This window comes from Nonomuraea sediminis (assembly GCF_018531495.1).
GTDB lineage: Bacteria > Actinomycetota > Actinomycetes > Streptosporangiales > Streptosporangiaceae > Nonomuraea > Nonomuraea sediminis.
The window spans coordinates 112,225-227,567 of the sequence record NZ_JAHDTI010000017.1 but is presented as its reverse complement, the minus strand read 5'-3'; the positions used below and the strand labels follow the sequence as shown (position 1 = coordinate 227,567).

General features: G+C 70.1%; 101 protein-coding genes, 2 pseudogenes and 1 riboswitch (1 of these 104 running past the window's edge). Of the genes and pseudogenes, 57 read left to right on the top strand and 46 right to left on the bottom strand.

From position 1 onward, the window contains the following. Positions 1–1,006: 1,006 nt before the first annotated feature. The 3 genes and pseudogenes from KIK09_RS58690 to KIK09_RS49245 form a co-directional block, all read left to right on the top strand. Positions 1,007–1,451 (top strand): annotated as a pseudogene (locus KIK09_RS58690) (hypothetical protein); the annotation flags it as partial. A gap of 115 nt (positions 1,452–1,566) precedes the next feature. Then, a complete protein-coding gene (locus KIK09_RS49250) occupies positions 1,567–2,142 on the top strand; it encodes a dihydrofolate reductase family protein (protein WP_214326493.1) in 576 nt (191 codons plus the stop codon). A gap of 305 nt (positions 2,143–2,447) precedes the next feature. Next, a pseudogene (locus KIK09_RS49245) lies at positions 2,448–2,594 on the top strand (ISL3 family transposase); the annotation flags it as partial. A gap of 140 nt (positions 2,595–2,734) precedes the next feature. Here the strand turns inward: KIK09_RS49245 and KIK09_RS49240 are convergent. After that, positions 2,735–3,499 (bottom strand): PhzF family phenazine biosynthesis protein, encoded by a 765-nt coding sequence (locus KIK09_RS49240; RefSeq protein ID WP_214326492.1) that lies wholly within the window; start codon positions 3,497–3,499, stop codon positions 2,735–2,737. Between the two features lie 167 nt (positions 3,500–3,666). Here KIK09_RS49240 and KIK09_RS49235 point away from each other — a divergent pair, with 167 nt between their 5' ends. Beyond that, positions 3,667–4,050, top strand: a complete 384-nt coding sequence (locus KIK09_RS49235) for a cell division protein SepF (protein WP_214326491.1) — start codon at positions 3,667–3,669, stop codon at positions 4,048–4,050. Between the two features lie 476 nt (positions 4,051–4,526). Here the strand turns inward: KIK09_RS49235 and KIK09_RS49230 are convergent, their stop codons facing one another. The 5 genes from KIK09_RS49230 to KIK09_RS49210 all read right to left on the bottom strand — a co-directional run bounded on the left by KIK09_RS49230 (position 4,527) and on the right by KIK09_RS49210 (position 11,582). Continuing rightward, positions 4,527–5,861 (bottom strand): hypothetical protein, encoded by a 1,335-nt coding sequence (locus KIK09_RS49230; RefSeq protein WP_250575021.1) that lies wholly within the window; start codon positions 5,859–5,861, stop codon positions 4,527–4,529. Between the two features lie 85 nt (positions 5,862–5,946). Next, entirely contained in the window at positions 5,947–7,668 is a 1,722-nt protein-coding gene (argS, locus tag KIK09_RS49225; protein ID WP_214326490.1) for an arginine--tRNA ligase, read from the bottom strand. Continuing rightward, complete coding sequence (locus KIK09_RS49220; protein ID WP_308164758.1) at positions 7,665–9,899, bottom strand: HAD-IC family P-type ATPase; 2,235 nt, start codon at positions 9,897–9,899, stop codon at positions 7,665–7,667. The genes argS and KIK09_RS49220 overlap by 4 nt, the downstream gene beginning before the upstream one ends. A gap of 57 nt (positions 9,900–9,956) precedes the next feature. Continuing rightward, on the bottom strand, positions 9,957–10,976 hold the full coding sequence (gene plsX, locus KIK09_RS49215; RefSeq protein ID WP_250575020.1) for a phosphate acyltransferase PlsX: 1,020 nt from the start codon (positions 10,974–10,976) through the stop codon (positions 9,957–9,959). Between the two features lie 45 nt (positions 10,977–11,021). Then, the gene (locus KIK09_RS49210; RefSeq protein ID WP_214326488.1) at positions 11,022–11,582 is read right to left on the bottom strand and encodes a DUF1707 SHOCT-like domain-containing protein; all 561 of its coding nucleotides are present in this window, start codon (positions 11,580–11,582) and stop codon (positions 11,022–11,024) included. A 175-nt stretch (positions 11,583–11,757) separates the two neighbouring features. Between KIK09_RS49210 and KIK09_RS49205 the strand changes: the two genes are divergently transcribed. Both KIK09_RS49205 and KIK09_RS49200 read left to right on the top strand, forming a co-directional pair. Further along, entirely contained in the window at positions 11,758–13,080 is a 1,323-nt protein-coding gene (locus KIK09_RS49205) for a KamA family radical SAM protein (RefSeq protein ID WP_214326487.1), read from the top strand. Positions 13,081–13,470: 390 nt separating this feature from the next. After that, positions 13,471–14,241 (top strand): hypothetical protein, encoded by a 771-nt coding sequence (locus KIK09_RS49200; RefSeq protein WP_214326486.1) that lies wholly within the window; start codon positions 13,471–13,473, stop codon positions 14,239–14,241. A gap of 843 nt (positions 14,242–15,084) precedes the next feature. On the opposite strand, the gene KIK09_RS49195 is transcribed toward KIK09_RS49200, so the two are convergent. From KIK09_RS49195 to KIK09_RS49185, 3 genes are all read right to left on the bottom strand, one after another. Then, the gene (locus KIK09_RS49195; RefSeq protein WP_214326485.1) at positions 15,085–15,258 is read right to left on the bottom strand and encodes a hypothetical protein; all 174 of its coding nucleotides are present in this window, start codon (positions 15,256–15,258) and stop codon (positions 15,085–15,087) included. Between the two features lie 134 nt (positions 15,259–15,392). Continuing rightward, entirely contained in the window at positions 15,393–16,214 is an 822-nt protein-coding gene (locus KIK09_RS49190; RefSeq protein WP_214326484.1) for an ABC transporter ATP-binding protein, read from the bottom strand. Next, positions 16,207–17,121, bottom strand: a complete 915-nt coding sequence (locus KIK09_RS49185) for an ABC transporter permease (protein ID WP_214326483.1) — start codon at positions 17,119–17,121, stop codon at positions 16,207–16,209. The genes KIK09_RS49190 and KIK09_RS49185 overlap by 8 nt, the downstream gene beginning before the upstream one ends. 475 nt (positions 17,122–17,596) lie before the next feature. Between KIK09_RS49185 and KIK09_RS49180 the strand changes: the two genes are divergently transcribed. The 5 genes from KIK09_RS49180 to KIK09_RS49160 all read left to right on the top strand — a co-directional run bounded on the left by KIK09_RS49180 (position 17,597) and on the right by KIK09_RS49160 (position 23,272). Next, the gene (locus KIK09_RS49180) at positions 17,597–19,234 is read left to right on the top strand and encodes a peptide ABC transporter substrate-binding protein (protein ID WP_214326482.1); all 1,638 of its coding nucleotides are present in this window, start codon (positions 17,597–17,599) and stop codon (positions 19,232–19,234) included. A gap of 96 nt (positions 19,235–19,330) precedes the next feature. Further along, complete coding sequence (locus tag KIK09_RS49175; RefSeq protein WP_214326481.1) at positions 19,331–20,275, top strand: ABC transporter permease; 945 nt, start codon at positions 19,331–19,333, stop codon at positions 20,273–20,275. Then, entirely contained in the window at positions 20,268–21,236 is a 969-nt protein-coding gene (locus tag KIK09_RS49170) for an ABC transporter permease (protein WP_250575019.1), read from the top strand. Before KIK09_RS49175 ends, KIK09_RS49170 begins: the two co-directional genes overlap by 8 nt. A gap of 4 nt (positions 21,237–21,240) precedes the next feature. After that, positions 21,241–22,272 carry an ABC transporter ATP-binding protein gene (locus KIK09_RS49165; RefSeq protein WP_214326480.1) on the top strand — a complete coding sequence of 344 codons (1,032 nt, stop codon included), beginning with the start codon at positions 21,241–21,243 and terminating at the stop codon, positions 22,270–22,272. Then, entirely contained in the window at positions 22,265–23,272 is a 1,008-nt protein-coding gene (locus KIK09_RS49160; RefSeq protein ID WP_214326479.1) for an ABC transporter ATP-binding protein, read from the top strand. The genes KIK09_RS49165 and KIK09_RS49160 overlap by 8 nt, the downstream gene beginning before the upstream one ends. A 54-nt stretch (positions 23,273–23,326) precedes the next feature. Here the strand turns inward: KIK09_RS49160 and KIK09_RS49155 are convergent, their stop codons facing one another. The 6 genes from KIK09_RS49155 to KIK09_RS49130 all read right to left on the bottom strand — a co-directional run bounded on the left by KIK09_RS49155 (position 23,327) and on the right by KIK09_RS49130 (position 28,271). Further along, positions 23,327–23,698, bottom strand: a complete 372-nt coding sequence (locus KIK09_RS49155) for a hypothetical protein (RefSeq protein WP_214326478.1) — start codon at positions 23,696–23,698, stop codon at positions 23,327–23,329. 90 nt (positions 23,699–23,788) lie between these two features. Beyond that, on the bottom strand, positions 23,789–24,979 hold the full coding sequence (locus tag KIK09_RS49150) for a lipid-transfer protein (protein WP_214326477.1): 1,191 nt from the start codon (positions 24,977–24,979) through the stop codon (positions 23,789–23,791). After that, positions 24,976–25,380 carry a Zn-ribbon domain-containing OB-fold protein gene (locus KIK09_RS49145; RefSeq protein ID WP_214326476.1) on the bottom strand — a complete coding sequence of 135 codons (405 nt, stop codon included), beginning with the start codon at positions 25,378–25,380 and terminating at the stop codon, positions 24,976–24,978. Before KIK09_RS49145 ends, KIK09_RS49150 begins: the two co-directional genes overlap by 4 nt. Before the next feature lie 26 nt (positions 25,381–25,406). Further along, positions 25,407–26,567: a S8 family serine peptidase gene (locus KIK09_RS49140; protein ID WP_214326475.1), complete on the bottom strand. Its 1,161-nt coding sequence runs from the start codon at positions 26,565–26,567 to the stop codon at positions 25,407–25,409. Next, complete coding sequence (locus tag KIK09_RS49135) at positions 26,564–27,307, bottom strand: hypothetical protein (RefSeq protein WP_214326474.1); 744 nt, start codon at positions 27,305–27,307, stop codon at positions 26,564–26,566. Before KIK09_RS49135 ends, KIK09_RS49140 begins: the two co-directional genes overlap by 4 nt. A 157-nt stretch (positions 27,308–27,464) precedes the next feature. Further along, entirely contained in the window at positions 27,465–28,271 is an 807-nt protein-coding gene (locus KIK09_RS49130; RefSeq protein ID WP_214326473.1) for an SAM hydrolase/SAM-dependent halogenase family protein, read from the bottom strand. Between the two features lie 117 nt (positions 28,272–28,388). Between KIK09_RS49130 and KIK09_RS49125 the strand changes: the two genes are divergently transcribed. From KIK09_RS49125 to KIK09_RS49115, 3 genes are read left to right on the top strand one after another with little or no spacing between them, the layout of a single operon-like run. Beyond that, positions 28,389–28,691 (top strand): DUF3263 domain-containing protein, encoded by a 303-nt coding sequence (locus KIK09_RS49125; RefSeq protein WP_214326472.1) that lies wholly within the window; start codon positions 28,389–28,391, stop codon positions 28,689–28,691. A gap of 21 nt (positions 28,692–28,712) precedes the next feature. Next, positions 28,713–29,501, top strand: coding sequence for a trehalose-phosphatase (otsB, locus tag KIK09_RS49120; RefSeq protein WP_308164756.1), 789 nt, complete (start codon positions 28,713–28,715; stop codon positions 29,499–29,501). 26 nt (positions 29,502–29,527) lie between these two features. Then, a complete protein-coding gene (locus KIK09_RS49115; protein ID WP_214326471.1) occupies positions 29,528–30,097 on the top strand; it encodes a hypothetical protein in 570 nt (189 codons plus the stop codon). Here KIK09_RS49115 and KIK09_RS49110 read toward each other — a convergent pair. Both KIK09_RS49110 and KIK09_RS49105 read right to left on the bottom strand, forming a co-directional pair. Next, positions 30,075–31,238 carry an MFS transporter gene (locus KIK09_RS49110; RefSeq protein WP_214326470.1) on the bottom strand — a complete coding sequence of 388 codons (1,164 nt, stop codon included), beginning with the start codon at positions 31,236–31,238 and terminating at the stop codon, positions 30,075–30,077. The genes KIK09_RS49115 and KIK09_RS49110 overlap by 23 nt on opposite strands. Continuing rightward, the gene (locus tag KIK09_RS49105; RefSeq protein ID WP_214326469.1) at positions 31,238–32,662 is read right to left on the bottom strand and encodes an alpha,alpha-trehalose-phosphate synthase (UDP-forming); all 1,425 of its coding nucleotides are present in this window, start codon (positions 32,660–32,662) and stop codon (positions 31,238–31,240) included. Before KIK09_RS49105 ends, KIK09_RS49110 begins: the two co-directional genes overlap by 1 nt. 265 nt (positions 32,663–32,927) lie before the next feature. Between KIK09_RS49105 and KIK09_RS49100 the strand changes: the two genes are divergently transcribed. The 5 genes from KIK09_RS49100 (at position 32,928) to groL (ending at position 37,603) form a co-directional block, all read left to right on the top strand. Next, positions 32,928–33,482, top strand: a complete 555-nt coding sequence (locus KIK09_RS49100; RefSeq protein ID WP_214326468.1) for an RNA polymerase sigma factor — start codon at positions 32,928–32,930, stop codon at positions 33,480–33,482. A gap of 70 nt (positions 33,483–33,552) precedes the next feature. Next, positions 33,553–33,694, top strand: a riboswitch (SAM riboswitch). Between the two features lie 13 nt (positions 33,695–33,707). Beyond that, the gene (gene thrC, locus KIK09_RS49095) at positions 33,708–34,937 is read left to right on the top strand and encodes a threonine synthase (RefSeq protein ID WP_214326467.1); all 1,230 of its coding nucleotides are present in this window, start codon (positions 33,708–33,710) and stop codon (positions 34,935–34,937) included. A gap of 15 nt (positions 34,938–34,952) precedes the next feature. Next, positions 34,953–35,228, top strand: a complete 276-nt coding sequence (locus KIK09_RS49090) for a MoaD/ThiS family protein (protein WP_214326466.1) — start codon at positions 34,953–34,955, stop codon at positions 35,226–35,228. Between the two features lie 236 nt (positions 35,229–35,464). Further along, complete coding sequence (locus tag KIK09_RS49085; RefSeq protein ID WP_173525743.1) at positions 35,465–35,665, top strand: cold-shock protein; 201 nt, start codon at positions 35,465–35,467, stop codon at positions 35,663–35,665. A gap of 309 nt (positions 35,666–35,974) precedes the next feature. Continuing rightward, positions 35,975–37,603: a chaperonin GroEL gene (gene groL / locus KIK09_RS49080; RefSeq protein WP_214326465.1), complete on the top strand. Its 1,629-nt coding sequence runs from the start codon at positions 35,975–35,977 to the stop codon at positions 37,601–37,603. Between the two features lie 47 nt (positions 37,604–37,650). Here groL and KIK09_RS49075 read toward each other — a convergent pair whose 3' ends face one another. Both KIK09_RS49075 and KIK09_RS49070 read right to left on the bottom strand, forming a co-directional pair. Further along, positions 37,651–38,076 carry a GNAT family N-acetyltransferase gene (locus KIK09_RS49075; protein WP_214326464.1) on the bottom strand — a complete coding sequence of 142 codons (426 nt, stop codon included), beginning with the start codon at positions 38,074–38,076 and terminating at the stop codon, positions 37,651–37,653. A gap of 90 nt (positions 38,077–38,166) precedes the next feature. Beyond that, entirely contained in the window at positions 38,167–38,697 is a 531-nt protein-coding gene (locus tag KIK09_RS49070; RefSeq protein ID WP_214326463.1) for a YbhB/YbcL family Raf kinase inhibitor-like protein, read from the bottom strand. 75 nt (positions 38,698–38,772) lie between these two features. Here KIK09_RS49070 and KIK09_RS49065 point away from each other — a divergent pair, with 75 nt between their 5' ends. After that, positions 38,773–40,113, top strand: a complete 1,341-nt coding sequence (locus KIK09_RS49065) for a flavin monoamine oxidase family protein (RefSeq protein WP_214326462.1) — start codon at positions 38,773–38,775, stop codon at positions 40,111–40,113. On the opposite strand, the gene KIK09_RS49060 is transcribed toward KIK09_RS49065, so the two are convergent. Next, positions 40,114–42,117: a HelD family protein gene (locus KIK09_RS49060; protein WP_214326461.1), complete on the bottom strand. Its 2,004-nt coding sequence runs from the start codon at positions 42,115–42,117 to the stop codon at positions 40,114–40,116. It lies immediately after the preceding gene. 92 nt (positions 42,118–42,209) lie between these two features. Here KIK09_RS49060 and KIK09_RS49055 point away from each other — a divergent pair, with 92 nt between their 5' ends. After that, entirely contained in the window at positions 42,210–42,536 is a 327-nt protein-coding gene (locus KIK09_RS49055) for a hypothetical protein (protein WP_214326460.1), read from the top strand. A 167-nt stretch (positions 42,537–42,703) separates the two neighbouring features. On the opposite strand, the gene KIK09_RS49050 is transcribed toward KIK09_RS49055, so the two are convergent. Both KIK09_RS49050 and KIK09_RS49045 read right to left on the bottom strand, forming a co-directional pair. Next, positions 42,704–44,347, bottom strand: coding sequence for a DNA repair helicase XPB (locus tag KIK09_RS49050; protein WP_214326459.1), 1,644 nt, complete (start codon positions 44,345–44,347; stop codon positions 42,704–42,706). Positions 44,348–44,416: 69 nt separating this feature from the next. After that, entirely contained in the window at positions 44,417–44,740 is a 324-nt protein-coding gene (locus KIK09_RS49045) for a hypothetical protein (RefSeq protein ID WP_214326458.1), read from the bottom strand. A 92-nt stretch (positions 44,741–44,832) separates the two neighbouring features. On the opposite strand from KIK09_RS49045, the gene KIK09_RS49040 reads away from it, so the two are divergent. Both KIK09_RS49040 and KIK09_RS49035 read left to right on the top strand, forming a co-directional pair. Beyond that, the gene (locus KIK09_RS49040) at positions 44,833–45,333 is read left to right on the top strand and encodes a SigE family RNA polymerase sigma factor (protein ID WP_214326457.1); all 501 of its coding nucleotides are present in this window, start codon (positions 44,833–44,835) and stop codon (positions 45,331–45,333) included. Between the two features lies 1 nt (position 45,334). Beyond that, on the top strand, positions 45,335–46,234 hold the full coding sequence (locus KIK09_RS49035) for a hypothetical protein (protein ID WP_214326456.1): 900 nt from the start codon (positions 45,335–45,337) through the stop codon (positions 46,232–46,234). On the opposite strand, the gene KIK09_RS49030 is transcribed toward KIK09_RS49035, so the two are convergent. Beyond that, complete coding sequence (locus KIK09_RS49030) at positions 46,231–47,694, bottom strand: class I adenylate-forming enzyme family protein (protein WP_214326455.1); 1,464 nt, start codon at positions 47,692–47,694, stop codon at positions 46,231–46,233. The two genes, KIK09_RS49035 and KIK09_RS49030, sit on opposite strands and share 4 nt — an antisense overlap. A 44-nt stretch (positions 47,695–47,738) precedes the next feature. Next, complete coding sequence (locus tag KIK09_RS49025; RefSeq protein WP_214326454.1) at positions 47,739–50,072, bottom strand: helicase-associated domain-containing protein; 2,334 nt, start codon at positions 50,070–50,072, stop codon at positions 47,739–47,741. 44 nt (positions 50,073–50,116) lie between these two features. On the opposite strand from KIK09_RS49025, the gene KIK09_RS49020 reads away from it, so the two are divergent. Further along, the gene (locus KIK09_RS49020; protein WP_214326453.1) at positions 50,117–50,959 is read left to right on the top strand and encodes a hypothetical protein; all 843 of its coding nucleotides are present in this window, start codon (positions 50,117–50,119) and stop codon (positions 50,957–50,959) included. Here the strand turns inward: KIK09_RS49020 and KIK09_RS49015 are convergent. Then, positions 50,952–51,560, bottom strand: coding sequence for a TetR/AcrR family transcriptional regulator (locus KIK09_RS49015; RefSeq protein WP_308164754.1), 609 nt, complete (start codon positions 51,558–51,560; stop codon positions 50,952–50,954). The genes KIK09_RS49020 and KIK09_RS49015 overlap by 8 nt on opposite strands. Positions 51,561–51,617: 57 nt before the next feature. Then, a complete protein-coding gene (locus tag KIK09_RS49010; RefSeq protein WP_214326451.1) occupies positions 51,618–52,022 on the bottom strand; it encodes a hypothetical protein in 405 nt (134 codons plus the stop codon). A gap of 113 nt (positions 52,023–52,135) precedes the next feature. On the opposite strand from KIK09_RS49010, the gene KIK09_RS49005 reads away from it, so the two are divergent. Both KIK09_RS49005 and KIK09_RS49000 read left to right on the top strand, forming a co-directional pair. Then, positions 52,136–52,756, top strand: coding sequence for an HAD family hydrolase (locus tag KIK09_RS49005; protein WP_308164753.1), 621 nt, complete (start codon positions 52,136–52,138; stop codon positions 52,754–52,756). Positions 52,757–52,850: 94 nt separating this feature from the next. Further along, entirely contained in the window at positions 52,851–53,246 is a 396-nt protein-coding gene (locus tag KIK09_RS49000) for a cold-shock protein (protein WP_214326450.1), read from the top strand. Here the strand turns inward: KIK09_RS49000 and KIK09_RS48995 are convergent. After that, positions 53,243–54,742 (bottom strand): MFS transporter, encoded by a 1,500-nt coding sequence (locus KIK09_RS48995; protein WP_214326449.1) that lies wholly within the window; start codon positions 54,740–54,742, stop codon positions 53,243–53,245. The genes KIK09_RS49000 and KIK09_RS48995 overlap by 4 nt on opposite strands. A 272-nt stretch (positions 54,743–55,014) precedes the next feature. Here KIK09_RS48995 and KIK09_RS48990 point away from each other — a divergent pair, with 272 nt between their 5' ends. Both KIK09_RS48990 and KIK09_RS48985 read left to right on the top strand, forming a co-directional pair. Next, positions 55,015–55,830, top strand: a complete 816-nt coding sequence (locus KIK09_RS48990) for a DUF3027 domain-containing protein (RefSeq protein WP_214326448.1) — start codon at positions 55,015–55,017, stop codon at positions 55,828–55,830. 102 nt (positions 55,831–55,932) lie between these two features. Then, positions 55,933–58,932: a sacsin N-terminal ATP-binding-like domain-containing protein gene (locus KIK09_RS48985; protein ID WP_214326506.1), complete on the top strand. Its 3,000-nt coding sequence runs from the start codon at positions 55,933–55,935 to the stop codon at positions 58,930–58,932. A gap of 48 nt (positions 58,933–58,980) precedes the next feature. Here KIK09_RS48985 and KIK09_RS48980 read toward each other — a convergent pair whose 3' ends face one another. Together KIK09_RS48980 and KIK09_RS48975 are read right to left on the bottom strand one after the other, a co-directional pair. Further along, complete coding sequence (locus KIK09_RS48980; RefSeq protein ID WP_214326447.1) at positions 58,981–60,477, bottom strand: alpha/beta hydrolase; 1,497 nt, start codon at positions 60,475–60,477, stop codon at positions 58,981–58,983. Between the two features lie 69 nt (positions 60,478–60,546). After that, on the bottom strand, positions 60,547–60,762 hold the full coding sequence (locus KIK09_RS48975; RefSeq protein WP_308164752.1) for a DUF2530 domain-containing protein: 216 nt from the start codon (positions 60,760–60,762) through the stop codon (positions 60,547–60,549). A 131-nt stretch (positions 60,763–60,893) separates the two neighbouring features. On the opposite strand from KIK09_RS48975, the gene KIK09_RS48970 reads away from it, so the two are divergent. The 5 genes from KIK09_RS48970 to thpR all read left to right on the top strand — a co-directional run bounded on the left by KIK09_RS48970 (position 60,894) and on the right by thpR (position 64,904). After that, entirely contained in the window at positions 60,894–62,276 is a 1,383-nt protein-coding gene (locus KIK09_RS48970; RefSeq protein ID WP_308164759.1) for an NCS2 family permease, read from the top strand. Positions 62,277–62,370: 94 nt separating this feature from the next. Beyond that, positions 62,371–62,823 carry a MarR family winged helix-turn-helix transcriptional regulator gene (locus KIK09_RS48965; RefSeq protein WP_214326445.1) on the top strand — a complete coding sequence of 151 codons (453 nt, stop codon included), beginning with the start codon at positions 62,371–62,373 and terminating at the stop codon, positions 62,821–62,823. 23 nt (positions 62,824–62,846) lie between these two features. After that, positions 62,847–64,070 carry an MFS transporter gene (locus KIK09_RS48960; protein WP_214326444.1) on the top strand — a complete coding sequence of 408 codons (1,224 nt, stop codon included), beginning with the start codon at positions 62,847–62,849 and terminating at the stop codon, positions 64,068–64,070. Positions 64,071–64,092: 22 nt separating this feature from the next. Next, the gene (locus tag KIK09_RS48955) at positions 64,093–64,362 is read left to right on the top strand and encodes a hypothetical protein (protein ID WP_214326443.1); all 270 of its coding nucleotides are present in this window, start codon (positions 64,093–64,095) and stop codon (positions 64,360–64,362) included. Continuing rightward, a complete protein-coding gene (gene thpR / locus KIK09_RS48950) occupies positions 64,359–64,904 on the top strand; it encodes an RNA 2',3'-cyclic phosphodiesterase (RefSeq protein ID WP_214326442.1) in 546 nt (181 codons plus the stop codon). The genes KIK09_RS48955 and thpR overlap by 4 nt, the downstream gene beginning before the upstream one ends. Positions 64,905–65,055: 151 nt before the next feature. Here thpR and KIK09_RS48945 read toward each other — a convergent pair whose 3' ends face one another. Further along, entirely contained in the window at positions 65,056–66,024 is a 969-nt protein-coding gene (locus KIK09_RS48945; protein WP_214326441.1) for an aldo/keto reductase, read from the bottom strand. 86 nt (positions 66,025–66,110) lie between these two features. On the opposite strand from KIK09_RS48945, the gene KIK09_RS48940 reads away from it, so the two are divergent. After that, on the top strand, positions 66,111–67,103 hold the full coding sequence (locus KIK09_RS48940; RefSeq protein WP_250575016.1) for a hypothetical protein: 993 nt from the start codon (positions 66,111–66,113) through the stop codon (positions 67,101–67,103). 156 nt (positions 67,104–67,259) lie between these two features. Here KIK09_RS48940 and KIK09_RS48935 read toward each other — a convergent pair whose 3' ends face one another. Both KIK09_RS48935 and KIK09_RS48930 read right to left on the bottom strand, forming a co-directional pair. Next, positions 67,260–67,631, bottom strand: coding sequence for a hypothetical protein (locus KIK09_RS48935; protein WP_214326439.1), 372 nt, complete (start codon positions 67,629–67,631; stop codon positions 67,260–67,262). Between the two features lie 30 nt (positions 67,632–67,661). Continuing rightward, the gene (locus KIK09_RS48930; RefSeq protein WP_214326438.1) at positions 67,662–68,402 is read right to left on the bottom strand and encodes a TetR/AcrR family transcriptional regulator; all 741 of its coding nucleotides are present in this window, start codon (positions 68,400–68,402) and stop codon (positions 67,662–67,664) included. Between the two features lie 93 nt (positions 68,403–68,495). Here KIK09_RS48930 and KIK09_RS48925 point away from each other — a divergent pair, with 93 nt between their 5' ends. From KIK09_RS48925 to KIK09_RS48905, 5 genes are read left to right on the top strand one after another with little or no spacing between them, the layout of a single operon-like run. After that, a complete protein-coding gene (locus tag KIK09_RS48925) occupies positions 68,496–69,491 on the top strand; it encodes an SDR family NAD(P)-dependent oxidoreductase (RefSeq protein ID WP_214326437.1) in 996 nt (331 codons plus the stop codon). Then, positions 69,488–70,675 (top strand): L-2-hydroxyglutarate dehydrogenase, encoded by a 1,188-nt coding sequence (lhgD, locus tag KIK09_RS48920; protein ID WP_308164751.1) that lies wholly within the window; start codon positions 69,488–69,490, stop codon positions 70,673–70,675. The genes KIK09_RS48925 and lhgD overlap by 4 nt, the downstream gene beginning before the upstream one ends. A 17-nt stretch (positions 70,676–70,692) precedes the next feature. Continuing rightward, entirely contained in the window at positions 70,693–71,385 is a 693-nt protein-coding gene (locus tag KIK09_RS48915) for a response regulator transcription factor (RefSeq protein WP_214326436.1), read from the top strand. Next, positions 71,385–72,797: a sensor histidine kinase gene (locus KIK09_RS48910; protein WP_214326435.1), complete on the top strand. Its 1,413-nt coding sequence runs from the start codon at positions 71,385–71,387 to the stop codon at positions 72,795–72,797. The genes KIK09_RS48915 and KIK09_RS48910 overlap by 1 nt, the downstream gene beginning before the upstream one ends. Positions 72,798–72,838: 41 nt before the next feature. Next, positions 72,839–73,519 carry a response regulator transcription factor gene (locus KIK09_RS48905; RefSeq protein ID WP_214326434.1) on the top strand — a complete coding sequence of 227 codons (681 nt, stop codon included), beginning with the start codon at positions 72,839–72,841 and terminating at the stop codon, positions 73,517–73,519. Here KIK09_RS48905 and KIK09_RS48900 read toward each other — a convergent pair. Beyond that, positions 73,497–74,636, bottom strand: a complete 1,140-nt coding sequence (locus KIK09_RS48900) for an MFS transporter (protein WP_214326433.1) — start codon at positions 74,634–74,636, stop codon at positions 73,497–73,499. The two genes, KIK09_RS48905 and KIK09_RS48900, sit on opposite strands and share 23 nt — an antisense overlap. 86 nt (positions 74,637–74,722) lie before the next feature. Between KIK09_RS48900 and KIK09_RS48895 the strand changes: the two genes are divergently transcribed. Further along, positions 74,723–75,166 (top strand): hypothetical protein, encoded by a 444-nt coding sequence (locus KIK09_RS48895; protein ID WP_214326432.1) that lies wholly within the window; start codon positions 74,723–74,725, stop codon positions 75,164–75,166. Positions 75,167–75,327: 161 nt separating this feature from the next. Here the strand turns inward: KIK09_RS48895 and KIK09_RS48890 are convergent, their stop codons facing one another. The 3 genes from KIK09_RS48890 to tdh are packed head-to-tail and all read right to left on the bottom strand — an operon-like array spanning position 75,328 to position 78,457. Continuing rightward, positions 75,328–76,206 carry a LysR family transcriptional regulator gene (locus KIK09_RS48890; RefSeq protein ID WP_214326431.1) on the bottom strand — a complete coding sequence of 293 codons (879 nt, stop codon included), beginning with the start codon at positions 76,204–76,206 and terminating at the stop codon, positions 75,328–75,330. A 13-nt stretch (positions 76,207–76,219) separates the two neighbouring features. Next, the gene (locus tag KIK09_RS48885) at positions 76,220–77,389 is read right to left on the bottom strand and encodes a glycine C-acetyltransferase (protein WP_214326430.1); all 1,170 of its coding nucleotides are present in this window, start codon (positions 77,387–77,389) and stop codon (positions 76,220–76,222) included. A 42-nt stretch (positions 77,390–77,431) separates the two neighbouring features. Then, positions 77,432–78,457, bottom strand: a complete 1,026-nt coding sequence (gene tdh / locus KIK09_RS48880; protein ID WP_214326429.1) for an L-threonine 3-dehydrogenase — start codon at positions 78,455–78,457, stop codon at positions 77,432–77,434. Positions 78,458–79,065: 608 nt separating this feature from the next. On the opposite strand from tdh, the gene KIK09_RS48875 reads away from it, so the two are divergent. The 7 genes from KIK09_RS48875 to KIK09_RS58685 all read left to right on the top strand — a co-directional run bounded on the left by KIK09_RS48875 (position 79,066) and on the right by KIK09_RS58685 (position 86,662). Further along, a complete protein-coding gene (locus KIK09_RS48875) occupies positions 79,066–80,199 on the top strand; it encodes an ROK family transcriptional regulator (protein WP_214326428.1) in 1,134 nt (377 codons plus the stop codon). Between the two features lie 146 nt (positions 80,200–80,345). Continuing rightward, entirely contained in the window at positions 80,346–81,605 is a 1,260-nt protein-coding gene (locus tag KIK09_RS48870) for an ABC transporter substrate-binding protein (RefSeq protein WP_214326427.1), read from the top strand. Between the two features lies 1 nt (position 81,606). After that, positions 81,607–82,554, top strand: a complete 948-nt coding sequence (locus KIK09_RS48865) for a carbohydrate ABC transporter permease (protein ID WP_250575015.1) — start codon at positions 81,607–81,609, stop codon at positions 82,552–82,554. Then, positions 82,544–83,356 (top strand): carbohydrate ABC transporter permease, encoded by an 813-nt coding sequence (locus KIK09_RS48860; RefSeq protein ID WP_214326426.1) that lies wholly within the window; start codon positions 82,544–82,546, stop codon positions 83,354–83,356. Before KIK09_RS48865 ends, KIK09_RS48860 begins: the two co-directional genes overlap by 11 nt. Before the next feature lie 10 nt (positions 83,357–83,366). Next, positions 83,367–84,539: a Gfo/Idh/MocA family protein gene (locus KIK09_RS48855; protein ID WP_214326425.1), complete on the top strand. Its 1,173-nt coding sequence runs from the start codon at positions 83,367–83,369 to the stop codon at positions 84,537–84,539. Next, positions 84,536–86,059: a glycoside hydrolase family 13 protein gene (locus tag KIK09_RS48850; protein WP_214326424.1), complete on the top strand. Its 1,524-nt coding sequence runs from the start codon at positions 84,536–84,538 to the stop codon at positions 86,057–86,059. Before KIK09_RS48855 ends, KIK09_RS48850 begins: the two co-directional genes overlap by 4 nt. Before the next feature lie 204 nt (positions 86,060–86,263). Beyond that, positions 86,264–86,662, top strand: coding sequence for an RNHCP domain-containing protein (locus KIK09_RS58685; protein WP_308164750.1), 399 nt, complete (start codon positions 86,264–86,266; stop codon positions 86,660–86,662). Positions 86,663–86,708: 46 nt separating this feature from the next. Here the strand turns inward: KIK09_RS58685 and KIK09_RS48840 are convergent, their stop codons facing one another. From KIK09_RS48840 to KIK09_RS48810, 7 genes are all read right to left on the bottom strand, one after another. Beyond that, positions 86,709–87,788: an SPFH domain-containing protein gene (locus KIK09_RS48840; RefSeq protein ID WP_214326423.1), complete on the bottom strand. Its 1,080-nt coding sequence runs from the start codon at positions 87,786–87,788 to the stop codon at positions 86,709–86,711. Between the two features lie 244 nt (positions 87,789–88,032). Further along, positions 88,033–88,464, bottom strand: coding sequence for an NfeD family protein (locus KIK09_RS48835; protein WP_214326422.1), 432 nt, complete (start codon positions 88,462–88,464; stop codon positions 88,033–88,035). 78 nt (positions 88,465–88,542) lie between these two features. Further along, entirely contained in the window at positions 88,543–89,727 is a 1,185-nt protein-coding gene (locus KIK09_RS48830) for a L,D-transpeptidase (RefSeq protein ID WP_214326421.1), read from the bottom strand. A gap of 72 nt (positions 89,728–89,799) precedes the next feature. Further along, positions 89,800–90,894, bottom strand: coding sequence for a fumarylacetoacetase (gene fahA / locus KIK09_RS48825; RefSeq protein WP_214326420.1), 1,095 nt, complete (start codon positions 90,892–90,894; stop codon positions 89,800–89,802). Further along, positions 90,891–91,613: a hypothetical protein gene (locus KIK09_RS48820; protein ID WP_250575014.1), complete on the bottom strand. Its 723-nt coding sequence runs from the start codon at positions 91,611–91,613 to the stop codon at positions 90,891–90,893. Before KIK09_RS48820 ends, fahA begins: the two co-directional genes overlap by 4 nt. After that, positions 91,610–92,779 carry a homogentisate 1,2-dioxygenase gene (locus KIK09_RS48815; protein ID WP_214326419.1) on the bottom strand — a complete coding sequence of 390 codons (1,170 nt, stop codon included), beginning with the start codon at positions 92,777–92,779 and terminating at the stop codon, positions 91,610–91,612. Before KIK09_RS48815 ends, KIK09_RS48820 begins: the two co-directional genes overlap by 4 nt. A gap of 77 nt (positions 92,780–92,856) precedes the next feature. Next, positions 92,857–93,486: an IclR family transcriptional regulator gene (locus tag KIK09_RS48810; RefSeq protein ID WP_214326418.1), complete on the bottom strand. Its 630-nt coding sequence runs from the start codon at positions 93,484–93,486 to the stop codon at positions 92,857–92,859. A gap of 71 nt (positions 93,487–93,557) precedes the next feature. Between KIK09_RS48810 and KIK09_RS48805 the strand changes: the two genes are divergently transcribed. The 3 genes from KIK09_RS48805 (at position 93,558) to KIK09_RS48795 (ending at position 95,836) form a co-directional block, all read left to right on the top strand. Next, positions 93,558–94,184 carry a hypothetical protein gene (locus KIK09_RS48805; protein WP_214326417.1) on the top strand — a complete coding sequence of 209 codons (627 nt, stop codon included), beginning with the start codon at positions 93,558–93,560 and terminating at the stop codon, positions 94,182–94,184. A gap of 39 nt (positions 94,185–94,223) precedes the next feature. Continuing rightward, positions 94,224–95,333 (top strand): NAD(P)/FAD-dependent oxidoreductase, encoded by a 1,110-nt coding sequence (locus tag KIK09_RS48800; protein WP_214326416.1) that lies wholly within the window; start codon positions 94,224–94,226, stop codon positions 95,331–95,333. A 71-nt stretch (positions 95,334–95,404) separates the two neighbouring features. Then, complete coding sequence (locus tag KIK09_RS48795; RefSeq protein WP_214326415.1) at positions 95,405–95,836, top strand: hypothetical protein; 432 nt, start codon at positions 95,405–95,407, stop codon at positions 95,834–95,836. On the opposite strand, the gene KIK09_RS48790 is transcribed toward KIK09_RS48795, so the two are convergent. Further along, entirely contained in the window at positions 95,811–97,058 is a 1,248-nt protein-coding gene (locus KIK09_RS48790; RefSeq protein ID WP_214326414.1) for an MFS transporter, read from the bottom strand. The two genes, KIK09_RS48795 and KIK09_RS48790, sit on opposite strands and share 26 nt — an antisense overlap. A 146-nt stretch (positions 97,059–97,204) precedes the next feature. On the opposite strand from KIK09_RS48790, the gene KIK09_RS48785 reads away from it, so the two are divergent. From KIK09_RS48785 to KIK09_RS48765, 5 genes are all read left to right on the top strand, one after another. Beyond that, positions 97,205–98,851, top strand: coding sequence for a fatty acyl-AMP ligase (locus KIK09_RS48785; RefSeq protein ID WP_214326413.1), 1,647 nt, complete (start codon positions 97,205–97,207; stop codon positions 98,849–98,851). Beyond that, positions 98,844–102,317, top strand: coding sequence for an MMPL family transporter (locus tag KIK09_RS59745; RefSeq protein ID WP_214326412.1), 3,474 nt, complete (start codon positions 98,844–98,846; stop codon positions 102,315–102,317). Before KIK09_RS48785 ends, KIK09_RS59745 begins: the two co-directional genes overlap by 8 nt. Further along, entirely contained in the window at positions 102,314–103,792 is a 1,479-nt protein-coding gene (locus KIK09_RS48775) for an MFS transporter (RefSeq protein ID WP_214326411.1), read from the top strand. Before KIK09_RS59745 ends, KIK09_RS48775 begins: the two co-directional genes overlap by 4 nt. Positions 103,793–103,856: 64 nt before the next feature. Further along, positions 103,857–105,092, top strand: coding sequence for a glycosyltransferase (locus KIK09_RS48770; RefSeq protein WP_308164749.1), 1,236 nt, complete (start codon positions 103,857–103,859; stop codon positions 105,090–105,092). A 54-nt stretch (positions 105,093–105,146) separates the two neighbouring features. After that, positions 105,147–106,421 carry a hypothetical protein gene (locus KIK09_RS48765; RefSeq protein ID WP_214326409.1) on the top strand — a complete coding sequence of 425 codons (1,275 nt, stop codon included), beginning with the start codon at positions 105,147–105,149 and terminating at the stop codon, positions 106,419–106,421. Here the strand turns inward: KIK09_RS48765 and KIK09_RS48760 are convergent. Beyond that, on the bottom strand, positions 106,418–107,539 hold the full coding sequence (locus KIK09_RS48760; RefSeq protein ID WP_214326408.1) for an alpha/beta hydrolase: 1,122 nt from the start codon (positions 107,537–107,539) through the stop codon (positions 106,418–106,420). The two genes, KIK09_RS48765 and KIK09_RS48760, sit on opposite strands and share 4 nt — an antisense overlap. Before the next feature lie 219 nt (positions 107,540–107,758). Here KIK09_RS48760 and KIK09_RS48755 point away from each other — a divergent pair, with 219 nt between their 5' ends. Continuing rightward, positions 107,759–113,266, top strand: a complete 5,508-nt coding sequence (locus KIK09_RS48755; protein ID WP_214326407.1) for a type I polyketide synthase — start codon at positions 107,759–107,761, stop codon at positions 113,264–113,266. Next, positions 113,263–114,537 (top strand): crotonyl-CoA carboxylase/reductase, encoded by a 1,275-nt coding sequence (ccrA, locus tag KIK09_RS48750; protein ID WP_214326406.1) that lies wholly within the window; start codon positions 113,263–113,265, stop codon positions 114,535–114,537. Before KIK09_RS48755 ends, ccrA begins: the two co-directional genes overlap by 4 nt. Here the strand turns inward: ccrA and KIK09_RS48745 are convergent. Beyond that, positions 114,518–115,343 carry the 3' portion of a PucR family transcriptional regulator gene (locus KIK09_RS48745; protein ID WP_250575012.1) on the bottom strand. 329 nt of this gene lie beyond the right edge of the window, so the window shows 826 of its 1,155 coding nt (coding positions 330–1,155); its start codon lies off the right edge, out of view — the gene reads right to left on this strand; the stop codon is at positions 114,518–114,520. The genes ccrA and KIK09_RS48745 overlap by 20 nt on opposite strands.

The following is a 115,343-nucleotide window of genomic DNA, read 5'->3' as shown; positions in this document are numbered from 1 at the left end:
GTAGCCCGACAAGGCTGCGACCTGACAGGCCCGATCACCACCCGGTGGCCGGGCCTGTCGGCCGGTGTCGCAGGAGCCGTCGGCTGGCCAGCCGGGCTGCCCGGCGCAAGGCAGGCTCCGCAGGGGCATGGTCTTGGGCCAGGCTTGGTCGCGCGGGCCGGTCTCGGCAGTAGGCGCACCCGAGGTCACCGCAGACACCCTCACGCCACTCATCACACAGGACGCAAAGCGCTGCGTCATGACGTTCGCAGTAGTCCTGCCGGGTGCCGCACCGCAGGCAGGAGCCTGACCCCGGCCGGAGGGCGGAGGGGCGTTTACGAGGCATCCCCCCGGCCGAGGCTCAGCATCTCCTCAACCACCATGGTTGGGACGGATCGGCATCGGAGTCCACAATCGTGCGGAAAAAGTAGAGCTCATCAAGCGGCTGAACCCCCTGCCGGAGTTCCCGCGACGCGCGAGCCGGAAGCCCACACAGGGCCTGCTCCAGCATCCCTCGCGGATGAGCGTCGGAGGGGCAGCATGCCTCAACCCCGCAACCACGAACCACCGGATCCGTCAGCCGGCGAGCTGGCCCGTGAACGGTCCCAGCCCAGCGCGCCACCGCATCGGCGATGGCGCCCGGCCACAGACGCGAGCTCTCGAACCTGGCGATCTCGCTCTGCGCACGCGCCGAGACCCCAGAAACAATCTTCCTGCCCTGTCCTGGGCGGAGCCTGCGCGGCAGGTTCGCGCGCACCTGGCCTGGCCCTCTACGCGCCACAGGCCTTTCGTCGGTTCGAAGTCATAGCAGCCATCCTCCCAAAGAAGGCCGCAACGATCAACGTGGCCCTTTCCCTCCTCCCCACATCCAGGTAGTCACACAAGATCAGCGACAGTCTGCAACAGGTCGAAGTACCACACCGGGCGATCTTCCCGAACCTTCTTGGTCTTCCATCGAGGACATGTAAGCTACGTATCACCGCAGGTCGAAGGCCATCTATGGACTCCCGCGGTCGGTAAACACTCGCAACACCGAAGACTGACTGCCGTGTTCGCCACCAAGCAGCACGTCGAGGTCGAAGCCATCTGGCTACGCATCGTCGCCGCCTGCCGCAACCCGAATCGAGCCTGCGCGAAGACTGACCTGGCGAAGACCATCACCCTTATCAGCGTGGCGGCGCCCACAGCCCTGATCGAGCTGATCACACTCGGGCGAACGCTCAAGCGCCGGGGCGCCGACGTGCTGGCCTACGGTGATCACACTCGGGCGAACGCTCAAACGCCGGCCCGGTCGACGTGCTGGCCTCCTTCGACCGGCCGGCCCTAGTAACGGACCGACCGAAGCGATCAACGGTCGCCTCGAACGCCTACGCGGCTCCGCGCTGGGCTTCGGCAACCTCGCCGACTACATCGCACGATCACTACTCGCGGCTGGCGGGTTCAGAGCACGACTACACACTCAGATCGGTTGAGCTCGGAGAGTTTTGAAAGAAGTCCGGGAGGCGTGTCGGATCGGGGCGGTGGTGTTCGTAGCAGGGGTGAGGCCGCCACAAGGCGCGCGCGACCGACTTCCCGCAAGGAGACACCATGGCTGCCACGTACACCTTCGACATCTTCTCCACGCTCGACGGCTTCGCCAACCACAACGGCGACTGGGGCGGCTACTGGGGCAAGCAGGGCCCCGAATTCCTCGCCTATCGCGCCGCTGCCTACCGCGACCCGCTGCGTATGGTGCTCGGGGCCAAGACCTACTCCTCGAACGCGCCGTTCCTTGACGCAGGCGTCGACCGCAGCCTGTTCGACGGGTGGATCACGCGCATGTTCGACTCCCCGGTCACGGTGCTGTCCAGCCAACTGACCAAGCCGCTCGAGTGGCCGGACACGACCATCGAGTCCGGCGATCCTGTCGAGGTGGTCGCGCGCCTCAAGGCCGAATCCGATGTGCCGCTGCGCTCCCACGGCAGCCTGACGCTCAACCGGGCGCTGCTGAACGCCGGCCTGGTCGACACCATCGAGGTGACGGTCTTTCCAGTGATCTCCGGGGCGACCGGCGTGGACCGGATCTTCCACGGTGTGAACGACTTCGACCTGGAGCTGCTCGAGGCCCGGACCTTCGACGGCCACACGCAGGTGCTGACCTATCGGCCGACCCGACACGGTTGATCGGCGACGGGGCGGCGTTGAGCCATGCCGGGATCGTCATCCTCGCCGCGTGCGTGGTGAATGGCGCTGTGCTGTTGACGTCGACACGTTGACCACCAGCAAAAGACTCTGCACGTCTCAACTCGACGACTCCGTGCGGGGTTGACTCTCTCGTCGCTGACGATGGTCGTGGCTACACGTTGATCGCTCAGGTTCGATTGGCGCTGGTGGTGAAGTGAGCGGGGATGATGGTGCTGCATGGAACCGGCCGCGCTGGATGAGCTGATCGAGTTCTGGGCGCTGCTGGATGAGGATCGGGCGCTGGTGGCCGGTCGCAGGGCGCCACCGCGCTGGGGTTCCGCATGGAACACCTACGCGGCACCGCCCTGGGCTTCCGCAACCTCACCGACTACGTCGCCCGGTCACTGCTCGAGACCGGCGGATTCAGATCCCAGTTACACCCTCGATCATGAAGCGCCTGCAAAGCCCCCTTTTGCGGGCCCCGCAGCGTGCTGGTGGGCGCGGACGATGGTGGGATCCACACTCACATCGCGACCTTGATCCACTTTTGCGACACACCTGGGGAAGGGGGCTTGTGGTGTGGGGGTGGGAGTTAGGCGTGGAGGGTGGCGGTGAGGATGGTGGTGGCGTGGCCGGCGAGGGTTACTCGGGGGCCGCGGTAGGTGATGTGGATGAGGCCGCCTCGGGGGGAGAGTTGGGCGGCCGTGAGGTGGGTGCGGTTGAGGCGGGGGGACCAGTAGGGGGCCAGGGCGCAGTGGGCGGAGCCGGTTACCGGGTCTTCTGGGACTCCTACTCGAGGGGCGAAGAAGCGGGAGACGAAATCCACTGAAGTGCCGCGGGCTGTGATGATTACTCCGCGAGCGTCCACTGATGTGAGTGCTTCGATGTCGGGGGTGAGAGTGCGAACCGTGTCCTCGGAATCGACCTCGACGAGCAGGTCGAGATTGCTCTTGCCGACCGCTACAGGAGTCACCCCGAGGGCCTTTTCAAGACCCGGAGGAACTGTGGTGGGCGTCACTTCCTTGGCCGGGAAATCCATCGTGATCATGCCGTCTGCCTGGCGATTCACCGTGAGCGTTCCGCTCGCCGTGGAGAATTGCACCTCGCCGTCGGCCAACCCGGTCGAATAGAGCACGTGAGCCGTCGCGAGGGTCGCGTGGCCGCACAGCGACACCTCGACCTTGGGGGTGAACCAGCGCAACGAATCGCCCAGCAGGAAGGCCGTCTCGGACAGGTTCATCTCGGCCGCAACAGACTGCATCCACTCGTCGTGTACACGTGACTCGAGCAGGCAGACTGCGGCAGGATTTCCCTTGAAAGCAGTGTCGGTGAAGGCGTCCACGGTGAACAGTCGCATGACAGGATGCTATAGGCGGCCAGATATCCACTCGAAACCGGGACGCTAGACGTACAAAATGGAATAAGTGATGGGCGTGTCGCATGGCGAACACCGAATCGTCGGTTACCGTCCAATGTGTAGGGACGTACCGATTCCGGTGAGTTCCTGAGGAAAGGACATAGCCGATGGGGGCAGTGCGCAAGGTGGTGAGCTACCTTGGCCTGGGCGGGATCGACCACTATGACGATGGCTACGACGACGAGCAGTACGAAGAGGAGTACATGCCGGCGACGGAGCGGGCGGCCAAGCGGTGGCGGTCCACCGTTGAGCCGTCGCGAATCGTGATGGTGCAGCCGCTCAAGTACAACGACGCGCCGATGATCGGGCAGCACTTCCGTGAGGGGCAGACGGTGATCATGGACGTCACCGGTATGCCGATGCCCGAGGCGACCCGGATGGTCGACTTCGCGGCGGGTCTCGCCTACGGGTGCGAGGGCCGGATCGAGCGGATCGCCGACCGGGTGTTCCTGCTCGCGCCCGCGCACGTGGAGATCGAGACCTCCGAGTAGGTCCACCGGCGGCTCGCGGGGGAGCCGCCCACACCCGCTACGCGCGGGATTTCGGCAGCCTTCGGGCTGCGGGGGAGGGCCGCTTGAGTGCTGCGGCCTGCGAGGGGCGTCCGACGTTACCGCCGCCCGACCCTAGGGCTGCTCGCGTGAGTCTGCGCTGAGCGCCCGAAGCCGCCAGAGGCATGGGTCGGGGATACGGCGCGAGGGGTTACGCGGAGGTTGTCGCCTTCGCCGGAACGGCCCCGAGCGCGCCGGACGCACAGCGGCAAGGCATTGGCAGCGACACGGGCCGCATGAGCCCTGCGTGAACTGTCCCGCTGCGAGGTGCGGCGGCGTCGGTGGCTGGGGCTGCGCGGAGGCCGTGGGCATGCGAGGACGTCAGCGGTGAGAGTGTTGCGGCGGCGTCAGCGGCTGGAGCTGGGCCGGAGCCCGGTGGGATCGGTGGTAGCGGCTGGGCGGCGCCGTGCCGGGGTGGGTTACTTGGCGGCGCGGGGGCCGCGGCGGATCAGGCGGGTTAGTTCGGCGGCGTCGTCTGCGGCCTTCTTGGCGCGGTGGTCAGATTCGCGGGCGTAGTCGTGGAGAGCCCATACCGCGCCGTCCGCCAGTTCCTTGAGCTCTGCCAGTTGGGCGGCTACGTAGCGGGCGTCTGACTCGACGGCCTGGTGGCGGCGCCACAGGAGCCAGGCGGCCGCACCGAAGGTCAGCGCTCCGGGGGCTGCCCAGAGTGCGGTCGACAGGATCGCGGCGGTGAAGCAGCACAGTCCGACCACGAGCAGTGTGTACGCCGACCAGGGAGCGCGTCGGGGCGGCACGCCGTCGGCGATGATCGCGCGTTCGGCGTCGGCGAGTGACTCCGGGTCGGGGCCTTCGGGGTGGAGCGAGATCGTGTGGCCGAGGAGTGGCACCGTGACCGACGAGGGTGGCGTCGTCCGGGTGATCTCCTCCAGCTCCTCGGCGACTTTGCGCAGTATCGGCGCCGCCACGTGCAGCGCGATCGCCGCCAGGTGCGGGTCGGCCCCGGGCCGCAGGTCGTCGAGCAGGTGCGAGTTGAGCGACGCCATCGGCCCCTCGGGCCCGCCCAGCCCGATCAGCGCGCGCAGTACGGCGAGCGGCTCGTCCTCCGCCCAGGCCGCGACGGGACTGCTGGTGCCGTTGGTGAGCGGCGTCGACGAGTCGTGCTCCGCCTGCCGGGCCGAGGTGATCTCCGCACAGCGCGCCCGCAGCCGGGCCAGCCGCGCGGCCGCCTGCGCCGGACGCGCCAGCTCCGGAATCTCCGCCATTTCCGGAAAGTCAACGAGAGAGGCGGGAACCACCACGGAAGGCTCCCCGGGCGCCAGCGCCCGCACCCATTCCCGCGGGTCCGCATGCTCCTGTATGGCCAGGACGTCCAGTTTCCGCAGCACGAAGATCTTGCCGGCCGGGCCGTACGCACCCCGAGCGGCGGCCAGCCACAGCGACCGCTGACCGTGTGTGACTGGCCGGTCGAGGGAGAGGTCGCCGAAGGCGGTGCCCAGCCAGGAAGCGTGGATGCGGCTGCCGTGGCCCGCCACGGCCAGGGCCAGGCACAGGAAGAGCGCGGTCTTCTGCTGGTCGCGGGCCGCGGCCCGGCTGAGCGGGTCGAGCGGATCGTCGCCCGACAGGGTGGTCACCAGCGCTTCGACCGCAGGGGGCAGCCAGTAGCCGGGTACGTCACGGAAGCTAGGAGCGGCCGGAGGCGCGGTCCCGTTGGCCGCCAGGTGCGCGAGCAACGCCTCGGCGTACCGGCGCAGCTCTGACGCGGCTTGGGGGCTCGCGGTCAGGTCCGTGCTCAAGGCAGAGAACTCCCCCCTCAGTTCATGACCGCGTAAAGCCTAGCCGGGGGGCGCGCCAACCAGCGGGAGGCGCGCCCCGATGGGGTTACATACGTTCGGGAACCGGAACACCGAGCAGGTCGAGCCCAGTCTCCAGAACACGGAGCGTGAGCGCGCAGAGCGCGAGGCGGTAGGAACGGGTCTCGGCGTCCGCCTTGAGCACCGGGCACTCTTCGTAGAACGTGCTGAACAGGCTGGCCGTCTCGAAGAGGTAGGCGCACAGCCGGTGCGGCTCGGCCAATGCGGCGACCTGCTCGACGACCGCACCGAAGCTCAGCAGGTGCAGCGCGAGCGCCCGCTCGGCGGACTCGTCGACCTTGATCGGCCCGCGTAGGGCGGCGAGCTCGTAGCCGCCCCTGCGGAAGATCGAGCGGATCCTGGCCGTGGCGTACTGCATGTACGGCCCGGTGTTGCCGGTGAAGCCGAGCATGCGGTCGAAGTCGAAGACGTACTCGCTGTCGTGGCTCACGGACAGGTCGGCGTACTTCACCGCGCCCATGCCGACAGCGTGCGCGATCTCCTCCTGCAGCACGGCGTCGTAGCCCCGCTCGGAGATGGCCGCCGAAGCCCGCTCGACCGCCTCGTCGAGCAGGTCCATCAGCTTGACGGACTCGCCCGACCGGGTCTTGAAGCGGCGGCCGTCCTTGCCCAGCATCATGCCGATCTGGACGTGCTCGGCCGAGACCGTGTCGGGCAGCCAGCCGGCCTGCCGCGCGGCCGCGAAGACCATCCGGAAGTGCAGGGCCTGGTCGGCGCCGACCACGTACAGGATGCGGTCGGCCTTCAGGTCGTCGACCCGGTAGCGGACCGCCGACAGGTCCGTGGTGGCGTAGCCGTACCCGCCGTCGCTCTTCCTGATGATCAGAGGGAGCGGCTTGTCGTCGGAGCCGGTGAAGCCGGGCGGGAACACGCACAGCGCACCCTCCGACAGCACGGCCACGCCGGCGGCCTCCAGGTCGTCGCACGTCTGCTCGAGCATCGGGTTGTACATGCTCTCGCCGGCGATGTCGGCGTCGGTGAGCGTGACGCCGAGCATGCCGTAGACCTTGTTGAAGTAGCGGACGGTGGCGTCCATGAAGACGTGCCAGAGCCGCATGGTCTCGGGGTCGCCCGACTGCAGCGTCGTCACCCGCAGCCGCGAGCGCGTCTTGAACGACTCGTCGCCGTCGAACTTGGCGCGGGCGGCCTGGTAGTACTCGGTGCCCATGCCGGCTTCGAGCTGCGCGACGGCGGCGTCCTCACCGATGTCGAGCAGGTGCTCGATGAGCATGCCGAACGGCGTGCCCCAGTCGCCCAGGTGGTTCTGCCGGATGACGTTGTTGCCGAGGTGCTCCATCGTCCGCGCCAGCGAGTCGCCCACGATCGTGGTGCGCAGGTGGCCGACGTGCATCTCCTTGGCCGCGTTGGGCGCGGAGTAGTCGATCACCACGGTCTGCGGCGGCGTGGTGGTGCCCACGCCGATGCGCGGGTCCTCGAACATCTGGGACGCCTCGGTGGCGATCCAGGAGTCGTCCAGCGTGATGTTCAGGAAGCCGGGGCCGCTGACCTCGACCGTTCCGGGAAAGTCCGACAGCTGCGCGGCGATCTCGGTCGCGACCTCCCGCGGGGCCCGTCGCAGGCGCTTGGCCAGGCTCATCGCGACGTTCGCCTGGAAGTCGGCGAACTGTGAGGGCCGGATCAGCGGATCTGCGTCGGCGTACTCAGGGCCGAACGCGTTGGCCAGCGCTTGCTGGACGCGCTCGGTGAGCACTATCTGCGGGTCGGTCATGTTCTAAGGGTACCGGTGACCTTCACCGCGGCGCTGATGCATATCGCCGCCACCACGGAGATCCCGACGGCGGTCAGATCGTTGCCGATGTCGTCCGGCTGCAGCGCGAAGAACTGCCGCACCCACGGGATGGCCAGCGCCACCATGAACAGCGCCGCCATGGCCGCGACCAGCCCCACCCGCCACCAGGTCAGGGGCCTGGCGATCAGCACGAGCACCCACCAGGTGGTGAGGAAGAGCGTGATCACCGCCGACGAGCGGTCCTCGATCTGGGCCCCGCTGGCATAGAACGACAGGAACACCGCGGCCGCGCAGATCACCCCTGCCGGTACGGCGAAGCGCAGCACCCGTGGCACGAATCCGGGCTTGGAGCGCTCGAGCGTGGGCGCCAGCGCGAGGAAGAACGCGGGGATGCCGATGGTCAGCGCGTTGACCAGCGTGGAGTGCCGCGGCGCGAACGGGAAGATGAGCCCGATCACGCCGGTCAGCAGCGACAGCACGATCGCGTAGAAGGTCTTGGTGAGGAACAGGTTGGAGACCCGCTCGATGTTGGCGAGCACCCGCCGGCCCTCGCCCACGACGTGGGGCAGGGTGGCGAAGCGGTTGTCGAGCAGCACGACCTGGGCGACCGCCTTGGTGGCGGGGCTGCCGGCGCCCATGGCGATGCCGAGGTCGGCGTCCTTCAGCGCCAGCACGTCGTTGACGCCGTCGCCGGTCATCGCCACGGTGTGGCCGCGCGCCTGCAGGGCGGAGACGAACTGGCGTTTCTGCTGCGGGGTCACCCGGCCGAAGACGGTGTTGGCGTCGAGCAGTTCGCCGAGCTTGTCCAGGTCGTCCTCGGGCAGTGTGCGGGCGTCGATCGCCTTGTCGCCGTCGGGGATCTCCAGCCCGGTGGCGATCGCGGAGACGGCCTCGGGGTTGTCGCCGGAGATCACCTTGACCGTGACGCCCTGCTTGGCGAAGTAGCGCAGGGTTTCGTGGGCGTCGGGCCTGATTCGCTGCCGGAGCGTCACCAGGGCCGCGGGGGCGATGGAGCCGTTCTCGCGGCCCAGGACGAGCACGCGGGTGCCGGTGGCCGCGATGGTGGCGGCCTTGTCGTAGGCGGGGGTGCCGGGGTCGAGCAGCACGTCGGGGGCGCCGAGGACCCAGTTGCCGTGCGGGCCGAAGTCGGCGCCGCTGTACTTGCGGGCCGAGGAGAACGGCGTCGTCGACACCGCGCTCCACCCGGCGGGCATCGCGGGGTGGACGGCCTGGATGGCCTGGGCGGTGGCGTTGGGGCGGGGGTCCACGTTGGCCAGGGCGGCGAGCGCGTCGTCGACGGGCTGGGTGCCGTCCAGCGGGATCACCTCGTCCAGGTCCATCCCGCCGGCGGTGAGGGTGCCCGTCTTGTCCAGGCAGAGGACGTCGACCCTGGCCAGGCCCTCGATCGCGGGCAGTTCCTGGACCAGGCACTTGCGCTGGCCGAGCCGTACCACGCCGACGGCGAAGGCGATCGAGGTCATCAGCACCAGGCCCTCGGGGATCATGGTGACGATGCCGGCGACCGCGCCGGTGATGGCGGCGCCGAAGTCGCTGCTGTGGCGCAGCTGGCTGTAGATCAGCAGGGCACCGATCGGGATGACCAGCCAGGTGATGTATTTGATGAAGTTGGCCACGCCGTCGCGCAGTTCGGAATGCGCCAGGTGGAACTTGCTGGCCTCCTCGGCCAGCCGTACGGCGTAGGCGTCGGTGCCGACCTTGGTGGCCACGAACGCGCCCGAGCCCGCCACGACGAAGCTGCCCGACAGCACCTGGTCGCCGACGTGCTTGTGCACCGGGTCGGCCTCGCCGGTCAGCAGCGACTCGTCGATCTCCAGGCTTTCGGATTCGACGACGTCGCCGTCGACCAGCAGGCGGTCGCCGGGGCCGAGCAGGATCAGGTCGCCGAGCACCACCTTGCGCGGCTCGATCTCCTGCTCGCGGCCGTCGCGGCGGACGCGCACGGGAGCCTCGTTGATGACGGCCAGCTTGTCCAGGGTGTGCTTGGCGCGCAGCTCCTGGACGATGCCGATCAGCGCGTTGGCCACGATGACCAGGCCGAACAGGCCGTCCTGCCACTCGCCGAAGATCATCACCAGCGCCCAGAGGACGCCGATCACCAGGTTGAAGAGTGTGAAGACGTTCGCCCTGACGATCGCGCCGAGCGACCTGCTCGATCGCTGTGGCACGTCGTTGGTCTTCGCGACCGCCACCTGCGCTGTGGTGAGCCCGTCCACACAACCCCCCGATTTTGCGGAACCACCAAAGATCTACCAGATGCGGTGCGTTCGGGGGGTTGACGAGATTCGTTCGCCGATCCTCGCCACGATGCCGCTCGCGGACAGGTCTCTGGCCAGTTCGCAGGCGGCGCTGATCCCCTGCGCCCGCGACGATCCGTGCGCGATGACCACCGTGCCGTTCAGGCCCAGCAGTACGGCTCCGCCGTGCGCCTCGGAGTCGAGCCGCCGGTAGAGCCGCCTGACCCTTGAGCGTTGCATGAGCGCGCCGAGCTTGGCCACCCTACTTTCGTCGATTGTCTGTCTGAGCTGGTCGAAGGCGTAGCGGACCGCGCCCTCCATGGTCTTGAGCGCGACGTTGCCCGTGAAGCCGTCGGTGGTGATGACGTCGGCGACGCCGGTCAGCAGGTCGTGGCCCTCGACGTTGCCCACGAAGTTCAGCGCGGGCGAGCCGGACAGCAGCTCGTGGGCGCGTTTGACGAGCTTGTCGCCCTTCTCGGCCTCAGCGCCGATGGTCAGCAGCCCCACCCGGGGGCCGGTGATGCCGAAGGCGGCTTCCGCGTAGGCCGAGCCCAGGTGCGCGAACTGGACCAGCATCTCCGGTTTGACCTCGGCGTTCGCGCCCGCGTCAAGCAGGATCGTGGGGTGCGGCGCGGTGGGCAGCGCCACGGCGATGGCGGGTCTGAGCACGCCCTGCTGGCCCTTCAGCCGCAGCCTGCCCGTGGCCACGATGCCGGCCGTCGAGCCCGCCGAGACCACGGCGCCGGCATCGCCCCGCCGTACCAGGAGGCAGGCGATCGCGATGCTGGAGCGGGGGCGGCGCAGGCTGGCCAGCGCGCCCTCGTCCATGGCCAGCGCCTCCTCGGCGCGCACGATCGGGATCTCCCTGGTCGCGTCGTGCTCCGCGAGCGCCTCGTAGAGGATCTTGGGTGGGCCGACCAGCACGACCTGGACGCCGCGCTCCCTGACCGCGTGGACCGCGCCCGCCACGATCTCGTGCGGCGCGTGGTCGCCGCCCATGGCATCCAGCGCGACCGGCCTGCTGTCTGACAAATGGTCACCTCGTACGGCAATCGTACTGGCCGGCGATTCAGACCTTTATGCAAGGTTCCAGTCTGATACGCCCCTCGTCACGATTACCTTGCTGAACATGGACCGGCCGGTGACGCGGATCAGCGGGCCGTCTCCCTCGGTGCCGGCGGTGACGTTGCGCTTACCGAAGACGGAGCCGCCCTCGTCGATCACGCGGGCGTTGTCGGGCACGCGCACGATCAGCTTGCTGAACCTGGCGTCGGCCTCGAGCGTGATCTCCCTGCCGGGCAGCACCGCGGAGCTCAGGTCCACGATGAGCGCGCCGAAGCGGGCCGAGAGCCTGGTATTGCGGGAGGCGACCCAGCGGCCCTTTCGAATGATCTTGCTGAACGTCGAGTTGATCGTCTGCTGTTCGACGACGGCGGCGGGTGTGGACGCGGCGGACACCTCGGGCAGGTCCCGGGTGATGGGGACGAGCTCGCCCATCGTCTTGGCCGTGTACACGGACTCCAGACGGTCGGCGTGCTCGACGCTGGTGAGTCTTCCTGTGGCGAGTGCCTCGCCGAGGATCGCGGCCACGTGGTCGCGGTCGGCGTCGGAGGCGCGGAGAGACGGATCGTCGGTCACGGTTCACGAGTCTACGCACATTCGCGATATGTCGCGAGTGGTGAAACCTCTCCAGAAACTTGGGCCCCAGGGGAACCGGAAGTAGCCCGGGCAGCGTCCGGGTATAAGAACCGTAGACGCGCGACAGGGTCGTGAGGTTTACATCCGATCGAACAAAAAAGATGGGAAAGGCCTAGTGATCTTGAACCAGGCAGGAACACGACGATTCCGGGCCTACACGTCCAAGCATCTCGACGAGCTCCTGCAGCGTGCGGGGCTCGGCGAGGAGCAGCGTCTGAGGGTGCGCGCCGTGGCCACGGTGCTCCCTTTCAGGACCAACGCCTACGTCGTGGATGAACTCATAGATTGGTCGGCCGCGCCCGACGATCCCATATACCGCCTCGTCTTCCCGCAGGAAGACATGCTCCCGGCCGCCGAGGTGTCGAGGCTGGCCGACCTGCTCAAGGCGGAAGCGCCGAACGCCGAGGTTCAGGCGGAGGCCAACAAGGTTCGTCAGCACCTCAACCCGCATCCAGCGGGTCAGATGGAGCTCAACGTGCCGCGGATCGGCCGCGAGCCGGTGCCTGGGATGCAGCACAAGTACCCGGAGACCGTGCTCTTCTTTCCCAAGCAGGGGCAGACCTGTCATGCCTACTGCACCTACTGCTTCCGGTGGGCCCAGTTCGTCGGAGACGCGGACCTGAAGTTCGCCTCCGACGACATCGACCAGCTCGTGGCCTACCTCAGACAGCACCCGGAGGTGACCAGCGTCCTGCTGACCGGCGGCGACCCGATGATCATGGGCGAGCCGGTGCTCAAGCGCTACATCGAGCCGCTGCTGGAGGTCGAGCAGCTGGAGTCGATCAGGATCGGCACGAAGTCGCTGGCCTACTGGCCGCAGCGCTTCACCACCGACCCCGACGCCGACGACACGCTGCGCCTGTTCGAGCAGGTCGTCGCCCGTGGCAAGAACCTGGCCTTCATGGCCCACTTCTCGCACACGCGGGAGCTGGAGCCGGAGCTGGTCGGCTCCGCGGTCCAGCGGATCCTGGGCAGCGGCGCTACGATCAGGACCCAGGCGCCGTTGATCAGGTCGATCAACGACGACCCGGCCGTCTGGTCGGGCATGTGGCGCAAGCAGCTCGCGATGGGGATGATCCCGTACTACATGTTCGTCGAGCGTGACACCGGCCCGCAGGACTACTTCGCCGTGCCGCTCGCCCAGGCCTACGAGGTCTTCAGGGAGGCTTACTCGAGCGTCTCAGGACTGTGCAGGACCGTCCGCGGGCCGTCCATGTCGGCCACGCCGGGCAAGGTCTGCGTCGACGGCGTCACCGAGATCGCCGGCCAGCAGGTCTTCGTGCTCCACTTCATCCAGGCACGGGACCCCTCGCTGGTGGGCCGGCCGTTCTTCGCGCGCTACGACCCGCGGGCGGTCTGGCTGACGGATCTGCGGCCCGCCTTCGCGGATCGTTTTCCGTTCGAACCCGTCGCGGAGGACACCCGGCTGTCGGCCTGAGCGGCAAAGCGCGTGTCCAGCGACCGGAAAATCTGAACCCCCGGCCCGTGACAATTGTTTTCCATGTGTTGTCGCGGGCCAGGGGATGAGGTGCCGGTAATCGCTGGGAGACGTCGACGGAATATCCGGAATGGCGCCCCGCCATGTCCTGACTTGTCGCCTGACCCGCCGCCCCTTTCATGATCCTCCGACCGTGCGTCAAGCCCGTGTACAGCGGGCTTTGCGGCTCCGGCGCCCGGCTCGCGGTGGTGATACAACTGCGTCAGTAGCTCAGCCGGGACGGCGCGCTTCGTGTGGTGCCCAGAGCGTGTACGCCGCGGCTTTCGGGGGTTATCGATTCGCTTATTCGCCATCCGGAAAAGCGGTCGATCAGGAGCCGGGAAGGCAATCATGAATCGTGTTATCAAGACGGCTTTGGCCGTCGCGACATTCGGGCTGGCAGCGGCGCTGTCGATACCCGCGCAAGCACAGACCGCACCCGCGGGCGAGCCGCTCGGCGGCCTGGGCCAGATCCCGATGGGCGGCCTGACGCCGCTGCGGAGCGCCCCCGCCGACGGAGACAGCCCGACCGCCGCGCTGTCGGGCCTGACGAGCGCGCTCGCCGTACTCACCGGCAGCGTCGGCGGTGCTTCCCCGCTGGCCAACCTCGTCGGCGGCGGGTCTCCGCTGGGGAACCTGGGTGGCCCGCTCAGCGGCGCCACCCCGCTGGGAGCCGTCGGCGGCGGTACCCACGGCCTGCGCATGCAAGGCGTCAGCTCCCCGGTCGTCGACCAGGCGGGCCGCCTGAACGACACCGAGACCTCCGGCCTGGTCGGCACCTCGCCCCTGGGCGGCGTGCTCGGCGGCGTCACCACCGCTCTGCCTGTCAGCACGAGCGGGATCGCCGAGCTGCCCGGGCGGCGCGGCGGCAAGGCCGCCAAGACCCACATGAGCGGTACGGCCCGCGCCGGCGAGCCGATTCCGCTGGTGGGCCAGGTCGCCCAGCTCGGGACCGGTCCGATCATGGGATTCATGCACGGGGGTCCGATCGGCGGGACAACCATCGACGAGATCGCCCCGCTCGTCGAGAGGACGGTCGACACCGTGTCCGCCAACGGGATCCAGTCTCAGGGCACGCTCGGCGACACGCTGGGCCCGGTGACTGGTCTCGCCGCGCACTGAGGTGACGACCGCTCACACCCGTGACGTCGTCCACGGAGGGCTATGACGGAAGCCCTTCGCGGACACCGGTGTCCGGGAGGGCGGCCGTAGGGCGAAACGGGCCGGACGCGTGGCCAGGCACGAGGTACGCAACGGGAGGGATGCCCGCCTGACGGCGGGTATGCCGCGGCCTCGGCCCTGCTATCGCGGTCATCGTGCACGAGGTTCGCAACGGGAGGGGCGTTCACCCGACGGTGGACGCGCCGCGGACCTCGCCGGATTCGATCCGGCCGGGCATGCAACGGGAGGGACGTCCGCCGCGGGCGGGCGTGCCGCATGCATCGGCAGGAGACCGCGCCACGAGCGCCGCAACCTCGACGGGCGCACAACGGCCGTCGGGAGAACGCCGCACAACGGTGTCAGGGCGCTCGCATCGGCGCGATGCGCGGGCGCACGACGGCGTTGGGATCGCTGCGTGGCGGGATGCGTGGCATGCCGTACACGGGCGTCCGGAGCGCGCGAGAGAACGGGTCCGGCCCGAAGACGGGCGGTCGGCGTGCTCAGGGCTGAGCACGCCGGATTCCCGAGGTGAGAAGGAAGGACCGACGCGTCGGTCGGAGAGGGCCTGGTGCCGGTGCTCTCGCGGTCGATCGCGCGGGCATCGAGGTCAGCTGCGGACGCGCATCGGCCTCAAGGCGGACCGGGGCGGACGCGCCCCTGGTCCGGGGCTGCCCCCGAACAGCAAGGCCGCGCTGCAGAGTGGCCGGCTGTCCGGGGGGCGCCCGCCGCCGACCCTCGCGGAGGGTCGGCGGCTTCGTCATGTCGCAGGGCAGGCGGATGCCGTGCTGAGTGAAATCGCCGCGTTCAGGGAAGACGGACGCCCGTGCGCCGGGCTATCTGGGCTTGCAGTCTTGCCATCTGCCAGTGCAAATCGAGAAGCTGCTCCGCGAGCTGCACCCGGGGAATCTCGGTCACATCCTCGAAGGCCAGGTGGTCGATCGCGGTCGAGAGCTCTCCCATCGCGCGCCCCCACTCCATCAGTGTCCCTTGGGGTCGAATTAACGTTCGAATCCTATCGGAACACGGGTCTCGCTGTCAGTCGTTTACCTCGCGCGTCGCGCGGGTTTTCGCACACGTGATCGACTGTCGAGAGGGCTGATGGGAGCGGGGTTCTAGCCCTTGTTGTAGGCGGCGATGACCTCGGTGGGGTCGCCGTCCATCTTGATCTTGCCCTTGTGCAGCCAGATGACCCGGTTGCAGGTCTCCTCGATGACCTTGAGGTCGTGGGCGACGAGGAAGACGGTGCCCGCGGACTCGCGGATCTGCTTGATGCGCTCCTCGCTCTTCTTGCGGAACTCGCGGTCGCCGGTGGCCAGCGCCTCGTCGATGAGGAGCACGTCGTGGGTCTTGGCCGAGGAGATGGCGAAGCGCAGGCGCGCGCCCATGCCGGAGGAGTAGGTCGACATGGGCAGCTGGACGAACTCGTCGATGCCGGAGAAGTCGACGATCTCCTGGTACTTCTCCCTGACCTCGGCGGGCGTCATGCCCATCGCGTAGCAGCCGAGGACGATGTTGCGCTCGCCGGTGAGCTCACGCATGAGGGCCGCGTTGACGCCCAGCAGCGAGGGCTGGCCGTCGGTGTAGACGGAGCCGGAGTGCGGTGGCAGGAGGCCCGCGATAGCGCGCAGCAGCGTGGACTTGCCCGAGCCGTTGCGGCCCACGATGCCGATGGCGTCGCCGTGGTAGGACACCAGGGTCACGCCCTGGACGGCGTGCACCTCTTTCATCTGCGGCCTGCCCTGCCGCTTGATGATGCGCGTGAGGGCGTTGACCGCGTTGCCCTTCTCCGCGTCCGTGGCCGCGCCGTAGACGCGGTAGACGATGTGGAGGTCGTCGACGATGACGGTCGGGGTCCCCGTAGGGGCGTCCACGGGCCGCATGCCCGTGGGCTCCTCGCCCTTCACCTGTGACAACTCCTCGATCAGTTCAGCCACGCCCGTACCTCTCCTCGGCGCGCCAGAAGTACCAGAAGCCGAAGCCGAGTGCGAACACTGCCCAGAATACGCAGCTGCCAAGGACCCAGAGCCGCGGCCCCTCGTCCTTGAGCAGGATGTCACGGCCGAACTCCATGTAGGAGGCGGCCGGGTTGAGATACATCAGCTTGGCCACCCAGTCGGGCAGGTGTGCCGCCTGGATCCTGTCCTCGATGGAGAAGAAGACGCCCGAGGCGTACAGCCAGGTGCGCATGATGAACGGCAGCAGCTGGCTCATGTCGCGCACGGACGCGCCGACCCTGGCCATCACCAGGCTCGCGCCCACGTTGAACAGCGACTGGATCGCCAGCAGGACCGGCAGCATCAGCCAGTACCAGGTCGGGAGCTCTCCGGTGATGACGATCAGGACCAGCAGGACGCCCATCGAGACGGCGAGCTGCTGCAGCTCCTGGATCGTGTACGCCAGCGGCAGCGAGGCCCGGGGGAAGTGCAGCGCCCTGATGAGCGACAGGTTGCCGGAGATGGACTTGGCCCCCGCGGTGACCGAGCGCTGGGTGTAGGTGAAGATGAACATCCCGGTCAGCAGGAACGCCGGGTAGTTCTGGATGTGCTTGCTGCCCCCCAGGATGACGCCGAACATCACGAAGTAGATCGCGGCGTTCAGCAGCGGGGTGAGCACCTGCCACAGCTGGCCCAGGGCCGAGCTGGAGTACTTCGAGACGTTGCGCGAGGTGGCGTACGTCAGGATGAAGTGTCGCCGTTCCCACAGCTGGCGCAGGTAGACAGGGAACCTCGGCCGGGCGATGGCACGGCGAAGTCCGTATCTCTCGGCGAGCTTGGCCAGCGGCTCCTGCCCGCTTCGGCCGCCCGCCTGGGCGTCCGCGACTGCGGATTCCGGCTGGCTCATGGCATGGACTCTATTGGATCCGGGTCGATGGGGTGCCCGCCACGGCTGGTTCGGGCGCAGTCAGTTGGACGTCGTCTTCACGGGAACCGGTTCCAAGGCACCGTCAAGACTGGTTCAACGGTAGCTCAGCGAAGCCGGCCGTGACGGGAACGGCGTGAGCACTGTCCCCTGGGGGGTACTTTTACCCAACTGTTCCTTGAGGTGACCTGTCAGGTTGCGTCCCGTTTACCCGCCACTGAGGCCATTACGGGATATGTCTGTGACGCTAGATAACGACACGTGTGACCGAACTGCAATGTGGCAGAGACGCGCTGGTGGCAACTCTTGAGGGATAGTCGCGATCGACTGGCAGGGCGTCGGCTGGTTTGGCCATCTCAGCCAAACCCGGGGGATTACCAGAACCTCCGTCAGGGCTGCACAAGCACTACGTAGCCCAGCGCTTACGCCCACCTGTAGAGGGAGGAAATTCTTCACCATGCGTGTTACTAAGGGCGCACAGATCGTCGCCGGTACCGCGCTGCTGGCCCTCGCGCTTGCCGCGTGTGGCGGCGGCTCCACCAGCGGCAACACGACTGCGGCTGGTGGTGGCGAGACCCCAGTCCGCATGGAACTAGGTGAGCCGCAGAACACCCTGATCCCCACCAACACCACGGAGACCGAGGGTTCTGAGGTTCTGGCCGCCATCTTCGCTCCGCTGGTGCGCTACGACGAGAACAAGAACCCGGTCGAGGAAGTCGCCCAGTCGATCGAGACCACGGACAACAAGGTCTGGACGATCAAGCTCAAGCCTGGCTATACGTGGCAGAACGGCGAGCCGCTCATCGCCCAGAACTACGTTGACGCGTGGAACTTCGGTGCCAACCAGGACAACGCCCAGAACGGCGGCTACTTCTTCGGTCGCATCGACGGTTACGCCGACCTCAACCCGGGCACCGGCAAGCAGGTCGCGACCAAGGAGATGAAGGGCCTCAAGGCCGTCGACGACACGACGCTCCAGGTCACGCTGAGCGCGCCGTTCTCCCAGTTCAAGACCATGCTGGGCTACACGTCCTTCTACCCGCTGCCCAAGGCCGCCTTCGGCGCCGACGGCAAGGTCACCGCCGAGTTCGGTGAGAAGCCGATCGGTCAGGGTCTGTTCAAGCTGGACAAGCCCTACAAGAAGGGCACCGACCAGGCCCTCGAGCTGTCGGTGTACGACAAGTACCTTGGCGCCAAGCCGAAGGGCTGGACCAAGCTCGAGTTCAAGATCTACACGAGCTCCGAGACCGCCTGGAACGACCTGCAGGCCGACAACCTGGACATCCACGACTCGCTGCCGCCGTCGGCGATCGCGAGCGCGAAGACCGTCCTGGGTGACCGCTACCAGGACCAGCCGGACGCCGGCGTCGGTTACATCGGCTTCCCGCTGCAGTACAACCCGGCCTACAAGGACGTCAAGATGCGCGAGGCCATCTCGATGGCCATCGACAGGAAGACCATCACCGAGACGGTCTTCTCCGGTACGCGCTCCCCGGCCGACGACTTCATCAACCCCGCCATCGCCGGCTACCGCCAGGGCGCCTGCACGGCCTGTGAGTACAACCCCACCAAGGCCAAGGAGCAGTACGCCGCGGCCAACGGTCCCAAGCAGCTCGAGCTCGGCTACAACGCCGACGGTGGCCACAAGGAGTGGATCGAGGCCGTCGCCAACAACCTGCGCGCCAACCTCGGCGTCGAGGTCACGGTGAAGCCGTTCGAGAAGTTCGCGGCCATCCTGGACGACCTGCAGGGCAAGAAGTACAAGGGCATGTTCCGCATGGGCTGGGCGATCGACTACCCGTCCGCCGAGGACTACCTGACCCCGATCTTCTCCACCGGGGCCATCGCCAACGGCTCGAACTACGCCGGCTACTCCAACAAGGACTTCGACGCCACGGTCGCCAAGGGTGACCAGGCCTCGTCCCCCGAGGAGGCGCTGAAGCAGTACCAGGCCGCCGACGACATCCTGCTCAAGGAAATGCCGTACATCCCGGTGTACTTCTACCGGAACAACTCGGGCTACTCCACCAAGGTGAAGGGCGTCCACGTCAACCTGCTGAACCAGATCGACTGGCCGCAGGTCGAGAAGTCCTGACGTTCCCTTGAGGGTCCGCTAGAGGACAGCCGTCCAGGAACACGTAACCCCCGGGTTCCGGCGGCTGTCCTCTAGGCGTGTACGGGAGGCTGTGAATTGGCCCGATATGTAATTAGGCGCCTGCTACAGGCGATACCTGTGCTTCTGGGTGCCACGCTGCTCATCTTCACTGTCGTCTTCGCGTTGCCGGGTGACCCCATCGCATCGCTGGCCGGTGAGAAGCGGATGGACCCCAACATCGTTCAGATCCTGCGCGATCAGTACCACCTTAACGATCCCCTGCTGCTGCAGTACTGGTACTACATCAGCGGCGTGATCTTCCGCGCCGACCTGGGCACCACGTTCGCCAAGGTCCCGGTCTCGGAGTTCATCGGGACCAAGTTCCAGGTCACGCTGAACCTGGCGATCACCGCGCTGGTGATGGAGGCACTCATCGGCGTCGGCCTGGGTCTGTGGGCGGCGCTGCGACGCGGCAAGGCCACGGACACCATGATCCTGGCCTCGACGCTGATCCTCATCTCCGTCCCCACCCTGGTGACGGGCTTCGTGCTGCAGCTGTGGCTGGGCGTGTGGCTCAAGGGCGCGGTCGGATTCGAGGTGTTCCCTGTCGCGGGCACCACCGGCGGCTTCAAGTCCTATCTGCTGCCGGGCTTCGTGCTCGCCGGAACGTCGATCGCGTATCTCACGCGACTGACCAGGACGAGCTTGGTGGAGACGCTGAGATCGGACTACATCCGCACCGCCACGGCGAAGGGACTGTCCAGACGCAGGGTGATCGGCAGACACGCGTTGCGCAACGCGCTGATCCCGCTGATCACCTATCTCGGCGCCGACCTGGGCAACCTCATGGGCGGCGCGGTGATCACCGAGACGATCTTCAACCTGGGCGGCATCGGCAACCAGCTCTACCTGTCGGTGTACCTGCGGGAGCAGCCGGTCGTCGTCGGCATCGTGACAATCCTGGTGCTCATCTACATCGTGGCCAACCTGGTGGTGGACATGATGTACGCCGTGCTCGACCCGAGGATCCGCTATGAGTGAGACCCCGCAGATCGGCCCGATGCGTCCTGACACGCAGACGCTGAGCGTGGATCAGGTCATGGCGCCCCCGTCGCCGGGCAAGCACAAGAAGAAGGAAGGCAAGCCGGCCAGTCTCTGGACCGACGCCTGGTACGACCTGCGGCGCAAGCCGATGTTCGTCATCTCGGTGGTCCTGATCGCCGTCCTGCTCGTCATCTCGATCTGGCCGTCGCTGTTCACCTCGATCAACCCGTTCGACGCCAAGACCTGCGACCTGTCCACCGCCAGGCACCTGCCCAGCGCCGGACACCTGTTCGGCAAGGACAGCCAGGGCTGCGACGTCTACGCCAGGGCGATCTACGGCGCGCGGAACTCGATCGTGATCGGCGTGCTGACCACGGTCATCGTGGCGGTCTTCGGTGGCCTGCTCGGCCTGATCGCCGCGTACTACGGCCAGGCGGTCGACACGCTGTCGTCCCGGGTGACGGAGATCTTCTTCGCCATCCCGCCGATCCTGGGCGCCCTGCTGATCGCCGCCACGTTCCGTGGCACGATCAACAGCATCCTGCTGGTGGTGATCGCGCTGGCCGTGCTCGGCTGGCCGATGACGTTCCGCATCATGCGGGCCGCGGTGATCACGGCCAAGAACCAGGACTTCGTGGTGGCGGCGCGCGCCCTGGGCGCGGGTCCCGGCCGCATCATGTTCCGTCACCTGCTGCCCAACGCACTCGCCCCGGTGATCGTCATCGCGACCATCAACCTCGGTGGGTTCATCGCAGCCGAAGCGGCGCTGTCGTTCCTGGGAGTCGGCGTGCAGTCGCCGGACATCTCCTGGGGCCTGATGATCGCCGACGCGCGCAACCGGTTCCTGGAGGCGCCCCTGCCTCTGGTGTTCCCCGCCGTGTTCCTGAGCATCACGGTGCTCGCGTTCATCATGCTCGGCGATGCCGTACGCGACGCTCTCGACCCCAAGCTCAGGTGATGACATGAAGAACACGACGACGACGGAGACGTTGCCCGCCGAGGGAGGGCTGGGCGACGAGCCGTTGCTGGCGATCGACGACCTGCACGTGGAGTTCCACACCCGCGCGGGTGTGGTGCGCGCGGTCAACGGCGTGAGCTACTCGCTGAACCCCGGCGAGACGCTCGCGGTGCTCGGCGAGTCGGGTTCGGGCAAGTCCGTGACCGCTCAGGCGATCATGGGCATCCTGGACATGCCGCCGGCGCGGATCCCCCGCGGGGAGGTCCGCTTCCGCGGCACCGACCTGCTCAAGCTGTCGGACGAGGCCCGCACGCAGGTCCGCGGCCAGCGGATCTCGATGGTCTTCCAGGACGCGCTCTCGTCGCTGAACCCGGTGTTCACCGTCGGCTGGCAGATCAGCGAGATGTTCCGGGTGCACCGCGGGATGTCCAAGCGCGACTCGCTGAAGAAGGCGGTCGAGCTGATGGAGCGGGTCCGCATCCCCGCCGCCAAGCAGCGGGTGAACGACTACCCGCACCAGTTCTCCGGCGGTATGCGCCAGCGCATCATGATCGCCATGTCGATCGCGCTCGACCCCGAGGTGCTCATCGCCGACGAGCCGACCACCGCGCTCGACGTGACCGTGCAGGCCCAGATCATGGAACTGCTCAGCGAGCTGCAGCGCGAGAGCAACATGGGCATGATCCTGATCACCCACGACCTCGGCGTCGTCGCCGACGTCGCGGACAAGATCTCGGTCATGTACGGCGGGCGGATCGTGGAGAACGCGCCCGTGCACGACATCTACCGTTCGCCCGCCCACCCCTACACCAAGGGCCTGCTCGAGTCGATCCCCCGGGTCGACCTGAAGGGCCAGGACCTGTACGCGATCAAGGGTGCGCCGCCGAACCTGCTGGACATGCCGACAGGCTGCGCCTTCCACCCCCGCTGCCCCTACCGTCAGGACACCTGTGTGACCGACGTCCCGCCGCTGCACCAGATCAGCTCCTCCCGCAGCAGCGCCTGTCACTACTGGAGGGAGGTCATCGATGGCTGAGAACATCCTGGAGGTGCGTGACCTGGTCAAGCACTTCCCGCTGACTCAGGGGATCGTGATCAAGCGGCAGATCGGCGCGATCAAGGCCGTGGACGGCGTCTCGTTCGACCTCGCCAAGGGGGAGACGCTGGGCATCGTGGGCGAGTCGGGCTGCGGCAAGTCCACGCTGGCCAAGGTGCTGATGGCGCTGGAGCGGCCGACGTCGGGCTCGGTGAAGATCAACGGCCGGGACATGGCCCGCGCCAGGGGCTCCGAGCTCAAGCGGATGCGCCGCAACATCCAGATGGTGATGCAGGACCCCTACACCTCGCTGAACCCGCGGATGACGGTCGGCGACATCGTCGGCGAGCCGTACGACATCCACACCGAGGTGGCGCCGAAGGGTGACCGCCGGCGCAAGGTGCAGGACCTGCTCGAGGTGGTCGGTCTCAACCCCGACCACATCAACAGGTACCCGCACCAGTTCTCGGGCGGCCAGCGCCAGCGCATCGGCATCGCCCGCGGGCTGGCGCTCCAGCCGGAGATCATCGTCTGTGACGAGCCGGTCTCCGCGCTGGACGTGTCGATCCAGGCGCAGGTCATCAACCTGCTCGAGCGGCTGCAGAACGAGTTCGACCTGGCCTACATCTTCATCGCCCACGACCTGTCGGTGGTGCGCCACATCGCCGACCGGGTGGCCGTGATGTACCTGGGCAAGCTCGTCGAGCTGGGCAAGGACGCCGAGGTCTACGACAAGCCGGCGCACCCCTACACCCAGGCGCTGCTGTCGGCCGTGCCGGTCCCCGACCCGGAGGGCCGCGAGCAGCGCGAGCGGATCATCCTGCAGGGCGACCCGCCCTCGCCGGCCAACCCGCCCTCGGGCTGCCGCTTCCGCACCCGGTGCTGGAAGGCTCAGGAGATCTGCGCGCAGGAGGAGCCGCTGCTGCAGATCCGGCCGGGGACGGCGCACGAGAGCGCGTGCCACTTCGCCGAGACGCACGACGTGGTGCACGTCGGCTGACGGCGTGACGGAGCCCTCCGCGGCGATCCGCGGGGGGCTCCGCCATGCCCGGCCTCAGTCGCCGTACTGGTCGGCCTCGTCGTCCTCGTCGAGGTCGGTGTGCTCGCCCGGGATGGCGTGGGTCAGGTTTCTCAGCGTGTCGGCGTTCGGCACGGGGAAGGCGCTGATCAGCGTCCTCAGCGTGTTGTCGTCCATGGCGCCGCGGGTGAGGCTCCTGACGGTCGGGACGGTGGCGGTGAGCTGGTCGACCTGGCCGATGAGCGGCAGTGTGCACAGGGCCCGCAGGCCCAGCAGCTCGCTCAGCCCGAACAGGCAGCGGACCTGTTGCGGGGCGGCGGTGGTCTGAGTGGTGGCGGTGGCGGCGCCGGCGGCGCCCACCAGGATGAGGCCGGCGACGGTCGAGGCGGCGAGAATGGGGCGGATCATTGGTTCCCCCGAATCCGATGACAATCCGCTACAGCCAGTAACTGGCTGTGACCATCTTAGGACTACCCCTGGCCTTGGCGCCGACACCACCTACTTCGTGGCAATGATGGCGGACCCGTGGCCGAACAGGCCCTGGTTGGCGGCCAGGCCCACCCGGGCGCCCGCCACCTGGCGCGGGCCCGCCGTACCGCGCAGCTGGGCGGTCAGCTCGCACACCTGGGCGATGGCCTGGGCCGGGATGGCCTCGCCGAACGAGGCGAGCCCGCCGGAGGGGTTGACGGGGATCCGGCCGCCCAGCGCCGTGTCGCCGGCGCGCAGCAGCTTGTCCGCCTCGCCGGGGTCGCAGAGCCCGACGTCCTCGATCCAGTCGAGCTCCAGCGCCGTGGACAGGTCGTAGACCTCGGCGAAGGAGACCTCGCGCGGGCCGAGCCCCGCCTCCTCGTAGGCGGCGTGCGCGATCGAGGCGCGGAAGGTCCGCTCGGGCGCCGGCACCGCCGCGGTGGAGTCGGTGGCGAACTCCGGCAGCTCAAGCACCGTGTTGGGGAAGAGGGGCGTGACCGTGGACACCGCCGCGATCTTCACCGGATCCGTGACGCCCAGCCTGGCGGCGTAGGCGGCCGAGGCGAGCACCAGCGCGGCGCCGCCGTCGGAGGTCGCGCAGATGTCCATCAGGTGCAGCGGGTCGGCCACCATCGGCGAGGCCAGGACCTCCTCGGCCGTGACGGTCTTGCGGTAGCGGGCCATCGGGTTCAGCGACCCGGCCAGCGCGTTCTTGACCTTGACCGCGGCGAAGTCGGCCGGGGTCGAGCCGTGCAGGGCCATCCGCCGCCTGGCGTACAGCCCGAAGTAGGCCGGGTTGGTGGCGCCGAGCAGCCGGAAGCGCAGCCAGTCCGGGTCGTCGGGCCGTTGCCCGCCCACCGGCTTGAAGAAGCCCTTGGGTGTGGAGTCCGCGCCCACGACCAGGGCCACGTCGCACAGGCCCGCCAGGATCCGCGCGCGTGCGATGTCGATCGCCTGGGCTCCCGAGGCGCACGCGGCGTAACAGGAGGCGATGCGGGCGCCCGACCAGCCGAGCGCCCGCGCGTAGGTCGCGCCGGAGACGAACCCGGGATAGCCGTTGCGGATGGTGTCGGCGCCCACCAGGAACTGCACGTCGGTCCACGCGATCCCGGCATCGCGCAGCGCGGCTCTGGCCGCGGCCACGCCGTACTCGTGGAAGGGTCTGCCCTGCTTGCCCCACGGGTGCATGCCGGTGCCCAGGACCACCACCTGGCCGCTCATGAGGGCCTGCCCCACATCCACACCAGCGGCCCGTCGGCCAGTGGCCCGTGCGTGAGCTCCAGCTCCATGCCGACCTCCAGTTCGTCGACGGTCAGGTCCCTGACCTGCCCCAGCACGACCAGCCCCGCCCCGTCCAGCTCCACCGCCGCCAGCGTGATGGGGACGTACGGCTCGGCCGCGACGTAGGGCTCCGGCGGGGCGTAGCAGGCGTTGGTGTAGGACCAGACGCGGCCGCGCCGGGGGAGCCTGGTCTCCTCCAGGCGTTCGCCCTCGCAGTGCGGGTTGCGGCACGGGCCGGCCTGTGGCGGGAAGCAGGCGGTGCCGCAGTCGGCGCAGACGGTGCCGATCAGGTGGGTGCCCGCCTCGTCGATGGCGAACCAGCCGTCGATCGCTAAGGTCATAGGCAGGAGTATCACACAAGCGCTTGCTAGGTTGAATCCCTCCCGCGCCTCCGGTGCAGCACGATCACCCTGGCCGACATGCCCGCCGTCAGCAGGATCATGGCGACCACCACGGCCAGCCGGGAGGCGGACTCGTGCGCGGGTGGCCCGTCGCCGAAGTAGGCGGCGTTCGGGCCGGAGGGCGCCGAGGCGGGCGCGGCCAGCCGGTCGGCCTGGCGCAGGGCCAGCAGCGCGTTGGCCACCCCGTGGCCGTAGGCGCTGTCGTAGCCCTTGGCGGGGCGGCGCCGGGTGCCGTGCTCGATGGCCATGCGCACGTGGTACGGCGACAGATCCGGGTGGGCGGACCTGATCAGCGCCGCGATGCCGGCCACCATGGCCGCCGCCGAGCTGGTGCCGTCGCCCACCACGTAGGCGTCGGCGCCGTCGGCGCTGACGATCTCCGTGCCGGGCGCCACGACCGACAGGTAGTCCTGCCGGTTGGAGTAGGCGGCCACCTTCAGGCGCTTGTCCACGGCGCCCACCGCGATCACGCCCGGATAGGCGGCGGGGAAGTTCTTCCTGTTGGTGGTGTCGCCGTCGTTGCCGGAGGAGGCGACCAGGACGGCGCCGCGCGCGATGGCGTACTGCACGGCCTCCTCCTCGGCGGCCGAGCCCTCCCATGCGCCGCTGCCGCCGCCCAGCGACATGCTGATCACGCCGGCGCCGTGGTCGACGGCGTAGCGGATGCCGCGGGCCAGGGCGTCGCGGCCGGTCGCGCGCTGCTTTTCGCGCAGCGGGTCGCCGTTCTCCAGGGTGACCCGCACCGACAGGATGCGGGCGGCCGGCGCCACGCCGACGATGCCGTCCCGCTCGCCCGCCCCGTGGCCGTGCCCGGCGATCAGGCTGGCCATCGCGGTGCCGTGATGTCCCCACAGCGGCCGGTCACGGGCCGCGCCCGTCAGGTCGGGACCCTCGGTGACGCTGCCCGTCAGGTCGGGATGGCGGCTGTCGACGCCGGTGTCGAGCACGGCCACCGTCACGCCCGCGCCCTTGCTGTGCTTCCACGCCTCGGGCAGGCGCAGCGCCGAGATCTGCCACTGCCGGGCCCTGGCGGCCGAGCCGGCGTCGTCGGCGTCGTCGGGGCCCGCGCCGGTGAACAGCAGCGCGGTGAGGCAGACCGGGAGCAGCCCGGCCAGCATCCGTGTCATCTGGTCAGGACCCGGTGCAACTCCGCGGCCAGTTGCCTGGCGACCCCCGCCAGCCTGCTCGGCGGGGCCACCCCGGGCACGTAGGCCCGGCCGTCGGCGTATCCGGCCGCGGTCAGCACCACGTAGCGGTCGCCGGCGAAGGAGATCGCCCCCGTCACGTACTGCCGCTGACCGAACCGCTCCGCCGGGCCGTCGGGAAAGGCCACCGGCCGCACGCTCGGCACGCGCCCGCTGCCCGAGGTCACCAGGGCGCCGAGCGGGCCGCCCGGATCGCCGGCCCACGCCGCGCCGCCCAGCCCGCCAGAACTGCCGGCCCACGCGGCGCCCGGCCCCGCCGCCGCGGCGCTCGCCCGGTCGCCGGTGGTCAGCGCAGGATGCTCGGCCGCCGAGCCGCCCATGCGGGCCAGGGGAGTGCGGGTGCCCTTGCCGTCGAGCACGGCGATGCCGACCGTGGCGACATAGGTCTGGGTGCTGTCGGCGTACGTCGCGCGCAGCGCGGTACGGCAGCCGGGCAGCGCACGGAAGGCGGCAGGCTGGAGCGCCTCCCGGCAGGGCGCCTCTGGGGCGATGCCGACGAGCTCGTACGTCATCCGTGCCCCGGAGGGGCTGGATCCGGGCACTGTATGGGGAAAGACACGCGAAACCGGCCACTCGTGCCACCGCTCGGGGACGGGCGGCTCGGCCGAGGGCCAGACCAGGTTCAGTAGGGACAGCAGCAGCACGACAGACAGTTGGAACACGCCGACCTCTGGAGAAGGGGGGAGGGGACGCCCGATCTGCCCGTGCATTCTGGCATGCGATCGATGAGTCAATCCGACGCTTCAGTAAACAGACCGATACGCGGAGTAATTCCCTTCTGCCACTTTCGCACCACTAAAATAGGAAAAGTCGGCACATTTAGGGTGTTGGTGACAGGCGGACGTGCGCCCCCGGCGGCAGTCCCAGCCGCTGCGCCGCGTCACCGGCGTTCACCGCGAGCGCGATCAGGCCCGCCGAGTCCGCGAAGGCCACCAGCTCGCCCGGCGGCACCGCCGCGTACGTCTCGCGGAACGGCATCGACAGTTGCCGCCGCCCCAGCCGCACGCCCAGCGTGTCGCCCAGCCGAACTCCCAGCGCGGCCAGGTCGCCCGCCGCGATCGACAACTGCGTGTTGCCGTAGCGGTCGACCGAGACCACCTCGCCCTCCACGCAGCCCTCACGGATCACCGAGGTGGGTTCGGGCAGCGACACCAGCCGCTCGACCGGGTACGCGGGGCCCAGGTCGGCGGCCTTGAGCCCGCAGCACAGCCGCCCGGCCACCGGGGCGTACACGTCCCGCCCGTGGAAGGTCGGTGACACCGGGTGCAGGAAGTACTCCTCGTTGCAGAGCTCGTACGCCGCTCGCGCCCCGCCGCTGGCGTGGATCGCCCACGACAGCAGCCCGTTGTCGGGGCCGATGAAGATCCGCCCGCCCGCCTCGACCGCCACGGGCCGTCTGGCTCCGCCCGCGCCCGGGTCCACCGCTCCAATGTGGACACCCTTGGGCAGGTACGGGATGGTCTGCGCGAGGATCGCGGCGCCCCGCCGTACATCGCCTGAAGGCACCAGATGGCATACGTCGATCACGCGGGTCTCCGGAGCGATCCCAGCAATCACTCCATGACAGGCCGCCACATAGCCATCTTCCAACCCGTAGTCGGTGAGAAGCGTGATGACTTGGGTCACATTTAGTGACTGTACGTCTCCCAATCCGCCGTGAACACCCGTACTCCGCACATTACGATGGCTGCGGGCCGCGTGCGCACGACGTGATCGTCGGGCGCTCCCACCGAGGAGGAGACCATGGACACTGCACCGGTCAGCGGTGACAGTGCTGCCCAGGAACCGTCCCGCCACCCCCTCTCCGACCGTGATCTCGAGCTCCTCGCCTTCGAGCGCCAGTGGTGGCGCTACGCGGGCGCCAAGGAGCAGGCCATCAAGGAGGCCTTCGGGTTCTCCGCCACCCGTTACTACCAGCTCCTCGGCGAGCTCATCGACCGACCCGAGGCGCTTGAGCAGGACCCCATGCTGGTCAAGCGGCTGCGCCGGCTGCGGGCCTCGCGACAGCGCGAGCGCGCCGCCAGGCGGCTCGGCATGCGTCCCTGACCGGCTGGGTACGGCTGCCGCGTGAGGAACATCCCTGGAATCCAATCGATACTGAAAGATCCCGCGGGCGCGGTGATCGGGCTCGACTTCGACGGCACCCTGGCGCCGATCGTGCCCGACCCCGCCGCGGCGCGGATCCACCCTGAAGCCCCCGCCGTCCTGGCCGAGCTCGGCAGGCACGTGGGCGCCGTGGCCATCGTCACGGGGCGGCCCGTCGCCACTGTGCTGGAGCTCGGACAGGGGCTGGCCGACGTGCCTGGGCTCGTCGTCCTCGGCCACTACGGCTTCGAACGCTGGGAGAAGGGGCGCGTCAGCGGGCCCCCGCCACCGCCGGGGGTCCCGCGGGCGGCCGCGGAGCTGCCGCTGCTGCTCGACTCGCTCGGCCTGCGCGGTGTGACGATCGAGGACAAGGGCCGCGCCGTCGCCGTGCACACCCGCCGCAGCCCCGATCCCGAGGGTTACCTGGCCGTCCTGCGCGAGCCCCTGGCCAAGCTGGCCGAGAAGCACGGCCTGGTCGTCGAACCCGGCCGCATGGTGCTCGAACTGCGGCCGTCCGGCATGGACAAGGGCCACGCCCTCGGTCTCTTCCTGGCCGAGCGGGGTGCGCGCTCGGTCATGTTCGTCGGCGACGATCTGGGCGACCTGGCGGCCTTCGACGCCGTCGAGGCCTCGGGAATGCCCGGTGTGAAGGTGTGCAGCGGCTCGGCCGAGGTCACCGCCCTGGCGGAACGGGCTGACATGGTCGTCGACGGCCCCGGCGGCGTGGTCGCGCTGCTGCGCGAGCTTTGCGACAGCCTGCAACTCGGCTGAAAGTGCGCGTAGCTAGGGTCGCGCCCATGAGGAGATCCCTGTTGGCCGTCGCGGCGATCGCCGCCACCGCCACCGCCCTGGTCGCGCTTCCCGCCAACGCCTCCACCGGCACGCTGAGCTTCCGCGGCATGACGCTCACCCTCCCGAGCGGCTGGAAGGTCTCCGGCAAGGGAGACTGGCTCAAGGTCGTGACCGGCACGTGCGCCAAGCCGAAGGCGGGCTACAACGGGCAGGAGTGCCAGGCCTTCTGGGTGTTCGGTCCCAAGGCCATCAAGGAAGGCCAGGAACTGTTCAATCCCTACACGGGCAAGCGGCCCTACTACCCGGCCACCGACGTGCAGCCGTGCCCGATCAAGCGCAAACTGGCCCAGAGCTTCGACAAGCCGAAGTCCGAAGGACTGCGCCAGGTCGGTCCCGGCCACAAGGCCGCCTACCGGGCCTGGAACTTCTCCTGCCGCCCCTACGAGCACCTCGAGAGCGTGAAGCTGCGCTACGTCCAGCGCGAATGGTTCCTGCCCAAGAGCAGGATCCTCATCGTGGACCAGTTCAGCACCCCCGGCCTCGACGCGGTGCTCAAGAACGCGTCCTGGCAGTGAGCACCCCGCCGACGGCCAGGCCGATCAGGACGGGCACCAGCAGGAACGCCGCCCGCGTGCCGAATCCGTCGGCCAGCGCACCGAGCACGAACGGCCCGACCGCCATCGCCGCCCCCGCCCACATCGGCGAGGCGGCCGCCGCCAGGTCGGGCCTGCCGCCGGAGTTGCCGATCATCGCCGACAGCGCCAGCGGGAAGTGCAGCGAGATGCCCAGCCCGCTCAGCGCCAGCCCCGCGTAGCCGAGCAACGGGTCGGTGGCCGACCAGAAGATCAGCCAACCGGCGGCCGCGACGGCCAGGGCGCCGGCGAACAACCGCGTGTGCGGCACCCGCAGCGCCAGCCGCGCTCCCGCGAAGCGGCCCGCGGCCATCCCGGCGATCATCGCGCTCAGCCCGGTGGCCGCCGTGGCCAGGCTCAGCCCGGTCTGCGCGGCCAGCAGCGAGACGGCCCACAGGTTGAAGGAGAACTCCAGCGCCACGCAGCAGCACAGCACCGCCCCGCTCACGTGGAAGCGCCACCCCGGCCGCCGCGCGGAGCCGTGCGCGGGCTCGGGCGGCGTCGCGGGCGCTGAGGTCCACACCCGGCCGAGTGCCGCGGCCACCGCGACCGTGAGCAGCGGCGTCACCAGCAGCGCCGCGCGCCAGCCGAGCGCCGTGCCCGCCATCGCGCTGATCAGGAACGTGACGGAACTGCCGATCACCACGCCGACCGCGTTCGCCTCGCTGATGGCCGCCGCTCCCGCCGGGCCGTGGTGGTCGCTCAGCGCGGCCATCGCCGCGTACAGCATCAGCGAGCCGAAGCCTCCGGACACCGCGTAGCCCAGCAGCGTGAGCGGCAGCGAGGAGGAGAACACGACCAGGACCACGCCGGCGTTCATGCCGGCCACGCCCAGCCAGGTGGAGGCCCGCCTGCCGTACCTGTTCGTCAGGTATGGCAGGGCCAGGCCCGCGGCGATCGTGGCCAGCGCCATCGCGGTGCCGTGCAGGCCCGCGACGGTGGCCGAGGTGCGCTCGTCGGCGCGCAGCAGCGGGACGGCGGCGCTCAGGCCGTACAGGTAGGTGGCGAAGGTGCCGAGCTGCAGGTAGATCAGCCAGGTGGGACGATCGCGGGTCAACCGGATGGGCTCGGTCGCCTCCCGCATCAGGGTGTCCCGAGGGCGTCCAGCTGGGCGGCCATCCAGCGCTGCGGCGGCAACGCCGTGGCGGCGGCCCTGAGCGCGGTGCGGCGGCGGCGGCGCTCGTCCTCGGGCATCACCAGCGCCTGATGCAGGGCCTCGGCGGTCTCGCTGACGTCGTAGGGGTTGACGACCAGCGCGTGCTCGCCCAGCTCGGCCGCCGCGCCGGCCTCCCGCGACAGCACGAGCGCGCACCGTTCCGACAGCACCGGGCCCTCCTTGGCCACCAGGTTCATCCCGTCGCGGATCGGGTTGACCAGCAGCACGTCGGCCAGGCGGTAGGCGGCCAGCGAGCGCGGGTAGTCGTCGTCGACGTTGAGGATCAGCGGGTCCCAGTCCTCGGTGGCGTACTCGTCCTCGATCTCCTTGGCGCAGCGCTGCACGGCGGCGGTGTACTCGCGGTACTCGGGCAGGTCGTGGCGCGAGGGGTAGGCGAAGGCCAGGTGGACCACGCGGCCGTGCCACTCGGGGTGGGCCGCCAGGAACTCGCGGTAGGCCACCAGGCCGCGCACGATGTTCTTCGACAGCTCGGTCCTGTCGATGCGGACGATCAGGCGGCGGTCGCCGACCTGAGCGCGCAGCGCGGTCACGTGCGACTCGACGTCGGGCTCGCAGGCGCGCGCCCACAGCTCGTCGCCGTCCACGCCCAGCGCGTGCACGCCGATCTGGGTCGTGCGCCCCTCATATGTAACGTTATTTCCAGAAATATCGGCGCCCAGGAGGGTGGCGCAGCAGTCCATGAACGCCGACGCCCACCGCTCGGCCAGGAACCCGGCGTGGTCGGCGCCCAGGATGCCCTCAAGCACCTCCCTGGCCACCTCGTCGGGCAGCAGCGAGAAGTACTCGGGCGGCGCCCACGGGGTGTGGCTGAAGTGCGCGATGCGCAGGTCGGGCCGCTCGGCGCGGAGCATCGCCGGGGTCAGGGTCAGGTGGTAGTCCTGCACCATCACCCGCGCCCCGTGACCCGCCTCCTCGGCCAGCGCCATCGCGAACGCCCCGTTGTAGTCGCGGTAGGACTCCCACTCCCGCTGGAACCTGGTGCCGAACAGGGGCGCGTTCGGGGTGTCGTAGAGCAGGTGGTTGACGAACCACAGCGTGGAGTTGGCCACGGCGTTGTAGGCGCGGTGGAACGTGGTGGGCGGGATGTCCAGCATCCGCACCGCCCCGGTCTCGTAGCCTGCCTGGTCCAGGCGGCCGCCGGGGGCCTGCCGTACGGCGCTCCTGTCGCCGTCGGACAGGGCGGCGCAGACCCACAGCACACCCTCGTCCTTGGCGACTCCTGACAGGCCGGAGACCAGCCCGCCACCGCCGCGTTTCATGGTCAGAACCCCGTCGTCGGACACGGTGAACGACACAGGCCCTCTGTTGGAGGCCACCAGGACGCTGTTCATCGGGCCCTCTCCGTGGACACCCGGCCTGCGGCCAGAGCGGAAACGAATTCCTGCGGATCGACTGCGGCAATTGTCATACAGCGGTGGATGTTCTCGCCGCCGGGGTGGCGGCGTCGGCTCGTGGAGCCGGGGCAGGACCTCAACGGAGCACTCCCGGGCGGGCAGTCAGCGATGAAGCGGGTCCAACGGCGCGAGCCGCAGGAAACGCCCCCCTTTCAACAGGGAGATATCCAATAACGCTCCCTCCGACCATAGGATCCCAGCTATGGCGCTTGATGAGCTAACCGAGGAACTGGCCCGCTCCGCCGCCGCCGGAGATCATCGCGCACTCGGCGAGCTCCTGCGGCGGATCGAGCCTGACGTGTTGCGGCACTGCAGCCGGATCCTGCCCTACCACCAGGACGCGGAGGAGGCCTCCCAGGACACGCTGCTGGCCGTCGCCCGCAACATCGGGCGGTTCGAGGGGCGGGCGAGGTTCAGCACCTGGCTGCACATCGTGACCGCGAACTGCGCGCGGACGACCTACCGCACGCTGAAGCGCAGGGCCGCCGAGCAGAGCTCGGACGAACTGCCCATGCAGAAGCCCGACGTGCGCAGGGTCAGCGTGATCGCCGGGTCGAGGCTCGACCTGCTCGACGCGATGGAGGCGCTGGAGTCCGACAAGCCGGACCTGGCCCAGGCGCTGGTGCTGCGCGACATCGTCCAGCTCGACTACAACGAGGTGGCCGAGCAGCTCGGCATCCCGCTCGGCACCGCCAAGTCCCGCATCCACCAGGCCCGCAAGTACGTCCAGGGCGTGCTCGGGGAGGACTATCGCTGAGTCTCACTTGCTGAGACGGTTTTCTGGGCCCCGTTGCGCCCGGGTACAGTACTGGTCAACAACCGAATATTGCTCATCCAGAGGGGTGGAGGGACCGGCCCTGCGAAGCCCCGGCAACCCTCCCGGTTAGAGACTCGCGACAGGGCGAGGCCGGCCGGGACAAGGTGCCAATTCCGGTCTGCGGTCAAGGTGGCCGCGGGCGAAGATGAGGGAAGGCCTCGCTTCATGTCGCTCGACTTTGGTCCTGCCGTCGCTCTGTCCTGCCGTGAGTGCGGCGCCCGCTATGACCTGGGTCCCAGCTTCGCCTGTCTCGAGTGTTTCGGGCCGCTCGAAGCGGCCTACGACTTCGGTACGGTGACCCGCGCGCAGATCGAGGCGGGCCCCACCAACATCTGGCGCTACCAGCCCCTCCTTCCGGTCCCCGCCGACGTGGCGTCCAAGCGGAACATGAACCCGGGCTGGACCAAGCTCGTCAAGGCCGACAACCTGGGCAAGGCCCTGGGGATCCGCTCGCTGCACGTCAAGGACGACTCCGGCAACCCCACCCACTCCTTCAAGGACCGGGTCGTGGCCATCGCCGTCGAGGCGGCCCGCAACTTCGGCTTCCACACGCTGTCGTGCTCCTCCACCGGCAACCTGGCCGGCGCCGTGACGGCCGCCGCCGCGCGCGCCGGGCTGGACGCGTGCGTGTTCATCCCCGCCAACCTGGAGCAGGCCAAGATCGCCATGGCCCGGGTGTTCGGCGGCAGGCTCATCGGCATCGACGGCACCTACGACGAGGTCAACCGCTTCTGCTCGGAGCTGATCGGCGACCCGCTCGGCGACAAGTGGGGCTTCGTCAACGTCAACCTGCGGCCCTACTACGCCGAGGGCTCCAAGACGCTGGCCTACGAGATCGCCGAGCAGCTCGGGTGGCGGCTGCCGGAGCAGATCGTGATCCCGATCGCCTCCGGGTCCCAGCTGACGAAGATCGACAAGGGGTTCAAGGAGCTGATCGCGCTCGGGCTGGTGGAGGACACGCCGTACAAGGTCTTCGGGGCGCAGGCGCTGGGCTGCTCGCCGGTGTCGGCCGCGTTCAAGGCCGGGCACGACGTGGTCCAGCCGGTCAAGCCCGACACCATCGCCAAGTCGCTGGCCATCGGCAACCCTGCCGACGGGCCCTACGTCCTCGACATCGCCCGCCGTACCGGGGGAGCGGTCGAGGACGTCACGGACGCCGAGATCGTCGAGGCGATCAGGCTGCTCGCCTCGACCGAGGGCATCTTCGCCGAGACCGCGGGCGGGGTCACCGTCGGCGTGCTGAAGAAGCTGGTCGAGAACGGCACGCTCGACCCCGAGGCCGAGACCGTGGTGCTCAACACCGGCGACGGGCTCAAGACGCTCGACGCCGTCTCGGACGACGCCAAGCCGACGGCCGTGATCCGGCCCTCTCTCGATGCGTTCCGCGCGATCTGAAAGGAAGTTTTGGAAATGAGCGTGTCAGTACGGATTCCCACCATTCTGCGCACCTACACCGGGGGTAACGCGGAAGTCAGTGGCGAAGGTGCAACTCTGCGTGAGGTGTTCGCGAAGCTCGACTCGGACTACCCGGGTATCGGCGCGCGGATTCTGGATGAATCGGGCAAGATTCGTCGTTTTGTCAACGTTTACGTGGGTGAAGAGGATGTCCGATTCGCCGAGGGGCTCGACACTGTAGCCCCCGAGGGGGCACAGATCTCCATCATCCCGGCAGTCGCCGGCGGCTGACCGTCCGGACGAGAAGGCGCCCCCCGTGGGCGCCTTCCGCATTTCTGGACAATTCAAGGTTGAACAACTCAGCTCTGGATGAAATGCGGAGTTTTCCGATTGACTCTGTTGCCATACACCGTGCCACAGGTATGGTCGAGGGCGATCGTCTGGCTTGATTTCGCATAAGTCATGGCGATTGCGGGTCTCGCGAGAGGAATGGGCGGGATCTGTGAGCCCAGTAAGAGGAGTCGGAAGTGGCGCAGGGCACCGTCAAGTGGTTCAACGCGGACAAAGGCTACGGCTTCATCGCTGTTGACGGTGGTAAAGATGTATTCGTCCATTACTCAGCGATCATGATGGACGGGTACCGCTCTCTCGAACAGGGCCAGCGTGTCGAGTTCGAGATCACGCAGGGACAGAAGGGGCCGCAGGCGGAGGCCGTTCGCGCGGTCTGAGGTCATTGCACCCGGCAGATCGCACGGCAGCGCAGTCCGTGCAACCTGCCACCTGTCCAACCAACGTTCGGCCTGTGGTGCGGCGGGTCCTGAGGGGGACCCGCCGTACCGGATGACCAGGGCAGGAGTGGCTCTCGCTTGCACTCGACGAGGTAGAGTGCTAAACAGTTCGTTGGCACTCTCTGATGCAGAGTGCCAGCACTGGATCGAGACGATGGGGTCTGCCGAACGGAGCTGCGGACCCGAACGCCGTCGCGGGCGTCGGCTCGATCCTTGAGAAGCCACCCTGCATCTGGGAGGTCTAGCCTTATGGCAGCCAAGATGATCGCGTTTGACGAGGACGCCCGGCGCGGTCTCGAGCGCGGCATGAACCAGCTCGCCGACGCCGTCAAGGTGACCCTTGGTCCCAAGGGACGCAACGTCGTGCTGGAGAAGAAGTGGGGCGCTCCCACGATCACCAACGACGGTGTCTCCATCGCCAAGGAGATCGAGCTCGAGGACCCGTGGGAGAAGATCGGCGCCGAGCTGGTCAAGGAAGTCGCCAAGAAGACGGACGACGTCGCGGGTGACGGCACCACCACCGCCACCGTGCTCGCCCAGGCGCTGGTCCGCGAGGGCCTCCGCAACGTGGCCGCCGGCGCCAACCCGATGGCTCTGAAGAAGGGCATCGAGGCCGCCGTCGAGCGCGTCAGCGAGGAGCTGTCCAAGCTCGCGAAGGACGTGGAGACCAAGGAGCAGATCGCCTCCACGGCGTCCATCTCCGCCGCCGACCCCGAGATCGGCTCGCTCATCGCCGAGGCGATGGACAAGGTCGGCAAGGAAGGCGTCATCACCGTCGAGGAGAGCAACACCTTCGGCCTCGAGCTCGAGCTCACCGAGGGCATGCGCTTCGACAAGGGCATGACGTCGATGTACTTCGTCACCGACTCCGACCGTATGGAGGCGGTGCTCGAGGACCCGTACATCCTGATCGTCAACTCGAAGGTCTCGGCCAACAAGGACCTGCTGCCCCTGCTCGACAAGGTCGTGCAGTCCGGCAAGCCGCTCCTGATCATCGCCGAGGACGTCGAGGGCGAGGCCCTGGCCACGCTGGTCGTCAACAAGATCCGCGGACTGTTCCGCTCCGTGGCCGTCAAGGCTCCGGGCTTCGGCGACCGCCGCAAGGCCATGCTGGGCGACATCGCGACCCTGACCGGCGGTCAGGTCATCGCCGAGGAAGTCGGCCTCAAGCTCGAGAACGCCACGCTCGACCTGCTCGGCCGCGCCCGCAAGGTCGTCGTGACCAAGGACGAGACCACGATCGTCGACGGCGCCGGTGACGCCGACGCGATCGCCGGCCGGGTCAACGAGATCCGCGCCGAGATCGAGCGCACCGACTCCGACTACGACCGCGAGAAGCTCCAGGAGCGCCTGGCCAAGCTCGCCGGTGGTGTGGCCGTCATCAAGGCCGGCGCCGCCACGGAGGTCGAGCTCAAGGAGCGCAAGCACCGCATCGAGGACGCCGTTCGCAACGCGAAGGCGGCCGTCGAGGAGGGCATCGTCCCCGGCGGCGGCGTGGCGCTGCTGCAGGCGGGCGCCAACTCCTTCGACAAGCTCGAGCTCAACGGCGACGAGGCCACCGGTGCCTCCATCGTCAAGAAGGCTCTGGAGGAGCCGCTCAAGCAGATCGCGGTCAACGCCGGTCTCGAGGGCGGCGTCGTGGTGGAGAAGGTCCGCAACCTCACCCCGGGTGAGGGTCTCAACGCGGCCAGCGGCGAGTACGTCAACATGTTCGAGGCCGGCATCATCGACCCGGCCAAGGTGACGCGCTCCGCGCTGCAGAACGCCGCTTCCATCGCGGCGCTCTTCCTCACCACCGAGGCTGTCATCGCCGAGAAGCCGGAGAAGACCCCGGCTGCGCCCGGCGGCATGCCCGGCGGCGGAGACATGGACTTCTAGTCCGTCCACGAAAGAGGGCGTCCGATCACGGGCGCCCTTTTTTCGTTCTACAGCGGCTTCACCCAGCGGCCCCATTCGGGCTGGCGGCGATAACCGGCCGCGGACCAGGCGTGATGGGCCAGGGTGTTGTCGTCGAGCACCATGGCGTCGGCCCTGAACGCCTCGAACTCGGCGAAGCGCGCCTCGGCCGCGGCCAGCAGTGTCCTGGCGATGCCCTTGCGCCGGTGATCAGGGTGTACGGCGAGCCGATACAGATGCGCCCGCCAGCCGTCCCACCCGGCGATCAGCGTGCCCACCATGACGTCGTCGAGCTCGGCGATCATCAGGGCTTCCGGGTCGCGCTCGAGCAGTGCGAGCACCTTGCCGGCGGAGTCCCGCCGATCGGTCCCCTCGGCCGCCATCAGCCAGAAGTCGAGCACGGGCTCGACATCAGCGATCTTCGCAGACCGGACCTTAACCCCGAACTCGCCCATACCCCGCGAAGCTACCAGACCCCATCCGACCGCGCGGAGATCACGGCGCCCCCGGGGTGGGTCCCGGGGGCCTGCCGTACCGGAAGAGTGTCAGAGGCCGAAGTGGGCGACGATGTGGCCGCGGGCCAGGGTGTTGGCGGTGATGTTGAAGCCCGCCACGGCGGGGCTGACCGAGTCGTCGATGCCGAGACTGTCGACGCCGAGGGCGTGCACCGTGAAGACGTAGCGGTGCGGGTCTCCGGGCGGCGGGGCCGAGCCTCCGTAGTCCTTGCTGCCGTAGTCGTTGCGGACGTGGACGGCGCCCTCGGGCAGGCCCTTGAAGTCGGGCGACGTGCCCGCGCCCGTGGGCAGCTCGGTGACCGCGGCGGGGATGTCGAAGACGACCCAGTGCCAGAAGCCGCTGCCCGTGGGCGCGTCGGGGTCGAAGCAGGTGACGGCGTAGCTGCGCGTCTCGGCGGGCGCGCCGGACCAGCGCAGGTGCGGGGACAGGTTCTGCCCCGTCATGCCCCAGTCGTTGAAGACGTGGGCGTCGCTCAGCCGCTCGCCGTGCGTGATGTCCTCGCTCTCGACCGCGAGCGACGGGACGGAGGGCAGATGATCATGCGGAAGCGGTGCTGGCACGGCATCCTCCTTGGGTGAGAGCTCGTCGGCACCATCCTAGGAGTGGCCACGGCGGGCGCGGGTATCCCGTGAATCATGGATGCCGAGATCGCGGTGGTGGGCGCCGGTTTAGCCGGGCTCGTGGCGGCGCGAGACCTGGTCGCGGCCGGCCGGGACGTGATCGTGCTGGAGGCCAGAGACCGGGTCGGCGGGCGTACGCTCAACGGCGTCCTGCCCGGCGGCGAGCCGATCGAGCTGGGCGCGCAGTGGGTCGGCCCGGGCCAGGACCGCGTGCTGGCGCTGATCGGGGAGCTGGGGCTGGCGACCTTCCCGACCTACCACCAAGGCCGCAGGATCGCCGAGCTCAGGGGCAGACGGATCGAGTACGGCGGGCGGATCCCGCGCCTCGGCCCGCTCGTGCTGGCCGACCTGGGCCGGGCGCAGCTCGCCCTCGACCGGGCGGCCCGGCGGATCCCGCTGGAGGCGCCCTGGACCGCCGCTGACGCGGCCGCGCTGGACGCCGAGAGCTTCGCGACGTGGATCAGGCGGCACGCGCGCACGACCGACGGCAGGGCCTTCGTCAGGCTGGTCACCGAGGCGGTCTTCTCGGCCGAACCCGAGGACCTGTCGGCGCTGTGGGCGCTGTTCTACTTCGGCTCCGGCGGCGGCTTCGACTCGCTGACCGAGGTCCGCGGGGGAGCCCAGCAGGACAGGGTCGCCGGCGGCTCCCAGCGCATCGCGCTGGCCCTGGCCGAGTCGTTAGGTGACCGGGTACGGCCGGCCGCCCCCGTCACCGGGATCGACTGGGACACCCAGGGCGTGCGCCTCACCGTCGAGGGCGGGCAGGACGTCCGGGCGCGGCGGGTGATCGTGGCGGTGCCGCCGCCGCTGGCCTCGGGGATCCGGTTCTCGCCCGGGCTGCCGGGGGATCGGGACCAGCTGGTGCAGCGCCTGCCCATGGGGCGGGTGGTCAAGGTGCACGTGGTCTACGACGAGCCGTTCTGGCGCGCGCAAGGGCTGAGCGGGGAGGCCAACAGCGAGCGGCGCCCCTTGGGGACGGTCTTCGACAGCACCCCGCCGTCGGGGTCGCCCGGGGTGTTGACGGGCTTCTTCGAGGGGCGACACGCCGATGCGATGTCCCGGCTCGGCGTCGACGAACGGCGGAAGCAGGCGCTGGAGGACCTGTCGGGATACTTCGGGCCGGCGGCCCTGGCGGCCGTCGACTACCTGGAGCTCGACTGGGCCGCCGAGGAGTGGACCCGCGGCTGCTACGGCGCCTTCGCGGGACCCGGCACGCTGACCCGCTTCGGCCCCGCCCTGCGCGCCCCGATCGGGCCGCTGCACTGGGCGGGCACCGAGACGGCGACCCGCTGGGCCGGGTACATGGACGGCGCGGTGGAGTCCGGCCACCGCACCGCCCAGGAATGCCTCACCTGATCAGCCGGCCAGCTGGGCCGGGAGGGGCTTGGCGTGCAGGACGGTCAGGGAGGTGACCGCGCGGGTGAGGGCCACGTAGAGGCGGGCCAGGCCGCGGGGTTCGGCGGAGACGATGTCGGCGGGCTCGACCACGATCACGTGGTCGTACTCCAGACCCTTGACCAGCGTCGCCGGGATGACCAGCACCCGGTGCTCCTCCGTCGAGTCGGGCCCCAGGACGGCGTGGGCGATGCCGGACAGCTCCGCGGACACCGCGGCGACCTGCGCGTCCGGCACGATCACGCCGATCGAGCCCTCCCTGGTCAGCGTCTCGTGGACCGCTTCGGTGATCGTGCCGCTCGGCTGTACCGTCAGGGAGCCGGCGCCGGGGCGCAGGGAGCGCGGCGGGGCCAGTTCGGGGGCGATGGCGGGCAGCAGGCGGGCGGCGTAGTCGAGGACCTCGCGCGGCACGCGGAAGCCCAGCGTGAGCTCCGTGACCTCGCCGGTGGTCTGGCCGAGATGCTCAAGGACGGTCTCCCACGAGCTGGTCGACCAGGGCGTGGTGCCCTGCGCGAGGTCGCCGAGGACGGTGGCCGAGCCGGTGCGGCAGCGGCGGCCGAGCGCGCGCAGCTGCATCTCCGACAGGTCCTGGGCCTCGTCCACGACCAGGTGGCCGATCGAGGGCGTGCGCTCGATCAGGTCGTTGAGCTCGTCGAGCAGCGCCGCGTCCGCCGCCGACCACTTGGCGGACTTCCAGCTCCGGTACGGCTTCGGCCAGATGAGCATCTCCTGCTCTTCGGGCGAGATTTCGGTCTTGGCGCACGCCTGGGCGAGAAAGGCGGGATCGGACAGCAAGCGGAACAGCACCTGCGCGGGCACGAGCTTGGGCCAGACGGCGTCCACCAGCTCCTTGACCGGCTTGGAGCGGGCGACCGCGTCCTGGACCCGGTCGTCGGGCGACTCGCCGCGCTGCTCCATCCGCACCAGCACCTGGTGGGCCAGCCGCTGCGCCAGCGCCGCCCGCCCGGGACCGTAGCGGGTCGTGCCGCGCAGCGAGGCCACGATCTCGCGCACCTCGTAGTCGGCCACCCGGTAGCGGTAGGCGCCCTTGGTGTACACCACGCCCTCAGTGGGCTTGGCGATGTGCAGCCACAGCGCCCGCTCGAGGACGGCCGCCATCCGCGCCGACCCCTTGATCGCGGCCACCGCGGAGTCCTCCGGGGCGGCATAGGCACCGAGCAGTTCATGGGCCGTGGTCTGGTCGACCTTGACCTCGCCGAGCGCGGGCAGCACGGAGGAGATGTAGGACAGGAACGCCTTGTTCGGCCCGACGATCATCACGCCGGCGCGGGAGAGCCGCTCGCGGTGGGTGAACAGCAGGTAGGCGGCCCGGTGCAGGCCCACGGCGGTCTTCCCGGTGCCGGGCGCGCCCTGGACGCAGACGGTCTGGGCCAGCGCGGCGCGGACGATCTCGTCCTGGTCGGGCTGGATGGTGGCCACGATGTCGCGCATCGGGCCGGTGCGGGGGCGCTCGATCTCCTCGGTCAGGATCTTGGAGGTGCCGAGGTCGTGCCCGTCGGTGAGATCTTCGTCCTCGAAGGCGGTCAGCGCGCCGCCGTGGTATCCGAAGCGGCGCCGCCGTACCACCTCCATCGGGTCCGTGGGGCTGGCCTGGTAGAAGGCGCGTGAGACGGGGGCGCGCCAGTCGATGACGAGGGGGCGGCTGTTGCCGTCGTGCACGTGGCGGCGGCCGACGTAGATGATGCCCGGCAGGTCGTCACCTGCGGCGCGGTCCAGGCGGCCGAAGAACAGCGGGGTGTCGGGGTGGTCGGCCAGCGCGGCCACCCGCTGGTCGAGCAGCGACTGCAGGATCTGCTGCGAGACCCAGTCGCCGGCGGCGTCGGCCGACAGCGACTGCGCGTGCTCCCGCATCGCCTGCAGCGCCCTGCGCGAGTCGGCCAGGTGGGCCTGCTCGGCCGCGAGTACGTCGGAGGGTATGTCCGGAGCCAGTTGATGTGCGGGCATGCGAAAAGCACCTCTCGGCAGGTAGCGAATCGGACAGTCTAATCCGGGCCCCGGCAGGCTTCCAAAGCATTTACCGCGGGTAGGGGGAGGGCGTGGCGCGCGTGCGGTTAGGGTTTTCCCCGATCATCCCCACGATCGCGAGTTTCCTGCTCGCGGCGTTGTGGGGGTTGTCGGTCTTCGCCGGCTGGGGCTTGCAGGCCTTCTGCGACGGCTCGGTTTCCTGCGCGGATCGGCTGGGTTCGGTCTCGACGATCTCGGGGTTGTTCGCGGTGCTGGCCGCCTGCTGCACGGCCGCCGCCTGGCTGGTGCCCGCCTCACGGCACGATCAGCGGACGTTCTCGCTGGTCATGGGGGCCGCGGTGGTGGCGTGGGTGATCGCCGAGGGCGTGCTGTTCCTCGGCGGCATGATTGCCAGGTAACCAAAAGCGAAAAAACCGGGCATATCAGGTGCGTTTGTCGGATCATGGGGTATGCCGCAGGCGGCGGCCAAGCACGTTGGTGAGGGGGGTGGTTCGATTGTCGACGGCCCGCGGAGTCTCGTGGACCTGAACGTTCTTCGCCGGGGCCTGGTCCGACGGACCAGGCCTCAGACCTCCAGCACGTCGTCCGCGTCGACGATCTGGTAGGCGTATCCCTGCTCGGCCAGGAAGCGCTGCCGGTGCGAGGCGAACTCCTGGTCGATGGTGTCCCTGCTGACGACCGTGTAGAAGCGGGCGCCACCGCCGTCGGACTTGGGCCGCAGCACCCGCCCGAGCCGCTGCGCCTCCTCCTGGCGTGACCCGAACGTCCCCGACACCTGGATGGCCACGGTGGCCTCAGGCAGGTCGATGGAGAAGTTGGCGACCTTGGACACCACCAGGACCTGGATCTCCTTGTCGCGGAAGGCCTGGTAGAGCCGCTCGCGCTCCTTGATCCGGGTCTCGCCCTTGATGACCGGCGCGTTCAGGTGCTCGCCCAGCTCGTCGAGCTGGTCGATGTACTGGCCGATGACCAGCACCTGCTCGCCCAGATGCTTGCGCACCAGGGCCTCGGCGACGTACGTCTTGGACGGCGTGGTCGCGCAGAAGCGGTACTTCTCGTCCGACTCGGCCATGGCGTAGGCCAGGCGCTCCTCGTCCGAAAGCGTGACGCGCACCTCGACGCAGTCGGCGGGCGCGATCCAGCCCTGGTTCTCCATCTCCTTCCACGGCGCGTCGTAGCGCTTGGGGCCGATCAGGGAGAACACGTCGCCCTCGCGGCCGTCCTCGCGCACCAGCGTCGCGGTCAGCCCGACCCGCCTGCGGGCCTGCAGGTCGGCGGTCATGCGGAAGATCGGCGCGGGCAGCAGGTGGACCTCGTCGTAGACGACCAGGCCCCAGTCGCGCGCGTCGAACAGCTCCAGGTGGCTGTAGACGCCCTTCCGCTTGGTGGTCATCACCTGGTAGGTGGCGATGGTGACCGGGCGGATCTCCTTCTTGGTGCCCGAGTACTCGCCGATCTGGTCCTCGGTGAGCGAGGTGCGCTTGATCAGCTCGGTCTTCCACTGGTGCGCCGACACCGTGTTGGTCACCAGGATGAGCGTGGTGGCCTGGGCGTGCGCCATCGCCGCGGCGCCCACGATCGTCTTGCCCGCGCCACAGGGCAGCACGACCACGCCCGAGCCGCCGTGCCAGAACGCGTCGGCGGCCTCCTGCTGGTAGGGGCGCAGCGACCAGCCCTCCTGCCGCAGCTCGATCGGGTGGTGCTCGCCGTCGACGTAACCGGCCAGGTCCTCGGCGGGCCAGCCCAGCTTCAGCAGCGCCTGCTTGACGTTGCCGCGGTCGCTGGGGTGCACGATGACGGAGTCGGGGCCCAGCCGCTCGCCCAGCATCGGCTGGATCTTCTTGGAGCGGAGCACCTCCTCCAGCACCGCGCGGTCGCTCGAGGTCAGCACGAGCCCGTTGACCGGGTCCTTCTCCAGCTTGAGCCGGCCGTAGCGGGCCATGGTCTCGGCCACGTCGACCAGCAGGGCGTGGGGGACCGGATAACGGCTGAAGTTGATGAGAGCGTCGATGACCTGCTCGGCGTCGTGGCCCGCGGCGCGCGCGTTCCACAGCGCCAGCGGGGTGACGCGATAGGTGTGGACGTGTTCGGGTGCGCGCTCCAGCTCTGCGAACGGGGCGATCGCCTTGCGGCACTCGTCGGCCCGTTCGTGGTCGACCTCGAGCAGCAGCGTCTTGTCCGACTGGACGATGAGCGGGCCGTCGTTCACGAACTTCCCTTCCTCCGGCTACCGCCTATCCAACACAAGTGACGGCAAGAACAGTCCCCGATCAGGCAATCAGCTGGATTCCTCGTCCAGATGGCCGTTGAGGCCGAGGAACAGGAACACCCCGAGGCTGACGGCAAATCCCACGCCGAACAGCACCCAGCTCCACACCAGCAGCCTGCGGGCGCCCGCGGCGTCGCCGTTGGCCCTGCCCAGCGCGAGCCCGGCCAGGATCGCCCCGGGGATGGCCAGGATGTTGCAGCAGGAGGGGATCGCCAGGCAGTTGAGCACGAGCGCGACGATCGCGGTCGCCCTGGCCTTGTCGGCCTCTTGGTGGGGTGGCGGGTGGCCCCAGCCGGGTGGGGGTTGCTGGCCGTACGGCTCGCCGTATCTCATAACCCCTCAACATTTATCACGACATGGACGGCATAGACCGGTAGTCCCGATCGCGTCATAGGAGGACGAGACCCCTAACAGGGAGGCCCCGTTTGCACCCGGACGACCAACGCGTCTTCACGGACTTCGTCGCCACGCGCTCCAACAGCCTGATCAGGTTGGCCTACGTGCTGACCGGTGATCAGCACGCCGCCGAAGACCTGCTGCAGAGCGCGCTCGCCAAGACCGCGGACCACTGGCGGGGCATCAGGGGCGACCCGGAGGCCTACGTGCGGCGGGTGATGTACCACGAGCAGGTCGGCCGCTGGCGCAGTCCCCGCTGGGGCCGCGAACGGGTGACGGATGCGCCGCCGGATGCCACGGAGAGCGACCGCACCGCGCGCGTCGACGAACGGATCACGCTGGAGCAGGCGCTGCGCCGCCTGCCCGCCAGGAAGCGCGCGGTCCTGGTGCTGCGCTACTTCGAGGACCTGCCGGAGTCGGAGGTGGCCCGCATCATGGGCTGCTCGATCGGCACGGTGCGCAGCCAGACCCACCGAGCGATCAAGCACCTGCGCGAGATCGTGGGCGAGCACGTCAAGCTGGAGGCCTGACATGGCGGTCGACGAACGCACCATCAGCGAGGCGCTGCGCACCATGGCCGCGCGCGCCACTCCCGCCGACCCCGCGCTGCTGGCCAGGCGGGCGATGCGATCCCGGGTACGGCGGCGCCGTACGCGCTGGGCGTTGGGGCTGGTGACGGCGGCGGCCCTGACGGCCTACGGCGTCGTGCAGCTGCGGCCGGTCGAGACCAAGGACCCGACCCTCGTGGGCCCGATCCCGGTCAACCCCTCGCCCATGTACCCCACGCCCAGCCCGTCGCCGACCAACAACGGCGCGCCCGCGCTCGGACCGCTGCCGGCCAACGACTCCGAGCGGTTCGGCCAGGTCCTGACCTGCATGCCGCACGGCGGGACCGTGCACAACATGGACGGCGAGCGGGTGCTGCCGCAGCACGGCGTGCCCCAGGACTTCCGCTGGCTGGTGGAGTCCGCGGACAAGGAGGGCGTGACCCGGCTGGTGGGCAGCCTGAAGGGGTTCGTGCTGTGCACGCCGGGCGTGCGCGGGGTGAGCTACCCGACCGACGCGCACTTCACCTACTGGGGCTTCGAACCACCGGGCGACCTGGCCTTCGACGGAGTGTTGAGCGTCGACGTCTACGACTTCCAGATGCAGTCGATGATCAACCCGCCCAAGGGCGGCGACCCGAACTTCCGCGTCGTGGCCGGCCGGGTGAAGCCCGAGGTCAAGCGGGTCGAAGCCGTCTGGAAGGACGGCAGCCGCGCCGACGCGGTGCTGGGCAACGGCTTCTTCATCATCAGAACCCGCGCCCACCCGCCCATCGTCAGCGGCGACCTGCGCACGGTGACCGCCTATGACGGGGACGGCCGGGTGCTGGCCGTCAAGGGCGGCGCCAAGGTCCCCTCGGCGGGCGCGCCCGACGACAACGACTAGAGCAGGGCCCGCAGCGCCTTGCGGTCCAGCTTGAGCACGCTCGTGATCGGGATCGAGTCGACGAAGACCACCTCGCGGGGGTACTTCACCCGGCCGACCCGGTCGCGGGCCCAGGCGATCAGGGCCTCGGCGGTGACCGTGCCGCCGGGGCGCAGCTGGACGAAGGCCACCACCTCCTCGCCGATGCGCGGCTCGGGACGGCCGACCACGCCCGACATCACCACGTCGGGGTGCTCGTTGAGCGCGTCCTCCACGTCGCGCGGGAACACGTTGAACCCGCCGCGGATGATCAGGTCCTTCTTCCTGTCGACGATGTAGAGGTAGCCGTCCTCGTCCACGCAGCCGATGTCGCCGGTGTGCAGCTCGCCGTCGACCAGGGCCGTGTCGCCGGTCTCCGCCGCGCCCCAGTAGCCCAGCATGAGCGAGCCGGCCCGGATGCAGATCTCGCCCACGTCGCCGACCTCCATGGCCGCGCCGTCGGCGTCGCGGATCATGACCGTGTAACCGGGCAGCGGCAGCCCGACGCTGCCCACCCGGCGACGGCCCGGCGGGTTGAACGAGGTCACCGCGCTGGTCTCGGTCATGCCGTATCCCTCGAGGATCTGCACGCCCGGCACCCGGCGCTCGAACTCCTCCAGCACGTCCCGGCCCAGCGGCGCCGCCCCGCAGGTCAGATACGCCAGGTCAGGAAGGGGAGTGTCCTCCAGCGGCTCGGCGAGCAGCATCTGCAGCATCGCGGGCACCACGGCCCCGAACTGCACCCGCTGCTCGGCGGCCAGCGCCAGGAACGCCTTGGGGTCGAACCAGCGCATCAGGACGGCCTGCTGCGGTTCGGTCGCGTGCATCCCGCCGACGGTGACGATCAGCCCGTAGGCGTGGGAGAGCGGCACCGGCACCAGGCCGCGGTTCAGCCCCTCCTGGTGCGAGATCTCGAAGGCGCTCCTGCCCACCTGCCAGAGCCCGCCATGGGTCAGCATGACCCCCTTGGCCTTGCCCGTGGTGCCGCCGGTGTACATCAGCGCGGCCAGATCCCCGGGTTCCCGCGCGACCGGCCCGTGCTCGGCGGCTCGCTCCAGCTCCGCCGTATCGACAAATATCGGGATGTCGACGGCGGACGCCTCGACCGTGGGCACCAGCTCGGGCGAGGTGATGACCGCGCTCGCCCCGCTGTCGGTCAGGATGTGCCGCAGTTCCTCTGCCCCGACCAGGAACACCACCGGCGTCACCACGGCACCCGCCGACCAGACGGCCTGGTAGATGAGCGGCACCTCCGGCGAGTTCGCCATCATCACCACGACCCGGTCACCCGGCCCGATGCCCGCCTCGATCAACCCGCCGCACACGCGCCTTGCCCGCTCGGCGAGCGCGTGGCTGCGATGCCAGGTGCCCTCGTAGAACACCGACTCGTAGTCGCCGAACCGCTCCCAGGACTCCTCGGCCAGCCGCCCCAATGTGGTCATGGCATCAAAGTCACCCGGCCGCGGAGCCCCGTCAAGACAGTGGGTCAGGACAAGTCGGCGACCCCGGTGATGCGGTGCAGCGCGAAACGGTGCACCGCCGCCCGCGTCTCGTCGTAGGCGGTCAGGTAGCCGCCCTCCATGCGCGCCGGCTCCAGGATGCGCGAGGTCGCGTTGCCCTGCGAGTCGAGGTAGCCGATCCACACCCGCACGCCCTGCCGGATGGCCTCCTGCAGGGCGTTGATCGTCGCGGTCGCCGGCCCGCGCGGGATCTGACCGCCCGGCGCCTCCACCGGCTCGCGCCGCGCCAGGTGTGCCGCGTCACCGGCCCGCAGAGCCCGTACGGCTGCCGCCGCCACTTGCGGGTCCAGCCCGTTGCCCGACGATACGGCGCGCGCGGGAGGCAGCCCCTCGGTGCGCCGGCTGTCGAGCTGGGAGATGATCACGTCGCCGTCCAGCGACTCGGCCACCGGGGCGTACCCCATCGCCCGCAGCGAGTCCACCAGCACCGTCCGGGACGACCTGGAGGCGATCACGGTGGGCGCCAGCCTGCGCAGCCGCAGCTGGGCGGAGCGCCGGTCGGCGGTGATCTGGTCGAGCATGGCCGGGTCGTCGCAGCGGATGTAGGCGCTGGCCGTACCGACCCTGATGCGTCCGTGGCGCCGCGCGACGTCGGCGACCAGGTAGGACAGGGCCTGCGGGACGGGCGTGGCCGAGTGGCGCTCCAGCATGGCCAGCATCTCCTCGGCGCCCTGACCCGCGTCCAGCGCGCGCCGGATCGAGCCCTCGCTGAAGCGGTAGACGGTCGCGCCACCCTTGGACTCCACGTCGGCCGCCAGCGTCATCCACCGGTTCAGGTCGCTGGTCAGCGGGCCGGGCGCGACGGCGGTGAGGTCGGCCTGCAGCAGCACGTGGTCGACCGGCTCGGGCAGCAGCGGCTCCAGCGCCTCGGCCGCCGCGCCGCCCTGCAGCAGCGCCCGCCCGTGCACCGACAGCGCGCCCAGCCCGGTGATGCCGACCTGCTCGGCCTCCCGCAGCGTGAACTCCGTCAGCCGCTCCCGCAGCGGCCCCCTGCGCCGCGGCTGCTCCCAGGCCAGCCGGTCCAGCACCGAGTCGCGGGTCGGCGCCAGGCCGGGCGCCGAGGCAAGCACGCCCAGCGCGGCCGCCCTGACCGACGGCGCGGACGAGCGACGCAGGTCGGTGTGCAGCGCGTTGAGCGGCTTGTCGCGATCGTCGCGCTCACCCACCAGCCCTGGCACCCGGTCCATCTGCAGCCAGGTCACCGCCAGGGACACCCAGCGCTCGGCGGTCGGCCGGATCCGCCACAGGTCGTAGCCGGTCGTGGGCAGCCACTCGCCGTCCACGGTGCCGCCCGCCGCGATCAGCCCCGCCGCGTGCGTCACCTCGACCACCAGCGCCGCCACCCACTCGGGCACGTCCAGCTCGGTGGCCGTCCGCTTCATGTCGCGCACGCCGAGCCCGCCCGTGCGCAGCACGCCCGGCGGGTCGATGCTCCACCGCTCGCACAGCTCCTCCACCAGCCTGACGAACGTGAACGCCTGCCCCGCCGCCGTCCGATCGGCCAGCTTCATGTCCCGCGCGGACCCCTCGAGCGCCGGCGGTACGGCGTGCAGGTCGCGGTGGACGCGCCCGTCACGCAGGTACAGCGCCACCTCGCGCGGCAGCGTCACGCTCTCCTCACCGGTCGCCGCCAGCAGCCCGCGGGCCAGCAGCTGCTCGATGGGGGAGCGGGCCGACTCCACCCGCACCTCGCGCCTGGCGTTGGGCACCCGGCCCGTCGGCGGACCCCAGGCCAGCTGGTCCAGCGCCGTCCTGGCCTCGGGCGACACCTCGGCGATCAGCTTCTCCGGCTCGGCCAGCGCCGCCGCCAGCCGTTCCTTGCCCGTCCCCGCCGTGCCCGGCGTGAGCTCGTCGGCCATCTCCTCCAGCTGCTCGGGCGGATGGTGGCGGAACACCTCGGCCACCGGCGGCCCGAGCCCGGCAGGGTCGTCCAGCACCTTGCGCACGCCCGGCGCCAGCTCGATAGCGCTGTCAGGCCCGTAGACCAGCGCCAACTCCCGCAGCCGCTCCAGCGCCGCCTCGAGCGCCGGCCCCGCCTCACCCTCGGCCAGCGCCTTGGCGAGCAGCCTCCTGAGCGCCGCCTTGGTCGGCGGTTTCCGCTGTACGGCGAGCGTCTCGACGACCGCGAGCGTGAACCGGTCGAGCCGGTCGAGCACGCGGCCGATCGCCGACGGGCTGCCGGCCCGTGAGGCGAGCCCCTCCAGGTGGGCGGGCACCGGAGTGATCAGCTCGGGACGCGCGGAGACCAGCGCCCTGAGCTGTGCGTCGGTGCGCCCCCTGATCCACTCCGTGAACTCCATCGATGCCATGGTATGTCCCACCCGATTGGGGCAGAGTGGCTCTCGTGATAGAGCGCGCGGACCAGCTCGTGCTTAATTACGTCAGTAAAGCCGCTGACGCCGCTCATGGTGTTCTCAGATCAGATCAGCGGCTCGACTTCGTCAAGCGGCTGCGGGCCAGGATCGAGGAGGAACGGCGCGGCAGCCAGGACGCCCGCGAGGTGGCCAGGGTGCTCGCCCGCTTCGGCGACCCCAAGGCGCTCGTCGCCCGCGAGGTGAACCGGCTCGCCCAGAACACCTCGGCTCCCGCTGACTCGGGTGCGGGCGGCCTGCCCGGGTATCCCGCCGCGGCCGACGGGGCCACCGCGGTCTTCCCGTCGATCGTGGACGACGCCGAGCCCGTGCCGTCGCCGCCCGGGGTGGAGCAGGGCAGGAGGCCGGCGCAGCAGCGGCTGGCCAGGCGCGGGCTGTCGTTCGCCGGGTTACGCAGGGCCGCGATGTCCAGCGCGAACCCCATGGCGACCGAGGGCCGCGACGCCGTGTCCATCCTGCGGGAGCACCGGCGGGAGGTGCTGGCCATGGCGATCCTGGTGCTGGCGGCGCTGCTGATCCCGTTCAACCTGCCCGCCGTGGCGATCTTCCGGGTGCCGGTGCTGGTGTGGGCGCTGGGAGCGGTGCTGGTGCTGTCCAGCGACAGCTGGGCGCTGCGTGACCGGCTGCTCGGCATCGGGGCGCCGATCCTCGGCTACACCGTGGGAGGCGTGCTCGTGGGTGGGCTGCGGTCGGGCGGCCAGCAGGGGCTGCAGGCGTTCTTCGTCCAGTTCTACGACGTCAGCGGCGTGATGTTCATGATCGGCGCAGGGCTGGGCGTGGTCTGGCTGGCCTACCGGCTCTTCGACGTCAACTGACGGGCGCGGGAGCGGGCAGCAGGCCTACCGCCAGCCGTACCCAGGCCTGGACGAACTGGTCCTTCTCCGCGTGGCCCGGCGACTCGCCCACCGTCTCCTGGAACAGGCGGTAGTGGACCACCGAGCCGCCCAGCACGGCGGCGATGCCGGTCCAGTCGACCTTGGCGTCGGCGTACTCGGGCTGGGCGCGGAACCAGGTGACGATCGCGTCGAACATCGGCTGCAGCAGCCCCTCGCGGACCACCGTGACCAGCTCGGGGAACTGGCTCAGGTCGCGGAAGAAGACCCTGGTCAGCTCCGACTCCTCGCGGACCTTGGCCAGCCCCGCCCTGACCAGGTGCGACAGCCGTACCTCCAGGCCGTCCTGCTCCATGGTGTCGAGCTGGGCCAGGCTCTCGGCCACCTGGGTGCGGGTGCGGTTGGCGTGCTCGTTGATCGCCGCGGCGAGGACCTCGTACTTGGACTTGAAGTGCCGGTACAGGCCGCCGGCGCCGGGGGAGAGCCCCGAGGCGGCCTCGATCTCGGCGACCGAGGTGGCCGAATAGCCGCGCTCAGCGAACAGGCGCAGGGCCTCGTCGATGATCCGCTCGCGCGTGCTCACGGTCTTGGCAGAAGCTCCTGCGCCAGGCGATCTGGTCATGTCCGTCCTAGTTTTTGGTCACGGCGACGCACGCCGGATGAGGCTCGCCACGACCGAGCCGATGATCAGCCAGACGATCGCCGCGAGCCCGTAGTCGACCAGGGTGGTCCAGCGGACGTCGGCGAGCTGGAACAGGTTGGCCAGGCCGAGCGACAGCCAGCCGGCCAGGGACTCGACGAACTGGTACCAGACGTTGGCCGGGTTGGCCTTGAACACGGTGAAGACCGCGTAGAGCACCAGGACGAGCGCGGCCAGCCTGGTGGCCACCCGGACCGCCCAGACCAGGAACGTCACGGTCGTCCCCCAGGCGCTGCGCGCGGGCGAGACCTGCGCCGGGCGGGCGGGCCGGTGCCGGTGCGGTGGTTCCAGCGGAGCGGCGACGAGCCGGTCTCCAGGCTCAGGCGGTTTGGGGCTTTCCGTCATGGCCTCTCCTCCACGCTCTTGCCTCCGGATAAGTAATTCCTTTCTTCCCACTCCAACGGTCCCACAAGAGCCCCCGTTACGTGTAATGCACCGGTGTTTGGCATCCTGCTGGGGTGGCAACTGCGGTGGGCTTCGACCTTGACATGACTTTGGCGGACACGCGCTCGGGCATAGCGGCCGTTTACGACGAGCTGGCGACCCGGCTGGGGATCTTCATCGACAGTGCCGCCATCATCACCAGACTGGGCCCGCCGCTGGAGCGCGAGCTGGCCAACTGGGTGCCCGCCGAGGAGGTGCCCGCCGCTGCCCAGATCTTCCGGCAGATCTACCCCGGCGTCGGCGTGCCCGCGCACACCGCGATGGCGGGCGCGCACGAGGCGGTCGAGGCGGTCAAGGCCGACGGCGGCAGGGTCATCGTGGTGACGGGCAAGAACGTCCGCGACGCCGCCGCCACGGTCGAGCTGCTCGGGTTCCCCGTCGACGAGGTGGTGGGCTCGGTCTTCGGCGCGGACAAGGGTTCGGCACTCGCGCGCTTCGGCGCCGCGGCCTATGTTGGTGATCACGTCGCGGACATCGAGGCGGCGCGAGCGGGTGGCGCGGTCAGCGTGACGGTCGCCACGGGGCCCTACACGGTGGGAGAGCTGCGTGATCACGGAGCGGATGTGGCGCTGGGTGACCTCACGGAATTCGCCACATGGTTCGCCGGCTGGCGTACTCGCCGCGTAATCGGGTAATTGCCCGTCAAATACCCGGTCGCTCCCGCGCCCCGCGGGGCATAACCTACGTCCATCATCCATCTTTTCCGACTGTTTGAACGAGGTCTGTCACGTGCCGAGTGGCAAGGTCAAGTGGTACGACGCCGACAAGGGTTTCGGCTTCCTCACCCGTGACGACGGTGGTGAGGTCTTCGTGCATTCCTCCGCGCTTCCCAGCGGGGCCGCTCCGCTCAAGCCCGGCCAGAAGGTCGAGTTCGGCGTGGCAGAGGGCCGCCGCGGCCAGCAGGCGCTCTCGGTCAGGATCCTCGATCAACCCCCCACCCTCGCCAAGGTCAAGCCCAAGGCCAAGCGCAAGAAGCCGGACGAGATGGTCGTCATCGTGGAAGACCTGATCAAGCTGCTCGACGACGTCTCCACCTCCTACCAGCGGGGCAAGCACCCCGAGGCGGCGCACGCCAAGAAGATCGCCCAGGTGCTCCGCGCGGTGGCCGACGACCTGGACGCCTAGCCCTGCGGGTTGCCGAGCGGCTCGGGCGGGTTGCCGAGCGGCTCGGTCCGCTCGGCGACCTCGCGCTTGATCCGGGCGTTCACCGCCCGGATCCGCCGCCTGCGCTTGACCAGCAGCCACACCAGGCCCGCGGTCAGCACCACGGCCAGCGTGATCAGCCCCGCCATGCCGCTCTCGGTCAGCGAGAGCAGCAGCCCGATCAGCCCGCCGAACACCCAGGACAGCTGCAGGATCGCCTCGGTCACGCCGAACGTGGACGAGCGCACCTCCTCGCCGATCTCCTGCTGCACGATCGCGTCCAGCGCCAGCTTGCCCAGGCCCGAGGCGAACGCGGTGATGAACGAGATCGCCACCGCCGCCCACAGGCTGAAGAAGATCGCGGTGGCGATCGCGGTCACCACCGTGACGGCCAGCGTGAGCAGGGTGATGAGCTGCGGCGAGTGGTTGCGCGACCAGTTCGCCACGGCCGCGCCCACCAGGCCGCCCACCCCCGCCGCGACCGCCAGCAGCCCGATCGTCACCTTGACGTCGAAGAACGTGTCGCGCACGAGCAGCCAGGGCGCTCCCTTGTCCTGGACCATGAACAGCAGGAAGAACAGCAGGAACCCGGAGAACAGCCGGATCAGCAGGTTCGCGCCGACCGCCTCGCCCACCACGGGGCCGACCTTCAGCAGGGTGCGCCAGCGCTGCGCCCTGCCCTCCGCCGGCTGCTCCTCCTCCACGTCGGGTGAGTCCACGTGCCGCGGCAGCCGTACCGCGAAGACCCCGACCAGCAGGAAGGCGATCATCGCGATGCGCAGCATGGCGGCGCTGCCCAGCCAGGCGGTCAGGCCGCCCGCGATCGGCACGGCGATGCCCGCCGAGACCAGGATGAACAGCGTGACGCGGGCGTTGGCCGAGACCAGCGTGATGTCGGCGGGCAGCACGCTCGGCATGATCGCCGCCCGGGAGACGTTGTAGGCCTTGGAGAGCACCAGCACGCCAAGCGCCCCAGCGAACAGCGTGACCAGGTCGTTCGGGCCGACGGCCGCGGCCATGGCGAAGCACAGCAGCCCGCGGCCGAACAGCGTGCCCGCCATCACGAAGCGGCGGCCGGACCTGAACCGGTCGAGGATCGGCCCGACGAACGGCGCGAGCAGTGCGAACGGGATCATCGTGATGACCAGGTACAGCGCCACGGGCCCGCGGGCCTCGCCGACCGGCAGCCCGAAGAAGACCGTGCTCGCCAGCGCCACCGTGACCAGCGCGTCGCCGGCGCTCTCGCCGGCGCTCAGCTCGATCAGCCGGCCCAGCCCGGTGCGGTCGGCGCCGTTGGCGTAGGTGACCTTCCTGGTGGCGCGGCCGACCCGCTGCGCGCCTCTGGCCGTGGCCTGGCCCGCTCGCTTGGTGCCGACCGCGGTGGCCTTGCCCGCGCGGAACGTCGCGCGGCCGGCGTCGGCGACTCCGCGCCCGACGCGCCGCGAGATCTCGCGCGCTTGATCCCAGCCACCCTCCACAGCTACCAGTCTTACCCGATCCAAGGCCGATCTCGTACGGCGAGCCACCCCTCCGGCCGCCCGCCGCACTCCGGCCGAGGACCCGCGACCGGCGCTTGCGGCGAGTCGGTGCCGCCTGCCCGCCGCCACGGCGCACGTGAGCCGTCCGGGTGGGATCCGGGTCGCTCGCCGTACAGGATCTGGAACGGGTTGGGCACTGTCGGCACCGGCAGGTCCTGGGATGGGTGAGAATGAAGTGTGAGCGAACTGCACCTTTCGGCAGAGGCGGCCCGATGACCCGGACCAGGACTCGCGCCGCCGTGCCCGACCAGGCCTGTGCCGCCGCCGTGGAGCTCGCACGCGAGGCCGCTCTCGAACTCGCCTCGCCAGGCGAGCCGGGTGAGCACCTCGGCTTCGAGGCCGAGGGCGACCGCATCGTCACCCATTACTTCGCCTGCCTCGACCGGGCCTACCGCGGCTGGCGGTGGGCGGTGACCGTCACGCGCGCCTCCCGCGCCAAGAACGTGACGGTCAGCGAGGCCGTGCTGCTGCCGGGCACCGGTGCCCTGCTCGCCCCGGAATGGCTGCCGTGGAGCGAGCGGCTGCGCCCCGGCGACCTGGGCGTGGGCGACCTGCTGCCCACCCCGGAGGACGACGACCGGCTGGCGCCGGGTTTCACCGAGTCCGACGACGACGTCGATCGCCAGCAGATTTTCGAGTACGGCCTGGGCCGAGCCCGTGTGCTCTCGGCCATCGGCAGAGACAGAGCGGCCAGGCGCTGGCACTCTGGCGAGCACGGGCCGCACACGCCGATCGCACACGCCGCGCCCGCGCAGTGTTCCACCTGCGGCTTCTACTGGCTGCTCGCGGGTGGGCTCCGGCAGATGTTCGGAGTGTGCACCAATGAGTACGCCCCCGACGACGGCAAGGTGGTGGCCGCCGACCACGGCTGCGGCGCCCACTCCGAGGCAGCGGTCATGCCGCCGACGGCCGAGGCGGCCTCGCCCATCCTCGACGACCTGGGCTTCGACCTGATGGAGGAGGAGGCCCCCGCGGTCGAGGAGGGCTCGGTCGACGAGTCGGCCATCGAGGAGCTCGGCCACTCCTGACCCGCCTCGCGCGCGGTGGAAAAGGGTGTCGGTGGGGGCCGCTAGGGTACGTGAGCCCCCTACGCACATTGGAGGACCGTGGACACCTTCGGCACCGACCGGATGCGGGCAGCAGTGCTCGCCGCCTGGACGGCCTCGCCCGCCCGATTTCGCGAGGACGCCAACGCCGAGGAGGATTTCGCCCTCGGCGGTTACCGCGACCGGTTGATCGTGGAGCTCGCGCAGAACGCGGCCGACGCCGCGCTGCGCGCCGGAGTTCCCGGGGTGCTCCGGCTGACGCTCCGCGACGGGGTGCTGACGGCCGCCAACACGGGCGCGCCGCTCGACGCGACCGGCGTGGAAGGGTTGTCGACGCTGCGGGTCTCCGGCAAGCGTGACGAGGCGGGCGCGGCCGGCCGCTTCGGTGTCGGCTTCGCGGCGATCGTCTCGGTGTGCGACGAGCCGATGATCGGGTCGCGGGAGTCCGGGTTCGTCCGCTGGTCCCGCGCTGAGACGGCCGACCTGGTCGCCTCGGTGCCCGCCCTGTCGGCGGAGCTCACCTCGCGCTCCGGCCACGTGCCGCTGCTGCGCCTGCCGTTCCCCGCCGACCCCGTCGACGTCCCCGACGGCTTCGACACCCTCGTACGGCTGCCGCTGCGCGACCGCGCCGCCGCCGACGCCGTCCGCCAGATGCTGACCGAGACGTCCCCGGCCCTGCTGCTCGGCCTGCCCGCCCTGTCGTCCATCGAGATCGACCTCGACGGCGACACCCGCACCGTGGCCGCCGACGGCTGGCACGAGGTCTCCGACTCCGGCACCTTCACCCCGGAGGAGATCGCCCGCCTGTTCGCCAACCGCCCGACCGAGGAGCGCGCCCGCCCCTTCTGGTCCATCCGCTGGGCGGTCCCGGTCACCGGGCCCTCGGGGGAGCCTGACGGCTTTCCCAAGGCGGTGCCGCAGGTGGTGCACGCGCCGACGCCGAGCGACGAGCCGCTCGACCTGCCCGCGCTGCTGATCGCCTCGTTCCCGATGGCCACCGACCGGCGGCACGTCGCCAAGGGGCCGCTGACCGACTTCCTGGTGGACAAGGCGGCCGACGTCTACGTCCGGCTGCTGCGCGAGCTGCCCAGGACGCCCAAGCTGCTCGACCTGGTCCCGGCGCTGATGGGCAAGGGCGAGCTTGACGCGCGGATCCGGCGGGCGATCCTGGAGCGCCTGCCCGAGGTGCCGCTGCTGCCCGCGCTGTCCCCGCCGCCGCCCGCGGTGCAGACGCCGACCTTCCAGGACGCGGCCGTCTACGAGCCCGACGCCGAGTGGAAGGTCGAGCACCCGGTCGACGAGCCCGACGCTGACGGCTGGGTGGTGCGCGGGCGCGAGGCGTCCGTGGTGGCCGGGTCCGCGGAGCTGCTCGCGGTGCTGGCCGGGTTCGTGCCCGGGCTGCTGCCCGCCGGGTGGCCCGCGCGGCATCCGGCGATGAACGCGCTCGGCGTGCGCAGGGTCGAGCTGGCCGACGTGGTCGACCTGCTGTCGGGCGAGGCCGTGGAGGGGCGCGACCCGGCCTGGTGGCGCTCGCTGTACGAGGTGCTGCCCGCCGACGACCCCGAGTCGCTTGGCGCGCTGCCCGTCCCGCTGTCCGACGGCCGACTGGTGCGCGGGCCGCGCGGCACGCTGATCCTCACCGGGGCCCAGCTCGACCTGGAGGCGCTGGGGCTGCGCATCGTGCACCCGGAGGCCGCGCACCCGCTGCTGCTGCGCCTGGGAGGCGCCGAGGCCACGCCGCGCACTGTGCTCGAGGATCCGATGACCCGGGCGGCCGTCGCCGAGTCGCTCGAGAGCGCCGACCCGGAGCCGGTGGCGCGTGCCGTGCTGTCGCTCGTCCAGGCCGCGACGCTCGCGCCCGGCGAGCTGCCGTGGCTGGCCGACCTGGCGCTGCGCGGCACCGACGGCGAGCTCTACCCCGCCGGCGAGCTGCTGCTCGGCGACGGCGCGCTGGCCGGGCTGCTGGAGCAGGGCACCCACTTCGGGGTCGCCGCGCAGGAGCTCGAGGACGAGTACGGCGCGCGCGTCCTGGAGGCCGTCGGCGTGCTCGACGGGTTCGCCGTCGTCAACGACTCCGACGTGCTGCTCGACCACGACGACTGCGACCACGACCTCGACGGCGAGGACGACTGGCTCGACCACGTGCACGACCTGCTGCCCGATCTCGAGCTGCCGCCGGTGGTGGCGGAGTTCTCCGCGGTGCGCGACCTGGAGCTGGTGGCCGACTGGGAAGGGGCGCTGCGGCTGCTGACCAGGCCGCCGCTGCGGGCGGTGCTGCAGCCGCTGCGCGTGCAGGGCGTGGAGGTCCCCTCCTACACGGCCTGGTGGCTGGGCAACCATCCGGTGCTCGGCGGGCGGCGGCCGCGCGAGCTGCGGCTGCCCGGGGCCGACCCGCTGCTCCAGGGGCTGTACGCCGACGCGCCCGACGGGCTGGACGAGGCGGCGCTCGGCATGATCGGCGTGCGGACCACGCTGGCCGAGCTGCTGTCCTCGCACGGCGGGCCCGAGGAGCTGCTCGACCTGATGGCCGATCAGGAGATCTCCGTCGACAGGGCCCAGTTGCGGGCGCTGTGGATCGCGCTGGCGGGGGTCGACCCCTCCCGGGTGGCGCCTCCGTCCAAGGTGCGGGCGGTGCTCGGCGGCGACATCGTGGTGGCCGACGCTGAAGACGTCGTCGTGGTCGAGGCGCCCGACCTGCTGCAGCTGGTCGTCTCCCGGCCGCTGGTGCTGGCCTCCTACGACCTGGCCGAGTCGCTTTCCGAGCTGCTCGACCTGCCGCTGGCCGGGGAGGTGGCGCCCGGCGAGGTCACCTCGGAGGGCGTCGAGCGTCCGGTGCCCGCCGAGGTGCGCTCGCTGCTGCCGACAGCGCCCGAGACCTACGTCGAGCACGACAAGCTCCTGGTCGACGGCATGGCCTGCGCATGGCGCTACTTCGAGGGCGCCGTCCACTGCTCCGGCCCCGACGGCCTGGCACGCGGCCTGGCCTGGGCGACGGGCCAGTGGGCCGACCGCCTCGCGGTCGCCGCCCTCCTGCGCGATCCCACCGCGGTCCCCCTCCTCCTGGCCGAGGCCGACCTCTCCTGACCTTCGGGGGCCTCATGAAAGGGGCCCCCGAACGCTCCCGAAGCCGGTCTAGACGGCGGGGCAGGTGGCGGGCTTGGCGGGGAGGGTGCCGTTGAGGAAGTAGGTGTCGACGGCGCGGATGACGCAGGGGCTGCCGCTGACGTAGGCGCCGTGGCCCTCACCCTCGTAGGTCAGGACGACGCCCGTCTTGAGGGAGGAGGCGAGCTTGGGGGCCCACTCGTACGGGGTGGCGGGATCGCCCTTGCCGCCGACCACCAGGATGGGGGCCGATCCGGTGGCGTCGATGTGCTTGGGCTCGTCCGTGCCCTTGACCGGCCAGTCCTGGCAGAAGACACCCGCGTTGGAGGTCGTCAGGAGCGGGAAGATGCGGGTCGCCCGGGTGACGATGCGCTTCATGGCCGCCGCGTCGGGACGTTCGGTGGTGTCGGCGCAGTTGATGGCGGTGTTGCTGGACATCATCGTGGCGTACGTGCCGTCGGGCTTGCGGCCGACGTAGGAGTCGGCCAGTGCCAGCAGGATGTTCCCGTCGCCCTTCTGAGCCGCCGTGGCGGCCTGCTCGAGCACCGGCCAGGTCTGCTTGGCGTAGAGCGCGGTGAGCATGCCCAGCTGGGCCAGGCCCTTGGTGAGCTTGCGACCCTTGACGTCCAGCGGCATGCGCTTGAGCACGTCCCGCAGCGTGCGGTCGACGGCGGCGGGGTCCTTGCCGAGGGCGCAGGCGCGCTTGACGCAGTCGGCGGCGAAGTCGTCGTAGGCGTGTTTGAAGCCGCGCATCTGGGTGACCGCCCGCTGCTCCAGCGTCACCGAGGGGTCGAGGGCGCCGTCGAGCACGAACCGGCCCACGTTCTTGGGGAACTTGGTGGCGTAGACGGCTCCGAGGTGCGTGCCGTACGAGATGCCGAAGTAGTTGAGCCGCGCGTCGCCGAGCGCCTGCCTCATCTGGTCGAGGTCCTGGGCGGCGTTCATCGTGCCGACGTAGGGCAGGACCTTGCCGGAGTCCTTCTCACAGGCGGCGACGAACTGCTTGTTCAGGCCCGCGAGCTGGATCGGGAGCACGTCGTCGGAGACCGAGGCGAGCTTCTCGACCATGCCGCCGCACTTCACGCCCGCGCTGCGGTCGACGCCGCGCGGGTCGAAGCTGACCAGGTCGTAGCGGCTGCCGAGCCCGGCGAACGCCTTGGCCGCCAGGCCGAGCGTGGTGACGCCGGAGGCGCCGGGCCCGCCGAAGTTGAACAGCAGCGAGCCCAGCCGGTCGCCCGTCGCCTTGACGCGGATCAGCGCCAGGTCGAGCTTCTCGCCCTGGGGCTTGGCGTAGTCCAGGGGTACGGCGAGCTTGCCGCACTCGACGGCGGGGTCAGGCTTGGCGGGCTGCCCGTCGGGACCGGTCAGATCGGTGCACGGCGCCCACGCGATCGGGCCACCAGAAGAGGAGGGCGTCCCCGACGCGGGCTTGCCGGGGGAGGGCTTCTCTGTGGAGGCCTTCTCTGCGGCCGAGCAGCCCGCGAGGGCGAGCACGCACAGGAGCGAGGTAGCGACGGTCTTCTTCATGGGTAAAAGCGTGCTCGAACCGCTTTTGCCCAGGTAGTAGCCAAAAACAGCGGTTGGAGGTGACTAATGTCAGCTCCGGGACGCGCGTCTGCGCACGAACCAGACACCGAAGAGCCCGAACCCGACCCCGGTCACACACGTCCAGATCCACCACGTGTGCTCGGGCGCGGGCCGGAAGATCAGCAGAACCACCAGCGCGACCGCCCACAGCCCTGTCCCCACGGCGACGGCGGCCGTGTCGTTCGTCTTGATCGGCTCCGGGTCAGGATGCCACTGTTTGTCCACGTTAATCACCATAGCTTCCAATCAGGTCTCGATCCGATCACCTGATCTATCTGAGCGGCCGGGGCTGCTGTCACTCTGCGCCGGTGAGCGCAATAGACCGTTTCTTCGAAATCTCCGCACGAGGCTCGACGATCTCCCGTGAGGTCCGTGGCGGGTTAGCCACGTTCTTCACCATGGCGTACATCGTCGTGCTGAACCCGATCATCATCGCCAACGGCAAGGACATCCAGGGCCAGTTCATCGGCGACGGCACCTCCCCCAACCTTCCCCTGGTGGCGGCAGGGACGGCGCTGGTTGCGGGGATCATGACGATCCTCATGGGCGTGGTGGCGAGGGTGCCCTTCGCCATGGCCGCGGGGCTCGGGCTCAACGCCTTCGTCACCTTCAACATCGCCACCAAGATGACCTGGGAAGAGGCCATGGGCCTGGTCTTCGTCGAGGGTGTCATCATCGGCATCCTCGTGCTGACCGGGTTCAGAGTGGCGGTGTTCAATGCCATCCCCGCCCAGTTGAAGACCGCGATCAGCGTGGGTATCGGATTGTTCATCGCGCTGATCGGTTTCGTGGACTCCGGTTTCGTGCGCAGGGTCCCTGCCGGGCCGCCGCTGGAGATGGGCATCGGGGGCAACCTCACCTCGTGGCCGATCCTGGTGTTCGTGGTCGGCCTGCTGGTGACGGCCATACTCGTGGCCAGGAAGGTCAAGGGCGCGATCCTGATCGGCATCATCGGGACCACGCTCTTCGCCGTGATCGTCGAGCAGGTCGTCAAGGCCGGATCCTCCTCCGACAAGAACCCCGGGGGCTGGCAGCTGAACGTGCCCGCGGTACCGAACAGCGTCCCGGGTCTGGAGAACCCGTTCCGGCTGTTCAAGGAGTTCGACCCGATCGGCGCGTTCACCCACGGTTCGGTGCTGCTGGCCGTACTGCTGGTGTTCACGCTGCTCATCACGGACTTCTTCGACACGATGGGGACGATCGTCGGCGTCGGGCGGCAGGCCGGGCTGGTCGACGAGCAGGGGCAGTTGCCCCGCACCAGGGAGATCCTGCTGATCGACTCGATCGGCGCGGCCGCGGGCGGCGCCGGGTCGGTGTCGTCCAACACCACCTACATCGAGTCGGCCGCCGGTGTCGGCGAGGGCGCGCGGACCGGGCTGGCCAGCGTGGTCACCGGGTTGCTGTTCCTGATCGCGATCTTCTTCACGCCGCTGGTCAAGATCGTGCCCTACGAGGCGGCCGCGCCCGCGCTGGTCGTGGTGGGCTTCCTGATGATGACCTCGGTGCGGGACATCGACTTCAGCGACTACGAGGTGGCCATCCCCGCCTTCCTCACGATCGTGGTCATGCCCTTCACCTACTCCGTCACCAACGGCATCGGCGCCGGGTTCGTCAGCTACGTGCTGATCAAGCTGGCGCGGGGTAAGGGACGCGCGGTCCACCCGCTGCTGTGGGGCGTGGCCGCGCTGTTCGTCGTCTACTTCGCACTGGGGCCGATCAAGGCTCTGCTGCATCTGTAGGGGTTCGATCCTGCCTCGTACGGCGGGTCCGCCCGCTGTACGAGGCATCATGGAATAGTCGCGCCCGGTATATAGTTAGCAAAGGTAATGACTCATGCTAACCAAGAATCAGCCCAAGATGGACCTGCGCAGCGACGCAGGCCTGGCTTCAGCCCTGCGCGTGTCGCTGGCGCGGCTGACCAGGCGACTACGGCGACAGGCGGCGGCACACTCGCTGACTCCCACCCAGTTCGCGACGCTCGCCGCGGTGGAACGGCATTCCGGGATAACCCCCGGCGAATTGGCCGAGCACGAGAAGGTGCAACCCCCCTCGATGACGCGCGTGATCGCAGCGCTCGAGGAGCGCGGATTGGTCGCGCGCACACCCCACCCGACCGACCGGCGTCAGGTGACCGTGACCGTGACCGAGGCCGCGCAGGCATTGCTGAAGGAGGAGCGGCGCCGCAAGGAGGCCTGGCTGACCCAGCAGCTGAAGGAGCTGACACCCGAGGAGCGGTCGATCCTCAGGCAGGCGGCGCCGATTCTGGAGAAGCTCAGCAGGATCTAGAGCCCGAAGATCCCAGGACCGGGATGTTCCGGTCGCTCAAGGTTCGCAACTACCGCATGTTCCTGTCGGGCACGGCGGTCTCCAACGTCGGCACCTGGCTCCAGCGCACCGCGCAGGACTGGCTGGTGCTCGACCTCACGCACGGCAGCGCCGCCGCCCTCGGCACGGCCACGGCACTGCAGTTCCTGCCTATGCTGCTGTTCGGCCTGTTCGGCGGCGTGCTGGCCGACCGGTACCCGAAGCGGCCGATACTGATCGTGGCGCAATCGCTGATGGCGGTGCTCGCCCTGACCATCGGGCTGCTGACCGTGACCGGCGTCGCCCAGGTCTGGCACGTGTACCTGATGGCGTTCACGCTCGGTGTGATCTCCTGCGTCGAGGTGCCGACCCGGCAGGCGTTCGTGGTCGAGATGGTCGGCAGGCGCGACCTGTCCAACGCGATCGCGCTGAACAGCTCCACGTTCAACCTGGCCAGGGTGGTCGGCCCGGCGGTCGCCGGTGTGCTGATCTACCTGCTCGGCGGCACCGGCCCGCTGTTCCTGATCAACGCGCTGACCTTCACGGCGGTGATCTCCAGCCTGGTCTTCATGCGCCGCTCTGAGCTGAACCCGACCGTGCCCGTGCCGCGCGCCAAGGGGCAGCTGCGCGAGGGCCTGCGGTACGTGATCCAGCGCGAAGAGCTGCTGATGCCGATCCTGCTGATCGCGTTCGTGTCGATGTTCGCCCAGTCGTTCTCGATGTCGATCGCGCTGATGGCGCGGCAGGTCTTCAACGCGGGTGCGTCCTCGTTCGGGCTGGCCTCGAGCATGTTCGCCATCGGCGCGCTCGGTGGCGCGCTGCTGGCCGCGCGCCGTGCCCGGCCGTCGAGGCGGATGCTGATCGCGGGGGCGCTCGGATTCGGGCTGTTCCAGGTGGCCACCGCCGTCGCGCCGTTCTACCCGGTCTACCTGCTGCTGCTGGTGCCGACGGGGATCGCGCTGATCACGGTCAACACCGCGGCCAACGCGAGCGTCCAGCTGGCCACCTCGTCCGACATGCGCGGGCGCGTGATGGGTATCTACATGCTGGTCTTCACCGGTGGCGCGCCGGTCGGGGCGCCGCTGATCGGATGGCTGTCGGATCTCGGCGGGCCGCGCGCGGGCGTGCTGCTTTCGGGCCTGCTGGTTCTGGTGGGCACCGGGCTGGCGGTGCTGACCGCACGCCTCATCGGCGCGCGGGTGGCCAAGCCGGCCCTGGCCACCGCATGATCGCTGCGTAGACAATCATGGAATGTGGTGGATTCTGATCGAGGCGAACCATGGCTCCTCCGACTACAAGGAGTGGCTGGTCACTGAGACCTTCCAGGTCACGGGTGACCGTTCGCTCGCCCGGGACAAGGCGGAGCAGATGGCGCGCACCTACACGCCGCAGCACCCGACGTTTCCCCAGAAGCGTTGGGTGCTCAAGGTCAACGACGACCACTGGATGACGATCGTGCAGGGAGCCACCAGGGCCTACCACTTCCGGGTCACGGTCGCCGAGCTGGTGCATGAGGAATGAGGCTCTTCGCGGCCCTGGTGCCACCCGAATCGGTGCTTGACGAGATCTCCCACGCCATCGCACCGCATGTCGGGCAGGTGCCGGGGCTGCGCTGGCCCGACCGGGCCACCTGGCACATCACGCTCGCCTTCTACGGCGACGTGCCCGACCACGTCCTGCCCGACCTGGAGGTACGGCTGGCCCGCGCCGCCGGCCGGCACGACCCGCTCGACGTGTCCTTCTCCGGGTTCGGGGGATTCTCCTCCGTACGGCGGGCCAGGGTTTTCTGGATCGGCATGGCCGGCGACCCGATGAACCGGCTGGCCGATTCCGTGCGGGCCGCGGGGCGGCGGGCGGGAGCCGTACAGACCGACGAGAAGCGCTTCCACCCGCACCTGACGCTGGGCAGGGCGAGGTCGGAGACCGACCTCCGCCCGCTGGTCGAGTCGCTGGCCGGATTCCAGGGCTCGCCCTGGCGGGCGGAGGAGGTCGAGCTCGTGCGCAGCCACCTGGGAGGCCAGGTGCGGTACGAGTCACTGGGCAGGTGGGCGCTGGGCAGATGAGGCGGGGATCACCAGGCGGATGGGCGTCCGCATCCGCCGGGCGGGGTTAGGCTCCACAACGTGGACCGTCCTCGCCCTTGGCTGCTGCCTCTCGTGCTCGGCCTCCTGCTGCTGATCGTCGTCATCGGCGCACTGCTCACCTAGGCCGCCTTTACCAGGCGTAGTCCTCGGGGGCCGTGCGGTGGCCGGGGAAGATCTCGTCCAGGCGGGCCAGGGCCTTGTCGTCGAGCTGGATCTCCAGGGCCCGCAGGCTGCCCTCGAGCTGCTCCATCGTGCGCGGGCCGATGATCGGCGAGGCGACGGCGGGGCGGGTGAGGAGCCAGGCCAGCGACACGTTCGCGGGGTCCTCGCCCAGCTCGTCGCAGAACTGCTCGTACTGCTCGATCTTGTCGCGGTGCTTCTCGAGCTCCCTGACCATGTGGTCGGCGGCCGAACGGTTCTTGTCGAGCTTGCGGAGCACGCCGCCGAGCAGGCCGCTGGCCAGCGGGCTCCACGGGATCACGCCGATGCCGTAGTCCTCCGCGGCGGGCAGCACCTCCAGCTCGACCGTCCGGGTGAGCAGGTTGTAGTGGCTCTGCTCGGTGACCAAACCGAAGATGTTGCGCTGCTTGGCCGTCTCCTGGGCCTTGGCCAGATGCCAGCCCGCGAAGTTCGAGGAGCCGACGTAGAGGATCTTGCCCTGCTGGCGCAGGACCTCCATGGCCTCCCAGAACTCCTCGAACGGGGTGTCCCTGTCGATGTGGTGCGCCTGGTAGATGTCGATGTAGTCGGTCTGCAGGCGCTTCAGCGAGGCGTCGCACGCCCTGCGGATGTTCAGCGCCGACAGCAGGCCCTCGTTGGGCCAGTCGCCCATCGAGCCGTACAGCTTGGTGGCGATCACCGTCTTCTCGCGGCGCTGGCCGCCCTGGGCGAACCAGCGGCCGACGATCTGCTCGGTGGCGCCGCGGCCGACCTGCCTTCCGTACACGTTGGCGGAATCGAAGAAGTTGATGCCCAGCTCATGGGCCCTGTCCATGATCGCGAAGGAGTCCTCTTCGCTGGTCAGCGGGCCGAAGTTCATGGTGCCGAGGCACAGCGGACTGACCTTGAGCCCACTACGTCCAAGGTTCACGTAATCCATGCCTTCAACCCTAAGGACCTGGAGTGCACTCCAGGCCAGGGCTGGCTCGACCGGGAATTGGGCATGATGTCGGGATGGGGGATGTCTTGATCAGATTGTTCGCTGCCGTCGCCGCGACCTGCGCGCTGTCTGCGACGCCTGCCCAGGCGTCCCGGGGGGATGACGACGCCCAGGAGAAGCTCTTCACGATCAGGGATTCGCGGATCGCGGAGTCCAGCGGGCTGGCCGTCTCGCCCACACGCCCTGACGTGTACTACACCCACAACGACAGCGGCGCGGGGCCGGTCTTCTACGCACTGGGGCCCAACGGCCGGACAAAGGCCACGTTCAACGTGAACGGGGCGGAAGCCCGCGACTGGGAGGCCATGGCGGCCACCAAGGACCCGAAGACCGGGCGGGGCGTGCTGTGGTTCGCTGACATCGGCGACAACATGGACGGTGCCTGGCCCGACGTGTCCATCTATCGCGTGATGGAGCCCACGGTGCTGAAGGACGCCACGCTTGCGGCGGTCCGGTACCGGTTCCGGTACGCCGGAGGCGGGCGCAACGCCGAGGGCATCATGATCAACCCGCGGACCGGGCGGCTCTACGTGGTCTCCAAGGAGTTCTCCGGGTCGGTTTACGCCGCGCCCAGGAAACTGAAGACCTCCGGGATCAACATCCTGCGCAAGGTGGGCGACGCGCCCATCATGGCCACGGACGCGGCCTACGCGCCCGACGGGTCGAGCTACGTGATCAGGACGTACTTCTCGGCCACCCTCTACCGGCCGTCGGGCCAGATGATCACCCGGGTGTCGATGCCGGAACTCCACCAGGCGGAGTCGATCGCCTACACGCCCGACGGCAAGGCCCTGCTGACGGGCAGCGAAGGCCTCAACAGCCCTGTCTACCGCGTCCCCATCCCCGCCCGCGCGCGGCCGACGCCCGTGCGCGCTTCCTCGTCCGCCCCGCCCACCCGAACGGCCGCCGACACCACCGACAGTGGTTCCGGGCTCACCGGTCGCGGGCTCGTGATCTGGATCGCCGCCGCCCTGGGCGCGGTAGGCCTCGTCACCTTCATCGCCCGCCGTACGAGATAACTCCGTTCTCTTGTACGGCGAGCCCCCGCCACCGGCCGCCCGCCGTACTCCGGCTGAGGACCCGTGACCGGCGCGTCCGGCGAGTCGGTGCCGCTTGCCCGCCGTCACGACGCCTGGTTCTCGTGGCGCGCCCGGTCGTGTTTCCCGCCGTACAGGTCAGGGGTTGCGGAGGGTTGGGGTGAAGATTTCGCCGCGGAGGGCGCGGTCGACGACCTGGATGGAGCGGGACAGGCGGACCAGGCGGGGGCCTTCCTCGCGGTAGACGTCCAGGACGGCCTCCACGGCGTGTGGCGGGAGGTGGGCCTTGAGGTCGACCGAGGCGCCGCGGTAGCCGGACCTGGCGGCCTCGATCGCCGAGTCGACGTGGTAGATCGCCATCCTGGCCAGCGCGATCGGATGGCGGCGCAGCACCTCGTACGCCCGGTAGTCGGGCGGCACGGCATCCAGCAGCCAGGCCACGGCCGAGGTCTCCCAGTCGGGAACGCTGGGCGGGCGGACCTCGGACGGCCACTCCGGCGGCAGGTACATGCGTTAATCGTACTCAGGTTCGAGTAATTGTCACCGACCCGGGTCCTGCGGCAACCGGGTGGCCAGGCCGTCGAGGACGCGGTCGATGCCGTAGAGGAAGTCCGTGTCGCGGATCACCTGCGGGTCCTGGTCGCGCAGCGAGACGTAGCCCTCGAGCACGTGCGGATGGTCCTGCGCCGCCTGCTCGGCCGCCGGGCGGATGCTCTCCACCCATTCCTGCTCCGACAGCCCGCTCCTGGCGATCAGCGACAGGTAGGACGCCTCGCTGGTCGTCATGCCGATGACGTAGGCCGTCAGCGTGTTCAGCGCCTGCTCCGCCTCCCGTGCCTCGAATCCGGCGTTCCTGAACAGGGCGAGCATGCGATCGTGCTGGGAGCCCAGGTTCGGTCCGAGGTCGGCGAGGCCCACCTGGCCGAGCACGGCGACGAGCCACGGGTGCCGCAGGATCATCGCGCGCAGGCTGTGGGCGCACTCGGTCATCCCGGCCCGCCACTGCGCGGGGTCGGACACCTCCGGCACCCGCACCTCGCCGTAGACCTCGTCCACCACCAGCTCGATCAGCTCGTCCTTGTTGGCCACGTGCCGATACAGCGAGGTCGCCCCGGCGTTGAGCCTGGTGCCGAGCGTGCGCATGCTCAGGGCGTCGATGCCCTCCTCGTCCAGCAGCTTGACGGCCTCCGACACGATCCGGTCGCGGCTGAGCGCCGGCTGCTCGCGTTTGGTGCGCTCGCGGGCCCACACGGAGGGAATGGTCGGTTTGGCGGTAGCCATCTGGGTCCTCCTCTGTCCTTGCCGCGATCAAGCATAGCGTACAGTGTGCGCATATGCGTACGGTCGGGTTGGGAGATGGTGTAGCTTCCTGCCATGCGGGTCTTGGTCACCGGGGCATCGGGCTTCGTCGGGTCGCACGCGACGGTGGCGCTCCTGGCGGCCGGCCACGACGTCCGCCTGCTGGTCAGGAACCCGGACAAGGCCGCTCGCGTGCTGGCCGAGCTGCTGCCGCAGGACGTACGGCACGCCATCGTGCCGGGGGACATCCGCGACAGGGCCGCCGTCAGGCAGGCGCTGGCCGAATGCGACGCCGTCCTGCACTCCGCCGCCGAGATGGGCGTGACCGGCCACGGCGCCGACCTGCGCGGCGCCAACGTCCAGGGCCTGGAGAACGTCCTCGGCCAGGCGGTCGAGCTGGGCCTGGATCCCGTCGTGCACGTGTCAACCGTCGCGGTCTTCGTCCCGCCGAAGGAGCCGGTGATCACCGCCGGCAGCCCGCTGGCCAGCCCGCGCAACGCCTACGGCCGCTCCAAGGTCGAGGGCGAGCGGTACGCCAGGGAGCTCGGCGGCGTGACGATCGTCTACCCGGGCGGCGTCGTCGGCCCGTACCAGCCCACGCTGGACGCGCTCAACGAGGGCCTGCGCGCGGGCCTGCGGATGGGCTGGCCGATCGTGCCCGGCGGGGTGAGCATCCTGGACGTCCGCGACCTGGCCGCCGCCCTGGCCGCCTGCTTCACCAAGGGACAGGGCACCCGCCGCTACCTCATAGGCGGAAATTTCCGGAAATGGCGGGAGGTGGCGGACCTGTGTGCCCGCGTCACCGGCCGCAAGCCCACCACGTTCCGGATCCCCGGCTGGACGCTGCGCGCGATGGGCGCGGCGCTCGACGCGATCAGGGTCGTCGACTACCCGCTCACCAGGGACGCCGCCGACTTCATGCTCACCCTCGTCCCGACCGACGACGCCCTCGCGCTGCGGGAGCTCGGCGTGACGCTGCGCCCCGTGGAAGACACCGTTTCGGACACATTGCGGTGGCTTGCCGCCGAAGGCCACCTGAATCCCCGCAAAATCGGGAGACTGGCGACGTGACGGAGAAGATCGGGGTCATCGGGGCCGGGATCGTCGGCCTCGCCGTGGCGCGCGAGCTGGGTGCCAGAGGCGCCGAGGTGACGGTCCTGGAGAAGGAGAACCGCGTCGCCGCCCACCAGACCGGGCACAACAGCGGCGTCGTGCACGCCGGCATCTACTACCCGCCGGGCTCGCTCAAGGCCAGGCTGTGCCGCGAGGGCGTGGCCCTGCTCAAGGAGTACTGCGCCCAGCACGGCCTGCCGTACGAGGAGGTCGGCAAGCTGGTCGTCGCCTCCAGCCAGTCCGAGCGCCCCAGGTTGAAGGCGCTGGCCGAGCGGGCCAGGGCCAACGGCGTGCCGGGCATCGCCGAGCTCGACGCGCTGGCGCTGCGCGAGATCGAGCCGCACGCGGTCGGCGTCGGCGCCGTCCACTCGCCGCACACCGCGATCGCCGACTTCCCCGCGATCGCGCGCCGCCTCGCCCTCGACGTCGCCGCCCAGGGCGGATCGGTACGGCTTTCGCACCCGGTCCGGGCGATCCGCGAGACCTCCAGGGGTGTGGAGGTGCTGGCCGCCAAGCGCAGGTTCACCTTCGACCGGCTCGTGGTGTGCGCGGGGCTGGGCACCGACGCGGTCGCCAGGATGGCGGGCGATCCCGGCGACGTCAGGATCGTGCCGTTCCGCGGCGAGTACTACGCGCTCACCGGCGCGGCGAAAGACCTGGTCAACGGCCTGATCTACCCGGTTCCCGACCCCCGGTACCCGTTCCTGGGCGTCCACCTGACCCGCCACATCGACGGCGAGGTCCTGGTCGGGCCGAACGCGGTGCTCGCCCTGGCCTACGAGGGCTACAGATGGCGAGACATCCGTAATCTCCGGCAGATCGCGTCCTGGCCGGGCACGATCCGCCTCGCCAGGCAGCACTGGCGCACCGGCGTCAAGGAGGTCTACGGCTCGCTGGTCAAGCGCGCCTTCCTCAAGGCCGCCCAGCGCTACGTGCCGGAACTGGTGTCCGGTGACCTGGAACGAGCCCCCGGCGGCGTCCGGGCTCAGGCGGTGTCCAGGGACGGCGCGATGGTCGACGACTTCGCCGTGGACGTGCACGGAGGCGTCGTCCTGGTGCGCAACGCGCCCTCGCCGGCGGCCACGTCGAGCCTGGCAATTGCCCGGCACATTTCCGGAATTGTCCCAGCACTGGTCAGGTGAGGGCATCCTTGAACGTAATGGAAGCGCGCCTGCTCATCGTCGAGGATGACCCGAACATCCTCGAACTGCTCGCCGCGAGCCTGAGGTTCGCGGGTTTCGACGTGACCACCGCCAAGAGCGGCACGGACGCGGTCGCCGCCGTCCAGCGGCACCGGCCTGACCTGGTCGTGCTCGACGTCATGCTGCCTGACCTGGACGGGTTCGAGGTCGTGGCCCGCCTGCGCGGCGGCGGCGTGCACACGCCGGTGGTCTTCCTGACCGCCCGCGACGAGACCGAGGACAAGATCCGCGGCCTGACCATCGGCGGCGACGACTACGTGACCAAGCCGTTCAGCCTGGAAGAGGTGGTGGCCAGGATCCGCGCGGTGCTCCGCCGTACCGCGGGGGAGGCGCCGGCCGCGCCGCCGCGGCTGACGTTCGCCGACATCGAGCTGGACGAGGAGAGTCACGAGGTCTGGCGTGGCGGGCAGATGGTGGCGCTGTCGCCGACCGAGTTCAAGCTGCTGCGCTACTTCATGACCAACGCGGGCCGGGTGCTGTCCAAGCCGCAGATCCTCGACCACGTGTGGGACTACGACTTCCGCGGCGAGGTCGGCATCGTGGAGTCGTACGTCTCGGTGCTCCGCCGCAAGATCGACAACAGGAACCCGCGGCTCATCCACACCCTGCGCGGTGTGGGATACGTGTTGCGCCTGCCGCCGAGTCCCTGATGCGGGCACTGCCGCTGCGGATCAAGCTGATCGCGGCCATGCTGGCGCTGCTCGTGCTCGGCATGACCTTCATCGGCGTGGTCAGCGTGTCGGTGATGCACGGCTACCTGGTCGATCGCGTCGACAGCCAGGTCGACCTGCTCACCCAGCGCATGGCCAAGCGGCTCAAGCTCGGCCGTCACCCGCCGGGTGGCGGCTCGCAGCTGCTCATCGAGTCGGACTCGATCGTGCTGGTCAAGCAGCCAGGCGATGAGGGGTTCACCCCGCTGGGCAGCGGTGGCCGCGACGTCGACCTCAAGCCGGGCCCCGCGCTGCCCGCCGATCCAGGGCCTGAACCCTTCTCCGCGCCCGCGGTCAAGGGCGGCGGCGAGTGGCGGGTGCTGCAGAGCACGACGGCCTACGGCACGCTGGTGGTCGCCGCCGACCTGGAGGAGGTCAGGGACATCACCAAGCGGCTGGTGCTCATCGAGGTGCTGGGCGGCGGCGGGATCCTGCTCATCCTGGCCGTGGTGGGCGTCACGACCGTGCGGCGCAGCATGCGTCCGCTGGGCGAGATCGAGCGGACCGCGCACGCCATCGCCGGCGGCGAGCTCGGCCGCCGCGTGCCGGACGCCGACCCGCGTACCGAGGTGGGGAGCCTGGCCAGGTCGCTCAACAGCATGCTGGCCCAGATCGAGGCGGCCTTCGCGGCCCGCTCGGCCTCCGAGGCGGCGGCGCGCCGCTCGGAGGACCGCATGCGCCAGTTCGTCGGCGACGCCTCGCACGAGCTGCGCACCCCGCTCACCTCGATCAAGGGCTTCGCCGAGTACGCCAGGCAGAACCCGAACGCCGACCCCGCCGAGCTGATGCAGCGGGTGGAGAAGGCGGCCGGCCGGATGAGCCTGCTGGTGGACGACCTGCTGCTGCTCGCGCGGGTCGACCAGCACCGCCCGCTGCGCATGCGGCCGGTGGACATGCTCGCCCTGGCCGCCGACGCCGTGCACGACGCCAGGATCCTGGCCACCGACCGGACGATCAACCTGGACGTCGTCGGCGGCGCGGCCCTCATCGTCCTGGGCGACGAGGTACGGCTGCGCCAGGTCGTCGGCAACCTGGTGACCAACGCGCTCATCCACACCGAGAAGGGCACGCCGGTCGCCATCCGGGTCGGGGCGAGCGACCACACGGTCTTCTTCGAGGTCGTCGACCAGGGGCCCGGGCTCACGCCCGAGCAGATGGAGCACGTCTTCGAGCGGTTCTACCGCGCCGATTCGGCCAGGTCACGCCGGGTGTCGGGGGAGGACAGGGGCAGCGGGCTCGGGCTGGCCATCGTGCGGGCGCTCGTGCAGGCGCACGGCGGCACCGTCACGGTGGAGTCCGCCGTCGGGATCGGCTCCACGTTCAGGGTGGAACTCCCACTCGCCTTGGAGTGAGCCTTCAGTCTTCTTTCAGGTGGCCGCGTCATCCTGAGAGGGTGAGTACGCCGGAAGCGCTGATCCTGGTGGTGGACGATGAGCCCAGCATCAGAGACCTGCTTTCGGTGAGCCTGCGTTACTCCGGTTTCGAGGTGCTGACCGCCGCCGACGGCTACGAGGCCGTGGAGGTGGCTGAGCGGGTCGGCCCCGACCTGGTGATCCTGGACGTGATGCTGCCCGACCTGGACGGGTTCGAGGTGGCCAAGCGGATCGACGCGCCCGTGCTGTTCCTGACCGCCCGCGAATCCACCGAGGACAAGCTGGTCGGGCTCGGCGTGGGCGACGACTACGTGACCAAGCCGTTCAGCCTGGAGGAGGTCCAGGCCAGGGTCCGGGCGGTGCTGCGCCGTACCAGGGGTGACGTCGCGCCGCCGCGCATCATGCAGGTGGCCGACCTGGTGCTGGACGAGGAGGCCGGGGAGGTGACCCGGGCGGGCAAGTCGGTCCGGCTGTCGCCGACGGAGTACAAGCTGCTGCACTACTTCATGACCAACGCGGGCCGGGTGCTGTCGAAGGCGCAGATCCTGGACCACGTCTGGAACTACGACTTCGGCGGCGACACCGGGGTGGTCGAGTCCTACATCTCCTACCTGCGGCGCAAGGTGGACGACGTCGAGCCGCGGCTGATCCACACCCTGCGCAGCGTCGGCTACGTGCTCAGGGAACCACCCGCCGAGTAGCCAGGGCCGCGCCCGCCAGCGCGAACAGCGCGCCCACCAGGAACGGTGCCATCGTCCCGAACTGCTGACCCACCACGCCCGCCACGCCTGAGCCCGCGGCGACCCCGGCGCCGGCGGCCGTCGACACCCAGCCGAAGGCCTCGGCCTGCGCCGCCGGGGCGAGCTCGTCCACCAGCAGCGACGTGGTCGTCAGCGCCGGGTTGAGCGCTATCCCCGCCAGGAAGAGCATCGCCCAGAACGCGGGTAACCAGGGCAGCGCCACGAGGGGGAGCGTGGCCACGCCCATCGCCAGCATGAGGACCACGAGCCGGGTCCGCGGTGCCACGGTCCACTCGCGCATGCCGTACAGGGCGGCGCCGGCGATGCCGCCCAGCGAGAGCGCGGCGACCAGCAGGCCGGTGGCGGCGGGCATGCCGCGGGCGGCGGCCAGCGCGGGCAGGCCCACCTCCAGCGCGCCGATCGTGCCGCCGAGCAGGAGCATCACGGCGAGCAGGATCCACATCCCCCGATGGGCGAACACCCGGCCCCGCTCCTCGCGGGCGCCCGGCGCGGAACGCGAGGACAGGGCGGAGAAGGCCAGCGTGCCCAGCCCGGCGGCGACGGCGACCAGGCCGAGCGCGACGGAGGCCGAGGCGAGCGCGATCGCCATGCCGAACACCAGCGGCCCGGCGAGGATCGCCAGCTGCTGCACCAGATAGACCAGGCTGTAGGCGGCCGTGCGGCCCTCGCCCAGCCGGCCCCACTCCAGGCGCATGCTCACCGAGATGGGCGGCAGGTTCGCCCCCGCCACCAGGGCCAGCACGACCAGCGCCCAGCTGGGCGCCCGCACGTCCGCGCAGGCGACGAGGGCGGCCAGCGCGCCGACGTGCGCCAGCGCCGTGACGACCAGCACCGATCTGGCGCCGCGGCGATCGATGACCCGTCCCTGGACCGGCCTGGCCAGGCCGGTGCCGATCGACATCGCCGCCGCGCACCCGCCGGCCATCGCGAGCGACCGCGTCGACTCCTGCACCACCAGCACGATCCCCACGGGCGCCACCTGCTGGGTCAACTGCGCCGCGAACCCCAGCACGGCCTGCCCCGCCACTCCGGGGCGGCGTAACAGATCCCTGTACACAGATCGATCATAAGTGTTCCTTGACAGTCAAATAACTTGAATGACAAGATATAAGAGAATCAAGACTTCCTGAGAGGAGCACCACGATGAACGCCCTGCGGACCACCCAGCGCGTCGAGGCCTTCCACACCGCCACCAAGAAGCTCGGCCGGTGGACCGACGCCGACACCTTCAAGCTGCGCGCCCACCGCGGGTACGCCGTGCTCGACCTGCGCGCCGTCGAGGCCGACGAGATCGAGATCCGCATCGACGCCGAGCGCTCCGCGCTCAAGCTGCTCGTCCCCGACGAGGCCGTCATCGACCAGTGGGACCTGCGGATGATCGGCCGCGGCAAGGTCAAGGACTGGACCCGCCTGCCCGGCCAGTCGGGCCCGCGCATCCGCCTCCTCGGCGAGATCCGCCACGGCGAGGTGAGGATTTCACGCGGTGGAGTGGCCGTCCTGACCGCCATGCTCTCCCGCGAGTTCCTCAACGACTGCCACCGCGCCCACCGAGAGGGCGGCTCGCCAACCGTCCACGACCCTGCTTGATCCTGTACGGCAAGCCACACCACCGGCCGCCCCCCGCACTTCGGCTGAGGGCCCGCGACCGGCGCTACTGGCGAGTCGGGGACGGTGACCCGCCATCACGGCGCACGGGACCCGCCTGTCGCCGCTACGGCGCCGCCGCGTCACGGCACAAGGCGCCGTCGTTACGACGCTGCCGCAAGGGCGTCCAGAAGCGGTTTGAGCAGCGGATGGGCCTCCGCGCCTCTGCGTACCGCGGCGAAGACCCGGCGTTCCGGGCCGGAGACCTGCTGGATGGTGACGCCTGGCAGGGCCATGTCCTTCAGAGCGCGCCTTGGTACGAGGGCGACGCCGGTGCCGGCGCCGACCAGGGCGACAACTGCTCTGAAGTCGTCGGAGGAGTGGGCGAAGCGTGGGGTGAAACCCGCCTGCTCGCAGGCGAACGTGATGACGTCGTGCACCGGGTTGCCCGGGTAGGGCCCGATCCAGGTCTCCTCGGCCAGCGCCGGCAGGTCCACAGGCTCGTCGCGGCCGGGCGGCAGGACCAGATCGAAGGGCTCGGCGTACAGGGGGCGGCGGGTGATGCGGCGGTCGGTCGCGTCGGGCGCGCCCCGGTACTCCACCGCGATCGCGAGGTCGGCCAGCTCGTCCAGCAGCATCTTCAGCCCCTGGTCGCCCTCGGCGTCCAGCACCCGAACCCGCAGGCCGGGGTTCGTCACGGCCAGCGCGGCCATCGCGGGGGAGAGCACGGCGCTGATCGCGGTGGCGAAGCAGGCCACCGTGACCTCGCCTGCCGCGCCGGTGGCGTAGGCGGCCACCTCCGCCTCGGCGCGTTCGAGCTGGGCCAGCACCTCGTTGGCGTGGGCGAGCATGATCCTGCCCACCGCGGTCAGGTGGACGCCCCGGCCGTCACGGGTGAACAGCCGGTGCCCCACCTCGTGCTCCAGCGCGCCGAGCTGCTGGGACACGGCCGACGGCGTCAGGTGCAACGCGGCCGCCGCGGCGGTGACCGTACCGTGGTCGGCCACCGCCCGCAGGGTGCGCAGGCGCCGCGTGTCTATCACGCAGCGAGGATACTCATCCCCGAGCCTGGATGAACGCCTCCACCACCCGGTCCACGTCCTCGGCGGAGTGCGCGGCCGACAGCTGGACCCGGATCCTGGCCTGGCCGTGCGGCACCACCGGGTAGGAGAAGCCGATCACGTAGATGCCCAGGTCGAGCAGCCGCTCGGCCATCGCGGCGGCCTCGGCCGCATCGCCGATCATGACGGGCGCGATCGGGTGGTCGCCGGGCAGGATGTCGAAGCCCGCCTCGGCCATCTTCGTCCGGAACCGCGCGGTGTTGTCGCGCAGCCGCTCGCGCGCCTCGCTGCTGGTCTCCAGCAGGTCCAGGATACGCAGCGACGCCGAGGCGATCACCGGGGCGAGGGAGTTGGAGAACAGGTACGGCCGCGAGCGCTGGCGCAGCAGGTCGCAGATCTCCTTGCGGGCCGCCACGTAGCCGCCGCTGGCGCCGCCGAGCGCCTTGCCCAGCGTGCCGGTGATGATGTCCACCCGGTCGGTGACCCCGTGCAGCTCCGGCGTGCCCCGCCCGGTCGGGCCGACGAAGCCCACGGCGTGTGAGTCGTCGACCATGACCATCGCGCCGTACTGGTCGGCCAGGTCGCAGATCTCGCGCAGCGGCGCGAGATAGCCGTCCATCGAGAACACGCCGTCGGTCACGATCAGCTTGCGGCGGGCGTCGGCGGCCTCCTTCAGCCGGGCCTCGAGCTCGCCCATGTCCCGGTTGGCGTAGCGGAGGCGGCGGGCCTTGGACAGCCGGATGCCGTCGATGATCGAGGCGTGGTTCAGTGCGTCGGAGATCACCGCGTCCTGCGCGTCGAGCACCGTCTCGAACACGCCGCCGTTGGCGTCGAAGCACGAGCTGTACAGGACGGTGTCCTCCATGCCGAGGAAGTCCGACAGGCGGCCCTCGAGCTCCTTGTGCACCTCCTGCGTCCCGCAGATGAACCGCACCGAGGCCATGCCGAAGCCCCACCGGTCGAGCGCCTGCTTGGCGGCCTCGATCACCTCGGGGTTGTCGGCCAGGCCCAGGTAGTTGTTGGCGCAGAAGTTCAGCACCTCCCGCCCGGCCACGCCGACCGACGCGTTCTGCGGGGTGGTGATCACCCGCTCCGGCTTCAGCAGCCCAGCCTCGGTGATCTCCTCGAGGGTCTCCCGCAACTGCGAGCGCACCTCAGTGAACATGTGACCCTCCCACGGATCCTTCGGCGGCTTCGCCGTACGAAATCATGACCAGTCCAGGATGACCTTGCCGGTGCGTCCGCTCGCTGCCGTGTCGAAGGCGGCGTCGAAGTCGCGGTAGGAGAAGCGGTCGGTGATGACCGGCGTCAGGTCCAGGCCCTTCTCCAGCAGAACCGACATGTTGTACCAGGTCTCGTACATCTCTCGGCCGTAGATGCCCTTGATGGTGATCATCGAGGTGACGATCGTGGACCAGTCGACGGCGAACTCCTCCGCGGGCAGGCCGAGCATGGCGATCTTCCCGCCGTGGGTCATGTGGGCGATCATCTGCCGCAGGGCGGCCGGGTTGCCCGACATCTCCAGCCCGACGTCGAAGCCCTCGCGCATGTCCAGGCGCTTCATGCCGTCCTCGAGCGAGCTGTGCGCGATGTCCAGCGCCAGGTTGACGCCGAGCTTGGTGGCCAGGTCCAGACGCTCGGGGCTGACGTCGGTGATGACCACGTTGCGCGCGCCCACGTGCGTGGCGACCGCCGCCGCCATCAGCCCGATCGGGCCGGCGCCGGTGATCAGCACGTCCTCGCCGACCAGCGGGAAGGACAGCGCCGTGTGCACGGCGTTGCCGAACGGGTCGAAGATGGCCGCCACGTCCGGGTCGACGGGGACCCGGTGCACCCAGACGTTCGAGGCGGGCAGCGTGACGTACTCGGCGAAGGCGCCGTCACGGTTGACGCCCAGCCCGATCGTGTTGCGGCACAGGTGGCGGCGGCCGGCCATGCAGTTGCGGCACTTGCCGCAGACGATGTGGCCCTCGCCGCTGACCAGGTCGCCGACCTTGATGTCCTCGATGCCGGGCGCGACCTCGACGACCTCGCCGCTGAACTCGTGTCCCACGATCAGCGGCAACTTCAACGTGTGCCGCGCCCAGTCGTCATATTTACGGATATGCAGGTCAGTGCCGCAGATCCCGGTGCGGAGCACCTTGATCAGCACCTCGCCGGGGCCGACCTCGGGCTCGGGTACGTCCACGAGCCACAGCCCGGCCTCGGGCCTCTCCTTGACCAGCGCTTTCATCGGCCAAACCCCCTCGTCTGAACCTAACGCACTGTGCCCGTTGACCTCCGGAGGTGTCCATCGAGGGTTTCTTAACTCCCCCCACAGTCCTTCTTCACACGGGGCAAATCGGCCGTTATGCGGCGCGGTGAGTCTTCTCCTGTACGGCAGGCCACCCCACCCGCCGCCCGCCGCACTTCGGCTGAGGGCCCGTGCCCGGCGCTCGCGGCGAGTCGGTGCCGCTTGCCCGCCGCCACGGCGCTTCCTTGTCCAGGCACCACGGTCCCTCCGTCCCGCCGTACATCGCGCCGGACGACCGCCGTACCCCTCCTCGCCGAGCCCGGCGCGGTGGGACCCCCGGGAACACGGTTCGCTGGCCCGGCGAGGTGAGACCCCCGCCACGGTCTCCCTGGTCTGGTGCGGTGAGACGCCGGGGCCACGGTCCCTCCTGGCCCGGCGCGGTGGAACCCCGTGCGCCGCGGTTTTGCCTGACTCGTTGGGGGTGGGGAGCGTATTCGGTGGTCGAGAGGGCGCTTACGCTGGCTGGGCAGGCGAAAACGGGTGTCGAGGCGGGAAATCGGTGGGAAATCTATTTTCACAACCTTCTTCACTAAAAGTAGGATGACCTGGTGCTACAGCAGAGCGGTGACGCCTCACTCCTGCGCAGGCTGAACTCGGCCGCCATCCTGCGCCTGCTTCGTGACGCCGAGGTGCTCACGCTGAGCGAGCTGGCCAGGGGCGCCAGGGTGTCCAGGCCGACGGTCGAGGCGATCGTCGAGGAACTGGTGACCGAGGGCTGGGCCGAGGAGTGCCCCGACGAGCCGGGCGACAGGCCACGTGGCAGGCCGGCGCGCCGCTTCAGGTTCCGTGCCTCGGCGGGGCACGTGGTGGGCGTCTCCATCGGTCACACGTCGGTGCAGGCCATGGTGGCCGATCTGAACGGCACGATCGTGGCCGTCCAGGCCATGCCGATCTCGCCGGGCGTGCGCGCCGCCGACCGGCTGGCGGCCGTGGGGGATCTCGTCACCACCGTCACCGCCCAGGCAGGGCTGGCCGTACACGAGGTCGCCGCGGTGGGCGTGGGCACCACCGGCGTGGTCGACGGTGAGGGCCGGGTGGTCAAGAGCGTGGTGCTGAGCGACTGGACGGGCGTGCCGCTGCAGGCCGAGTTGGCCGCCCGCCTGCCGGTGCCCGTAGTGGTGGAGAACGACATGCGCCTGGCCGTGATCGCCGAGCACTGGCGCGGCGTCGCCCAGGGCTACCGCGACGTGGTCTACCTCTACACCGGCACCCGGCTCGGGCTCGGTCTGCTGATCGGCGGCGTGCCGTACCGGGGAGCCCATGCCGCCTCGGGCGAGATCGGCCAGATGCCGACCGGCACCTGGGCGGCCTTCAAGGCGGTCACCGACTACGCGATGAGCGTCGAGCCGGGCGAGCTGCGCTCGCCGCTCGACTGCGCCCGCTTCGCGATCGAGCGCGCCCGCCGGGGCGACGCCAAGGCCTCGGACGCCGTCAGGGAGTTCGGGGCGGGCCTGGGCGAGAGCCTGATCACCATCGTGAACCCGCTTGACCCTGAGCTGGTGGTGATCGGCGGCAGCCTCTCGCCCGCCGGTGACCTGCTGGTGGGACCGGTGAAGGAGGTCTTCGACGAGATCTGCCTGTACCCGCCGCTGGTGGTGGCCTCCGAGCTGGGCAGCGAGTCGATCACGCTGGGCGCGGTCAGGCTCGCCCTCAACCACGCCGACAAGGTGCTCTTTTCATAGCTTGTCTGGATAAATCGGTCACGAAGCTGTCACAAGACGGCTTCGTGCGCGCATCTTCTGACTGCATATGAGTGATTAACCCTAGTTTCTTGCATAAATACGCCTTAGCCTCCAGTCACTCGTTCAGCCCGACAGATGGGGACGACATGACAGGCAAGATGCGGGCGCTGATGTGCGCCGGTGCGCTCGTGGCAGGACTCGCGGGATGCTCCTCCTCGGGCGAAAGTTCGGACGGCACGGTCACGATCACCTGGGGCCACTGGGGGACGGCAGAGACCTGGGGGCCCACCGCGACCAAGCTGGCGCAGGCCTTCGAGAAGAGCCACCCGAAGATCAAGGTCAAGATCGAGTTCACGCCGAACAAGGAGTACTGGACCAAGCTCCAGACCGCCGCGGCCAGCGGCAGCGCCCCCGACGTGTTCTGGATGAACGGCCCGCGCATCGGCGTGTACGCCTCCCAGGGCGCGCTGCTGCCGCTGTCGGACCAGATCGCCAAGGACAAGCTCGACATGAGCAAGTACCCCAAGGCGCTGGTCGACCTCTACCAGCTCGACGGCAAGCAGTACGGCATCCCGAAGGACTACGACACCATCGGGCTGTTCTACAACAAGGACCTGTTCGACAAGGCCAAGGTGAAGTACCCCACGGCCGACTGGACCTGGGACGACGTGCGCAAGGCCGCCACCAAGCTGACCGACGCCGGCAGCGGCGTGTGGGGCATCGGCGCTCCCGCCTGGAACCAGACCCAGTACTACGACACGATGGTCCAGGCCGGCGGCTACATCATCTCCGAGGACAAGAAGAAGTCGGGCTTCGACGACCCCGCCTCCATCCAGGGCCTGCAGTTCTGGAAGGACTTCCTGGACAAGAAGGAGTCGCCGACCCAGCAGCAGATGACCGACACCGACCCGAGCGTGCTGTTCCAGAACGGCAAGCTGGCCATGTTCTACGACGGCTCCTACGACGCCGTCATGTACCAGAACTCCAAGGGTCTCAACTGGGACGTCGCGCCCATGCCGAAGGGCCCCAAGAGCAACGCCAGCATCATCCACGGCCTGGCCAACGTCGTCTACGCCAAGACCAAGCACCCGCAGGAGGCGTGGGAGTTCGAGAAGTTCCTGTCCTCGGAGGAGGGGAACAGGATCCAGGCCGAGTCGGGTTCGGTGATCCCCGCCTACCAGGGGATGGCCGACGTCTGGGCCAAGTCGATGCCCGGCAAGAACCTGCAGATCTTCCTCGACGCCACCGAGACGGCTGTGCCGTACCCGATCTCCAAGAACACCGCCGTCTGGGCGCGCAAGGAGGTCGACGCGATCACCAAGGCCTACACCGACGGCAACCAGGTGGAGCCGCTGGCCAAGGAGTTCGCGGCGAGCATGAACGCCGACCTGGCCGCCGAGAAGTAAGTTGAGCACGATCGAAAGGACGGTCGCCGCCGGCCCGGCGGCGGCCGCCCGCCCGATACCCAGGCGCAGGCTGCGCGACCGCGAATGGGTCTGGGGCTACCTGCTGATCGCGCCCACGGTCCTCGGCCTCGGGATCTTCTACCTGTGGCCCATGGTCCAGTCGGTCTACTACAGCTTCACCGAGTGGACTCTGTTCGGCGACTCCACCTGGGTGGGGATCGCCAATTACACCAAGCTGCTGCACGACCCGGCGATCGGCAAGGCGCTGGTCAACACGTTCGTGTACTCGGTGCTGATCCTGCTCGGCATCCCGGTCTCGGTCCTGGTGGCCGCGTTGCTCAACGCGCGCGGGCTGCGACTGGTCGGGCTCTACCGGACGCTGTACTTCCTGCCCGTGGTGACCATGCCGGCGGCCGTCGCGATGGTCTGGGCCTGGCTCTACAACGGCGACTACGGCCTGTTCAACTACCTGCTCGGCCTGGTGGGCATCAAGGGGACCTCGTGGGTGGCCGACCCCGACACCGCCCTGTACGCCGTGGTGATCATCGCGATCTGGTCGGCCATCGGCTACAACGCGGTCATCTTCATGGCCGGGCTGCAGGCCATCCCGCAGCACCTGTACGAGGCGGCCTCCATCGACGGGGCGGGCAAGATCCGGCAGTTCTTCAAGATCACGCTTCCGCTGCTGTCACCGAGCATCTTCTTCGTCTCGGTGCTGACCGTGATCGGCGGGTTGCAGGCCTTCGACATGTTCTTCCTGCTGTTCAGGAAGGGCAACCCGGCGCGCGAGGACAGCCAGACCGTGGTGTCGCTGTTCTTCACCTACGCCTTCGAGGAGGGCGCCAAGGGCTACGCGGCCGCGCTCGCCGTCGTGCTGCTGATCATCACGCTGGTGCTGACCGTCATCCAGTTCCGGCTGCAGAAGAAGTGGGTGCACTATGCGAGCTAACCGCCTGTGGCCCGTCCACGTGGTCCTCGCGGTAGGCGCCGCGGCCATGGTGCTGCCGTTCTTCTGGGAGGTCCTGACCTCGCTGAAGACCTTCACCGAGGCGACCAGGGTGCCTCCGGTGTGGATCCCGTCCTTCCAGTGGTCCAACTACGCCAAGATCTTCGAGCAGACGCCGTTCCTGCACCAGTTCTGGAACACCGTGGCCATGACGGTCATCAGGACCTGCGGGCAGTTGCTGTTCTGCTCGATGGCCGCCTACGCGTTCGCCCGGTTGAAGTTCCCCGGACGTAACATCATCTTTGTGGCGCTGCTGTCGGTGCTGATGGTGCCCGGGCAGTTGTTCCTGATCCCGCAGTACCAGATCATGCAGGGGCTCGGGTGGCTGAACACGCTGCCGGGCCTGGTCGGGCCCGGAGTGTTCAGCGCGTTCGGCACGTTCATGCTCCGGCAGTTCTTCCTCGGCCTGCCCAGTGAGGTGGAGGAGGCGGCCAGGATCGACGGCGCCCATCCGGTCCGCATCTACTGGAGCGTGATGCTGCCGCTGGCCAGGCCGGGGCTGATGGCCCTGGGCGTGCTGACCGTGATGTGGTCGTGGAACGATCTCATGTGGCCGCTCATCGTCAACACCGACCCGGAGCAGATGCCGCTCTCGGCCGGGCTCTCCTCGCTCCAGCAGGAGCACCTCAACGAGTTCCACGTCCTGATGGCGGGCTCGCTCGTGGCCAGCCTGCCGATGATCGTTTTGTTTATCGTGATGCAGAAGCAAATCATCCAGGGCATCGCGTTCACCGGCTCGAAGTGAAAGGACACCAGTGGAAGACCTGCGCATCGGCGTCGTCGGCCTGGGACTGCGAACCAGCCTCGCCCGCGCCGCGCACCGGCCGGGCAAGGGCTCGGTCGTGGCCGCTCTCTGCGACACCGATCCGGCCGCGCTCAAGAGGCAGGCGGGCCACTTCGAGGCCGGCATCCTGACGGAGGACTACCGGACGCTGCTCGAGCGGCCCGACCTCGACGCGATCATCGTGATGACGCCCGACGACACCCACGAGCGCATCGCGATCGACTGCCTGGAGGCCGGCAAGCCCGTCTACCTGGAGAAGCCGCTGGCCATCACCGTCGAGAGCTGCGACCGCATCCTGGAGGTCGCCCGCCGTACCGGGACCAGGCTGTACGTGGGGCACAACATGCGCCACATGGGCGTGGTCAGGCTGATGCGCGACATCATCCGCAAGGGCGTCATCGGCGAGCCCAAGACGGTCTGGGTCCGCCACTTCGTCTCTTACGGCGGCGACTACTACTTCAAGGACTGGCACGCCGACCGCACCCGCACCACAGGGCTGCTCCTCCAGAAGGCCGCCCACGACCTGGACGTCGTCCACTGGCTGGCCGGCGGCTACACCACCCGCGTCAACGCCTTCGGCGACCTCATGCTGTACGGTGACCTGCCGCGCAGGGCGCCCGACACGCCCCGGCCTGAGGGCTGGCTGAAGGAGTTCGACTGGCCGCCCACCCAGCGGCGCGACCTGAACAGCGTGGTCGACGTCGAGGACGTCAGCGTGATGAACATGCGGCTCGACAACGGGGTCATCGCCGCCTACCAGCAGTGCCACTTCTCGCCCGACTACTTCCGCAACTACACCGTCATCGGCACCGAGGGGCGGCTGGAGAACTTCGGTGACGGGCCGGGCGACACGGTCAAGGTGTGGAACACCGGGCCCTCGGACTACCGCGACGACTGCGACATCGCCTACCGCGTGCCCGAGGCCAAGGGCGGCCACGGCGGGGCCGACCCGCAGATCATCGCCGAGTTCGTCCGCTTCGTTCGCGAGGGTGGCGCCACCGACACCTCGCCAGTCGCCGCCCGGATGAGCGTGGCGGCCGGCTACATGGCCACGCTGTCGCTGCGTGAGGGCGGCATGCCGTACGACATCCCGCCGCTCGACCCGGAGCTGGCCGCCTACTTCGACCGGGGGCAGGTGCGTTGACCGAGCCGTGGTGGCGCCAGGCTGTCATCTACCAGGTCTACCTCCGCTCGTTCGCCGATTCCGACGGTGACGGCGTCGGCGACCTGGAGGGGCTGCGGGGGCGGCTGGACTACCTGCGGCGGCTGGGGGTGGACGGGATCTGGCTCAACCCGTGCTACCCGTCGCCCGGCGCCGACCACGGCTACGACGTGTCCGACTATATGGATATCGACCCCCTGTATGGGGGTTTGTCCGCTTGGGACCGCCTTTTGAGCGATGCGCATGCGCGCGGGCTCAAGGTCCTCATGGACCTGGTGCCCAACCACTGCTCGGTCGAGCACCCGTGGTTCAAGGCGGCATTGGCGGGCGACCGGGAGATGCGTGACCGGTTCATCTTCCGCCGGCAGCCGAACAACTGGCAGTCGATCTTCGGCGGGCCCGCGTGGACGCGGGTCGACGACGAGTGGTACCTGCACAGCTTCGCCCCGGAACAACCGGACTTCAACTGGCGCAACCCGGCCGTGGCCGAGTACTTCGACCAGGTCCTGCGGTTCTGGTTCGACCGGGGCGTCGACGGCATCCGCATCGACGTCGCCCACATGATGTACAAGCAGGCCGACCTGCTCGACTGGCCCGGGACCGGCCACAACCCGCACATGAGCAACCAGCCCGAGGTGCACGAGGTGCTGCGGCGCTGGCGCAGAATCGCCGACGGCTACGCGCGGGACCTGACGCTGGTGGGGGAGATCTGGGTCCCCACCGTCGACGACCTCGCCCTGTTCCTGCGTCCCGACGAGCTGCCGCAGGCCTTCTACTTCGACCTGCTGATGTGCCCGTGGGACGCGGGCCGCTTCCGCGACTCGATCACGCGCGGCCTGTCAGGCGCCGGCGGCACCTGGACGCTGGCCAACCACGACGTCCACCGCTCCGTCAGCCGCTACGGCCTGCTCACCCGCACCGGCGGCCCCGCCACCCGGCCCCGCGGCGAGGTCGACGTCGCCCTGGGCGTACGGCGAGCCAGAGCGGCCGCCCTCCTCACGCTCGCCCTCCCCGGATCCGTCTACCTCTACCAGGGCGAGGAAGCCGGCCTGCCCGAAGTCCTCGACCTCCCGGACTCGGTCAGGCAGGACCCGACCTTCCACCGCTCAGGCCCCGCCGACTACGGCCGAGACGGCTGCCGCGTCCCCCTGCCGTGGACCTCCACGGGCCCCTCCTTCGGCTTCTCCGCATCGCCGTCCCCCTGGCTCCCCCAGCCGCGGTGGTTCGCCGACTACGCCATCGAGGATCAGATCGACCTGACGGATTCCACCTGGACCCTCCACCACCAGGCCCTGACCCTCCGCCGCACCCTCTCGGGCCCCCTGGAATGGCTCCCCACCCCCAGACACGACGTCCTCGCCTTCCGCCGCGGCTCCCTGACCTCGGTGACAGTCTTCGGCGACGCTCCCTACCCGACCACCCTGGGAACCCCCGCCCTGGCCTCCACCCCCTGCACCCCCGACGAAATCCCCGGCAACACCACCGCCTGGTTCGTAGAGTGAATCCCGAGAAGGGAGCTTGCATGCGACGCACTATCGGTGCCTAGCAGGGGACGACGCCGACGTCAGTGCGGACGGGACGACATCTACCGGTGGCAGGCGGGGAAGCCCTCCTGACAGTGGCCGGGACAAATCCACAACCCCGGTCGAGGTTCGGATCCACACCTGTGGTGAAGCAGGAACCGGAAGTAATCGCCTGAACAGGCGGTGAATCGATCCCTCCCTCATCCAAGCCTGAGTCCCAGGAGAACAGACGGAACCCTGCGCCTCCGAGTTGAAGATCACTTCAACTTCCGGAGGGGCACCATCAGTCAGGCGACCGAGAACACCAGCTTCACCTGCGAGAACTGCGGACACGACGTAGAAAGGCTGACCAACGGCAGCTACCGGAACCACTGCCCTCAGTGCCTGACCTCCAAGCACGTCGACGTGCTGCCCGGTGACCGGGCGGCCGGGTGTGGCGGGCTGATGGAGGCTGTCGGGCTCGACCACCACTCGGCCAAGGGGTTCATGCTCGTCCACCGATGCGTCCGATGCGGGCACGTGCGGCGCAACAGGGTGGCACCCGACGACGAGATCGTCGGGAACCCGTGGCTCGGGCTGTGAGGTGGATGCCCGCCGCTGTGGAGGCGGCGGGCATCGGTGTCGGGGGTTAGTGGTCGGCCTGGTTGGGCTGTTTGGTGTCCTGGGTCAGGTCGGTCAGCGGGTCGGGGTCGGTAGAGGCGGCCGCGATCTGGCGGGGGCCGTTGGGGCTTTCGGCTTCCTGGGCGTCCGCCACGGCCTCGGCCGCGGCCTCCGTGGCCTTGGCGATCTCCTCCTCGGCGGCGGTGAACTCCGGCTCCTCCTCTACCGCCTCCACCTTGGGCAGCGCCTTGGTGAAAGCCTGGGACACGGCGCCGAGGGCGGAGGTGACCTCGCTCGGGATCACCCAGGTCGTGTTGCCACCCTGGGCGAGCTGCGGCAGCACCTGCAGATACTGGTAAGCGAGCAGCTTGGGATCGGGATCGTTGCGGTGCACGGCCTGGAACACCTGGTCGATCGCCCGCGACTCACCCTCGGCCTTGAGCACGGCCGCGGTCCGCTGGCCCTCGGCCCGCAGGATCGCGCTCTGCTTGTCGCCCTCGGCGGTCAGGATCTGCGACTGCCGCTGGCCTTCGGCGTTCAGGATCGCGGCCCGCTTGTCCCGCTCGGCCCGCATCTGCTTCTCCATCGCGTCCTTGATGGTCTTGGGCGGGTCGATGGCCTTGATCTCGACGCGGTTGACCCGGATGCCCCATTTGCCGGTCGCCTCGTCGAGCACGCCGCGCAGCTGGCTGTTGATCGTGTCGCGGGAGGTCAGCGTCTTCTCCAGGTCCATGGAGCCGACGACGTTCCGCAGCGTGGTGACGGTCAGCTGCTCGACCGCCTGGATGTAGTTGGCGATTTCATAGGCGGCCGCCCGCGGGTCGGTCACCTGGAAGTAGAGCACGGTGTCGATCTCGACGACCAGGTTGTCCTCGGTGATCACCGGCTGCGGCCGGAAGGAGACCACCTGTTCGCGCAGGTCGATCATCGGGTAGACGCGGTCGACGTAGGGGATGACGAAGTTCATCCCCGGCTTCAGCGTGCGGTGGTAGCGGCCCAGCCGCTCCACGTTCCGCGCCCGCGCTTGCGGGACGATCCGCACCGCCTTCAATACGGTGATCACCGCCAGGAGGATGACGAGTATCCCGACTATCAACAGCGGATCCATGGCGTCACCAGTCCTCTTTACTGCGTATGCCCTGGTTCTTCAGGGCGGGAGGAAACGCGGCTCGTTGCCGCGCGCTTGTGCCGGTCGGGTCGGTCAGAGTGGTCACGTTCCCGCCGGCGGGCGGAATCATGCCTGCTGAGATCTCGTACCGGAGCACCCCATGGCCGCACGGGGAGGCCGGCCTGTGAACCGTGAACCTCAACCTGTGCACCTCCCCGTGGGGCGTAAGTCGGAATCCCGCGTCTCAATCCCGTGGATATACGACGGCGGTGGCTCCTTCGATTTCCATGACATCGACGGTGGTGCCGATGGGGATCACCAGTGATTCGTCGTAGGCGCGGGCCGACCATTCCTCACCGCCGATGCGGATCCTGCCGTCTCTGCCCGTCACCTCGCGGACGACGTAGGCGGGCTTGCCGACGAGCGCTTCGACGCCGAAACGCTGCAGCTGCGGCTGGCGGAGGTGGCGCATGGCGATGGGACGGACGATGATCAGTCCGGCCGCGGAGGACAGGGCGAAGACCAGGAGCTGGATGGGAACCGGCAGCCCGATGGCCGCGGTGGCGGCCGCCAGGAGCGCGGCGGCGCCGAGCAGGCCAAGCGAGGCGGTCACGGTGAAGATTTCGGCCACGCCGAGAACTACTGCGAGGATTACCCAGATGATCCATTCATCCATGCTTCGGCCCTCCAAACGGGTTAACGGGCCTATATCCGCGACTGGTTCCCCTTATCTACGGTATTCCTCTCTTTCAACCTATGGCAGGGTTGGCGGCGGCGCCTGACGCACCCAGCCGCCTGCCGGGGTGGGGTCGTAAAGAGCGCTCCCGAGCTGCCATTTCTCCCACGGCAGTTGCCAGAATCCCCAGCCGTTGTTCCATTCGAGCACCCGGGCCGTGCCCGTGATCGTTACCGGATCGCCGCGCAGCGAGGAATCGAAGAACCAGGCGGCCTGGTCAGGCCTGGCGTTGACGCAGCCGTGGCTGACATTGGCCCGGCCCTGGGCCCAGACGTTGTTCTTGGCGTGCACGTATTCGCCGCTGTCGGAGATGCGGACGGCGTGGTCGATCATCACGTCGTAGAAGCCGGGATCGCCCTTCTTGCGGCCCGGTGAGATCATCCGGACCGGGTTGCCCTTGTCCATGGTCAGGTGGACGCCGCTGGTGGTGGTGTACTCCTTGGTGGTGGCCATGCCGGCGCTGATGGCCATGCGCTTGACGAGTTTGCCGTCGCGGCGCACGAGCATCTGGTGCGACACGGTGTCGACGGTGCTGACCTGCTTGCGGCCCACGGTGAAGGCGAAGGTGGTGTCGGCCGTGCCGTACACGCCTGTAGCGGGGCGCACGCCGGCCAGGTGGGCGGTGACCGTGACCCGCTGCCTGGCCGGCCAGTAGGAGCGGGTGCGGTAGATGACCTGGGTGTCGCTGATCCAGTGCCAGGCGCCCTCGACGGGTTTGGCCGCCTTGACCTCGAGCGCGCGCTCGACGGCGACCTTGTCCTGAACGGGGGTGTCGAAGTTGAGGATGATCGGCATGCCCACGCCGACGGTCTCGTCGGGCAGCGGCACGGCGGAGGCCACGTGGAACCCGCGGACGGCCGGGCGGGTGCGGAAGCGGCCCATGGCCACCGTGGCCGGGGTGCCGGACCCGACGGCCGTGGCGGTGACGGTGTATTCGGTGTCGGGGGTCAGCGTCCAGTCGGAGCGCCAGGTGGTGCGCGTCTGGTTGAGCTTGCCGGTGACGAGGCTGCCTCCGGCGTAGGCGAGCACCTGGCTGAGCGTGCCCGCTCTGGTGCGCACGACCAGGCCCCGGTCGGGCCTGGCGTGCTTGGCGTCGAAGGCCGGGTAGACCGCGACGACCGGTTGCGTGGGCCGAGGCGCCTCGGCCGACACTGAGGAGCAGCCCGTGATCAGTAGAAGGCCGAGGAGAAGGGCGCGGCGCATCGCACTCCTGCACTCTTGGGGACGGGGTCTCCAAGAGTAGCGCGGAGTGATGTCACAAGCACGCTAGGTAACTTATCCGATGGTTCCGGACACTTCACCCAGTGTCAGGTCGCCCGCGGTGGCCCGGAGGGTGACGGTGTCGCCGTCCTGCAGGAAGCCCCTGGTCTCGCCGCCGGCCAGCTTGATCGGGTCGGTGCCGTTCCAGGTCAGCTCGATCAGCGAGCCGCGTTCCTCGCGCTCGGGCCCCGAGATCGTGCCGCTGGCGAACAGGTCGCCGGTGCGCAGGGAGGCGCCGTTGACGGTCATGTGGGCGAGCATCTGGTCGGGTGTCCAGTACATGCTCGCGTACGGCGGGCGGGACACGATCTCGCCGTTGAGCCAGACCTCGACCGCGATGTCGAGCCCCCAGTCGGCCCCGCGGCGCAGGTAGTCGAGCGGCTCGGGATCCTGGGCGGGACCGGGCACGCGCGGCAGCGCCTCGAGCGGGGTGATCCACGGCGAGATCGACGTGGCGAACGACTTGCCCAGGAAAGGCCCGAGCGGCACGTACTCCCAGGCCTGGATGTCGCGGGCGCTCCAGTCGTTGAGCAGCGTCACCCCGAACACGTGGTCCTCGAACGCCCCGGCAGGCGAGCCGAGCTCGGAGGGGACGCCGACGACGAAGCCCAGCTCGGCCTCGATGTCCAGCCGCTCGCACGGGCCGAACACCCCGGCCTTGAGCTGCCCGTTCGGCCGGCGGACAGGGGTGCCCGACACGACGACCGTGCCCGCGCGGCCGTGGTAGCCGATCGGCAGGTGCCGCCAGTTGGGCGTCAGCGGCTCGGAGTTGGGCCGGAAGATCTTGCCGACGTTGGAGGCGTGGTCGATCGAGCAGTAGAAGTCGACGTAGTCGGCCACCTCGAACGGCAGGTGCAGCGTGACCTGGTCGAGGGGGATCAGGTGCTGCTCGGCGCCGCCGCGCAGCACGTCCTGGATCCGGGCCCGGGTCTCGGTCCAGGCCTGCCGCCCGCGCGCCATGAAGGGGTTCAGCGAAGGCGCCAAGAACACCTCGTCGCCGAGTGCCGCGGCCAGGTCCAGCACCCGGTCCTCGAACCGCACGCCCACCCGAGGCGACTCCCCCCGCCGCGAGAAAACCCCGTAAGGCAGGTTGTCGATCCCGAAACTCATATGATCCCCAATGTCGTCAGATCTTCGATGGGCGTGCTCGTGCTGCACGACCCGTAGCTGACCAGCAGCTGCCTGGCGCGCTTGGCGGTGTCCTCGGGTACGGCGTGCGCCAGCCGTACCAGGTGCCCCACGTCTGTCGTGCGCAGGACGGTCGCGGGGTCGCGCCGCTCGACGGCCTCGCAGACCCCGAGCACCAGGTTGAGGAACCCGTGCCGGTCCACGCCCAGGGACGGGTCGAAGTGGCGGACGGCGTTGTGGAGTCCCGCCGTAGCCTTGAACGGGATGTCGTTGTCCACGCAGAACCGGATGAAGCCTCCCAAGCGCTCCACCGGCGGGAAGGCGTCGGCGGTCAGCCCGCCGCAGCGGACCTTCAGCCCGGCGCCCTCGGGCAGGCCGGCGACACGCGGCGGCACCTCGAGGAACAGGCGGACCCCGGCGGGCGCGCGCAGCTCGGCGGAGCGGGTCTCGACGAAGTCCACCGGCAGATCGGAGAAGTCCGGCAGCTCGGGCGTGTCGACGATGAGCCCGATCCTGTCAGGGACCGATTCCGATCGGCGCAGCGCGTCCAGGCGGCTGGTCGGGCACAGGAAGCGGTGGGTGAGTACCGGGTGGGCGCGCTCCTGGTCGTGGCGGTGGCGTTCCAGCGCCTGGTCCACGGGCAGCGACGTGGGCGGGAACAGCCCGGCGTCGTCGACGAGGGCGTTGAACAGGGTGCTCATCGGGCCCAGGTCCAGGCGTAGCCGGGGTCCTCGCAGGACAGCGCGCCCTGGCCGAGGTCGAGCGGCCTGAAGGTGTCGACCATGACGGCCATCTCGCTGGTGACCGTGTGTCCCTGCTTGACGGCCTCGACCACGGCTTCGACCGCGCCCGGCTGCGGGCCGTGGGTGAAGCCGGCCGGGTGCAGCGAGATCGAGCCGACGTCGATCCCGGACCCCTTGCGGGCGGAGTAGTCGCCGCCCACGTAGAACATGAACTCGTCGGAGTCCACGTTGTGGTGGTTGTAGGGGATCGGCACCGCGTCGGGGTGGAAGTCCAGCGGCCGCGGCATGAACGAGCACACCACGAACCCGGGCCCCTCGAAGGTCTGATGGACCGGCGGCGGCGCGTGGGTCTTCTTCACGATCGGCTCGAAGTCGTTGATGTTGAACGCGTACGGGTACAGGTACCCGTCCCAGCCGACCACGTCGAAGGGGTGGTTGCGGTAGACCAGCCGGGTCAGCCCGCCGCGGGTGCGGACCAGGACCGGCACCTCCTCGCCCTCCACGGTGAACGGCTCGGCGGGGGTGCGCAGGTCGCGCTCGCAGTAGGGGGCGTGCTCGAGGAACTGCCCGTACTGCGACAGGTAGCGCTTGGGCGGCCTGATGTGCCCGGCGGCCTCGATGGCCAGCACGTTTACCTGCCCGTCGGGCACCCAGCGGTGGATGGTGCCGGTCGGGATGACGATGTAGTCGCCTTCGCCCGCCTCGATCACGCCGTAGGTGGACTCGAAGCGGACGCGGCCGCTCTGGATGTAGACGCACTCGTCGCCCATGGAGTTGCGGTACAGCTCGCTCGGCTGGTCGCTGGTGGCGTACGACAATCGGACGTCGCCGTTGCCGCCCAGCAGCATCCGCCCGCTGACCAGGTCACCCGCGGACTTCAGGTCCTGGGTGCGGAAGTGCCGGGGCGAGAGCGGCAGGTTGGGCTCGAGCCTGGAGTCGGTCATCGGCGTGACGGACTCGGCCTTGATGATCGCCGTCGGCAGGTAGCGGTGGTACAGCAGTGACGAGTCGGACGAGAAACCCTCCTCGCCCATCAGTTCCTCGGCGTACAGCCCGCCGTCGGGCCGCCTGAACTGCACGTGACGCTTGCGCGGAACCTCGCCGACGACGCGGTAGTACGGCATGAACCCTCCAGGAACGTCCGTTTATCGGACAGATATGTCCTCTATATGTACAACCGTCGTTCATCGCCTGGGAGATGTCAACCGAGCGCCACCGTGAGCTCCGCCGCGGCGGCCACCACGCGCGACCCCGCGGCCTCCTCCAGCGGGCCGAACGTCACCACCCCGACCGAGGCCTCCAGCCACGGCAGCCCGGTCACCGGCGCCGCGATCCCGCGCGCCCCCTCCTGCAACTGCCCCTCGGTGACCAGGTAGTCGGCCCGCCCCTCGCGCAGCGCCAGGATCGCCCGCCCCGCGGCCCCCTTGACCAGCGGATGGCGCGACCCCTCCCGGTAGGCCACGTGCATGTCGGTCCACGACGGCTCCACCACGGCCACGGCCAGCCCGTCGTCGCCCTCGGCCACGGTCAGGTGCGCGGTCGCCCCCACCTCCTCGGCCAGCCGCCGCAGCGACGGCAGCGCCGCCGCCCGCAACAGGGGCTGTACGGCTTGCGCCAGCACGAGCACCCCGAACCCGAGATGCACCCGCCCCTCGGTGTCCCGCCGCGCGAACCCCTCGCTCATCAGCGTGGTCAGCAGGCGGTACACCACCGGGCGGCTCAGCCCCAGCTCGGTGCTCAGCTCGGTGGGCGTCCGCCCGCCCTTGCCGTCGGCGAGCAGCCGGAGCAACTGGAGCCCGCGTTCGAGTGTCTGAGCGGATTCTGCGGCCATGGCTCCAAGTATGTAGTGACTCTCCGCGGTGAAAGGGGTACGTACCGGGTTAGCCAGACCGGGGGGTAAAGATGCGGCAAAAGTGGCTCATCCTGCTCGGGGGAATGGCCATGTGCGCATTGATCCCCGTCTTCCCCTCGGTGGGCGTGCAATCCGTGCATCTGGCACGCGACACGCCGCTCCCCACCCCGTCGAGCCTGATCGTCCAGGACACCTTCTACCTGACCCAGGGCATAGCCGTGAACGACCGGCTGCTGCCCGTCGAGGCCGACGTCGACTTCCGGCCCGGCGACCTGGCGCCCGGCATCCGCATGGACGACAACGGCTGGCTGCTCGGGGTCCCCGCGCGGGCCGGCACCTACTCGGCCCCGGTGCGGCTGTGCCGGGGTTCGGCGTGCGTCGAGCAACGCGTCACGCTCGTCGTGCTCAAGAACGTGCCGTGGGAGCCGGGCGAGCTGACCTTCCCCGGCCAGGTGGGCAAGCCCTTCAACGGCGAGATCGCGCTCAACGGCGGCCCGCACGGCGTCCCCGCCACCTACACCGTCACCGACGACCAGGCGCTGCCCGAGGGCGTGACGATCGGCCCCGACGGGCACGTCGGAGGCGTGCCCAGGAAGGCGGGCATGTACCAGGTGCCGGTCAGGATCTGCGTGGCGGGTAACTGCGCGGGCGTGGTCGTGACGCTGATCGTCGTCTGAGTCTTGCGGCGCGTGCCCTCGACCGGTCACGGTGGTCCCATGAAATCGGTCATTGTGGTCGGAGCAGGCATTTGGGGTTCATCACTGGCACTGCGGCTGGCCGACTCCGGCTGGCGGGTGACGCTGGTCGAACAGCACACCCCGGGCCACGTACGGCAGGCCAGCGCGGGCGAGACCCGGCTCATGCGCTGCGCCCACGGCACCGACGACTGGTACGCGCGGATGGCGTGGAAGGCCAGGGACGGCTGGCGCCGGCTGGGCGAGCGGGCCGGCGAGGACCTCTTCCACGAGGCGGGCCTGGTCTGGTTCGCCGGCAGGCACGACGGCTGGGAGAGCGACAGCGCCAGGGTGCTGCAAAAGCTGGACATCCCGTGCGAGGTGCTCGATCCCACCGACGGCGGGCGCTTCTTCCCCGAATTCCGCGGCGACGACCTGGCGTTCCTGCTGTGGGAGCCGCACGCAGGGGTGCTCAGGGCCCGCCGCGCCACCCAGATCACCGCCCGCCTGGCCAGGGCCGCCGGGGTGGAGCTTGTCAGGGCGCGCGCCACGCCCGCCGACGGCGCGGCCGTCGAGGTCGACGGCGAGATCCGGCGGGCCGATCGCGTGGTGTGGGCGTGCGGCGCCTGGCTGCCCGGGCTGTTCGACGTGCCGATCAGCGTGACCAAGCAGGACACGCTGCACTTCGCGGTGCCGCCCGCCTGGGTCACGCCGGGCACGCCCGCCTGGTGCGACTACGACTCCTCCGCCTACGGGCACGGCGACGTCGACGGGGTGGGGATGAAGGCCACCTCGGACCAGGAGGGCCGGCCGTACGAGCCGGAGAACGGCGAGCGCGCCGTGGACGCGGACAGCCTCGAGCGGTCCAGGGAGTATCTGTCGCGCAGGTTCCCCTCGCTGGCGGGGGCGCCGGTCTTGTTCAGCCAGGTGTGCCAGTACGCGCTCACGCCCGACGCCGAGTGGATCATCGCCGAGACGGCGCCGGGGGTGTGGCTGCTGGGCGGCGACTCGGGGCACGGGTTCAAGCACGCGCCCGCGCTGGCCGAGTACGTGGCGGGGATCCTCGACGGTGCCCATGAGCCGGAAGCGCGTTTCGGGCTGCACGAGCGGGTGCCCGCCCGCGGGCTGCGGACAAGCGGAATGACAGGGTAGGGCGCGCCTCACCTGGGATTCGGGGGACGGCGGGCATGATCCGGATGCCCTCCCGGCCGGAAACTTGAGTCATGAAGACATTGACCGCACAAACGCCCCCCTCCGTCCAGGCCGCCTCGATGCTGTGGCTGGTCGCGGTCGGGGCGGGGATCTTCGAGACGCTGCTCGTCGTGACCGGCGGCAAGATCGGCCCCGGCGAACTGGTCACCGGGGTCGGGATCCGGCTGGTCGTGTTCGCCGCCGCGATCTTCCTGGCCCTGCGGCTGCGCCAGGGCGCGAACTGGGCACGCCTCAGCCTGGCCGTCATGCTGGGCTGCCTGGGCACGCTCTCGCTGGTCATCGGCCCGATCCAGGACCTGATGGCCGGGCACTCCCTCGGCGAGATCCTCGCCGAGATGGGCCCCTGGTTCGCCGGGAGCCGGGTCCTGCACCTCATGGCCGTGCTCGGGGCGATGCTGCTGATGTTCCAGCCGAGAGCTAACGAGTACTTCCGGAAGTCGTGACCGGGGCGCGCAGGTTGCGCACGCCGGGGGAGCACAGCGCCGCGAGCGTGGACAGGAGCACGATCGCGCCGCAGCCCAGCATGGCGGCCTCGGTTCCGACCAGGGCCGCCACCGGGCCGGCCAGCATCAGACCGATCGGCCCGAACATCAGCGAGCCGAGCGCGTCGTAGGCGCTGACCCGTGACAGCGACTCCGCCGGGATCTCCCGCTGCATGGTCGTCTGCCAGAGCACACCGAAGACGTCGAAGCAGATCCCGAGCACGAACGACGCCGCCACCAGCACCGGCAGCGGCGCCCCCAGCCCGAGCAGGATGTACGGCAACGCCGTCGGGAAGCAGAGCAGCACGCCGAGCCGGATCGGCCGCCTGGGCCGCAGCCGCAGCGAGACGAGCACCCCGACGATCGTGCCGACGGCCTCGCCCGCCAGGAACGCCGACCAGGCGGGCGCCCCGCCCAGGCTCTGTTTGGCGATCAGCGGCCCGAGCACGCCGTGAGCCGCCTGAAGGGCCATCACCAGCACCGAGAACTGGGCGACCACCACCCAGAGCCATTGGCGGGAGATGAACTCGCGCCACCCTTCCCGCAGGTCGGCGACGACCGAGTGCTTCTGGCCCGCCAGCTGCTCCATGGGCTCCAGTCGCAGGCAGGCGATCAGCACCCCCGCCACGGCGAACATCAGCCCGCTCACCATGAGTGCCCACCCGCCGCCGAACAGCACCACCGTGCCGCCGCTCAGCACCGCGCCCGCCACCCTGGAGGTGTTGGCGCCCAGCCCGAGCAGCGCGTTGCCGGTCTGCAGCCGGTCCGTGGGCACGACCTCGGGGATGATCCCGGTCAGCGCGGGGAACAGCACGGCCATCGACGTGCCGCTGACGGCAGCCGCGGCGGCCAGCGCGGGCAGCGGGGTCCAGCCGGTCAGCAGCATCGCGCCCAGACAGAAGAAGGCCAGCGCGTTCAGCGACTCGCCGGCCATCATCACCCGCTGGCGCGGGAACCGGTCGGCGATGACGCCGCCGACCAGCATGAACACCACCATCGGCAGCGACTCGGCGGTCAGCACCACCGACAGCGTGGTGGCATCCGCGCCGGGCAGGCCCAGAACGCCGAATGCCAGGGCGACGGGGGCGAACGCGCTGCCGAGCACGGAGATCGTGCGAGCGGTCAGCAGCAGGCTGAACCGGCGATCCCGGAGCAGCCCGAAATCGCGGACGTAGCTGTCCACCTGTGTGCCCCCTTGCAGAAGCCCCCATTCTGGCGGAATCCACGCACGGTGTCGCTGCAATATCTGTCACGCCGGTAACAAGACCGATCGAGCTTTTCGCAGGGGTTTGGCAAGAATCGAGCGCTTTCCTGCCGTAGTTTGCACGCATGCCTGACGCACTGATCGCCCAGGTTGCGCGGTGGGCGCGCGTGTCACCTGACGCGCCTGCCTACGTTTTCGTGGACTATCTTGGCGATGGCGCGCGGCACACCCTGACCTGGCGGCAGGCCGACCTCAGGGCCAGGGCGCTGGCCGTACGGCTGCGCGAGCTGGCGGGACCCGGGGACAGGGCGGCCATCATGGCCCCGCAGGGACTGGACTACGTGGTGGGGGTGCTCGGCGCCCTGTACGCCGGGGTCGTGGCCGTTCCGCTGTTCACGCCCGATCTGCCCGGGCACGCCGAGCGGCTCTCGTGCGCCTATGCCGACGCCGATCCCGCGCTCGTGCTGACCACGTCTTCCGCGCTGCCCGCCGTACGGGAGTTCCTGCCGTCGGAGCCGAAAGCGGTCTTGTTGCTGGACACCGTCTCCGACCTGCTGGCCGACGAGTGGGAGGGGCATCAGGCGAGCCCCGGCGACCTGGCCTACCTGCAGTACACCTCCGGGTCCACCAGGACGCCCGCCGGGGTGGAGATCACCCACGGCAACCTGGCCGCCAACGCCGCGCAGCTGTGGGAGGCCTTCCGCGCCAAGCCGCGGACCTCGGTGGCGGTGCTGTGGCTGCCGCTGTTCCACGACATGGGGCTGGTGTCGATCGTGGCCATGCCCGTGGTGGGCGGCAACCACGCCGTGTTCATGGACCCGGTGGCCTTCGTCATGCGGCCCGTGCGCTGGCTCCAGCTGCTCGGCGAGCACGCCGACGCCTACACCGGCGCGCCCAACTTCGCCTTCGAGTACACCGCCGCCCGCGTCAGCGACGCCGACAAGGCCGGGCTCGACCTGTCGGGCGTCCAGGTGATGCTCAACGGCGCGGAACCGGTACGGCCGGGCACGATCGAGGCCTTCGATGCCGCCTTCGCCGGGTGCGGGCTGCGCCCCGAGGCCCACACGCCCGCCTACGGGCTCGCCGAGGCGACCGTCTTCGTCGCCGCGATGGAACGCGACGCCCGCCCGCTGGTCACCGACTTCGACAGGGACGCGCTGCGGGCCGGCCGCGCCGTGCCGTACACGATCGGGGCGCGCAGCACGCTCGTCTCCTGCGGCCGCCCCACCGGCCAGACCGTGCAGATCTTCAGCGAGTACGGCGAGGCCAGGGCGGACGGCGAGGTCGGCGAGATCTGCGTCCGCGGGCCGAACGTGGCCCGCGCCTACTGGCGGGACCCGGCGCGGACGGCCGAGGTGTTCGCCGGGGGCTGGCTGCGGACCGGCGACCTGGGGGTGATCCACGACGGGCGGCTCTACGTGACCGGGCGGATCAAGGACCTGGTCATCGTGGACGGGCGCAACCACTACCCGCAGGACATCGAGGTGACCGTGCAGGAGGCGCACCCGGCGGTGCGCAGGGACCGCGTGGCCGCGTTCGCCGTGCCGGGGGAGTCCTCCGAGCGGCTGGTCGTGGTGGCGGAACGCTCCCGGGGGAGCGCTGCCTCGCTGGATGAGGTGGCGCGGTCAGTGCGGGGCGCCGTGGCGAAATTCCACGACCTGTCGGTGTTCGACTTCGTGCTGGCCGATGCGGGCTCGGTGCCGCGGACCTCCAGCGGGAAGATCGCCCGGCGCGCGTGCCTGCGGGCCTACCTGGAGGGCGCGTTTGTTTGAGACGGCCGGCCGCATCGTCTACCGGGGTCGGTGGACGCTGCTCGTCGTGAGCCTGGCCGTGGCCGTGCTGGTCGCGCCGTTCGGGATGGAGCTGTTCGGGCGGATGGCCGACGGGGGGTTCGACGATCCGTCCGCCGAGTCGACCACGGCGGCGCACTGGAGCAAGGACTGGTACGGCGGCAGCGCGCCCGACGTGGTCGTGCTCTACCGGCATCCGCAGGTCAAGGTGAACGATCCGCGGTTCAAACGGGCGGTGCACGCCTCGCTGCGTTCACTGCCCGCCGCCTATGTATCGAAATTGGCGACATATTGGACCACGGGGTCTCGTGAGCTGAAATCTCGTGACGAGCACTCCACCTACGCGCTGGTCACGCTGCGCGGCGACAAGCAGGCCTCCTTCGCCGCCATCAAGGATCAGCTGAAACGCGTCCAGAACCTCGACGTCTCAGTGGGCGGCTCGGTGCCGCTGACCAAGGAACTCAACGACCAGACCGCCGCCGACCTGGCCCGCGCCGAGGCGATCTCGATGCCGGTGCTGCTCGTGCTGCTCGTCATCGTCTTCGGCAGCCTGGTGGCAGCCGGGCTGCCGCTGGTCGTCGGGGCGTTCGCCGTCGTGGGCGCGCTCGTGCTGCTGCGGCTGCTCACCGAGCTCACTCAGGTGTCGGTGTTCTCGCTGAACGTCGTCACCATGCTCGCGCTCGGGCTGGCCGTCGACTACTCGCTGTTCGTGCTGAACGCCTTCCGCGAGGAGATCAGGCGGGGGGCGACCACGGAGCAGGCCGTGGTGCACACGATGGCCACGGCCGGCCGTACCGTCGCCTTCTCGGGGTTGACCGTGGCCACGGCGCTGCTCGGGCTGCTGCTGTTCCCGCAGATGTTCCTGCATTCGATCGGGCTCGGCGCGGCCGCCGTCGTGCTCGTGGCCATGCTGTCGGCGCTGGTCGTGCTGCCCGCCGTCCTGAGCGTGCTGGGGCCGCGGGTCGACGCGCTGCGGATCACGCCCGACTTCGGCTTCGCCCGCGGGACCTTCTGGCACGGGATCGCCTCCAGCGTGATGCGGCGCCCCGTGCTCTACCTCGGGATCGTCACGCTCGTGCTGGTCTCGCTGGCCATGCCGTTCCTGCACGTGAAGTTCGGCCAGGTGGACCACCGGGTGCTGCCCGCCGCCTCCGAGAGCCGGCAGGTCGCCGAGACCATCGACCGCGACTTCGCCCGCAACTCGATGGCCACCATCGACGTGCACGTGCTCATCGAACGCACCTTCACCGACAAACCCGCCACTCCCGGGCCGTTCGGCCAGGGCCACACGCCGATCAGCGCCGTCACGCCCATCACGCCGCTCGACGCCAAGCCCTTCGCCGACCGCCTGCGCCGGCTGCCCGGGGTCGACGGCGTCGACCTCGCCGGCTTCTCCCAGGCCAACGGCGCGGTACGGCTGGCCGTCCGCTACTCCTACGACCCGATGTCCACCGAGGCGCAGAACCTGGTCACGCTCATCAGATCGATGGCGAAGGAGCCGAACTTCCGCCAGGTCGTGGTCGGCGGCTCCACGGCGGCCCAGATGGACCTGCTGGCCAGCCTGCTGCGGACCCTGCCGTGGATGGCCCTGGTCGTCGGCGGGGCCACCTTCCTGCTGCTGTTCGCCGCCTTCGGGTCGTTACTGCTGCCGCTCAAGGCGCTGCTGATGAACGTCCTGTCCATCGGCGCCTCCTTCGGCGTCATCGTCTGGGCCTTCCAGGACGGCCACCTGGCCACGGCCCTCCGCTTCACCTCCACCGGCACCATCGAGGCCACGGTCACGGTCCTGATCCTCGCGGTCGTCTTCGGCCTGTCGATGGACTACGAACTCTTCCTCCTGTCGCGCATCCGCCACGAATGGCTCCGCACCGGCGACAACACGGCCGCCGTCGCCCGCGGCCTCCAGCAGACGGGCGGCGTCATCACCAGCGCCGCGCTCCTCCTCCTGGTGGTCATCGGCGCCTTCTCCACCGCCGGGATCACGATCGTCAAGCTGCTCGGGGTCGGCATGTTCGTGGCCATCGTCATCGACGCCACCCTCGTCCGGGCCCTCCTGGTGCCCGCCACGATGCGCCTCCTCGGCCCCGCCAACTGGTGGCTCCCCCCATTCCTCCGCCGCCTCCACCACCACCTCCCCAGCCACACCCCCTCAGACCCCAACCACCTCCTCTCACCCACCACCACCCCCGCCAGCCTCACCTCATCCCGCACCACCTCCGCCGCCCTCGCCTCGCCCAGCACCACCCCCGCCGGCCTCGCCCCACCTCCCACCCCCGTGAGCCTGGCTTCACCTCCTGCCCCCAAGCCCATCACCTCCGCCCGCCCCGCCCCGTCCCTCGCCCCACCCCCCACCACTCCCAAGCCCGTCACCTCCACCCACCGCCCCAGTACGGCAAGCTCCCCAGGCCCCACCACGCCTGCGCCAGGGCCCACCACGCCTACCCCGGGACCCGCCACACCTGCGCCGGGACTCGCCACTCCTACGCCAGGGCCCACCACGCCCACTCCGGGACCCGCCGCGCCCACTCCGGGACCCGCCGCGCCCACTCCGGGACCCACCGCGCCTGCGCCAGGGCCCACCACGCCTACTCCGGGACCCACCACGCCTGCGCCGGGACCCATCGCGCCTGCGCCAGGGCTCGCCGCGCCTGCGCCAGGACCCGCCGGGTCGCCGTCGCTCGGTATCGCGCACGCCACCCCACCGGGCGCCGGGTCGGCGAGCAGTGACGTCGGCGAAGCTCGGCGCCCTGGTACGGCGAGCACTTGGCGACGCAAGGTCGTCAAGCCGAACCCGAACGGCCCCGGCTGGCACTGGGCCGAGGAACCCGAGACGGACCCAGCCAACGCCACGGCCACGGAGTCGCCAACCACGCGAACGCCAGGCGTGACACGAAACGGCCGCCCAGCCGCATTCGGCGTGGACACCGACCCGGTCCCCGTCTCCTCCGAAGTCCCCATCCCGAACGACCAGTCCAAGCGCAGAGACCCATACGCCCCCAAGCCCCCCGAGTTCGGCAGCGAGGCGCCCAGACAGGCCGAGGCCAGGACTGTCACGCCGGAGTCAGATGGCCTCACGCCCGAGCTCGGCAGAGGCGCGCCCAGAGAAAACGAGGCCACACGCGTCACGCCCGAGGCAACCGAGTACGACAGAGGCGCGCCCAGAACGAGCGAGGCCACACGTGTCACGCCTGAGGCGGCCGAGTACGGCAGAGGCGCGCCCGGAACGAGCGAGGCCACAGGCGTCAGCCCCGAGGCGGCCGAGGGCGGTAGGGGCGCGGTCAACGGTGTTGTGCCGGGGGAGGCCGAGGGCGGCAGGGGTGTGGGTGAGGTGGATGGGGGTGGGGACGCGGAGGTGACTGGGTGGGTCAGGGTGGCGGCCGGCCGTACTCGGGTGGTGAAGGCGAACCCTGACGGTCCGGGGTGGGTGTGGGTGGAGGTGGACCTATGAGGGCCTCCGTAGTGGCCGGGGGGCGGGGCGGGCTTGTGTTGGTGGTGGTGGGTCTGGCCGGGTTCATCACGACGTTGGACAACACCGTGGTGACCGTGGCGTTGCCGAGTATTCAGCGCGATCTGGGGGCGGGGCTGGCCGCGCTGGAGTGGGTGGCGACCGGGTACATCGTCGCGTTCGGCGGGCTGATGCTGGCGGGCGGGCGCCTGGCCGACGTGTACGGTAGGCGCCGCATGCTCCTGGCGGGGATGACCCTGTTCACCGGGGCGTCGCTGGCCGCCGGGCTGGCCACGTCGATCCAGGTGCTGGTGGCCGCCCGGGTGGCGCAGGGGGTGGGCGCGGCGCTGGTGCTGCCGGCGACGCTCGCCGTACTCGCCGGGCGTGAGGACCGCGACCGCTCGGCAGGCGTGGCGGTCTGGATGGCCTCCGGCGCCGCGGCCCTGGCCCTGGGCCCGGTCGTGGGCGGCTACCTCAGCCAGCACGCCCACTGGAGCTGGATCTTCCTCCTGAACGCCCCCTTCGGCGCCACGGTGATCACCCTCGCCGCACTGACACTCCCCACAGAGCCCCCGAGAGCACGTGCACCGACGCCGCCGGATTCCCTCGCGTTTGCTGGGATGGGCGGACCGACGGATCGCCACGAATTCCGTCCGACCTCGGGGGTGTCTGCGCCTGTGGCGGTGGATGTTCCTGGGGTGGTGGCTTCGGGGGTGGTGTTGGGGGCGGGGACGTTCGCGCTCATTCATGGGGGTGAGTACGGCTGGGGGTCCGTGCCCATTGGGGTGGCGGTGGGCGTGTGTGTGGTGGGGGCGGGGGCTTTCGTGGTGGTGGAGCGGGTGGCGCGGGAGCCGATGGTGGATCTGCGGTTGTTCGCGTCGCGGGGGTTCACCGGGGGTGTGTTGGCGCAGGTGTTGTGGGGGTTGGGCGTCAACGGGGTGTTCTTTTACACGGCGCTCTTTCTGCAGGAGGTGCTGGGGTTCACGCCTACTGGTTCTGGGATGGCGTTCGTGCCGTTGGCGATGTTGGTCGTGCTGGTGACGCCGGTGGTACCGGTTCTGGAGCGGGCGATCGGTGCGGGGCGGACCGTGGGGATCGGGCTCGTGCTGGTGGCCGCGGGGATGTTGGCGGCGGCGTTCCTGGGGCCGGGGGACGGGTGGGAGCGGTTGGTGCCCGCCGTCGGGGCGATCGGGGTCGGGTCGGCGTTGACGATCCCGTTGGGGTCGGCGGTGCTGGCGGGTGTGCCGGAGTCGCGGGCCGGGGTCGCGGGTGGGGTGTTCTCGGTCAGCCGGGAGATCTCCGGGCTCTTCGGGATCGCCGCCGTGGGTGCCGTGGTGCAGGCGGCCGGGAGCCTGGCCACCGGATACCGCATCGGCCTGCTGGCCGCCGCCACGCTCGTCCTCGCCGGAGCAGCGATAAGCACAGTGATGCTCCCCCGAGGCGCCGACGCCCCAGCGGCAGCGCAGAGGCTCCCGTGAGGGCAGGCCCGGCAAGAGCGGGGTGCTCCTGTGAGGGCGGTCTTGTGAGGGTGGGCCTGCGAGGGTGGGGGACCGCCTGGGCGGGGGTGTTCCCGTGAGGGTGGCTGTTGTGGGGCTTGGTTCTCGGGGGGATACGCAGCCGTGCGCGGCGTTGGCTCATGCGCTCGGGGCTCGGGGGCACGACGTCGTTCTCATCGCGCCCGAGCGGTACGCGCACCTTGCCGGTGGGGTGGGGTTTGCGGGGTTGGGGGTGGATCCGGCGGCGGTTGTGGAGAGTGCGGAGGGGCGGGCCTGGTTGCGGAGCGGGCCGTTGGGGTTTGTCCGGGGGTTTCGGCAGGTGGTGGAGCCGCTGGCGGAGAAGCTGGTGGTGGAGGTGGATGCCGCTTGTGCAGGGGCTGACATGGTGTTGGCGCCGGCGTTGGGGGCGTTCGGGCGGCATTTGCATGACAAGTACGGCGTGCCGTACCGGATCCTGCAGTTTCAGCCGAGTGAGCCGACCAGCGAGTTCCTGAATCCGCTCTTCGGGGGGCGGAGCTCGGGGAGGGTGGTGAACCGGGCCAGCTATGCGGTGGTGGAGCGGCTGGCTTGGGTGGTGCTCGGGCGGATGGTGAATCGGCTGCGCGGCAGGGTGTTGGGGTTGGGGCCGCTGCGGGGGAGTGCGTTCGTGGCGGATCGGCGGGATCGGGTGCCGGTGTTGTGCGGGGTCAGCCCGCTGGTGGTGCCCAGGCCGCGGGATTGGCCTTCGTGGGTGCACATGACCGGGTACTGGCGGATGCCCTCCACCCAGGACGGAGGGCAGGACGTGCAGGGGTTTTTGGAGGATGGCGAGGCGCCGGTGTTCGTGGGGTTCGGGAGCATGGTGCCCGACTCGCCTGAGCGGGTTGCGGAGCAGGTGGTTGCGGGGCTGCGGATCGCGGGGATGCGGGGGATCGTTCAGGGGTTGCCCGTCGAAGGGCGGGACGACGTGCTGAGCGTGGGGGAGGTCGATCATGCGGCGTTGTTCCGGCGGGTGGCGGCCGTGGTGCATCACGGTGGGGCGGGGACCACGGCGGCGGGGCTGACGGCGGGGGTGCCCTCCGTGGTGTGCCCGTTCTTTTCCGATCAGCCGTTCTGGGGGCGGCGGGTCGCGGAGTTGGGAGTCGGGCCCGCGCCGTTGCCGATCGCGGAGCTGACCGCGCGGGAATTGGGGGCGCGGCTGCTGGCCGTACCGGGATATCGCGAGAGGGCGGCACAACTGGGGAGGCGACTGCGAGTTGAAGACGGGGTGAAGAACGCGGTCGTTTGCGTTGAAGGTAGCTGATCATCCGGATATTGTGCGAAGTGCCCCGTGATCACCCCCCTTGGAGTCGACGCCATGCGCTTGAGGCCGATCCTGGTCATCGGACTGACGCTCTCTCTGCTGGGGGTGGGCGTGCCCGCCTGGTCGCAGGACGATCCGAAGAGCTGCAACGATCTGCTGGCCGACGGCACTCCGGCGTACGTGGTGTGCAACTGGATGGCCACGCCGGACCAGGTCGAGGACATCGTCCGGTTCTGGAGCAACAACGACAACCAGAACATGCAGGCAGCCAACCCGCCCACGGGATACACCGCGGACTGCACGGACCCGGCCAACACCTGCCCGAACGACACCCCGGACAGCGAGGCCCATGGCGACGGCGACCCTGACGTGCCTGGCGCGGAGGACGGCGGCACCCCGGAGTGCACCAACGGCGACCAGTGCTTCGTGGACCCCTCGGAGGTGTCCAAGCAGGACCTGGCCAAGGCCGAGAAGACCACCGGCGGGCAGGCGGTCAAGGCCGCCGCGACGAACGGCATGCGGGTCTGGATCGACACCGACCTGGCCGACGACTGGAAGGCCGGCAAGCTGGACGAGGCGGTCAAGCAGCTGGCCCCGCTGGCCTACCAGGACGGCGTCGTGGGGGTTCGGTTCGCCACGCAGCTCGGGTACAACCAGACCTTCCAGGACGCCGACGAGCTGGACAAGTTCGTCTCCGAGACCTCGGCCGCGCTGCGCAGGACACTGCCGGGCAAGCGGCTGGCGGCGCACACGGTGATGCCGGTGTTCGGGTGCGGGGCCAACGACGCGTGCAAGACCGCGATGTCCGAGAAGTACCCGCTGCTCAACCCCGACCGGGTGGGCGCCTGGCTGGCCAAGGGCCAGCTCGACCAGCTCGCGCTCGACAGCGGCACCGACTACTCGACCTGGAAGATCGACACCGCCACGGCGCAGCGCAACCAGTGGATCCAGGTCAGGGCTCGCGCGTGGGACGCCTACGCGCAGATCGCCGCGGAGGACGCCTCCTTCGCCGCCGCCCAGCCCACGCAGAACGCCACCGCCTCCGAGGACTCCACCAAGGTGATCGCGGCCCGGGTCGCCACGCCGCTCCAGGACGCGGGTGCGTCGACGGTCACGCTGTGGACGCGCTGGCAGGACCAGCAGGGGCAGGTCCACCGGGCCTACGGTGAGAAGTGGGGCGCCAGCACCACCTGGGACGACCTGAAGAAGCTCACCGCGCTGCACTCCCGCCTGGCCACGATCTACGACCCGGCCAACCCCGAGACCGACCAGGCCACCGACCTGAAGAACCTGTCAGCGGTCTTCGGCCAGGTCCTTATTCACGTCTAGGAAGTCGTCAGGCGCCAGTCGCTCTGGGTGGGCGGCACGTCGGGGGTGGGCGGGCCGCCGCCGGGCAGGCCCAGGGCGGTCAGGATCATCGGGTAGGAGTTCTTGAACTCCCGCGTCCAGTACGGCCAGGTGTGGGTGCCGTTGCCGTAGAGGTTGAGCACGTGCGGAATGCGCAACGCGGTCAGCCGCTTGTCCAGGGCCTTGGCCGTGTAGGCGGAGATGGGCTCGCCCAGGTGGGCGGGGTGCCACGGGGAGCCGGGCGGGTCCAGTGGGCCCTGGAAGCTGGTCGTGCCGCTGGACATGTAGATCATGGTGCCGCGCAGGCCGGGCGCCAGGACCAGCGGGTCGTTGGCCGCCCAGATCTTCCTGTCGCGTAGCGGGTCGCCCCACAGCGCCAGCGGGTCCTGCTTCTCGCTGGCCTGGGCGTTCATGATGAGCGCGGGGATGCCGGGCAGCTCGGTGGCCATGATGCCGCTGTAGGCCCCGACGAAGCGGAACATGCCCGGGTTTCGCGCCGCGTACTTCATCGCGCCGTACGCGCCCATCGACAGTCCGGCGATGGCCCGCCGCGTTCCGGCCCGGTAGCCGATCTCCAGCAGTCGCCGCACCTCGTAGGTGTGGAACCTGGCCCAGGCGGGCGGGCCGCCACGGCCGCCGTTGTACCAGTCGGAGTAGTTGCCCGCCCGCCCCGCCTCCGGCATCACGACCAGCGCGTCCAGGTTCTGCGTGAACGTGGCCACGTCCGTCATCCTGGTCCACGAGGTGTAGTCGTCGGCCCCGCCGTGCAGCAGGTACAGCACCGGCCAGGTCCGCTTCGCGCTCTTCGACCAGCCGCGCGGCACCAGGATCCGCACCGGCAGCAGCCGCCCGACCGACGGCGAGGAGACGAGGATGTCCAGCGTCCGCGCCCCCGCCCACCGCTCCGCCACCACCCGTGCCGGGCCGGGCAGCGCGGGCTGCCACGGCTGGTATCCGCCGGTCTTCCGCTGAGGTACGGCCTGCCGCTGCGCGGCCTGATTCCCTCCTGGGAGGAGGGACCAGTCGGGATCCGCGGCGAGCGCCGGGTTCGCGCTCACGCCGACGAGCAAGGCCGTGGCCAGGGCTAGCAGGGAACGCATGGGTGGTCCCTTCGCGAGTCGACGGGAGGCGAGGGTAGGCGGCGCGGCCACGGCCCAGCTATGACCGGACGCAACGAAATGCCGGTAGCAGTTGCGCTCTGCCGTACAAAACTGCGCTGGAGTGACAAATCGCAGCGGAAGAATGTTCCACTCGGAGCTCCCGCCGAGCCGGAACCGCTGGGTATCTTGACCGACCACCCCAGGAGCATGGGAGCGCTCGTGGACGTTGGCGAAGGCGAGATCCGCCGCTTCCTGGCCGAGCGGATCGCGGCCAAGGTGCCAGGCGGGCAGGTCGACCTCGATCGGCCGCTGGAGGAGTACGGGCTGTCGTCGCGCGACGCGGTCGGGATCGCGGGCGAGCTGGCCGAGCTGCTGGGGCGGGAGCTGAGCCCCACCCTGGTGTGGGAGTACCCGACGATCGACCGGCTGGCCGCCGCGCTGAGCGGTCCGCCCACTCGGAACCAGGAAGGACGGCGCGATCCGGGGGAGCCGATCGCGGTGGTCGGGGTCGGCTGCAGGGTGCCGGGGGCGCACGGTCCCGAGGCGTTCTGGCGGCTGCTGATCGAGGGCGGGGACGCGGTGTCCGAGGTGCCGCCGGGCAGGTGGGAGGCGTTCGACGACGGGTCGGCCGGGGCCGAGGAGGTGCTGGCGGGGACCACGCGGCACGGCGGGTTCCTGGACGACGTGGCCGGGTTCGACGCGGAGTTCTTCGGGATCTCGCCCGGCGAGGCGGCCGCCATGGACCCGCAGCAGCGGCTGCTCCTGGAGACCGCCTGGGAGGCGCTGGAGCACGCGGCCATCGCGCCACGGTCGCTGCGCGGCAGCCGTACCGCCGCCTATGTCGGGATATCCGGGAACGAGTACGCCTACCTGACGAGCGCCGACCTGGCGCAGGTGGACGCGTGGACGGCCACCGGCGCGGCACTGAGCATCGCGGCCAACCGGCTGTCGTACCTGCTCGACCTGCGCGGCCCGTCGATGGCCGTGGACACCGCGTGCTCGTCGTCGCTGGTGGCCACGCATCTCGCCGTCGGGAGCCTGCGGTCGGGCGAGTGCGACCTGGCCCTGGCCGCCGGGGTGAACCTGCTGCTTTCACCGCTGGTCACCGTGGCCTTCGACCGGGGCGGCGGGACGGCTCCCGACGGGCGGTGCAAGGCGTTCGACGCGGCGGCCGACGGGATGGTGCGGGCCGAGGGGTGCGGGGTCGTGGTGCTCAAGCGCTTGGCCGATGCGATCCGCGACGGCGACCGGGTGCTCGCGGTGATCAGGGCGAGCGCGGTCAACCAGGACGGCAGGTCCAACGGGCTCGTCGCGCCCAACCCCCTGGCTCAGGAAGAGCTCCTGCGTGAGGTGTACGGCGGGCTGGACCGAGGCCCCGACTACGTCGAGGCGCACGGAACCGGCACGTTCCTCGGGGATCCCATCGAGGCCCGGGCGATCACGGCGGCGCTGCCGGGACCGGTGCTGATCGGGTCGGTGAAGTCCAACCTGGGGCATCTGGAGGCGGCGGCCGGGGTGATCGGACTGATCAAGACCGTGCTGGCCCTGCACCACGGGACGATTCCGGCGAGCCTCCACTACCACGCCCCGAATCCGCATATTTCCTGGGATGCGCTGCAGGTCGTGACATGTCCGACCCCATGGCCCGCCAAGCGGGCACGCGCCGGGGTGTCGGCCTTCGGATTCGGCGGAACCAACGCCCACGTCGCGCTCGACGCCTTTCCCGACATTTCCGAAAAGGTGGAGCAGGCGCCCACGGCCAAGCATGTGGTCCTCCTGTCGGACATCTCGCCCGACAGGATCCGGGAGCACGCCGCGCTCCTCGACCCAGGCGCGCCCCTGGGAGACCTCGCCCACACCCTGGCCAGACGGGCGGGCCGCGGTCACGTGGCCGCCGCCCTGGTCGCGGGCGACGCGGCCGAACTGACCGCCGGACTCACCACCCTGACACCCCGAAGCGGCACGCCGGGCAGGGGCCCGGTGTGGGTGTTCAGCGGGTACGGCTCGCAGTGGCCCGGCATGGGCCGTGCCCTGTACGCGGCCGAACCCGCCTACCGCGCCGCGATCGACGAGCTCGCCCCGATGCTCACGGCCGAGGCGGGCATCGACGTGTTCGCCCCGCAGGAGGGCGTGGCCTGCGTCCAGCCGATGATCTTCGCCGTCCAGGTGGCGCTGGCCCGCCTGTGGACCGCCTACGGGTTCGAGCCGGCCGCGGTGATCGGGCACTCGATGGGCGAGGTCGCCGCGGCCGTCGTGGCGGGCGCGCTGCCGCTGCCGGACGCCGTCCGCGTGATCTGCCGCCGCGCCCGCCTGCTCGGCACGCTCGGCGGTGGCGGCGCGATGGCCGTCCTCGAGGTCCCCGCCGAGGAGATCCCGCACGACCTGCACGTCGCCGTCCACACGGCGCCCCGCCAGGTCGTCGTCACCGGCGATCCGCACCGCGTGGCCCGCCACGCCGCCGAGGTCGAGGCCCGCGGCCTGTTCGCCAGGACGCTCACCGCCGAGGGCGCGGGACACTCACCCCAGGTCCAGCCTCTCCTGCCGAGGATCAGGCAGGAACTCGCGGATCTCTCGTACGGCCCGCCCGCCGTGCCGTCCTACTCCACGGTCCTCGACGACCCCCGCCAGACCCCGGTGTTCGACCCCGCCTACTGGGCCGCGGGAGTACGCCGCCCCGTCCGCTTCATGCAGGCCGTCCAGGCCGCCACGGAGGACGGCCACACCGTCTTCACCGAGCTCAGCCCCCACCCCCTGCTCACCAGCCCGCTCCACGACACGACCGCCCACACCCGGGCCCTGGTCACCCACTCGCTGGCCCGCGGCACCGACGAGGCCTTCTACACCCAGCTGGCGACCGTGGCCACCGCCGTGCCCCCGCGCACCCGCGGCCGCGTCATCGACGTCCCTTCCCCGCCCTGGCACCACACCCGCCACTGGCCGGAGCCTCGACGACGGGCGGAAGGTCACCGCCTCCTCGGCCGGCACGTCGAGACCCAGGAAGGCCACGCCTGGACCACCCGCCTGGACGACCTGTCCGAGCCTCCCTGGCGCCTCGACCCGGCGGCCTGGCACCGCCACGGCCACCCCGTCCTCCCGCTCCAGGCCGTGACCCGCCTCGCCACCGCGGCCGCCACACAGGTGCACGGCGAGGCCTCCCTGTCGCAGGTGACCCTGCACGCCCCGCTCCCGCTGCCCTCCGACGTCACGATCACCCTGCGCGGCGACGAGATCCGCATCACCGCCAAGAACGCCGCGGGCCGCTGGACCACCCACGCCACCGCCACGACGGGCCCCGCCCCCTGCCGCGAAACCGACCTCCCCGACGTCCCGATCCCGGTGACCCTGGAAAGCAAGCTCCTCCACCGCACCTGGATCCCGGCGCCCCTCGATCCCGTGGGGGAGAGGACGGACCGCACCGTGGTGGTCGTGCCGCCCGGGCTGACCCCGCGGGAGACCAGGGACACGATCCTGGAGCTCGCCGACCTGGCCAGGAAGGGCGCCCGCCTGACGATCGTGACCCGGCACGCGCAGGCCGTCCTCGACACCGACCGCCCGGATCCGGGCCCCGCGTCGCTGCGGGCGCTGGTCAGGGTCCTGGCACTGGAGCACCCGGAGTGCAGGGCCAAGCTGGTCGACGTCGACACCCTCGAAGCCCTCGACCACGAGCGCGAGACGGCGGACGACGAGATCGCCTGGCGGGACGGCACCCGGTACGCGGCGCGGCTGAGCCGTACCACCCTTCCTGAGGCGACGACCACCCCGGCGGCGGGCCCGGGCGCGTACATCATCACCGGCGGGTACGGCAGGCTCGGCCGGATCGTGGCACGCTGGCTGGCCGACCGCGGCGCCACCCGCATCGTCGTCAACGGCCGCACAGGACGCGCGACCGAGGTCCTGGGCGAGCTGGTCGCGGGCGACCTGGCCGAGGACGGCACGGCGGAGCGGCTCGTGGCCGCGGCCACCAAGGGCGGGATGCGCCTGCGCGGGATCGTCCACGCGGCGGGCGTCCTCGACGACCGCCTCATCGCCGACCTCGACCATGCCGGCCTCGCGAACGTGTGGCGGGCCAAGGTCGAGGGCGCCCTGCGGCTGCACGAGGCGACCAAGGGCCTGGACCTGGACTGGTGGGCCGGGTTCTCCTCGGCGGCCGGGCTGCTCGGCTCGCCGGGGCAGGCCGCCTACGCCACGGCCAACGCGTGGCTGGACGCGCTGATCGAGCTGCGCCGGGCCGAGGGCCTGCCGGGGATCGGCATCGCCTGGGGCACCTGGACGGGCGCCGCCGCGATGCCCGCCGTCGAGGCGCTGACCGAGGAGGAAGGCGTCGAGGCGCTGGAAGCACTCATCCAGCGCGACCTGTCAGCGGGCGTGGTCCGCCTGGACAGGGAGGCCGCCGTGGCGATGTTCCCCGGCATCGGGCGGCTGGCCTACTTCGGCGAAACCGCGGACCGCGGGGACGCCGGCGACGTGGCGGCCACGGTCAGGCAGCGGGCCGCGGCGGTGCTCGGGCACGACGAGGCGTGGCTGGACGACGGGACCGTGCTGACCGCGCTGGGGCTGGACTCGCTGGCCGCGACCAGGCTGCGCGGCATGATCGAGTACGACTTCGGCGTCGTGGTGGACGTGGCGCCGCTGCTCAAGGGCGGCACGCTGGGCGAGCTCGCCGACGCGGTGGCCGCCGGGCTCGGGCTGCGGGCACAGCGCGGGCCCCGCAGGATCGGGCCGCGGGACGCGGCGGAACGCCAGGTCGTCCGCGTCGTGGCGGGCCTGCTCGGCCACGAGCCCTCGGTCACCGACGAGATCCCGCCCGATGTGGTGAACCCGGCGCTCGACCTCCTCGCCAGGGAGCTCGGCCGGCCGCTCCGCGGGTTCGACCAGCCGAGCGTGGCCCAGGTCGCGGATGCGATCCGGGCGGCCGACGAGGGCGAGGCCGGGCGCGGGCTGGTACGGCGGCTCAACGACGTGCGTACGGGAAGGCCGCTGTTCCTTGCACACCCGGCGGGCGGCACCACCGGCGTGTACGCGCTGCTCGCGGCGCGCCTGGACGTTCCGGTGCTCGGGCTCGAGCGGGTGGACGAACCGCTCGACATCCCCGGGAGGGCCGAGAGGTACGCCCAGGCGATCACGGACACGTGTGGCGGGCAGTACAGGATCGGCGGCTGGTCGTTCGGCGGGATCCTGGCCTTCGAGGTCGCGCGGCAGCTCGAAGGCGCCGTCGAGCTCGTCCTCATGATCGACTCGGGCCTTCCCGACGAGGTCCCCGCGGACCGCTTGTCCCGGATCCGCTCCCAGCGATACGTGGATTTTTGCGGATACCTTCGTGACACCTATGGCGTGGACGTCCAGCTCGCCCTGGACGACCTCCTGGAGCTGGACGAGGGGCAACAGCTCGACCTGGCCGAGCGGCGCATCGCCGAGTCGGGCGTCCTGGGCATGCTGAGCCCCGCCATCCTGCGTCACCAGATCACCTCGCACGAGGACACCAGGGCCATCGAGGCCTACCGGCCGCGGCCGTACGCGGGCGAGGTCGTGCTCTTCCGCTCCACCGAGCCCACCCCGTGGGCCGTCGAGGACGCCAGGTATGCCCACCGCGACGACCCCGCCCGCGGGTTCGGCCCCTACAGCCCCGGCCTGGAGATCGTCCAGGTGCCCGGCTCGCACCACCTCAACCTGCTCGACCCCCCGCACGTCGAGGTCGTCGCCGACCACATGAACAGGAGGCTGACATGACGCTGGCCGAGGCCGTGGTCTCCGGCGCGGAGCCCGCCGAGCTGGCGAGCCTGCCCGTGCCGTCCACCTACCGCGCCGCCCACCTGCGCAAGGACGAGGTGGGCAGCTTCGCCGACAAGGACGTCAGGAGGTCGATCCACGTGGGCCAGGTGCCCATGCCGGAACTGGCCCCCGACGAGGTGCTGGTCGCGGTCATGGCCAGCGCGATCAACTACAACACGGTCTGGTCGGCGATGTTCGAGCCAATCCCCACGTTCGCCTTCCTGAAGCGGCTGGGACCCCGCCACGACCTGCCCACCCACGTGCTCGGCTCCGACGCGGCCGGGGTCGTGGTCCGCACCGGCGCCGCCGTACGGCGCTGGCAGGTCGGCGACCGCGTCGTGGCCGCGCCCGCCTACATCGACGGCGAGGACCCGATCGCCCAGCACGACGGCATGCTCGCCGCCGACCTGCGGGCCTGGGGCTTCGAGACGAACTTCGGCGGGCTGGCCGACTTCGCCGTCGTCAAGGCCACCCAACTGCTGCCCAAGCCGCGCCACCTGACCTGGGAGGAGGCGGCCTGCAACCTGCTGTGCGCCGCGACGGCCTACCGGATGCTGGTGGGTGAGCGCGGGGCCCGCATGCGGCAGGGGGACGTGGTGCTGCTGTGGGGGGCCACGGGCGGGCTCGGGGCGTACGGCGTGCAGCTCGTCAGGAACGGCGGCGGCATCCCGGTCGGCGTGGTGAGCTCGGAGGAGAAGGCGGAGCTGCTGCGCAGGATGGGCTGCGAGCACGTGATCGACCGCACCCAGTACGAGGACCTGAAAGGCGAGAAGGACTGGCGCAGGCTCGGCTCGGAGATCAGGCGGCTGGTCGGCGAGGACGCGGCGATCGTCTTCGAGCACACGGGGCGCGAGACCTTCGGCGCCTCGGTCTACGTCGCCAAGCGCGGCGGCGCGGTCGTGACCTGCGGATCGTCCAGCGGGTACGCCCACGAGTACGACAACCGGCACCTGTGGATGCGGCTCAAGCGGATCATCGGCTCACACGGCGCCAACTACCAGGAATGCCACGAGGTCAACCGGCTGATCTCCCTGGGCATGATCCACCCCACGCTGTCGGCGGTCTTCCCGCTGGCCCAGGCGGGGGCGGCGGCGCGAGCCGTACAGCTGAACGAGCACGTCGGCAAGGTGGGGGTGCTGGCGCTGGCGCCCGCGCCCGACCTGGGCGTGGAGGATCGCGCGCTGCGGGCGCGGATCGGGGAGGAGCGGCTCAGGCTGTTCCGTCCATGACCGACTGGCGGGCCCGCAGCACGATCTCCAGCTCGAAACGGATGTCCGGGTCGGCGAGCTGGTCACCGTACAACTCCTCGAGCTGGCGCAGCCGGTACCGGACCGTCTGCGGGTGCACGTGCAGCCTGGCCGCGACCTCACCCGCGCCGCGGCCGTGCCGCAGCCAGGCCAGCAGCGTCTCGGCCAGCCGGTCCTGCTGGGTGGGCCGCAGATGCGCCAGCGGCGCCAGCCTGTCCCTGGCCAGCGCGCTGACCAGCTCCTCGTCCTTGAAGACGATCAGCGTGGCCATGTGGTCCGTGCAGCGCACCAGCCCGCGCGGCAGCACGCCGCGCCGCGACAGCTCGAGCGCCTCACTGGCCCACCGCAGCGACGTCGCCGCCTCCAGCAGCGGTACGGCCGGCCCGATCGCGGCCCTGATGCCGTGCAGCGCGATCTCCAGCATCCTGGCCTGCCCAGGTCCGCAGGGATCGGGCACGAGCAGGCACTCCTGGCCGATCAGCACGTCGGGGGAGAGCGCGAGCTGACGCTGCCGCCCGTCGAGCGACACGCACGCCACGGTCTTCGGCAGCCGCCAGTTCGCCGCCTTGGCCATGTCCGCGATCGCCTCGAGCGCGGCGGGCGGGCGGGTCAGCAGCAGGTCGAGCAGGCGGGCACGGCGGCGCTCCATCTCGCCGGCGGCACGCGCCTTGGCCTCGTCGAAGCCCTCGGCGGCGGCGTCGGCCAGCTCGTCCAGGTAGATGAAGATGGCCTCGCCCAGGTCGTAGAGAGACTGGGGAGACAGGCCGAGCGGCTCGGCGAAGTCGGTC

Coding starts and splice junctions, on each gene's coding strand:
- KIK09_RS49250 (WP_214326493.1), top strand. CDS start 1,567: ATGGCTGCCACGTACACCTTCGACATCTTCTCCACGCTCGACGGCTTC.
- KIK09_RS49240 (WP_214326492.1), bottom strand. CDS start 3,499: ATGCGACTGTTCACCGTGGACGCCTTCACCGACACTGCTTTCAAGGGA.
- KIK09_RS49235 (WP_214326491.1), top strand. CDS start 3,667: ATGGGGGCAGTGCGCAAGGTGGTGAGCTACCTTGGCCTGGGCGGGATC.
- argS (WP_214326490.1), bottom strand. CDS start 7,668: ATGACCGACCCGCAGATAGTGCTCACCGAGCGCGTCCAGCAAGCGCTG.
- KIK09_RS49200 (WP_214326486.1), top strand. CDS start 13,471: ATGAATCGTGTTATCAAGACGGCTTTGGCCGTCGCGACATTCGGGCTG.
- KIK09_RS49195 (WP_214326485.1), bottom strand. CDS start 15,258: ATGGAGTGGGGGCGCGCGATGGGAGAGCTCTCGACCGCGATCGACCAC.
- KIK09_RS49185 (WP_214326483.1), bottom strand. CDS start 17,121: ATGAGCCAGCCGGAATCCGCAGTCGCGGACGCCCAGGCGGGCGGCCGA.
- KIK09_RS49180 (WP_214326482.1), top strand. CDS start 17,597: ATGCGTGTTACTAAGGGCGCACAGATCGTCGCCGGTACCGCGCTGCTG.
- KIK09_RS49170 (WP_250575019.1), top strand. CDS start 20,268: ATGAGTGAGACCCCGCAGATCGGCCCGATGCGTCCTGACACGCAGACG.
- KIK09_RS49165 (WP_214326480.1), top strand. CDS start 21,241: ATGAAGAACACGACGACGACGGAGACGTTGCCCGCCGAGGGAGGGCTG.
- KIK09_RS49160 (WP_214326479.1), top strand. CDS start 22,265: ATGGCTGAGAACATCCTGGAGGTGCGTGACCTGGTCAAGCACTTCCCG.
- KIK09_RS49155 (WP_214326478.1), bottom strand. CDS start 23,698: ATGATCCGCCCCATTCTCGCCGCCTCGACCGTCGCCGGCCTCATCCTG.
- KIK09_RS49150 (WP_214326477.1), bottom strand. CDS start 24,979: ATGAGCGGCCAGGTGGTGGTCCTGGGCACCGGCATGCACCCGTGGGGC.
- KIK09_RS49145 (WP_214326476.1), bottom strand. CDS start 25,380: ATGACCTTAGCGATCGACGGCTGGTTCGCCATCGACGAGGCGGGCACC.
- KIK09_RS49140 (WP_214326475.1), bottom strand. CDS start 26,567: ATGACACGGATGCTGGCCGGGCTGCTCCCGGTCTGCCTCACCGCGCTG.
- KIK09_RS49125 (WP_214326472.1), top strand. CDS start 28,389: ATGGACACTGCACCGGTCAGCGGTGACAGTGCTGCCCAGGAACCGTCC.
- KIK09_RS49115 (WP_214326471.1), top strand. CDS start 29,528: ATGAGGAGATCCCTGTTGGCCGTCGCGGCGATCGCCGCCACCGCCACC.
- KIK09_RS49110 (WP_214326470.1), bottom strand. CDS start 31,238: ATGCGGGAGGCGACCGAGCCCATCCGGTTGACCCGCGATCGTCCCACC.
- KIK09_RS49105 (WP_214326469.1), bottom strand. CDS start 32,662: ATGAACAGCGTCCTGGTGGCCTCCAACAGAGGGCCTGTGTCGTTCACC.
- KIK09_RS49100 (WP_214326468.1), top strand. CDS start 32,928: ATGGCGCTTGATGAGCTAACCGAGGAACTGGCCCGCTCCGCCGCCGCC.
- thrC (WP_214326467.1), top strand. CDS start 33,708: ATGTCGCTCGACTTTGGTCCTGCCGTCGCTCTGTCCTGCCGTGAGTGC.
- KIK09_RS49090 (WP_214326466.1), top strand. CDS start 34,953: ATGAGCGTGTCAGTACGGATTCCCACCATTCTGCGCACCTACACCGGG.
- groL (WP_214326465.1), top strand. CDS start 35,975: ATGGCAGCCAAGATGATCGCGTTTGACGAGGACGCCCGGCGCGGTCTC.
- KIK09_RS49075 (WP_214326464.1), bottom strand. CDS start 38,076: ATGGGCGAGTTCGGGGTTAAGGTCCGGTCTGCGAAGATCGCTGATGTC.
- KIK09_RS49065 (WP_214326462.1), top strand. CDS start 38,773: ATGGATGCCGAGATCGCGGTGGTGGGCGCCGGTTTAGCCGGGCTCGTG.
- KIK09_RS49060 (WP_214326461.1), bottom strand. CDS start 42,117: ATGCCCGCACATCAACTGGCTCCGGACATACCCTCCGACGTACTCGCG.
- KIK09_RS49045 (WP_214326458.1), bottom strand. CDS start 44,740: ATGAGATACGGCGAGCCGTACGGCCAGCAACCCCCACCCGGCTGGGGC.
- KIK09_RS49035 (WP_214326456.1), top strand. CDS start 45,335: ATGGCGGTCGACGAACGCACCATCAGCGAGGCGCTGCGCACCATGGCC.
- KIK09_RS49030 (WP_214326455.1), bottom strand. CDS start 47,694: ATGACCACATTGGGGCGGCTGGCCGAGGAGTCCTGGGAGCGGTTCGGC.
- KIK09_RS49025 (WP_214326454.1), bottom strand. CDS start 50,072: ATGGAGTTCACGGAGTGGATCAGGGGGCGCACCGACGCACAGCTCAGG.
- KIK09_RS49010 (WP_214326451.1), bottom strand. CDS start 52,022: ATGACGGAAAGCCCCAAACCGCCTGAGCCTGGAGACCGGCTCGTCGCC.
- KIK09_RS48990 (WP_214326448.1), top strand. CDS start 55,015: ATGACCCGGACCAGGACTCGCGCCGCCGTGCCCGACCAGGCCTGTGCC.
- KIK09_RS48985 (WP_214326506.1), top strand. CDS start 55,933: ATGCGGGCAGCAGTGCTCGCCGCCTGGACGGCCTCGCCCGCCCGATTT.
- KIK09_RS48980 (WP_214326447.1), bottom strand. CDS start 60,477: ATGAAGAAGACCGTCGCTACCTCGCTCCTGTGCGTGCTCGCCCTCGCG.
- KIK09_RS48965 (WP_214326445.1), top strand. CDS start 62,371: ATGCTAACCAAGAATCAGCCCAAGATGGACCTGCGCAGCGACGCAGGC.
- KIK09_RS48960 (WP_214326444.1), top strand. CDS start 62,847: ATGTTCCGGTCGCTCAAGGTTCGCAACTACCGCATGTTCCTGTCGGGC.
- KIK09_RS48955 (WP_214326443.1), top strand. CDS start 64,093: ATGTGGTGGATTCTGATCGAGGCGAACCATGGCTCCTCCGACTACAAG.
- thpR (WP_214326442.1), top strand. CDS start 64,359: ATGAGGCTCTTCGCGGCCCTGGTGCCACCCGAATCGGTGCTTGACGAG.
- KIK09_RS48945 (WP_214326441.1), bottom strand. CDS start 66,024: ATGGATTACGTGAACCTTGGACGTAGTGGGCTCAAGGTCAGTCCGCTG.
- KIK09_RS48935 (WP_214326439.1), bottom strand. CDS start 67,631: ATGTACCTGCCGCCGGAGTGGCCGTCCGAGGTCCGCCCGCCCAGCGTT.
- KIK09_RS48930 (WP_214326438.1), bottom strand. CDS start 68,402: ATGGCTACCGCCAAACCGACCATTCCCTCCGTGTGGGCCCGCGAGCGC.
- KIK09_RS48925 (WP_214326437.1), top strand. CDS start 68,496: ATGCGGGTCTTGGTCACCGGGGCATCGGGCTTCGTCGGGTCGCACGCG.
- KIK09_RS48915 (WP_214326436.1), top strand. CDS start 70,693: ATGGAAGCGCGCCTGCTCATCGTCGAGGATGACCCGAACATCCTCGAA.
- KIK09_RS48910 (WP_214326435.1), top strand. CDS start 71,385: ATGCGGGCACTGCCGCTGCGGATCAAGCTGATCGCGGCCATGCTGGCG.
- KIK09_RS48895 (WP_214326432.1), top strand. CDS start 74,723: ATGAACGCCCTGCGGACCACCCAGCGCGTCGAGGCCTTCCACACCGCC.
- KIK09_RS48885 (WP_214326430.1), bottom strand. CDS start 77,389: ATGTTCACTGAGGTGCGCTCGCAGTTGCGGGAGACCCTCGAGGAGATC.
- tdh (WP_214326429.1), bottom strand. CDS start 78,457: ATGAAAGCGCTGGTCAAGGAGAGGCCCGAGGCCGGGCTGTGGCTCGTG.
- KIK09_RS48870 (WP_214326427.1), top strand. CDS start 80,346: ATGACAGGCAAGATGCGGGCGCTGATGTGCGCCGGTGCGCTCGTGGCA.
- KIK09_RS48860 (WP_214326426.1), top strand. CDS start 82,544: ATGCGAGCTAACCGCCTGTGGCCCGTCCACGTGGTCCTCGCGGTAGGC.
- KIK09_RS48840 (WP_214326423.1), bottom strand. CDS start 87,788: ATGGATCCGCTGTTGATAGTCGGGATACTCGTCATCCTCCTGGCGGTG.
- KIK09_RS48835 (WP_214326422.1), bottom strand. CDS start 88,464: ATGGATGAATGGATCATCTGGGTAATCCTCGCAGTAGTTCTCGGCGTG.
- KIK09_RS48830 (WP_214326421.1), bottom strand. CDS start 89,727: ATGCGCCGCGCCCTTCTCCTCGGCCTTCTACTGATCACGGGCTGCTCC.
- fahA (WP_214326420.1), bottom strand. CDS start 90,894: ATGAGTTTCGGGATCGACAACCTGCCTTACGGGGTTTTCTCGCGGCGG.
- KIK09_RS48820 (WP_250575014.1), bottom strand. CDS start 91,613: ATGAGCACCCTGTTCAACGCCCTCGTCGACGACGCCGGGCTGTTCCCG.
- KIK09_RS48815 (WP_214326419.1), bottom strand. CDS start 92,779: ATGCCGTACTACCGCGTCGTCGGCGAGGTTCCGCGCAAGCGTCACGTG.
- KIK09_RS48810 (WP_214326418.1), bottom strand. CDS start 93,486: ATGGCCGCAGAATCCGCTCAGACACTCGAACGCGGGCTCCAGTTGCTC.
- KIK09_RS48805 (WP_214326417.1), top strand. CDS start 93,558: ATGCGGCAAAAGTGGCTCATCCTGCTCGGGGGAATGGCCATGTGCGCA.
- KIK09_RS48800 (WP_214326416.1), top strand. CDS start 94,224: ATGAAATCGGTCATTGTGGTCGGAGCAGGCATTTGGGGTTCATCACTG.
- KIK09_RS48795 (WP_214326415.1), top strand. CDS start 95,405: ATGAAGACATTGACCGCACAAACGCCCCCCTCCGTCCAGGCCGCCTCG.
- KIK09_RS48785 (WP_214326413.1), top strand. CDS start 97,205: ATGCCTGACGCACTGATCGCCCAGGTTGCGCGGTGGGCGCGCGTGTCA.
- KIK09_RS48775 (WP_214326411.1), top strand. CDS start 102,314: ATGAGGGCCTCCGTAGTGGCCGGGGGGCGGGGCGGGCTTGTGTTGGTG.
- KIK09_RS48765 (WP_214326409.1), top strand. CDS start 105,147: ATGCGCTTGAGGCCGATCCTGGTCATCGGACTGACGCTCTCTCTGCTG.
- KIK09_RS48760 (WP_214326408.1), bottom strand. CDS start 107,539: ATGCGTTCCCTGCTAGCCCTGGCCACGGCCTTGCTCGTCGGCGTGAGC.
- ccrA (WP_214326406.1), top strand. CDS start 113,263: ATGACGCTGGCCGAGGCCGTGGTCTCCGGCGCGGAGCCCGCCGAGCTG.